This window comes from Rhizobium sullae (genome assembly GCF_025200715.1).
In the GTDB taxonomy this organism is placed as follows: Bacteria; Pseudomonadota; Alphaproteobacteria; order Rhizobiales; family Rhizobiaceae; genus Rhizobium; species Rhizobium sullae.
On the sequence record NZ_CP104144.1, the window covers coordinates 394,308 to 509,415 of the forward strand.

Annotated in this window: 100 protein-coding genes and 9 pseudogenes (2 of these 109 only partly in view); 41 read left to right on the top strand and 68 right to left on the bottom strand. The window is 59.8% G+C overall.

The window, feature by feature from the left end:
* The 3 genes and pseudogenes from N2599_RS22540 to N2599_RS22550 form a co-directional block, all read right to left on the bottom strand.
* Nucleotides 1-550 carry the 5' end (the start) of a cation diffusion facilitator family transporter gene (locus tag N2599_RS22540; RefSeq protein ID WP_027512711.1) on the bottom strand. It extends 803 nt beyond the left edge of the window, so only the first 550 of its 1,353 coding nucleotides appear in the window; the start codon lies at nt 548-550; its stop codon lies off the left edge, out of view.
* Nucleotides 551-626: 76 nt separating this feature from the next.
* A pseudogene (locus N2599_RS22545) lies at nt 627-707 on the bottom strand (helix-turn-helix domain-containing protein); the annotation flags it as partial.
* Between the two features lie 86 nt (nt 708-793).
* Nucleotides 794-2,026 (bottom strand): MFS transporter, encoded by a 1,233-nt coding sequence (locus tag N2599_RS22550; RefSeq protein WP_051336750.1) that lies wholly within the window; start codon nt 2,024-2,026, stop codon nt 794-796.
* 322 nt (nt 2,027-2,348) lie between these two features.
* On the opposite strand from N2599_RS22550, the gene N2599_RS22555 reads away from it, so the two are divergent.
* A complete protein-coding gene (locus N2599_RS22555) occupies nt 2,349-2,555 on the top strand; it encodes a CsbD family protein (RefSeq protein WP_027512713.1) in 207 nt (68 codons plus the stop codon).
* Nucleotides 2,556-2,813: 258 nt separating this feature from the next.
* Here N2599_RS22555 and N2599_RS22560 read toward each other — a convergent pair whose 3' ends face one another.
* The 9 genes from N2599_RS22560 to N2599_RS22600 all read right to left on the bottom strand — a co-directional run bounded on the left by N2599_RS22560 (nt 2,814) and on the right by N2599_RS22600 (nt 12,304).
* Nucleotides 2,814-3,311 (bottom strand): YciE/YciF ferroxidase family protein, encoded by a 498-nt coding sequence (locus N2599_RS22560; protein WP_027512714.1) that lies wholly within the window; start codon nt 3,309-3,311, stop codon nt 2,814-2,816.
* 310 nt (nt 3,312-3,621) lie between these two features.
* Nucleotides 3,622-4,461 (bottom strand): hypothetical protein, encoded by an 840-nt coding sequence (locus tag N2599_RS22565; RefSeq protein ID WP_244914941.1) that lies wholly within the window; start codon nt 4,459-4,461, stop codon nt 3,622-3,624.
* A 528-nt stretch (nt 4,462-4,989) separates the two neighbouring features.
* Complete coding sequence (locus N2599_RS22570; RefSeq protein WP_027512716.1) at nt 4,990-5,847, bottom strand: transporter substrate-binding domain-containing protein; 858 nt, start codon at nt 5,845-5,847, stop codon at nt 4,990-4,992.
* A gap of 40 nt (nt 5,848-5,887) precedes the next feature.
* The gene (locus N2599_RS22575; RefSeq protein ID WP_027512717.1) at nt 5,888-6,670 is read right to left on the bottom strand and encodes an ABC transporter ATP-binding protein; all 783 of its coding nucleotides are present in this window, start codon (nt 6,668-6,670) and stop codon (nt 5,888-5,890) included.
* A complete protein-coding gene (locus tag N2599_RS22580) occupies nt 6,667-7,407 on the bottom strand; it encodes an ABC transporter permease (RefSeq protein ID WP_027512718.1) in 741 nt (246 codons plus the stop codon). The genes N2599_RS22575 and N2599_RS22580 overlap by 4 nt, the downstream gene beginning before the upstream one ends.
* The gene (locus N2599_RS22585) at nt 7,407-8,126 is read right to left on the bottom strand and encodes an ABC transporter permease (protein WP_027512719.1); all 720 of its coding nucleotides are present in this window, start codon (nt 8,124-8,126) and stop codon (nt 7,407-7,409) included. Before N2599_RS22585 ends, N2599_RS22580 begins: the two co-directional genes overlap by 1 nt.
* A 154-nt stretch (nt 8,127-8,280) precedes the next feature.
* Complete coding sequence (locus N2599_RS22590; RefSeq protein ID WP_027512720.1) at nt 8,281-9,132, bottom strand: transporter substrate-binding domain-containing protein; 852 nt, start codon at nt 9,130-9,132, stop codon at nt 8,281-8,283.
* A 75-nt stretch (nt 9,133-9,207) separates the two neighbouring features.
* Entirely contained in the window at nt 9,208-10,887 is a 1,680-nt protein-coding gene (locus tag N2599_RS22595; RefSeq protein WP_027512721.1) for a M28 family metallopeptidase, read from the bottom strand.
* Nucleotides 10,880-12,304 (bottom strand): M20 family metallopeptidase, encoded by a 1,425-nt coding sequence (locus N2599_RS22600; protein WP_027512722.1) that lies wholly within the window; start codon nt 12,302-12,304, stop codon nt 10,880-10,882. Before N2599_RS22600 ends, N2599_RS22595 begins: the two co-directional genes overlap by 8 nt.
* Before the next feature lie 171 nt (nt 12,305-12,475).
* Here N2599_RS22600 and N2599_RS22605 point away from each other — a divergent pair, with 171 nt between their 5' ends.
* Both N2599_RS22605 and N2599_RS38200 read left to right on the top strand, forming a co-directional pair.
* Nucleotides 12,476-13,108 (top strand): GntR family transcriptional regulator, encoded by a 633-nt coding sequence (locus N2599_RS22605; protein ID WP_027512723.1) that lies wholly within the window; start codon nt 12,476-12,478, stop codon nt 13,106-13,108.
* A 19-nt stretch (nt 13,109-13,127) separates the two neighbouring features.
* Nucleotides 13,128-13,487: a cation transporter dimerization domain-containing protein gene (locus N2599_RS38200; protein ID WP_483407210.1), complete on the top strand. Its 360-nt coding sequence runs from the start codon at nt 13,128-13,130 to the stop codon at nt 13,485-13,487.
* A gap of 61 nt (nt 13,488-13,548) precedes the next feature.
* Here N2599_RS38200 and N2599_RS22610 read toward each other — a convergent pair whose 3' ends face one another.
* Together N2599_RS22610 and N2599_RS22615 are read right to left on the bottom strand one after the other, a co-directional pair.
* Complete coding sequence (locus N2599_RS22610; RefSeq protein WP_027512725.1) at nt 13,549-14,922, bottom strand: peptidoglycan L,D-endopeptidase MepK; 1,374 nt, start codon at nt 14,920-14,922, stop codon at nt 13,549-13,551.
* Nucleotides 14,923-15,120: 198 nt separating this feature from the next.
* A complete protein-coding gene (locus tag N2599_RS22615) occupies nt 15,121-15,363 on the bottom strand; it encodes a DUF1127 domain-containing protein (RefSeq protein ID WP_027512726.1) in 243 nt (80 codons plus the stop codon).
* A 173-nt stretch (nt 15,364-15,536) separates the two neighbouring features.
* On the opposite strand from N2599_RS22615, the gene N2599_RS22620 reads away from it, so the two are divergent.
* The gene (locus N2599_RS22620) at nt 15,537-17,549 is read left to right on the top strand and encodes a BTAD domain-containing putative transcriptional regulator (protein WP_027512727.1); all 2,013 of its coding nucleotides are present in this window, start codon (nt 15,537-15,539) and stop codon (nt 17,547-17,549) included.
* 107 nt (nt 17,550-17,656) lie between these two features.
* Here the strand turns inward: N2599_RS22620 and N2599_RS22625 are convergent.
* Together N2599_RS22625 and N2599_RS22630 are read right to left on the bottom strand one after the other, a co-directional pair.
* Nucleotides 17,657-17,851 (bottom strand): annotated as a pseudogene (locus N2599_RS22625) (IS5/IS1182 family transposase); the annotation flags it as partial.
* A gap of 106 nt (nt 17,852-17,957) precedes the next feature.
* Nucleotides 17,958-18,263 carry a hypothetical protein gene (locus N2599_RS22630; RefSeq protein ID WP_027512728.1) on the bottom strand — a complete coding sequence of 102 codons (306 nt, stop codon included), beginning with the start codon at nt 18,261-18,263 and terminating at the stop codon, nt 17,958-17,960.
* Nucleotides 18,264-18,797: 534 nt separating this feature from the next.
* On the opposite strand from N2599_RS22630, the gene N2599_RS22635 reads away from it, so the two are divergent.
* From N2599_RS22635 to N2599_RS22650, 4 genes are all read left to right on the top strand, one after another.
* Nucleotides 18,798-19,751: an MBL fold metallo-hydrolase gene (locus N2599_RS22635; RefSeq protein WP_198521602.1), complete on the top strand. Its 954-nt coding sequence runs from the start codon at nt 18,798-18,800 to the stop codon at nt 19,749-19,751.
* A gap of 148 nt (nt 19,752-19,899) precedes the next feature.
* Entirely contained in the window at nt 19,900-20,652 is a 753-nt protein-coding gene (locus tag N2599_RS22640) for an SDR family oxidoreductase (RefSeq protein ID WP_027513538.1), read from the top strand.
* 62 nt (nt 20,653-20,714) lie between these two features.
* Nucleotides 20,715-21,140, top strand: coding sequence for a cupin domain-containing protein (locus N2599_RS22645; protein WP_027513537.1), 426 nt, complete (start codon nt 20,715-20,717; stop codon nt 21,138-21,140).
* Nucleotides 21,141-21,211: 71 nt separating this feature from the next.
* A complete protein-coding gene (locus N2599_RS22650) occupies nt 21,212-22,240 on the top strand; it encodes a mechanosensitive ion channel family protein (protein ID WP_027513536.1) in 1,029 nt (342 codons plus the stop codon).
* Nucleotides 22,241-22,855: 615 nt separating this feature from the next.
* Here N2599_RS22650 and N2599_RS22655 read toward each other — a convergent pair.
* The 3 genes from N2599_RS22655 to N2599_RS22665 form a co-directional block, all read right to left on the bottom strand.
* The gene (locus N2599_RS22655; protein ID WP_027513535.1) at nt 22,856-24,061 is read right to left on the bottom strand and encodes an NAD(P)/FAD-dependent oxidoreductase; all 1,206 of its coding nucleotides are present in this window, start codon (nt 24,059-24,061) and stop codon (nt 22,856-22,858) included.
* A gap of 114 nt (nt 24,062-24,175) precedes the next feature.
* Complete coding sequence (locus N2599_RS22660) at nt 24,176-25,006, bottom strand: alpha/beta fold hydrolase (protein ID WP_027513534.1); 831 nt, start codon at nt 25,004-25,006, stop codon at nt 24,176-24,178.
* Between the two features lie 433 nt (nt 25,007-25,439).
* Nucleotides 25,440-26,390, bottom strand: coding sequence for a helix-turn-helix domain-containing protein (locus tag N2599_RS22665; protein ID WP_027513533.1), 951 nt, complete (start codon nt 26,388-26,390; stop codon nt 25,440-25,442).
* A gap of 817 nt (nt 26,391-27,207) precedes the next feature.
* On the opposite strand from N2599_RS22665, the gene N2599_RS22670 reads away from it, so the two are divergent.
* A complete protein-coding gene (locus N2599_RS22670) occupies nt 27,208-27,411 on the top strand; it encodes a response regulator transcription factor (RefSeq protein WP_027513532.1) in 204 nt (67 codons plus the stop codon).
* A gap of 61 nt (nt 27,412-27,472) precedes the next feature.
* Complete coding sequence (locus tag N2599_RS22675) at nt 27,473-28,645, top strand: ROK family transcriptional regulator (RefSeq protein ID WP_245209327.1); 1,173 nt, start codon at nt 27,473-27,475, stop codon at nt 28,643-28,645.
* Nucleotides 28,646-28,702: 57 nt separating this feature from the next.
* Here N2599_RS22675 and N2599_RS22680 read toward each other — a convergent pair whose 3' ends face one another.
* From N2599_RS22680 to N2599_RS22710, 7 genes and pseudogenes are all read right to left on the bottom strand, one after another.
* A complete protein-coding gene (locus N2599_RS22680) occupies nt 28,703-29,872 on the bottom strand; it encodes an ROK family transcriptional regulator (protein ID WP_084606719.1) in 1,170 nt (389 codons plus the stop codon).
* A 151-nt stretch (nt 29,873-30,023) separates the two neighbouring features.
* On the bottom strand, nt 30,024-33,047 hold the full coding sequence (locus N2599_RS22685; RefSeq protein WP_027513529.1) for an alpha-mannosidase: 3,024 nt from the start codon (nt 33,045-33,047) through the stop codon (nt 30,024-30,026).
* A gap of 28 nt (nt 33,048-33,075) precedes the next feature.
* Nucleotides 33,076-33,861, bottom strand: a complete 786-nt coding sequence (locus tag N2599_RS22690) for a carbohydrate ABC transporter permease (RefSeq protein ID WP_051336833.1) — start codon at nt 33,859-33,861, stop codon at nt 33,076-33,078.
* Between the two features lie 53 nt (nt 33,862-33,914).
* Nucleotides 33,915-34,847, bottom strand: coding sequence for a carbohydrate ABC transporter permease (locus N2599_RS22695; RefSeq protein ID WP_027513527.1), 933 nt, complete (start codon nt 34,845-34,847; stop codon nt 33,915-33,917).
* A gap of 89 nt (nt 34,848-34,936) precedes the next feature.
* A complete protein-coding gene (locus N2599_RS22700; protein ID WP_375714151.1) occupies nt 34,937-36,220 on the bottom strand; it encodes an extracellular solute-binding protein in 1,284 nt (427 codons plus the stop codon).
* A gap of 354 nt (nt 36,221-36,574) precedes the next feature.
* Nucleotides 36,575-36,906 (bottom strand): annotated as a pseudogene (locus tag N2599_RS22705) (hypothetical protein); the annotation flags it as partial.
* 42 nt (nt 36,907-36,948) lie between these two features.
* Nucleotides 36,949-37,824, bottom strand: a complete 876-nt coding sequence (locus tag N2599_RS22710) for an AraC family transcriptional regulator (protein WP_027513524.1) — start codon at nt 37,822-37,824, stop codon at nt 36,949-36,951.
* A 212-nt stretch (nt 37,825-38,036) separates the two neighbouring features.
* Between N2599_RS22710 and N2599_RS22715 the strand changes: the two genes are divergently transcribed.
* The 7 genes from N2599_RS22715 (at nt 38,037) to N2599_RS22745 (ending at nt 47,444) form a co-directional block, all read left to right on the top strand.
* A complete protein-coding gene (locus tag N2599_RS22715) occupies nt 38,037-39,503 on the top strand; it encodes an alpha-glucosidase/alpha-galactosidase (protein WP_027513523.1) in 1,467 nt (488 codons plus the stop codon).
* A 118-nt stretch (nt 39,504-39,621) separates the two neighbouring features.
* Nucleotides 39,622-41,709: an ABC transporter substrate-binding protein gene (locus N2599_RS22720; protein ID WP_027513522.1), complete on the top strand. Its 2,088-nt coding sequence runs from the start codon at nt 39,622-39,624 to the stop codon at nt 41,707-41,709.
* A 116-nt stretch (nt 41,710-41,825) separates the two neighbouring features.
* Nucleotides 41,826-42,833 (top strand): ABC transporter permease, encoded by a 1,008-nt coding sequence (locus tag N2599_RS22725; RefSeq protein WP_027513521.1) that lies wholly within the window; start codon nt 41,826-41,828, stop codon nt 42,831-42,833.
* A 1-nt stretch (nt 42,834) separates the two neighbouring features.
* Nucleotides 42,835-43,968 carry an ABC transporter permease gene (locus N2599_RS22730; RefSeq protein WP_027513520.1) on the top strand — a complete coding sequence of 378 codons (1,134 nt, stop codon included), beginning with the start codon at nt 42,835-42,837 and terminating at the stop codon, nt 43,966-43,968.
* Between the two features lie 10 nt (nt 43,969-43,978).
* Nucleotides 43,979-45,646: an ABC transporter ATP-binding protein gene (locus tag N2599_RS22735; RefSeq protein ID WP_027513519.1), complete on the top strand. Its 1,668-nt coding sequence runs from the start codon at nt 43,979-43,981 to the stop codon at nt 45,644-45,646.
* Nucleotides 45,647-45,668: 22 nt separating this feature from the next.
* Nucleotides 45,669-47,039, top strand: coding sequence for an alpha-glucosidase/alpha-galactosidase (locus N2599_RS22740; protein ID WP_027513518.1), 1,371 nt, complete (start codon nt 45,669-45,671; stop codon nt 47,037-47,039).
* Between the two features lie 198 nt (nt 47,040-47,237).
* Nucleotides 47,238-47,444, top strand: coding sequence for a cold-shock protein (locus N2599_RS22745; RefSeq protein WP_027511051.1), 207 nt, complete (start codon nt 47,238-47,240; stop codon nt 47,442-47,444).
* On the opposite strand, the gene N2599_RS22750 is transcribed toward N2599_RS22745, so the two are convergent.
* Complete coding sequence (locus tag N2599_RS22750) at nt 47,395-48,987, bottom strand: hypothetical protein (RefSeq protein WP_375714144.1); 1,593 nt, start codon at nt 48,985-48,987, stop codon at nt 47,395-47,397. The two genes, N2599_RS22745 and N2599_RS22750, sit on opposite strands and share 50 nt — an antisense overlap.
* Nucleotides 48,988-49,314: 327 nt before the next feature.
* Between N2599_RS22750 and N2599_RS22755 the strand changes: the two genes are divergently transcribed.
* Complete coding sequence (locus tag N2599_RS22755) at nt 49,315-50,493, top strand: Fic family protein (RefSeq protein WP_027511052.1); 1,179 nt, start codon at nt 49,315-49,317, stop codon at nt 50,491-50,493.
* Between the two features lie 151 nt (nt 50,494-50,644).
* Here N2599_RS22755 and N2599_RS22760 read toward each other — a convergent pair whose 3' ends face one another.
* The 3 genes and pseudogenes from N2599_RS22760 to N2599_RS22770 all read right to left on the bottom strand — a co-directional run bounded on the left by N2599_RS22760 (nt 50,645) and on the right by N2599_RS22770 (nt 52,222).
* A complete protein-coding gene (locus N2599_RS22760) occupies nt 50,645-50,881 on the bottom strand; it encodes a hypothetical protein (protein ID WP_027511053.1) in 237 nt (78 codons plus the stop codon).
* Nucleotides 50,882-50,907: 26 nt separating this feature from the next.
* A pseudogene (locus N2599_RS22765) lies at nt 50,908-51,003 on the bottom strand (type II toxin-antitoxin system RelE/ParE family toxin); the annotation flags it as partial.
* A gap of 187 nt (nt 51,004-51,190) precedes the next feature.
* A complete protein-coding gene (locus tag N2599_RS22770) occupies nt 51,191-52,222 on the bottom strand; it encodes a LacI family DNA-binding transcriptional regulator (RefSeq protein ID WP_027511054.1) in 1,032 nt (343 codons plus the stop codon).
* 165 nt (nt 52,223-52,387) lie between these two features.
* Between N2599_RS22770 and N2599_RS22775 the strand changes: the two genes are divergently transcribed.
* A complete protein-coding gene (locus N2599_RS22775; protein WP_027511055.1) occupies nt 52,388-53,335 on the top strand; it encodes a dihydrodipicolinate synthase family protein in 948 nt (315 codons plus the stop codon).
* A 238-nt stretch (nt 53,336-53,573) separates the two neighbouring features.
* The gene (locus N2599_RS22780) at nt 53,574-54,956 is read left to right on the top strand and encodes an MFS transporter (RefSeq protein WP_027511056.1); all 1,383 of its coding nucleotides are present in this window, start codon (nt 53,574-53,576) and stop codon (nt 54,954-54,956) included.
* A gap of 306 nt (nt 54,957-55,262) precedes the next feature.
* On the opposite strand, the pseudogene N2599_RS37640 reads toward N2599_RS22780, so the two are convergent.
* The 8 genes and pseudogenes from N2599_RS37640 to N2599_RS22820 form a co-directional block, all read right to left on the bottom strand.
* A pseudogene (locus N2599_RS37640) lies at nt 55,263-55,373 on the bottom strand (DUF5615 family PIN-like protein); the annotation flags it as partial.
* Nucleotides 55,370-55,719, bottom strand: a pseudogene (locus N2599_RS22785) (DUF433 domain-containing protein); the annotation flags it as partial. The pseudogenes N2599_RS37640 and N2599_RS22785, both read right to left, overlap by 4 nt.
* 323 nt (nt 55,720-56,042) lie before the next feature.
* Nucleotides 56,043-56,768 carry a ribonuclease activity regulator RraA gene (locus N2599_RS22795; protein ID WP_027511057.1) on the bottom strand — a complete coding sequence of 242 codons (726 nt, stop codon included), beginning with the start codon at nt 56,766-56,768 and terminating at the stop codon, nt 56,043-56,045.
* 18 nt (nt 56,769-56,786) lie between these two features.
* On the bottom strand, nt 56,787-58,523 hold the full coding sequence (araD, locus tag N2599_RS22800) for an L-arabinonate dehydratase (RefSeq protein WP_027511058.1): 1,737 nt from the start codon (nt 58,521-58,523) through the stop codon (nt 56,787-56,789).
* A 38-nt stretch (nt 58,524-58,561) separates the two neighbouring features.
* Nucleotides 58,562-59,464, bottom strand: a complete 903-nt coding sequence (locus N2599_RS22805) for a dihydrodipicolinate synthase family protein (RefSeq protein WP_027511059.1) — start codon at nt 59,462-59,464, stop codon at nt 58,562-58,564.
* 35 nt (nt 59,465-59,499) lie between these two features.
* Entirely contained in the window at nt 59,500-60,999 is a 1,500-nt protein-coding gene (locus N2599_RS22810) for a tripartite tricarboxylate transporter permease (protein ID WP_027511060.1), read from the bottom strand.
* Between the two features lie 26 nt (nt 61,000-61,025).
* Nucleotides 61,026-61,499, bottom strand: a complete 474-nt coding sequence (locus tag N2599_RS22815) for a tripartite tricarboxylate transporter TctB family protein (protein WP_027511061.1) — start codon at nt 61,497-61,499, stop codon at nt 61,026-61,028.
* 62 nt (nt 61,500-61,561) lie between these two features.
* On the bottom strand, nt 61,562-62,548 hold the full coding sequence (locus N2599_RS22820; RefSeq protein ID WP_027511062.1) for a Bug family tripartite tricarboxylate transporter substrate binding protein: 987 nt from the start codon (nt 62,546-62,548) through the stop codon (nt 61,562-61,564).
* Nucleotides 62,549-62,783: 235 nt separating this feature from the next.
* Here N2599_RS22820 and N2599_RS22825 point away from each other — a divergent pair, with 235 nt between their 5' ends.
* Nucleotides 62,784-63,806: a LacI family DNA-binding transcriptional regulator gene (locus N2599_RS22825; protein ID WP_027511063.1), complete on the top strand. Its 1,023-nt coding sequence runs from the start codon at nt 62,784-62,786 to the stop codon at nt 63,804-63,806.
* 322 nt (nt 63,807-64,128) lie between these two features.
* The gene (locus N2599_RS22830) at nt 64,129-64,575 is read left to right on the top strand and encodes an SDR family NAD(P)-dependent oxidoreductase (protein ID WP_051336629.1); all 447 of its coding nucleotides are present in this window, start codon (nt 64,129-64,131) and stop codon (nt 64,573-64,575) included.
* A 21-nt stretch (nt 64,576-64,596) separates the two neighbouring features.
* Here the strand turns inward: N2599_RS22830 and N2599_RS22835 are convergent, their stop codons facing one another.
* From N2599_RS22835 to speB, 5 genes are all read right to left on the bottom strand, one after another.
* Entirely contained in the window at nt 64,597-65,394 is a 798-nt protein-coding gene (locus N2599_RS22835; protein ID WP_027511065.1) for an ABC transporter permease, read from the bottom strand.
* Complete coding sequence (locus tag N2599_RS22840) at nt 65,391-66,245, bottom strand: ABC transporter permease (protein WP_027511066.1); 855 nt, start codon at nt 66,243-66,245, stop codon at nt 65,391-65,393. Before N2599_RS22840 ends, N2599_RS22835 begins: the two co-directional genes overlap by 4 nt.
* Nucleotides 66,242-67,279: an ABC transporter ATP-binding protein gene (locus N2599_RS22845; RefSeq protein ID WP_027511067.1), complete on the bottom strand. Its 1,038-nt coding sequence runs from the start codon at nt 67,277-67,279 to the stop codon at nt 66,242-66,244. The genes N2599_RS22840 and N2599_RS22845 overlap by 4 nt, the downstream gene beginning before the upstream one ends.
* 107 nt (nt 67,280-67,386) lie before the next feature.
* Nucleotides 67,387-68,475 (bottom strand): ABC transporter substrate-binding protein, encoded by a 1,089-nt coding sequence (locus tag N2599_RS22850; RefSeq protein ID WP_037142401.1) that lies wholly within the window; start codon nt 68,473-68,475, stop codon nt 67,387-67,389.
* Nucleotides 68,476-68,535: 60 nt separating this feature from the next.
* A complete protein-coding gene (speB, locus tag N2599_RS22855) occupies nt 68,536-69,597 on the bottom strand; it encodes an agmatinase (protein WP_260308555.1) in 1,062 nt (353 codons plus the stop codon).
* Between the two features lie 166 nt (nt 69,598-69,763).
* Between speB and N2599_RS22860 the strand changes: the two genes are divergently transcribed.
* The 3 genes from N2599_RS22860 to N2599_RS22870 all read left to right on the top strand — a co-directional run bounded on the left by N2599_RS22860 (nt 69,764) and on the right by N2599_RS22870 (nt 72,998).
* Nucleotides 69,764-70,795 (top strand): LysR substrate-binding domain-containing protein, encoded by a 1,032-nt coding sequence (locus N2599_RS22860; protein ID WP_027511070.1) that lies wholly within the window; start codon nt 69,764-69,766, stop codon nt 70,793-70,795.
* A gap of 24 nt (nt 70,796-70,819) precedes the next feature.
* Nucleotides 70,820-71,983, top strand: coding sequence for an aminotransferase (locus N2599_RS22865; protein WP_027511071.1), 1,164 nt, complete (start codon nt 70,820-70,822; stop codon nt 71,981-71,983).
* Nucleotides 71,984-72,050: 67 nt separating this feature from the next.
* Entirely contained in the window at nt 72,051-72,998 is a 948-nt protein-coding gene (locus N2599_RS22870) for a lytic transglycosylase domain-containing protein (protein WP_084606509.1), read from the top strand.
* Between the two features lie 9 nt (nt 72,999-73,007).
* On the opposite strand, the gene maiA is transcribed toward N2599_RS22870, so the two are convergent.
* From maiA to hmgA, 3 genes are read right to left on the bottom strand one after another with little or no spacing between them, the layout of a single operon-like run.
* The gene (gene maiA / locus N2599_RS22875) at nt 73,008-73,667 is read right to left on the bottom strand and encodes a maleylacetoacetate isomerase (RefSeq protein WP_027511073.1); all 660 of its coding nucleotides are present in this window, start codon (nt 73,665-73,667) and stop codon (nt 73,008-73,010) included.
* Between the two features lie 8 nt (nt 73,668-73,675).
* Nucleotides 73,676-74,692, bottom strand: coding sequence for a fumarylacetoacetate hydrolase family protein (locus tag N2599_RS22880; RefSeq protein WP_027511074.1), 1,017 nt, complete (start codon nt 74,690-74,692; stop codon nt 73,676-73,678).
* 40 nt (nt 74,693-74,732) lie between these two features.
* Complete coding sequence (gene hmgA / locus N2599_RS22885) at nt 74,733-76,088, bottom strand: homogentisate 1,2-dioxygenase (protein ID WP_086999625.1); 1,356 nt, start codon at nt 76,086-76,088, stop codon at nt 74,733-74,735.
* 67 nt (nt 76,089-76,155) lie between these two features.
* Here hmgA and N2599_RS22890 point away from each other — a divergent pair, with 67 nt between their 5' ends.
* Nucleotides 76,156-76,605 (top strand): MarR family winged helix-turn-helix transcriptional regulator, encoded by a 450-nt coding sequence (locus N2599_RS22890; protein ID WP_027511076.1) that lies wholly within the window; start codon nt 76,156-76,158, stop codon nt 76,603-76,605.
* A 445-nt stretch (nt 76,606-77,050) separates the two neighbouring features.
* Here N2599_RS22890 and N2599_RS22895 read toward each other — a convergent pair whose 3' ends face one another.
* The 3 genes and pseudogenes from N2599_RS22895 to N2599_RS22905 all read right to left on the bottom strand — a co-directional run.
* The gene (locus N2599_RS22895; RefSeq protein WP_027511077.1) at nt 77,051-78,397 is read right to left on the bottom strand and encodes an SLC13 family permease; all 1,347 of its coding nucleotides are present in this window, start codon (nt 78,395-78,397) and stop codon (nt 77,051-77,053) included.
* Between the two features lie 96 nt (nt 78,398-78,493).
* Nucleotides 78,494-80,008, bottom strand: a complete 1,515-nt coding sequence (locus tag N2599_RS22900) for a malonate--CoA ligase (protein WP_027511078.1) — start codon at nt 80,006-80,008, stop codon at nt 78,494-78,496.
* Nucleotides 80,007-81,428: pseudogene (locus N2599_RS22905) on the bottom strand (malonyl-CoA decarboxylase); the annotation flags it as partial. The pseudogene N2599_RS22905 and the gene N2599_RS22900, both read right to left, overlap by 2 nt.
* 155 nt (nt 81,429-81,583) lie before the next feature.
* On the opposite strand from N2599_RS22905, the gene N2599_RS22910 reads away from it, so the two are divergent.
* Nucleotides 81,584-82,234, top strand: a complete 651-nt coding sequence (locus N2599_RS22910; protein ID WP_027511080.1) for a GntR family transcriptional regulator — start codon at nt 81,584-81,586, stop codon at nt 82,232-82,234.
* Nucleotides 82,235-82,597: 363 nt separating this feature from the next.
* Here the strand turns inward: N2599_RS22910 and N2599_RS22915 are convergent, their stop codons facing one another.
* From N2599_RS22915 to tauA, 5 genes are all read right to left on the bottom strand, one after another.
* Nucleotides 82,598-83,104 carry a cupin domain-containing protein gene (locus tag N2599_RS22915; protein WP_027511081.1) on the bottom strand — a complete coding sequence of 169 codons (507 nt, stop codon included), beginning with the start codon at nt 83,102-83,104 and terminating at the stop codon, nt 82,598-82,600.
* Nucleotides 83,101-83,688 (bottom strand): peroxiredoxin-like family protein, encoded by a 588-nt coding sequence (locus N2599_RS22920; RefSeq protein ID WP_051336630.1) that lies wholly within the window; start codon nt 83,686-83,688, stop codon nt 83,101-83,103. The genes N2599_RS22915 and N2599_RS22920 overlap by 4 nt, the downstream gene beginning before the upstream one ends.
* Nucleotides 83,689-83,845: 157 nt before the next feature.
* Nucleotides 83,846-84,700 (bottom strand): ABC transporter permease subunit, encoded by an 855-nt coding sequence (locus N2599_RS22925; protein WP_027511082.1) that lies wholly within the window; start codon nt 84,698-84,700, stop codon nt 83,846-83,848.
* Complete coding sequence (locus N2599_RS22930; protein ID WP_027511083.1) at nt 84,697-85,485, bottom strand: taurine ABC transporter ATP-binding protein; 789 nt, start codon at nt 85,483-85,485, stop codon at nt 84,697-84,699. Before N2599_RS22930 ends, N2599_RS22925 begins: the two co-directional genes overlap by 4 nt.
* 55 nt (nt 85,486-85,540) lie before the next feature.
* Nucleotides 85,541-86,554 carry a taurine ABC transporter substrate-binding protein gene (gene tauA, locus N2599_RS22935; RefSeq protein ID WP_027511084.1) on the bottom strand — a complete coding sequence of 338 codons (1,014 nt, stop codon included), beginning with the start codon at nt 86,552-86,554 and terminating at the stop codon, nt 85,541-85,543.
* Nucleotides 86,555-86,779: 225 nt separating this feature from the next.
* On the opposite strand from tauA, the gene N2599_RS22940 reads away from it, so the two are divergent.
* On the top strand, nt 86,780-88,132 hold the full coding sequence (locus N2599_RS22940) for an FAD/NAD(P)-binding protein (RefSeq protein ID WP_037142403.1): 1,353 nt from the start codon (nt 86,780-86,782) through the stop codon (nt 88,130-88,132).
* Between the two features lie 259 nt (nt 88,133-88,391).
* On the opposite strand, the gene N2599_RS22945 is transcribed toward N2599_RS22940, so the two are convergent.
* The 4 genes from N2599_RS22945 to N2599_RS22960 form a co-directional block, all read right to left on the bottom strand.
* Nucleotides 88,392-88,730: a serine hydrolase gene (locus N2599_RS22945; protein ID WP_027511086.1), complete on the bottom strand. Its 339-nt coding sequence runs from the start codon at nt 88,728-88,730 to the stop codon at nt 88,392-88,394.
* Nucleotides 88,731-88,850: 120 nt separating this feature from the next.
* On the bottom strand, nt 88,851-89,156 hold the full coding sequence (locus N2599_RS22950) for a type II toxin-antitoxin system RelE/ParE family toxin (protein WP_027511087.1): 306 nt from the start codon (nt 89,154-89,156) through the stop codon (nt 88,851-88,853).
* Nucleotides 89,153-89,422 carry a CopG family ribbon-helix-helix protein gene (locus N2599_RS22955; protein WP_027511088.1) on the bottom strand — a complete coding sequence of 90 codons (270 nt, stop codon included), beginning with the start codon at nt 89,420-89,422 and terminating at the stop codon, nt 89,153-89,155. Before N2599_RS22955 ends, N2599_RS22950 begins: the two co-directional genes overlap by 4 nt.
* Before the next feature lie 307 nt (nt 89,423-89,729).
* Nucleotides 89,730-90,218, bottom strand: coding sequence for an Lrp/AsnC family transcriptional regulator (locus tag N2599_RS22960; RefSeq protein ID WP_027511089.1), 489 nt, complete (start codon nt 90,216-90,218; stop codon nt 89,730-89,732).
* Between the two features lie 128 nt (nt 90,219-90,346).
* On the opposite strand from N2599_RS22960, the gene hppD reads away from it, so the two are divergent.
* Nucleotides 90,347-91,459, top strand: a complete 1,113-nt coding sequence (gene hppD, locus N2599_RS22965; protein ID WP_027511090.1) for a 4-hydroxyphenylpyruvate dioxygenase — start codon at nt 90,347-90,349, stop codon at nt 91,457-91,459.
* An 87-nt stretch (nt 91,460-91,546) separates the two neighbouring features.
* Here the strand turns inward: hppD and N2599_RS22970 are convergent, their stop codons facing one another.
* Nucleotides 91,547-92,146: a HupE/UreJ family protein gene (locus N2599_RS22970; RefSeq protein ID WP_027511091.1), complete on the bottom strand. Its 600-nt coding sequence runs from the start codon at nt 92,144-92,146 to the stop codon at nt 91,547-91,549.
* Nucleotides 92,147-92,317: 171 nt separating this feature from the next.
* The gene (locus N2599_RS22975) at nt 92,318-93,334 is read right to left on the bottom strand and encodes a substrate-binding domain-containing protein (protein ID WP_027511092.1); all 1,017 of its coding nucleotides are present in this window, start codon (nt 93,332-93,334) and stop codon (nt 92,318-92,320) included.
* A gap of 318 nt (nt 93,335-93,652) precedes the next feature.
* On the opposite strand from N2599_RS22975, the gene N2599_RS22980 reads away from it, so the two are divergent.
* From N2599_RS22980 to N2599_RS23015, 8 genes and pseudogenes are all read left to right on the top strand, one after another.
* Nucleotides 93,653-94,903, top strand: coding sequence for an ABC transporter substrate-binding protein (locus N2599_RS22980; RefSeq protein WP_375714152.1), 1,251 nt, complete (start codon nt 93,653-93,655; stop codon nt 94,901-94,903).
* Between the two features lie 70 nt (nt 94,904-94,973).
* Nucleotides 94,974-95,960 (top strand): carbohydrate ABC transporter permease, encoded by a 987-nt coding sequence (locus N2599_RS22985; RefSeq protein ID WP_027511094.1) that lies wholly within the window; start codon nt 94,974-94,976, stop codon nt 95,958-95,960.
* Nucleotides 95,960-96,790 carry a carbohydrate ABC transporter permease gene (locus tag N2599_RS22990; protein WP_037142405.1) on the top strand — a complete coding sequence of 277 codons (831 nt, stop codon included), beginning with the start codon at nt 95,960-95,962 and terminating at the stop codon, nt 96,788-96,790. Before N2599_RS22985 ends, N2599_RS22990 begins: the two co-directional genes overlap by 1 nt.
* 12 nt (nt 96,791-96,802) lie before the next feature.
* Entirely contained in the window at nt 96,803-97,828 is a 1,026-nt protein-coding gene (locus N2599_RS22995; protein WP_027511096.1) for an ABC transporter ATP-binding protein, read from the top strand.
* 65 nt (nt 97,829-97,893) lie between these two features.
* Nucleotides 97,894-98,679, top strand: coding sequence for a ThuA domain-containing protein (locus N2599_RS23000; protein WP_027511097.1), 786 nt, complete (start codon nt 97,894-97,896; stop codon nt 98,677-98,679).
* 10 nt (nt 98,680-98,689) lie between these two features.
* Entirely contained in the window at nt 98,690-99,805 is a 1,116-nt protein-coding gene (locus N2599_RS23005) for a Gfo/Idh/MocA family protein (RefSeq protein WP_051336631.1), read from the top strand.
* Between the two features lie 146 nt (nt 99,806-99,951).
* Entirely contained in the window at nt 99,952-101,043 is a 1,092-nt protein-coding gene (locus N2599_RS23010; protein ID WP_084606510.1) for a Gfo/Idh/MocA family protein, read from the top strand.
* A gap of 41 nt (nt 101,044-101,084) precedes the next feature.
* A pseudogene (locus tag N2599_RS23015) lies at nt 101,085-101,228 on the top strand (IS110 family transposase); the annotation flags it as partial.
* A 40-nt stretch (nt 101,229-101,268) separates the two neighbouring features.
* On the opposite strand, the gene N2599_RS23020 reads toward N2599_RS23015, so the two are convergent.
* The 3 genes from N2599_RS23020 to N2599_RS23030 are packed head-to-tail and all read right to left on the bottom strand — an operon-like array spanning nt 101,269 to nt 105,367.
* On the bottom strand, nt 101,269-101,541 hold the full coding sequence (locus tag N2599_RS23020) for a hypothetical protein (RefSeq protein WP_027511098.1): 273 nt from the start codon (nt 101,539-101,541) through the stop codon (nt 101,269-101,271).
* A gap of 51 nt (nt 101,542-101,592) precedes the next feature.
* Nucleotides 101,593-103,491 carry an ABC transporter ATP-binding protein gene (locus N2599_RS23025; RefSeq protein ID WP_027511099.1) on the bottom strand — a complete coding sequence of 633 codons (1,899 nt, stop codon included), beginning with the start codon at nt 103,489-103,491 and terminating at the stop codon, nt 101,593-101,595.
* Between the two features lie 22 nt (nt 103,492-103,513).
* Nucleotides 103,514-105,367, bottom strand: coding sequence for an ABC transporter ATP-binding protein (locus N2599_RS23030; RefSeq protein WP_027511100.1), 1,854 nt, complete (start codon nt 105,365-105,367; stop codon nt 103,514-103,516).
* 236 nt (nt 105,368-105,603) lie between these two features.
* Here N2599_RS23030 and N2599_RS23035 point away from each other — a divergent pair, with 236 nt between their 5' ends.
* From N2599_RS23035 to N2599_RS23045, 3 genes and pseudogenes are all read left to right on the top strand, one after another.
* Nucleotides 105,604-106,065: a hypothetical protein gene (locus tag N2599_RS23035; RefSeq protein WP_027511101.1), complete on the top strand. Its 462-nt coding sequence runs from the start codon at nt 105,604-105,606 to the stop codon at nt 106,063-106,065.
* Nucleotides 106,066-106,457: 392 nt separating this feature from the next.
* Entirely contained in the window at nt 106,458-107,864 is a 1,407-nt protein-coding gene (locus tag N2599_RS23040) for an FAD/NAD(P)-binding protein (protein ID WP_027511102.1), read from the top strand.
* Nucleotides 107,865-107,976: 112 nt separating this feature from the next.
* Nucleotides 107,977-109,563 (top strand): annotated as a pseudogene (locus tag N2599_RS23045) (PAS domain-containing hybrid sensor histidine kinase/response regulator family protein); the annotation flags it as partial.
* Here N2599_RS23045 and N2599_RS23050 read toward each other — a convergent pair.
* From N2599_RS23050 to cyoA, 5 genes are read right to left on the bottom strand one after another with little or no spacing between them, the layout of a single operon-like run.
* Entirely contained in the window at nt 109,487-110,227 is a 741-nt protein-coding gene (locus N2599_RS23050) for an SURF1 family protein (RefSeq protein WP_027511103.1), read from the bottom strand. The pseudogene N2599_RS23045 and the gene N2599_RS23050 sit on opposite strands and share 77 nt — an antisense overlap.
* Before the next feature lie 48 nt (nt 110,228-110,275).
* Entirely contained in the window at nt 110,276-110,677 is a 402-nt protein-coding gene (gene cyoD / locus N2599_RS23055; RefSeq protein WP_027511104.1) for a cytochrome o ubiquinol oxidase subunit IV, read from the bottom strand.
* Entirely contained in the window at nt 110,674-111,294 is a 621-nt protein-coding gene (gene cyoC / locus N2599_RS23060; protein ID WP_027511105.1) for a cytochrome o ubiquinol oxidase subunit III, read from the bottom strand. The genes cyoD and cyoC overlap by 4 nt, the downstream gene beginning before the upstream one ends.
* 5 nt (nt 111,295-111,299) lie before the next feature.
* Nucleotides 111,300-113,303, bottom strand: a complete 2,004-nt coding sequence (gene cyoB, locus N2599_RS23065) for a cytochrome o ubiquinol oxidase subunit I (protein ID WP_027511106.1) — start codon at nt 113,301-113,303, stop codon at nt 111,300-111,302.
* 45 nt (nt 113,304-113,348) lie between these two features.
* On the bottom strand, nt 113,349-114,536 hold the full coding sequence (gene cyoA / locus N2599_RS23070; RefSeq protein ID WP_027511107.1) for a ubiquinol oxidase subunit II: 1,188 nt from the start codon (nt 114,534-114,536) through the stop codon (nt 113,349-113,351).
* A gap of 372 nt (nt 114,537-114,908) precedes the next feature.
* Between cyoA and N2599_RS23075 the strand changes: the two genes are divergently transcribed.
* Nucleotides 114,909-115,108, top strand: the beginning of a protein-coding gene (locus N2599_RS23075) for an MFS transporter (RefSeq protein WP_027511108.1). It continues 1,135 nt past the right edge of the window; the window shows 200 of its 1,335 coding nt (coding positions 1-200); it begins with the start codon at nt 114,909-114,911; the stop codon falls past the right edge of the window.

The window sequence follows — 115,108 nt, forward strand, 5'->3', positions numbered from 1 at the left end:
CGCGGCCGACCTTGATGCGGAAGATGGCGACCGCCTCGTTGCCGATGAAGCCGATGATGCCCGCGGCGCCCACGGCGAGAAGCTGCGTGATCGGCTGCGGGTTCATCAGGCGGTCGATGGCCTCGTAGCCCGCAACGATAGCGCTGAAGAGGATGATGAGGACGATCAGCATGCCTGCGAAGTCTTCGACCCGGCCGAGACCGTAGTTAAAAATTCTGGTCGGCTTGCGGCGGACCAGCGTGAAGGCGATCCAGAGCGGGATGGCCGTGGCGGCGTCGCCAATGTTATGGATCGTGTCGGCCAACAGGGCGACGCTTCCCGAAATGAAGACGACGACGAGCTGAAGTGCGGCAGTGATCGCCAGGATCACGAACGACCATTTGATCGCCCAGATACCACGCGCGGAAGATGCGATGCTGGGATCGACAACACCGTGTGTATGGCCATGGCCTCCGGCGTTGCTATGTGAGTGCGTGTGCGAGCCGTTGCCATGCCCGTAGGCGTGACCGGCGTGGCCGAAACCAAGCCATTCCTTGATGCTGGCAAACATGGGAGACCTCTGATCAGACGTGTTTTCCTCCTATCCCCGTGGAGAGGATGCGTCAAGGTTTCTTGTGTGCGGGTGGGAGTGCCAATCGCTCCTGAGAGTGGCCTTTCGCCACGCGAAGCCGTCTGAGATTCCAACCGATGGTTTGCCGCGCGTCCATAGCATAACCAACGCGTATTCACGGCTTGACAATCGACTGACTGTTAGTCGATGCGGAGAAGGCTGTGAACGACATCCGGGGTCTTTTTAACGCTCCTCAGGTGGCTTGAGGTGGCGGAACTGCAGCAGCAACAGCAGGTCGTAGACGATCTTCAGCATGCCGCAGATGACGAGCGGCCAAGCGCGATAGGAGGCAGCGACGAGAGCACCCGCCAGGGCAGGACTGGCCGCCGCGGCAAGACTGCGCGGTACCGATGTGAAGCTCGCCGCCGCGGCCCGCTCCGCCTCGGTCACGACGGCCATCACGTAGGACGAGCGCGTCGGTACGTCCATTTGCGAGAGAGCTGCCCGGATGAGCAACAAGGCGAGCGCCAGGGCCAAGTTGGGGGCGAAGGCCGCCAAGATCAGCACGACGCTCGACGGAATGTGGGTGAACACCATGGTGTTGATCAGCCCGATACGCCGCGACAGCCAAGCGGCGACTGGGAAGGAAAACGCCGAAAGTACGCCGGACCAGAAGAAAAACATGCCCGCCGCCGCAAGCGATAGATCGAACCGTTCAAACAGCCACAGGGCTAGCAGAGACTGGACCACGAAACCGCCGGCAAAGGCATCGAGGCTGAACAGGCCCGCAAGTTTGAAGACAACGGCACGCGAAGGCCCGAGTGCCGACGCTTCGGCGGGCCCCATTGTGGGGCGTCGCGGTATGCGGGCATAGAAAAGACCGCCAGCTATTCCGACCAGAGCATAGAGCACGAACATCAGCTTGACGGCGGTCAATCTTTCGAGACCCACCAGCGCGGAGGAGTCCGGTATCGCTGCCGCGAGCGCGCCGACGGCGCTTGCAAGCGCACCAGTGAGGCTATAACGCGCGAACATCTTCGTCCGATCGACTGCGGTCACCTCGCGAGTGAGCGCCGCGTGCTCCAGCGGCACGAACACGCTCACGCTGCCGGCTGAAGGATTAATCGTACCGGCGAAGGCAATCACCAGCAGCGGTGCATAGTCGTGAACCATGGCCATGGCCACGCCCGTGGCCACCATAAGTCCGGTGGCAGCAAATAGCAGTTGGCGGAGATCGCGATGCGCACCGAGGAATCCGATCGCAATCGTCAAGAGTGCAGAACCGAACAGCGATGCCGTCGCGATGATGCCGACTTGCAGGGGCGAAAATCCGAGTTCGAGCAGATAAACCGGCAGTAAGATCGCCACAAAGCCGTCGCCGAAGTCGCGCAGAGCGCGTGCGGCGAAGAGACAGGTCGCGGGATTAAGTCCCGGCGCGATTTTTCCGTCCGGTTTTTGTCGTTCGCGCGGCGGCATCTCTTCAGGCGCCTAATACGATGAAGCAGAAACGCCGCGAGATCACCGACTCGAGCGGCAAACTGGCATGTGTCCTTTGTTGCATGGTCTTCCGCAAGCCTCCGCCACCGGCTTTCCACTTCGAGGAACGCGGGTGCTTCTTCCGTGCTCTATTGCTCCGAACTTCGTGGCAGTCTGCGAAATCGCCTCACGAGCCGGCGATGAGAATAGGTCAGCCGAATTTCGGGACCTATTAATGGCTGCGATTTGCGTGATTTGCGATGAACAAAACGCCGCGGGCAACGTTTCCTCGACGCCCCAATATTCAAGAAAGGAAAAGAACATGGATTGGAACCGCGTCGAAGGCAACTGGAAACAGGCCAAAGGGATGATCAAAGAGCAATGGGGCAAGCTGACTGACGACGACCTTGATCAGATCGCCGGTAAACGCGAGCAGCTTGAAGGCAAGATCCAGGAACGCTACGGCCTCGAAAAGGATCGCGTGCGTCGCGATATCGATGACTGGTATGCGCGCCAGACTTGGCATTGAACCTCCCGCACGGCAGTTGATGAGTGATGTTTCGAGTGTGATCTGGCGATCGGCTCTTCCCGGTCGCCGGATTCTGCTGTCGCGTTGGCGACACTCTGGTGCGCGTACTGGGAAGCCTGCAGCCGGATCCGCTCTACCTCCGCCAAGCCAGTAAACGCTAAGGGTCCTTCCGGTGCAGAGCTCTTCGCATTGCTTGGATGCCCCCATCGAAGCATGCGAGAAGGCCGCGAACACGGCCTCCTCGCTATCGGAAATGGCTCAGGCGGCTTTCGTTGCTTTCAAATTCGCCGACGCCTGTGCAAGCTTCGTCAGCTTCTTATCGGTGGCTTCCTCTTCCGCGAGGCTCGCCTGAAGGAGTGGGACCGCGTCCTTCAAGCCAAGCTGCTTGGCCCAAGCGATAAGTGTGCCGTAGCGGGCGATCTCATAATGTTCAACGGCCTGGGCTGCGGAGATCAATCCTGCGTCAAGCGCGGGAGACCCTTTGAATTCTTCCATGATCTCCTCCCCTTCGGCGATAATGCCTTGGATGGCCTCGCAGGTCTTGCCGCGAGCGGGCTTGCCAACGATCTCGAACACTTGCACGAGACGCTCGACTTGGCTTTCGGTCTCGTCACGATGCTGCAGGAAGCCCGCTTTACCTTCCTCCGATTGCGTGGCGCGAGCCATCTTCGGCAATGCTTTCAGGATTTGCCTCTCTGCGAAGTAAATGTCCTTGAGGGTATCGACGAACAGGTCGTTCAAAGTCTTCTCTGCCATTCTATCCTCCTGTGGTGGGATGATTTGTGGACTCTGAACGTGGGGCATCGCGTGTTGTTCCGATTAGCGGCCCAACAAGTCCGTTGGGCGCGAAAGACTCATTAGGCAATTCCAAGACCAGGAGGAGCGCTGGCCCGTTAGGCGGTTCACTCGACCGGAAAACGCAGCTGAGGTGCCGGGAACCTGACAGGAATACTACCGGAATGATGGATGATGACGGTCGGCGGCATCGTCATGCGCTTCCTTGTGATCGCTGCGGCATGCTTGATGAAGCCATCATCTTGGCCGGCCGCAGTTCTGCGATCGGTGTTTACGTGCGAGTAAGAAAAAGGTCCTCTTCCTCATCCCTTTGCCGACCTCCGAGTGCTGCGGCAGAAGAGGAGATAAAAGCACCAACAATGAGAGACAGGGCACCAAGCATCGCCGTTGTTGCCGCTGCCTTACGTGCCTCGTCTGCTGTTTTCTGCGCAGCGACCTTCGCGTCTTCCACACGCTTTAAGATTGCGTCGACTCGGGCCTTGGCGTCGGCCTCCGGCAGGGCGGTGCGCGATGCCACAATCGTTGCGAGGTAGTTTTTGTCCTCGTCTGGGATCCCGCCTTGAGCAGCACCTTGAAGAAGAATTCTCGACACCTCCGCTGCGGCCGCCCCGTCGTCGGTCGTGGTCTGCGCGCGGCTTCGATCGGGTCGAAGCAAGGCATCGGTGAAATAGGACGTCGAGAGATCGGTCGTCGGCGATTCTGCTGCTGCAACAGTGCCGGCAAGGCTTGCGGTTGTCGCGGCCTGGCTGACACCCTGAGCTCCGGCGCCCGCCAGCGCGGTCAAAGACGATGCTAGGAAACCGGCGACAAAAACCGTGGCGACTGCCCAGCTAATCAGACCGTGAGCGGTGTCGCGGAAGAAGACCTCGTCGCTGTGGACAGCGGTCCATTTCGTGCGGAGCCGGCCCGTGAGGTAGCCGCCCAGCGCCGCTGACAGCCACTGCACGACCACAAGCCAAATTGCAGCGGTGACGCCAATTGACCCTGCCGAAGCGCTCTGTCCCGTCCACGGGGACACAGCCGTCAGCCCGACGCCCGAGCCAAGAAGCAGAAGGATCAGTGTAACGCCGGTGGCGGCAAAAGCGCCGCCGAAGATCGGTCCCCACGACATCGCGGATTTGGACGATTCAACCGGAGTGGCCACGACGCCCGTGTCCTGTCATGGACATGGCAGACGCCTCCTATCGCATGAAAAGAACAAGGAGAATGACGATTGGCAGTGGAATGCCGAGAAGCCACAGAAGAATGCCGCGACCCATGGCGTTGCCTCCGATCTTGGGCGTTGAAAAATATTCGAGGGATTTAACGCCGGTTGACGTTCGATGTTCCGGTCGCATTTGGGGTCTATCATTCGCGAATGATACTGCCGAGAAAGATCAGCCACTCGAAGTCACAATCCTCCGCAGCCTCCGCCCTTTAGGAGTCATTTTCTCTTCCGGCGGCTCGGGGAGTGGCGTTTCCGATAGCGGCGGGTGATGAACTTGTCGCCATCTTTAATTTCTAATGGTGTGCATGCGCTTCGCGCGCACGCCGCCTTCATTCCCGGCGCGGAATCCAGCCCATCCGGCAGTCGTCCGGTGGCCCGGCCGCCGATCGCGTCCAAGGCCGGCCGGGCCAATTCGGATAACCACCGTTCTGGCTATCGCGGCGTGACGTCGAAGCCGAACCACTTCTGCGACAGCCTGGTGACCGTGCCGTCGGCTTTTGCCGCGGCGATGGCATCGTTGAACAGCGCCTTCAGTTCCGGATCGGTCTTGCGCAGGCCCACCGAGCTGCCGCGTCCGAGAAGTCCGCCCTGGAAGCGCGGGCCGGTCACGACCATGTCCTCGTTTCCGGGCTTTGCCGCCGCAGTCGAAAGGTAGGCCATGGACGCGATGATGAGATCGACGCGCCCGGCCTTCAGGTCGAGATCGTGCTGTTCGGTGGTCTTATATTCCCTGATCTCGACGACGTCCCTGAGGTATTTGTCAAGAAAGGCCGCGCCAATGGAGGAACCCTGGACACCGATCGTCTTGCCCTGAAGGAGAGGCGTCAGCTGTTTTACAGCATCGGCTGCACCGGCTTCGTTGGTGGCGAGCGAAAATACCTCTCCCTTCAGCGGAAGCGTGGCGAGCGGGCTCGACTTGAGGGTCGCGAATGTCTGGCCCGTCGTGCCGTAAGAGTCGCTGAAATCGATCACTTCCTCGCGTTTTGCCGTTGCCGACATGCCGGAGATGATGGCATCGAACTTGCCGGCATTGAGCGCCGGGATCATGCCGTCGAAGGATTGAATGACAGTCGTGCATTCCACCTTCATGTGGGCGCACAGATATTTGCTGAGCTCGATTTCATAGCCGTCCAGAGTGCCGTCGGCATTGGTGAAGTTCCACGGGCGGAACTCGCCTTCGGTGGCGATCGTCATATGCGTCCATGTCTTGCCTTCTGCATGGGCGGCCGACGAGGCGAACATGAGCGGCAGGACGCAAAGCGCCTTCAGAATTCCAGTCAGATATTTCATTGCAGTTCCCCTTTTTCGTTGTTTGGGTTTCGGACCGCTGTCATTTGCTGATGAACTGGCGGAAACGTTCGGATTTCGAGTTGGCAAACACCTCCTGCGGATGGCCGTCTTCTTCGACGACGCCCTTGTGCAGGAAGACGACCCGACTGGAGACATCTCGGGCAAAGCCCATCTCGTGGGTGACGACGAGCATGGTTCGTCCTTCCTCGGCCAGCGCCCGCATCACGCGTAGCACCTCGCCGACCAACTCCGGATCAAGCGCCGAAGTCGGCTCGTCGAAGAGCATGACCTTCGGCTGCATGGCGAGCGCGCGGGCGATCGCGGCGCGCTGCTGCTGGCCGCCGGAGAGATGGACGGGATAGTGGTTGCGCTTGTCTGATATTCCGACCTTGGCAAGCAGCATCTCCGCCTCCGCGATGCATTCGGCGCGGGACCGGCGCTGCACGTGAACCGGAGCCTCGATGATGTTTTCGAGCACCGTCTTGTGGGACCAGAGATTGAAGCTCTGGAAGACCATGCCCAGGCGCGAGCGGATCCGGTCGACCTGCTTCCGATCCTCGGGATGGGCATGGCCCCTGGCATTGGTCCGCATGCGGATCGTTTCTCCGGCAACGGTGATTTCGCCGGAGCCCGGCGTTTCCAGAAGGTTGATGCAGCGCAGAAGCGTCGACTTGCCCGAGCCGGAAGAGCCGAGAATGGAGACGACTTCGCCTTCGCGAGCATCGAGCGAGATGCCCTTCAGCACTTCGACCGGCCCAAAGCTCTTGTGCAGGTTCCTGACGCTCAATGCCAGCGGCGCGGTTTTGGACACGGTGACGATCATGAGGCATCTCCTTCGATAGCCGTCGCTGCGGAGGCGGCCGGGACAGATGGCGGAGGCGCGCGCAGATGCGGGCTCAGCCGGTATTCCAGGAGCTGGATGAGGCGCGTCAGCAGGAAATTGATGGCGAGATAGATGGTGCCCGCGACGATGAAGACTTCGATTGCCCGGTAGGTCTCCGAGATGATCTTCGCGGCGACACCGGTGACTTCCATCAAAGTGATGATCGAGGCGAGCGATGTCGCCTTGACCATGGAGATCATCTCGTTGCCGTAGGCGGGTAACGCCTGGCGGATTGCAAGCGGCATGACGATGCGCCGAAAGAGCATCAGCTGCGGCATGCCGCAGGCTTTGGCCGCTTCGATCTGCCCGTGCGGCACGGAGAGCAGTCCGCCGCGGATGATTTCGCTGGCATAGGCGGCCGTGTTCAAGGTCAACGCCAGGACGGCGCACCAATACGGCTCGCGCAGCAGTGGCCAGAGCAGACTGTGGCGGACGGCCGGAAACTGGCCGAGGCCGTAATAGATCAGGAAGACCTGCACCAGGAGAGGCGTACCGCGGAAGACGAAGACGTAGAAACGAGCAAACCAGTCGAGGACGAGAATGCCGGAAAGGCGGGCGAGGGCCAGCCCGAGCGCCAGGATCGCGCCGATCGCGATCGATGTGGCAGCAAGCTGCAGCGTCAGCGGGATTGCGGAGACGAGGCTGAGGAAAGTCTCGGTGGTGAAAGCCCAATCCATCAGCCCCTCCTGACGCCGCGGGAGAAATGCCGCTCGGCCTGGCGCATGAAGACGCCGGAGATCGTCGAAATCAGCAGGTAGATCGCCGCGGCGATCAGGTAGAAATCGAAGGGAAGGCCGGTCGATCCGGCACCCACCTGCGCCTGACGCAGCAGTTCGGCGACGCCCGTGATCGAGACCAGCGCCGATTCCTTCAGAACGACCTGCCAGACATTGCCGAGGCCGGGCAGGGCGTGCCGCAGGGTGAGTGGCGCGACAATCCGCCTGAAGCGCATGAGGCGCGGCATTCCGCAGGCAATCGCCGCTTCGATCTCGCCGGGATGCACGGCCTTGAAGGCGCCACGAAAGACTTCGGTGTGCTGCGCGCCGGAGGTGATCCCGACGGCGAGCGCGCCGGCGAGAAAGCCCGGAAAGCCGATGAAACCTTCCGCGCCGAACAGCCTGCCGACCGCCGTCACCATGGCGCTGCCGCCAAAATAGAGGAGATAGATGACGAGAAGATCGGGAATGCCGCGCAATATCGTCGTATAAGCATCCGCCGCCGTTCTGACGGTAGTGCCGCCGGAGATCTTTGCCCAAGCGCCGAAGGTGCCGATCACTGCCCCGATCGCGTAGCCTGCCAGCGCGATCAGGATCGTCATCCATGCACCGGCAAGGAGCGCGTGGCCCCATCCGCCGGGACCGAAGCTGACGAGCTCCAGGATTCCGGGTTGGTTCATGGCCGGGCCGCGCTCTGCTGGGTGTCTAGAAAATCGAATGGCATATCCATCATCCTGTCTTCAGGAAGGTGCCAGCCGGTGAAGCGTTCCGACCAGCCAGCTCATTCGGAGCGGGCGTAGCGGTCGGGTGCAGCATCCAGGAAGGCAGGCGCGATCAGTTCGTTTCGAAGTTCGGTGTGAGGTCGAGCTTGCTCCACTTCTCGGAGAGCGACTTGATCACGCCGTCCTTGGCGGCGGCCTTGATCGCATCGTCGAACTTTGCCTTCAGATCCGTTTCGCCCTTGCGCATGCCGAGCGCCACTTCGGTCGCCAGCATGGCGCCTTTGACGAGCGGGCCGGACATCATCAGATCGTCATTGCCGGGTTTGGCGAGGACGGATGTCGCATAGACGCCGCTGTCGAATCCTGCGTCGATGCGCCCGGCCTTCAGATCCAGATCGCGTTCGCCGGAATTCTTGTAAGCACGCACGGTGACGTCACTGCCGTAATAGGCGTTGATCAATTGTTCCTGACTGGTCGATTGCACGACGCCGACCGTCTTGCCCTTCAAGGCTTCGCCGATCTTTGCCATGACCGGATTGGCCTTATCCTTGTCGTTGAGGTTCAGCCGCTCGCCGGCCATCGGCAACTCGGCTACGGGACCATCCTTCAGCAGCAGGAATGTGGCGACGCCGCTGGCATAGGGCACGGTGAAATCGACGACCTGCTTGCGCTTTTCATTGATGCCGAGCGTCATGATCAGATCGAACTTACCGGCATTAAGGCTGGGGATCATCCCCGTCCACTCGCCGGCGGTCAGTTCGCACTCGACCTTGGCGCGGGTGCAGAGATCGTTGATGAGATCGACGTCGAAGCCCGCGAGCTTGCCGCTGGAATCGATCATGTTCCAGGGCGGGAAAGCGCCCTCGATGCCGACCTTCACATGTGTCCAGTCCTTAGCATCGGCGCTCGCAGGGCCGAGGGAGAGAATTGCGGCCGCAACGGCGGCAAGGAATTTCGTTTTCATGGTCATCTCCGGTTCCCCTTGTATTGCCGCATCGTTGGCGGCGGATTGATCGGAGCGTTGGCAGCTCCTTTAAGGTTAAGGTTGAAGTGCTTCCCGTAATGCTTCGTTGGCTTGGCGCAGCGCTGAGGCGATGCGATTTCGTGTCTGCCGCGCGTGGACGGCATAAAAGGCGGTGTCCGGCGAGCCTGCGGGCAGCCGCGCAAGTTCATCGATCCCTTCCAGCGACGCCCAGGGTCGATGAGGCAGGGCGGGATCATGGTGAAAGCGCTCGCCGCTCGTATAGTTCAACGGCACGAGCTGCCGCGAAGCACGCAGGAGCGAGGCGTTGATGCGATCGGCAGTTTCGCCTGCCGCGCCGTCCGACAGCCGGGCGAGGGCAATTGCCTGCCGCTCGAGTTCAGAAGCCCCATCCTTCAATGCCGATATATCCAGCCGGCCGTCGAGCGCCCTCTCGAGATGATCAAGTTCCGCCTGCAATGACGTGGCGTAAGCGGCGTAGTCATAGGGCAGGACGGGCGAAGTCAGCAGCCGCCATAGGACTTCGAGAACGATCCGCGTGTCCCGTTCGAGATTTTCCGGGTCGATGTGATCCATCGTGTCGTGGGGCGTATGCCACCACCATCCTAGCGCCGTCAGCATCTTGACCGGACCGGGAGGCTGGTGGCTCAGACTACCGAACATGGAGGGAATGCCGACACCCCAGAAGGACTGATCGGCAGCGCGTCCATGACGCCTGCCGGCGTGCTTCTGTCCTGAGATCGCAGCGACAGCATCCGCGGCGACGGCCTTCAATTCATCGATGACAGCGGAGTTGGTGAGCACTGTCGCGCCCTCGCCACCGGTGGAATCGACGTTGACATGCGCGACGCAACGGCGTTCGAGTTCGTCGAAATATTCGTCGGCATACCAGGCCGATCCGGAATAGCGCCCGTGCGAATGGCCGGACCAGAAGCAGAGGCGAAGCCCCCTTCGCCATTCGCTTCGCGTTTCGGCGAGAACGTGTGCGGCTTCCAGCATCGTCGCGTTGGCTCCGCCATTGTCCATGACGCCGAAATGCCAGGTGTCGTGATGGCCGGAAAATAACACGAACGGCGCGTCGTCAGGACCGTTCTCCGCCGAGAGTTCCGCGACCAGCAGAGGCGTCTTGCGCCAGCCGGCATCTACTTCGGCCTCGAGGCGGGCGTGAACCCGCTCGCCGCCCGCCAGCCGGCGGCGCAAACGCTCGCCGTCCTCCTGACGAATGGAGCAGATCACAGTCGAGGGCAGTTTTGCGCGGGTATGCTGCGACGGGCTTCCCCAGACGGGCGAAACGCACATTTCATAGAGATGTTCGTTCGGGCTGACATGGATCTGGCCGATCGCGCCGGCCGCACTGGCAAGGGCTGCGACTTCCTCGGTCGCGATGCCGTCGGCCAGAACGATCCTGCCGGTGACATCACGATCGGCGAAATGAGCTTCGCTGCCTTCGCCGACGTAAACGAGCTCGGCGGTGATGCCGGCGCTTGACACCGACATCGAGTGTGTGATGCAGGGTAGCGCCATGCCGTCGATTTCTATCTTCGCCCGCCCCGGCAGGCTGATGAAGGCATCATGGGCAATCAGGCGCGTCTGATAGCCGGCTGCGTTCATCTCCGCCTGCAAGTATGCGAAGCTTTCGAGCTCCTCCGGCGTTCCCGACAGTTTCACGCGCCGCGAGAATTCGCGGATATGCGACACCAGGTGCGCTCGGTCGGGAAGGGGAGCGGTGCTAGGCATGGCTCTTCTCCGGTAGAGGCGGCTCAACGTCATCGGGAATCGGATTGACGAAAGCGATCCCCTCGAGGCGTCCCTGATGGTCCGCCTTGGCCGCCTCGATGAGTGCGGGATCGCAGATGAGATCGACGGCGGTGCTCGCCATCACCTTGGCTGCATGCTCCATGCCCTTGTGGGCGGCCGGAAGCTTTCCTTGGGCCACGAGCTGCCAGGAGTGGCCCGGTGTGCCGATGGCATATGTGGCGCCACGCATCTGCACGGTCGGCACCACCCAGCTGACGGTGCCGACATCCGTGGAGCCGACGATCGTTCCGTCGCCGCTTTCCGGCGGGAAGATCCCGTCGCAGAGCGCCACACCCTTCTTCGGATTCAGTCCGAACCGGCCATAGGATGCGGAAATATCTTCCGCCGAAAAGGTTTCCTGGAATTTCCGGGCCGTCTCGTGATCGGCGGCGTCGAAGGGCGGCGGGCCGAGGCGCTGGAGATGCTTGTGCATCAGCTCTTCGAGCGGGGTATTGCCGACGAGGTTGGCGTCGCCGCTGAGCACTTCGCTGCGCACCGTGGTTTCGGTCATCAGTGCAGCGCCTTCCGCCAGCTTTTTTACACGGGCGACGAGGCTCAGCAGTTCGGGAAGGCTTCGCGCACGCACGAGGTAGCGCACGGTCGCCCGAGCCTGCACCACATTCGGCGCGGAACCCCCGGCATCGGTGATCGCATAATGGATGCGCGCGGTCGAAGGCATGTGTTCACGTAGGTAGTTGGCGCCAACATTCATCAGCTCCACCGCGTCAAGCGCGCTGCGTCCAAGATGCGGGGTTGCCGAGGCATGCGAGGCACGGCCGGTGAAATGGAAATTAATTTCGTTGCAGGCGAGCGAGATCGGATTGTTGACACCGGCCAAGGATGCCGGATGCCAGGAGATGGCGATATCGACATCGTCGAAGACGCCGGAACGAACCATGAAGCCTTTAGACGATCCGCCTTCCTCGGCGGGGCACCCGTAGTAGCGCACCCGGCCCTTCAGGCCGTTCGCCGCCAGAAAATCCTTGACGGCTGCGGCTGCAAGCATCGACCCCGCGCCGAGCAGGTTATGGCCGCAGCCATGGCCGTTGCCGCTTTTTTCGATTGGCCTCTCCTCGGCGATGCCCGCCTCCTGGCTGAGACCGGGAAGTGCGTCGAATTCGCCGAGGATGGCAATCACCGGCCCGCCTTCGCCGGCCTCACCCATGACCGCGGTTGGCAGTCCGGCAATGCCACGCTCAACGCGAAAGCCCTCTTCTTCCAGAAGGCGCGCATGCTCAGCCGAGGAGCGGAACTCCTCGTAATTCGTTTCTGGCATGCCCCAGACGCGATCGCTGAGCCCGACGAAGGCGTCGCGTTTCGTTTCGACAATATTCCAGATGGCGTCGGAGTTGTTCATAGTGCTATAAGGATCCGCGTGCATGGTTACCAAAATTGGCGCCAATTTATGATTCAAAAATCAATTGCGCAATAGATAGGCTTGAATATTTTTTGATCATCTCTGTTCGCGCGGGATCGGAAACGGAAGACAGGCCCGGCTAAGCGGCCTGCTGAATGATGGGAGAGTGAAATGAATGACAGCCAGCTAAAGCCTGTTGCCGAGGGAGAAGAGAAAGACGTTACCGATTTCATTCTTCAGGACATTCTGACCGGAGTGCTGGCACCCGGCACGTGGCTGAAGCAAATCGATCTGGAGCGTCGCTACGAATGCACGCGGCCGGAAGTGCGCCGGGCGCTCGACAGGCTGGCGCAGAAGCGGCTGGTCGAGCATGTGCCGAACCGCGGTTATCATGTCTACGAGCCCGACGGCCGCCGCGCCAGGGAGGTCAGCGAAATTCGTATCATCGTGGAGACCGGCGTCGCCGATCGGATCATTTCGAACGCCTCCGCAGAAAGCATTGCGAGATTGCAGATGCTTGCAAAAGCCTTCGACGACATGATCCTTTTCGGCACGATGTTGGAGCTCTACGAAGCCAATCTCGCGTTCCATCGGGAATTGCTGGCGCTGAGCGGCAACCAGGAACTCGTGGATCTTGTCACGGAGATACGCCAGCGCACCTCATCTGCTCCCGTTTCACAGTGGCGAACCCGCGCCCGCATAGAACAGTCGGGAAATGAGCATCACCTGATGATAGAGGCCATCAAGAACGGCGACGTGGAGGAGCTGAAGAACCTGACGAGAAAACATATAATGCAAGGCTGATAGAGGACCCCTTGGAGATATGGTGAGCGCGACGAACAGCCGACCGGTCTCTTGCCGAGGCAGACGGGGAGATATAGCAGGTCATATAAGGCTCCATATCGTTTGGAACATCCGTCGCGATGCCGCCCGAACTGCGACATATCCATCGGGTAGGCCGACCAGACTGGCGACGGGATCGCACGTCACCACGACCTTGTGGTCAACGTCCAACGACGAGATCAGTTTCACAGCCCATGTGACATTGAAGCCCGGCGATGACCGGGCGGCCGTCAGGCGCGAGATCGAAAAGGTTCTAAAAGAACGCTTCGGAATTCATCACACGACGATACAGGTCGAGAGCGAAGCAGAGACCCACGAAGGGGCAATCTTTCATCGATAACGTTAACGGGGGAATGGAAACCACCCGGCGGCGAAATCTATCAGAGCGGTGATGACTACTCTTAGCCTTCCGAGGGTGAGGCAAACCGCTCGGCGTCGAAACGTTCAGTGGCGGCGACAGGGATTATGTTCGCACCGGATGCTGCATCAGGATTTTGCTGAAGCGTGCGGCGGGAAACGCGAGGCGCTCTCATGCCAATCACCGCGCCCGGAGGGTGCAGCGCCCAATTCATCAGCGCTGCATCTGAAATCGATCCGAATAGATCTGCCTTTTCCCGGGAGGCAGCCATTGGCAGGGAGGCGATGATCGCGCCTTCTTTTGAGCCGGGACGTGCGGCAGCGAAAGGCTTGAAGCCCGTATAGGTCGCCGATGCAGATGAGCGTCTACCCGGAAGCACGCCGACTGGGCCAATCGAAGCAGTCTCCAGCTTGGCATCGGCACCCGCGTCGCCCCGTAAGTCGGATGGCCGCATCGCTGGTATCGGGATCGGGAAAGATGAAAGATCCAGTGAGGACCGTTCGTCCTCCCGTTCGGCCGCGTTGGTCTGCAAGGCAAGCACGTTCAATGCGCGGCTTCGCGGCGTGGGCAGGAGCGCCGTCACGAGGCTCCTGTCTGTGGCGTCGCGGCTCGAGGTGGCTGACGCTCCTGCGTCATCGTCTTCTCCAGCGGTGCTGGCAATCTGGATGGAGGAGGGGCCGGCGCGCTTCTTATAGTTCGCAACCGCCTGGTTATACCCCGGAAGCGGCCGGCCGTCGGCTGGAAGATGCACCGTCTGCCCGTTCGGGAATATTCGAGCGAGTTCCTGCCGAGACATGCGGGGCCATGCCCGGACGTTGCCGACGTCGAGATGCACGAAGGGCGATCCCGAGGTCGGATAATATCCGACGCCGCCGACCTGCATCTGCATTGCAAGCGCACGCAGCGTCGAAAGCTTCACGCCGGGAACATAGAAATCCATCGCCTTGCCAAGCATGTGCTGGCTCTTTCTGGCAACGCCCGTGCTACGCGAACGGTTGCGGAGCATGTTGTTGGTGGCCGGAGACCGGTAGGCGGAGACAATGTGGATGTAGTCCTTCGCGCCGCTGCGCTTGTACACTTCCCAGACCAGGTCAAGCAGCCGGGGATCCATGCGGGTAGGTTCGTTCCTTCGCCAGTCGCGCAGAAACCGATTTATCTGGGACAGCCCCTTTGGATCGAACCTTCCGTCGCGCTTGAAGGTAATCGTGGCCCTTTCGCCCGTATGGGTAAAGAACAGCTTCAACGTACGATCTTCGGCAGAGGCAAAAGATGCAGAACCGATAAGCGCAGGGAGTGCAAGCAGAGCCGGCAGAATGGTCTGGGCGGCGAGCCGTACCACACGCGACAGGAGTACAGCAATCCCGCCGCCTAAGGCTCCACCCGAGAGCGCTCTCACTGGATATTTCGACACGAACAAACCCGTCCCATACAAAACGCTCGACGACGTGCGGGAACGTCCGCATCCATCGCGCTCAATAAAACCACTTTATGGTCAACAAAGTCCTAATAGTGCGAGCAGATCGTGAATGGTTCCAGCGGGGCCGGTCACGCTCATTCTCTTCGATGCCTCGTGCTTGGCCAGCAGCTGACGCTCCCGCGCAGTTGAATTTGCTGATTACCTCATCGACGTTAAGTTCGTGATCAGACCTGCTTTAACTTCGAGCGCCGGTCGATTGACCTCCGGATGGCCTATGTCCCTCAACTGATCGGGCGTCAACTCTGCCAGTGCCTTCCGTTCCGCGACGGTCCGCCGCCACACCGCGAGGGCAGTGACGATCGTTGCTACGTTATTCGGCTTCGATCCAAGCAACTGCTTTTCCGACGCGCTGCCGACGGCGTGAGTTTCCGTGTGAACCATTTTCAGTCTCCCATTTTTGAGATTTGCGGATGGGAGAGTGCCACGGGGCTATTTTCTGACCGTTCGGCTATCCGTGAACCAAAAGTAAAAGTTCGACAGTCGCCGCTAAATCGGTGTTAAATCTATTCGCAGAAATGCTGTTTGCCTTGGCGGTCAAAGTCTGGAGAGGATCAGTGCGCATCAGGTTGCTGGGCGGCCTTGAAGTTACTTCTCCGGAACTCCGGCAAATCCGCTTTGCCACGCGCAAGACTTCGCTTCTTTTTGCTGCCCTGGTCCTCGGAGGCCGCCGCGGCTATCGTCGGGAACAGCTTTGTGAAGCCTTCTGGCCGGGACGAAGCAATGGGCAGGCCCGCAGTAGTTTGCGGCAGGCCCTGGTCGACATCAGGCGGGCGTTCCCGGCCGACAAGGATGCCGGCGTCTACATCGATGGAGATCAGAATGCCGTCGCGTTGATTGCCGGTCCGGATGAAGCGGATATTTCGATCTTCGACCGGAAACTGGTGGACGGCCGGCCCGCCGATCTCGCCTTCGCTGCGGATCTTTATCGCGGTGAGTTGCTTGCAGGGGAATCCATTCCGGACGGACTGGATGAATGGTTCGGACCCTACCAGGGCATGTATCAACGGAAGGCGCAGCAGCTGGTGGAGCGGCTGAGCCTTGCGCTTTCCGAGCCTGGCTCCGCGGAAGAATCAGCCTGCGAAGGGCTCGCGGAGAGGCTGCTTGCCTCGGATCCGACCGTGGAGGCCGCCCATCGCGCGTTGATCCGGATCCACGCTCTCAGGGGTCACGAAAACGCGGCCTTGCGCCAGTTGGAGTCCTGTCGGGCTCTCCTGCAGAAGCATCTAGGCGCCGAACCCGAGGCGCTGACGGCCTCCCTAGCGCCTTCGCTGCAATCACGGGCGAGACCCGAGTATCAGCGGATCACACCGGGACCTGACGTCGTTTCGCAGCCGCAGGTCTTCTCAGTTTCGACGAAGCATCACGATCGGCCGTCGGTTGCGGTGTTGCCGTTTCAGAATTTAAGCGGCGATATGGAGCAGGAATATTTTGCCGACGGCATAGTGGAAGACATCATCATCGCCCTGGCGCAATTTCGACACTTGTACGTCATCGCACGGAATTCGAGCTTCGCGTACAAAGGACGGGCCGTCGACATAAAGCAGGTCGGGCGCGAGCTGGACGTACGCTATGTGGTTGAGGGAAGCGTGCGCCGGACTGCTGACCGCCTGCGCATTGCCGGGCAGCTCATCGACACCTCGACGGGTGCACACCTTTGGGCCGATCGTTTCGACGGAACTGTGGCGAATGTATTCGATCTTCAAGATCAGGTCGCATCAAGTATCGTGGGCGCAATAACACCGAGACTAGAGGAGGCTGAGATCGAGCGCGCCAAACGCAAACCGACAGAGAGCCTCGACGCTTACGACTACTATCTTCGCGGCCTGGCGGCCTTTGACCGGACGATTACGAGTAGATCAGTCATTGACGATGCTTTGCGGCTCTTCATGAAGGCAGCCGACCATGATCCTGAGTTCGCAATCGCTTACGCCCGGGCGGCCCGGTGCTACGCGACCCGAAAGAGCAACGGCTGGATGGTCAATCCCGCAGAGGAGATTGCCGAAGCTACTCGACTGGCCAGGAGGGCGGTTGAACTCGGCAGGGATGATGCGATTGCGCTCTCCTACGGTGGATACGTCCTCGGTTATGTAGGCGGTGATCTTGACGAGAGTGCCGCTTGTATCGATCGAGCACTCTTACTCAACCCGAACTTGGCCGCTGCTTTGGGCGTGAGCAGCTGGGTGAAGGCTTGCCTGGGCGAACCGGAAAAGGCCGTCGAACACGCCGCGCTTGCCATGCGCCTAAGCCCATTTGATCCACGCCTGTTCGCTTGGCAGTTCAATACTGGGCTCGCTCATTTTTGTGCTGGCCGCTATGATGAGGCTGTCGCCTGGGCGGGGAAGTCGTTGCGGCACCAGCCGAACTACCCGAGCGCGATGCGTGTCGTGGCGGCGGGAAATGCCTTGGCAGGGCGGCTTGCAGAAGCACAGGACATGATCGCTCGTATATGCGAATTCGATCCGGCGCTCCGGCTTTCGAATCTTGTCGATGTGCTACCACCGTTCCGGCGACCGGACGATCGTGATCGCTACATCGATGCTCTTTGGAGGGCCGGACTGCCCGAGTAACGCCACAGCGGCGCGAGGCGAGATCTTCACGGACAAATCGCTTGCACACGTACCTTCTTAAAAAATGCCATCATCGGGTATATTTTGATATCAAAGTCATCGTTTCCGCCTCCCACAAGACACACTTCGCCCGTCGATCGTATCAATTTAGGAAGGCGTATGATGTTGTAGGTGGCAAGGGCAAAGCTGAAGTCTGCCTCCACCTTGTCCAGTCCGCGCACCTCGAGCTGCGCTAGGCCGGCCGTCGTCTTGACACCAAATATTTCCTCGATCCGCTTGCGGCAGCGAAGGCTGATCCCATACGGGTCTGCAACGTGGTTTGAGAGTCGATTGGCGTCCGTGCAGTGGCGGACGACAATCTGGACCTCCTAGCGAAGGCAGGAACCACTGTTAATTCGGCGCGAGTTTTTAAATCCCTGATCCGTCGAGGTGGTGGTCGTCGTCTCCTTCCCAGGGTGAGGGCATCGAGGTGCGACTGAGGTTGGCCGAGGGCATCGGCATCCAACACTTCAATTCCGGTTCGGCATATTCGATGATCTGCCCGGGCGAGGAATCAGACGCGCGCCAGCCTTCTCCCCCAAACTGATCGCCGTTCGACCAATACGCGAGGTCAACTTCTGCCGGACCCTGTTCGGAAGGGCGGATCGTGACCAGGATCCGACTACCATCTTTCGGTGCGCTTGCCATATGCCGCCAACGGTCTGGCTTGTCCATCGTTTTTCCTCCTGCCTTGCTACAGGTTGCGAATGTCGCCTCGCCATCGAAAACGGTCAACTCAAACTTTGCACAACCCATCCTCTATCGATGTCCGATCAGGGATCAACCCACGGTCGGTGGTAGCCGGGAACGATGTTCGCGAGCTGCGAGAATTCCTTGCGAAGGGCCGCCGAGCCTCAGTCAACGGCCCCGGGATGTTGATCGCGAAGGCTTGGAAGGCCGCAGGACGATCCCGAAGATCAGGATGTCTTTGAGGATCATTGCCGGACGTTTCTCTCGCAGCCACATTCAACTGACTGGCGAAACCACGGGCGATTGCCGCATGCGCATGCGGCAGCAGCAATTGCTCTACAGCGGCAGCAATCGTTCTGGCGCAGCCCCAGATCGGTTTCGCTAGATCATTACAGGACACGCCAGCAACGACTGTGTCGCCGATCGCTAAATACTTCACCAGCTTGACGGCGCTTCCCGTCCAGGAAGCGTAAGCCACCCTGGATCTAGCACCAAGATAGAACAAAGGAGTTTTCAAAGATGAACCAGATGATCAACAACACTCAGGAGGCAAGCATGAAACTGGACAACACCTCACATCCCGGTAAACCGGGCTCTGGCGAACTGGTTCCGTCGCGCTACGCAGTGCGGATCGGCGAGATTGACGTGCTGGTGGTCAGCGATGGAGTGCTGCCGCTCCCAACCGTGATGTTGGGCCACAACGCCGACCCGGCCGCCCGGGCCGCCTGGCTGGGCGACATGTTCCTGCCGCCGGACGCCTTCGACTGGGCGCTGAACGTGGTCGTCGTGCGCAGCGGCGGGCAGACCATACTCATCGACGCTGGGCTGGGACTCGACCCGGACTTGAACCTGCCGCGGGCCGGGCAGTTGATAAAGCGACTGGAGGCCGGCGGCATCGATCTTGCATCCGTGACCGACGTGGTGCTGACCCACATGCACATGGACCACGTTGGCGGGCTGCTCGTCGACGGGGTGAAGGAACGGCTGAATCCGGACCTGCGGATCCATGTGGCCGCTGCCGAGGTCAAATTTTGGGAGTCGCCCGATTTCTCGCGCGTCTCGATGCCGGCGGGCTTCCCGGACGCGCTTCGGGCGGCCGCCAAGCGGTTCAGCAAAGAGTACCAGAGCCAGCTGCGGTTGTTCGAGGATGAGCACGAGGTGGCGCCGGGCGTCGTCGTCTCTCGGACCGGCGGCCACACCCCCGGGCACAGCGTCGTCCGCGTGGCCTCAGGCAACGACCGGCTGATGTTTGCCGGCGACGCCGTGTTCGCGGTCGGCTTCGATCACCCCGACTGGCACAACGGTTTCGAACATGACCCCGAGGAGGCTGCCCGCGTTCGGGTCCGGCTTTTGCAGGAGCTGGCAGCGACCGGCGAACTGCTGGTGGCAACTCATATGCCGTTTCCTTCCGTTGGCCATGTCGCAGTCGACGGCAACGCCTTTCGTTGGGTACCGGTCTTCTGGGACTACTGATCGCATGTTGAATTAAGGCCGAACCAGAGCGTGCATCCTTGAGGGCCGTGTCCAGCTCGGCCTTCAAGCCCGAGCTTCAACCAGGCCTTCACCAATCCGCCTATTGAACCACGCGCACCGCATGGGCGCGCAGCAAATGGAGCATCTTATGAAAATCGTAATTATCGGCGGAACCGGCCTGATCGGTTCCAAGACTGCAGAGCGCTTGCGCAAGAAGGGGCATGACGTCATTGCTGCCGCCCCGAAAACCGGCGTCAATACCCTCACCGGAGAGGGCTTGGCGGAAGCGCTGAAGAATACCGAGGTGGTGATAGACCTCGCGAACTCGCCATCCTTCGAGGATAAGGCCGTGCTCGAATTCTTTCAGACGGCGGGCAAGAACCTGATGGCAGCGGAAATCGAGGCCGGCGTGAAACACCACGTCGCGCTTTCCATCGTCGGCACGGATCGGTTGCCGGATAGCGGCTATCTTCGAGCCAAGGTCGCCCAGGAAAAGATCATCCGGGCAGCCGGCGTTCCCTATACGATCGTGCGTTCCACACAGTTCATGGAGTTTCTCGGCGGCATTGCCCAGGAGGGCACGGTTGGTAACACGGCCCGCCTGTCGACGGGTTCCCTGCAGCCGATCGCGTCCGACGACGTCGCCGATTTCGTAACGGACGCAGCCCTTGCCGCGCCGACGAACGGCATCGTCGAAATCTGCGGCCCCGAGCGCGCGCGACTCTGCGATTTCGCCGCGCGATACCTCAAGGCGATCGGAGATTCCCGCACCGTTATCGCGGATCCGGATGCCCCCTATTTCGGGACCAAACTGGAAGACGGTTCACTCGTTTCGGACAATCAGCCTCGCATCGGCCGCATCGGTTTCGATGATTGGTTTGCGACAGCACCCAGAAAATAACGACTTGCATATGGGCCGCCTCAGAGGCGGACCCGCGCCTCAGTCACGAAAGGACGATAGACATGATCAAGTCATTGTATTTTGCCGTTGCGTTGACGGCTCTCCTATCAGGTTCGGCTCTTGCACATGATACGCCGGGCGGCGGCGAGGGCGCGAAGGTTACGCTGGTCTATGAGCATGAACTGCCGAACGTTCCAGGCAAGAGCATGAAGGGCGTTCTCGTCGAATATGCTCCCGGCGGGTTCTCGGAGGGCCATACGCATCCAGCCTCCGCCTTCATTTATGCGACCGTCCTCGAAGGCGCGATCCGCAGTCAGGTCAATGATGGCCCCGTTACAGTGTATAAGGCCGGTGAAAGCTTTTCGGAATTGCCGGGCGATCGCCACGGTGTCAGCGAAAACGCCAGCAAGACCAAACCGGCAAGGCTGCTTGCAGTCTTCGTCGTCGATAGCGCCCAGCAAGAACTGACATTCCCGATCAAGAAATAGGCTATCAGGCCGGGCCTGCAGTACCGGTGCCCGGCCGCTCTTTGACGCAACCATAATCGGTGATTCCTGCCATGTTTGGTGATGACAATTTCGTGCCGCTTGTTCTGGTCAACCTTCTGGGAATTGCCGGCATCGTCGTGTGGCACATCCAGGGCGGCAACCGTCCGACGGGCCGCTTGATCGTCCAGATCCTGTTCTTTACCGGCATGAGCCTCGTGCTCTATATGGCGCGCATCGCTCCGCACCAACCCGACGGTATCTATACGCAGGGTTTTGGCGCGCTGCTTTCCAAATCGGCCAGAATCCTGTGGTGGACCCATCTCGCCTGGACGATCATCGGCTTCATCCAGATCTACGTCAGATTGAACCGCAAGCCACGGGAAGCACATCTCATCCAGGATATGGCCATTGCGGTCATCTATCTAGGCGTGGCGCTTTCCGTCGTCGGTTTCGTCTTCGGCATGCCGGTCGGCACCTTGGTTGCGACCTCGGGCGTCATAGCCGTCATCTTCGGTCTTGCGTTACAGAACACGCTCGGTGATGTCTTTTCCGGCATCGCGCTGACACTCGGCAGGGCCTATGCATTAGGCGACTGGGTACAGTTGACCGACGGCACTGAGGGCCGCGTCATCGAAACGAACTGGCGCTCCACCAACCTGCTGACCGTTACGCACAATGTCGTCGTGCTACCGAACAGCATCCTGGCAAAGCAGGGCGTGACAAATCTCAGCCGCCCTGACGAGACCCACCAGATCACGTTGCGTGCGCGCATCGCTGCAACGCAAAGACCACGCCTTGTCGAGGAAGTCATGCGGTCTGTGCTGCAAGCCAGCGTCCTAATCATCAAGGACCCGCCGCCGGTCGTTGCCATCAAAGCCATCGACGCGATTGCGATCGAAGTCGAGCTGCAGTTTCGCGTCGACAGCGTCGCCATCCGAACGCCCGCCAAGAACGAGATCGTCGACTTGCTTCATGACCAATGCGGAGCAAGTGGGCTTTCGTTGGCCATGCCTGCCGAAGGCCTCGCTTTCGTACCGGCACTGATCGGCAACCAATACCCTGCAGTGAGTAACGACACGCATTCATCCCGGCCGGTCTAGGATACCGTCTCATAAGATCGTAGCCAGATATGATTGAGGCGAGCTGGACGGATGCGAAAAAATCGCGCATTTGCCGTATCTAGTTGCGATGGCAATTAAGAATTTGAACATTTCGAAAATCATTCATCAGGTTGCGTTATTCATAAGACCGCGAGCTGAAGATCGCCCTGATGTCCGGTGGCTGCCGCGGCAAAGCGAGGGCCGCGAACCGATAACAGACGCTTTATGGATGCGATGTTCTGGACGGCCGTTCGGGTGCGCGCAGACGCGACCTCCCAGAGCGATTGGCGATTGTCACACGGTCAAGCGGCACCACTGTTGACTGGGTGGAGCGGGGCGTGCTGCAGGACCCCTTTGACAGCCTCAGCTATGATGGTGATTTCGAATGGTTGTGCGTGAATGCCACAATCATTCGCACTCATCAGCATGCCAGGCGCATGCAGGCAAAAGGGCCTGATGCCGAAGGTCTGGGACCGTTTCAAGGCAGGCTCAGGCACCAAGCTCCATGTCGCGACCGACCGGAACCGATCGATGAATTGACGGCACGCGTCACGAGCACGCCGGAATATGGCAAGCTGCGCTCTTGCAGAGAGCGCAGCTCGTGTCGTGATGCGATCAGAGGTCCGTCACACGCTCCGGATCGGCGGAAGCCAGCGCAGCGGCGCGCTCGGGCTGCGGCGGATAGATCCAGACGGTGTTGATTTCCTGCTTGGTCGCCTTTGCTTTCTCGCCGACCATCTCCACTTTGCGATCCCAGCCTCGGGTAAAGAGGGCTCCGGCATCGCCAAGGTCAAGGCAGGTGACATAGGCTTCCTGATGATATTGCCGTGCCTGCACGCCCAGCAGTTCAGCGGCGGCATTGTTGCCCGCGAAGGCGCCCATGCGAGTGGCGTGCTGGCACGACATCAGTGCATAGTTGCCGAAGTCGTCGCAAGCGGCGCGAGCCGCATCCCCGGTGGCGAAGACACCGGGCACGGACGGCACGCGCAGGCAGCCATCGACCAGCAGCCGGTCGAACTTGTCACGCTCGCCGGGAATTTTGGTGGTTAGCGGATTGGCCCGCATGCCTGCCGCCCAGATCACTGTCATGGTTTCGATGTGCTCGCCGGTGCTCAGCGTAACGCCGGATTTATCCAGCGACGAAACGCCGGCATTGAGCCGCGTTTCCACGCCGAGCTTGTGCAGTGCCTCCTCGATGATCGGGCGCGGACCTTCGCCCATGTCGGGGGCGACTGCGCTGCTGCGGTCGACGATGATTACGCGCGGATTGGCGGTTTTGTCGAACAGGGTTCTTAGCCGCGAAGGCATCTCGGTCGCCGCCTCGATACCTGTGAAACCGGCGCCCGCAACAACGATGGTGTCGCGCGCGGCCGAGGCCGGCATCTTCGCAAGCGCGTGGAGGTGGCGATTGAGGGCAATGGCGTCATCGATGTTGTCGATGCTGAAGGCGTATTCGGCAAGGCCCGGAATATTGGGGCGGAACAGCCGGCTGCCCGTGGCGAGCACAAGGCGATGATACTGAAGGCTCTTTCGTTCGCCCTTGGCATTAACGACATCTGCGGTGCGGGCCTTCGTGTCGATCGCTTCGACGCTGCCCTGCATGTAGGTGACATCGATGGCGTCAAATACATCCTGCAGAGGTGCCGTCAGGGTCTCGGGTTTCGGCTCATAAAGCCGGGGGCGGATGACGAGCGTCGGTTCCGGGGACACGAGCGCGATTTCGAGTTCTTCGGGCGAAATGCCTTCGATATCGCGCAGGCGGGCTGCGGAAAGTGCGGCGTACATGCCGGCGAAGCCGGCGCCCACGATCACAAGTCTCATGTTATTCACTCCGTTGTTTTTAGTTTCAAAGGGCCGCGCGTCACCGTCGCCGCTCCTGATGGGCGGCGAGGTGGTCGGCAATCGATGGCGCGCGGATCGGTGAAGCGACTTCGCTCAGGCCGTGATGAAGGCCAGCATGTCGGCATTGACGACATCTGCATGGGTCGTGCACAGCCCATGCGGCAGTTTCTCGTAGATTTTCAGCGTGCCGGCCTGCAGGAGCTTCGCCGACAACAGAGCGGCGGCACCGATGGGAACGATCTGGTCGTCATCGCCATGCAACACGAGCGTCGGCACGGTGATGCTCTTCAGGTCCTCGGTGAAATCCGTCTCCGAGAATGCCTTGATGCCGTCGTAATGTGCTTTCGCGCCGCCCATCATGCCCTGACGCCACCAATTTGAGATGACCGCCTCCGAAGGCTCGGCACCCGGGCGGTTGTAGCCGTAGAAGGGGCCGCTCGGAAAATCGCGATAGAACTGCGAACGGTTGGCAGCCAGCTGACTGCGCAATCCGTCGAATGCCTCGATCGGCAAACCGCCGGGATTGGCGGCGGTTTTCAGCATCAATGGCGGCACGGCAGCAATCAGGATCAGTTTGGCAACGCGACCCTTGCCATACCGCGCGACATACCGCGCGGCTTCACCGCCGCCGGTAGAGTGGCCGACATGGATCGCGTTGTGAAGATCGAGGTAGTCGATCATTGCGGCAGCATCGGAGGCGTAGTGATCCATGTCATGACCGTCGCTCACCTGGCTCGATCGGCCATGACCGCGGCGATCATGAGCGATCACGCGAAAGCCCTTGCCGAGGAAGAAGAGCATTTGATTATCCCAATCGTCGGAGCTGAGCGGCCAGCCGTGGTGAAAGACGATCGGCTGAGCGGACTTCGGTCCCCAGTCCTTGTAAAAAAGTTGAACACCGTCGCTGGTTGTAATGGAGGTCATTGTGCTGATCCTTTGTAGGGCCCGTCATCGAATCGGACGGACAGTTGCTAAAATCGGGTATGCAAGCCGCTACGGGTCGCTTCGTTGCGATTGATCCGTAATCGGTGCCCAGACCATCCTTTGTCTCCGCAGGATCCGTTGGTACGGGCGCAATGGTGTTTTAGCGAAACAGGTCTGCGGCTGCGCCAGAGGGATTGGCGCCATTGCAGAGCAATTGCGGTTAGCGGATGCGCGCCGCGCATCGCCCGGCGCTTTACCGGTCAGCTTTCGAAATGCGGCGGCCAAGGGTGTTTGCGAGGCGCAGTCAAGTGGGGCCGCGACCAACGCCATGCCAGTGGAATCGCGTGGCGTGTCGTCGCTTGTTCGAGCCGATGACGTTGCAGCGGAGAACGCGACAGTCCGGAATCTGAGGCGAGGCGAAAGAAGATTTCGGTCAGCCGTGGCGCCGCCGCCAATCGGTCGGTGTTTCACCGGTCAATTTTCGGAATGCAGCTGCAAATGCTGTTTGCGAGGCATAACCGAGGGAGGCCGCGACCAACGCGATCGAATTTTGAGGATCACGTAGCATGTTTATGGCCTGCTCGAGCCGATATTGACGGAGCCAGTTGTGAGGCGAAAGCCCTGTGCTTTCCTTGAAGGCGCGACAGAAATGAAAACGCGACAACCCGGAATCGGCAGCGAGGGCCCCGAGGGAGACGTCCGCGTCGGCGTCCGACCGCAATCGTTCGATGGCCCGGCGCAGCACGCTCGGCGCAAGGCCGCCCAGCGCCGGCTGATAGCTCGGTGCCTTGCCGGTGTGCGCAGCCAGCAGGCGCGTGGCCAGAAGGTCAGTCAACTGCTGCCTGAACAGTGTATCCAGTGCCGTATTGCCTTCCAGGACATCGGCCGCGCTCAGGAGCAATCGGGATGTAATGAGGTCCGGATGCGCCGTTCGCTCCAAGAGATCGGTCGGCGTGAAGGTATCGGTTTCGTCGGCAATGCGCGTCAGTGTCGTGCGGGGAAGATAGAGCTGAACGACATCAACCGGTTTTGGAATATCCCATCGGGAGCTTGATCCAGCCGGGATGATGATCACAACCCCGCGACGAAACGTTCCGCTCTCGATCGATCTTCCGGACCGCCGTTCCATGCGCTGTATCACGCCGTTGTAAGCCATGATGACGTGGTCGGTCATGGGTTCGACGACGTCATGCAATGCGTCGTGATTCCAGTGCGCGATTGCACCACCGGAGGGGTCCGCCGCAAGATGAATTGGCGCAGTCCTCAGAACGCGCGACATCTCGTTAGCAGGATTCTGATCGGCGGCCGGCATTTCCTCCCGGCGCGCGCCGATTGTCTCAGCCGGCAAGCTCTCGAGAGGATCCGAGGGGGAAGACAAGCTCATGGATGCGTGCTCGTCGATTGGCGCTGCTTGCGTGCGATTCTTGCAACAATTGCCAGCTCGTCGAGCACCCGACTATAGTGGCCAGCCCTGTTAGTCTTATTACGCATGACATCCCCATGTCCTGAGCAATTCCGCTGTGCTCTGGTTATTCGCGCGTTGCTAGATGCAGCGAGGATATCAAGATTTTTCGCGGGCGAAACCTATTCTCCAGGATAGGTTGCGTTCGCGATTTGGCCTCGTTCTGGGATCTGCCGACGACAATCGTGTGCTCTATCACGATAGCGCAGTTTTGACGCGATGTGCCAACGTATTGCTGTAAGAGTGGAAACTGTCAGGCGTGTCACGAGAGACGATGGTGTATGGCCGTAGCCGATGTGCGAGCTCTTTGAGATCAGTGAAACACCGGCAAGAGACCTATTGAATGAAGGAATTGCCAGCGCACGAACATTGAACCGGCAATTCGATGGCGTGTGTTCAGGCCCCAGTGCCATAATTCACTTTGATCGCATCTGGTCGAAATACCGCGTCGGCGATTCCAATCCGTTCAAGGCGAGGGAATGCAACGCTTTGTTTCCTTAGCCAGAGGCGACCTCGAGGGTGCTTTCGTCGGGCAGAGGCTCATTTCCGCAAGCCGGCCACTGAAAGTGTTGTCATCGAAATTGCCCGGCGGCGTGGGGAGTTTTCTGTCACGACTTGGCTAGATGGCAACTATTTGGATATGGCGCGCTCGCAAAAACGAGCTTGCTCTTTTTCCGGCGACCGCACGATCACCCTATATCTATAGGGGCAAGCAAAGCGCTAAGCGAAGAGGAAAAACTTGAACGAGATCCACATCACCAAGCGAGAGAGGGAAATCTTGACGCTCATGTGCGACGGAAAGAGCGCGCAGGAGATTGCGATCATCCTCGGTTGCTCGGTGCATACCGTGCGAACGCATATCGAATCGCTGAAGGATACATTTGCAGTCTACAAGGACACGGCTCTGGTGGCGGCGGCGCTACGGACAGGCGTGATTGAGTGATGAAATGCATCACGCAGTCCAGGAAACGTGCTCCTAGAAATGACTGGCGTCGTCTCCTCCCGTGCCGCGCCAACCCTGCCGTATGCCCGTGAACGCATTTTTTCATTTTGATGCAGGCAAAGACCCAGTATTGCATAGGCAATCGTATCGGGAATGGCTTGATTTGAAAACAGGACGGCGGCTTTCGGTATCTGGCGCATCTAAAGGACGGGATCGCAATGATGATCGTCCAGGCATCAGCCCGGTTGACATTGCAGACCACAATTCGCGAACGGCCTTGGGGCTCCTGCGCCGCTTTGGGCCGCTTACCCGCCAGGAACTTTCCAGGCATCTTGGGCTCACGGAGCCAGCGATAACGGGGATCATGCGCCGGCTGGCCGATGCGGGCCTAGTCAGCGGGCAAAAACGGCCCACAACTGCGCATTACACAGCGGTTGAGTTCTCGTTGCGAGCCGACGCCGCATATTCCCTGGGAATTCGCCTCGGTGCGGATGGTGGCGAAACTGTCATGATGGATCTTGCAGGTAAGATTCTTCAGCAGCGCGCCTTCACAGGACCCGAAGGGATCAATGACGCTGTTTTGCACATCCGGCGTGCCGCTGGCACTTCGGGCAAACTGCTCGGATGCGGCATTGCCCTTGCAACCGGGTTCCCTCTTGATCGGAGAGCTATCGAGGATACCCTTGAACGGGAGGTCGGCCCGCTCTTTTTTCTTGATGACACCGAGGCGGCGATCAATGCCGAGCGTATGCTCGGCATTGGCGACCGCGAAGGTGGCCTGGTGATCATCATCGTCGACGAGACTGTTCGCGCCGGACTTTTGATCGGAGGGCGGCCGTTCCGCGGTTTCCACGGATTGGCCGGCCAGATCGGCGATATGTGCTCGGGTGTTGACGGCGCGAGCCTAAACGACGTCGCGACCTTGCCCTCGCTCAAAAAGCACCTTGCAGCCCACCCGGGTGAACCAGATGCTTGGGTTGCGATTGCAGCGCGGCATCTTCATGAGATGGTCCTGGCGATTTCAGGATTTATCGCTCCGGGCGCCATCCTGATCGGCGGTGCTCTGCCCGATGATGTTTTTGAGGCAATCATTGCGCGCTTGTCGCGTGAACGGGATGATAAAATTCGCGATCTCGTGATTGCGCCTTGGATACCATCCGTGCGGCGTGCTTCCTTTCCTCGGGCAGGGGTCGCCGTCGGCGCCGCATTGCGTCCGTTCTCCGAGACACTTTAACCCGATACCCGTCCGTGACCTCTCCGTCGCCCGACTGTTGAGCGGCACTGCCAACTGTCATGTGACCGTGATCGGGTCCTGGGCCTGCCGGCTGCTGATTGGATTTCGAAATCTTTGACCCGGTTCGGCAGACGGCAACCCAAGACGATGAGCGAGCGGGATCGCAGCAGCACCGAGAGCTGCGGCATCTTCAGAGCCTGCTGCCCGGTGAAGGGACGGCGCTCGTGCGCCAAGCCGGGTAATCTCCTCGTGGACGTAGACGAGCAGTTCATCAATGAGGCGAACAGGAAAGCGGCCGCCGATGAGAACGCCTTCCGGGTCGACGATCAAGCCGATATCGACAATTGCTTGGGCAAGCTTAATGCTGATCTTTCGCAGCCAGCCACTGACGAGGTTGCGTCCCCTCTCGTTAAGGTTGAGAAGATCTCCCGGCGTTGTCGCCTTGATGCCATTGCGCCCGAGATAGTCGAAGAGGATAAAGAGCGAGAACATTTCGCCAAGTGGTTGCGTGCTGCCCGCAAACGGGCCATCGTCAAAGACGACCGGCAGCCACCCGATTTCTCCACCGATTCCGCTGGCTCCCTTATGACGGACCCCATCTATGACGAGGCTGCCGCCAAGACAGGCATTGGCGAGGATGTAGAAGAAACTGCCGATTTCCGTACCGAGACCATACTCGATTTCACCGAGCGCAGCTGCGTTAGCATCATTGTCGATGAACACTGGGTGATCGGACATTGCCTCCAGCGCGCCGCGCACGTCATAGCCATTCCATTGCCGGTATTCTGATGGAAAGCCGATGACTTTAACCTCTCCGAGCCAGTCAGGAATAGCAAGGCCAACTCCCGCCAGACGAGCTTCTTCGATGACCCTGCGGCGGCGGAAGGAGGATAGTGCATCTGCCATCAAGCCCACGAAGTCGTCTGGTAACAGAAAACGCCTTTCGTGATGGATGCGTCCGCGTACCGTCCCGGCCGCATCCACAGCGACGATCGTCAGGTGATCGCGATCGATATTCGCGCCAACCGAAAACACTCCTTCGGGATCGATCTCCAGCTCGATGGCAGGTTGTCCCCGAAGGCCGTGCCTGCGGCGTGCCTCCATAACGAGCCCTTCATCGAGCAAACGATCCACGATGCGGGTCACGGCCTGCTTCGTCAATCGCGATTGGTGGGCAAGCTCCGTGCGCGAGATCGGGGCGCCGCGATGAATCGCGGCGAGAATCATCGCACGATTAGCGGCTGCAGCCTGCTCCGTATTCGAGCCCGACAATATCAATCCCGGTGTCCCTTCCCGCCTGATCCAATCCGGACGGAGACTAGGCGATGTCCTGCATGCGAAACGCGGTCGAGGACCTCTTGCATCGACCGGTATCGCATCAAGTCTTGGTTACGCGCCAGCTTTTGACCTCAAAGGGCCGCAAACCGGTATTCGGGACCTTGTCCATCGGTTCTTCCAGGATACTGACAACGCCGTTGTTCTGCCAACGCTCCGGAAGACATAACTCAAAATTACCGCGGCGTCCCGCCGGTTCGTACACGCGCACGATGAGGCCGTCACCGTCCTCCGAAGATTTGACGGCGGACAGCGCAGCATCAATGCCAGCCGTTGCGAGCGGCTGCCACCTGCCCGTTGCGCGATCGGCAACCGGGATCGTCAATAGAGGCTGGTTTAGGTCCTCGGCTTCCTCCCTGACGCCGCCCTCGTACCACGCGCCTTCGTGCGGCATCAGCGAATAGGTAAAGGTCTGGATGCCTTCGTCGGCGAGGGGATCTGGATAGATCGGCGCGCGCAGAAGGGAGAGGCCCAGGACGTTGCCGCGCACGCTGTGGCCGTACTTTGCGTCATTGAGGATGGCAACGCCGAAGCCGGGCTCCGAAAGATCGGCAAAGCGGTGGGCAGGCGCCTCGAACATCGCCGCATCCCAGGAAGTGTTCGAATGCGTCGGACGTTCCACGACCCCGTAGGCGCATTCGCAGGTTGCCTTCGCGTGACGCACGGCAACGCCCGTCAGGGTGCGAAGGAAGACACGCCGGTCATGCCAGTCAAGTTCTGTCTGTATGTCCAGCCGCAGCGCGTTGGCACCAAGCGACAGAAGCTGCGTAATGCGCGAGTGGCGCCAGGTTCGAACGATCTTGATCGCCGCGCGATGCGGGCCGTTCTCGATCAGTTCAAGGCTGTCGAGTGCAGTGATCTCTTCGCCGCGAGCGGCGTAATCTTCCTCGACATCCCAGGCGTCCCAATTGCGCGGCTTATCGGCTGGATAGACGAAAAGGCGGTTGCCGCACCCCTCGAGCGCCTCACGCCCTGTCGGCTTATGCAGAATGCTGGCGATCGAGCCATCGTTGGCAAGTGTCACTTTCAGGACAGCATTTTCCAGATGGTCGCGCCCGGCCGAAAGGCCGGTCTTCGGCTGGAGTGCTCCGGTATCCACAACGGCAATGCCAAGGGGCGCAATCTGTCCCTCAGCTGAGACTGTGCTTCCATCCGATAGCGTCAAGCGGATTGGACGTTCAGACAGTGACGGATTGACGACCAGAACATTGTTGCCTTCTCCAATCGGCAACTGCGCAGCTATTGCTTTCATCGCCGCTACTTGGGCGAAGTGCGCCTCTGCCGCGACTGCCTCGAGTTCGTTGGTAGCATCGGTATAGACCTCGGCGATCGACGACCCGGGGAGGATGTCATGAAACTCGTTCTTTAAGACGACACGCCATGCCGGCTCCATTGATGCCGGCCGCTCGCCTCCCAGAAGATAGGCAAGGCTGGCCAGCGTCTCGGCGGTAATCAAACTGCGCTCTGCTCTGCGGTGAAGCCGCTTGACGGTGCTCTGACTTGTAAGGGTTGCGCGGTGCAGTTCGAGGTAGATCTCACCTTGCCAGACGGTCAAGTCTTTCTTGGCTGCCGTGTCGTGCGCATCCTCGAAGAAGTCGTGCACCCTTGTCCACCGTGCATGCGGCAAAGCCGGGAAGAAGCGCAGTTGCTCTTCCCGCATAATCATTTCCGGCGTCACGCCGCCGCCGCCATCGCCGTAGCCCACGGCAAGCAGGGTGGCCTTGTGCTTGTCCTTCTGGCGGAAGTTCTTCCAGGTCGGCACGAAGCAGTCCGGGCGCACGAAGCCATTGTAACCCTGCATCGGATTGTCGAATGTGTGGGCGAGAACCCGGCTCCCATCAAGGCCTTCCCACCAGAAGAGATCGGCCGGGAACTGATTGGTTTCCGACCAGTTGACCTTGATCGTGAAGAAGCTGTTCATGCCGCCCTGACGAAGAAGCTGGGGCAGGGCGCCGGAAAAACCAAAGCAATCTGGCAGCCAGCAGACGGTATGGCGAGTCCCGAAGGTCCGTTCGAAATAACGCTGGCCGTAAAGGATTTGCCGGCTGAGGCTCTCGCCGGTCGGCATGTTGGTGTCGGGTTCGACCCACATGCCGCCAAGCGTTTCCCATTGGCCTGCCTTCGCACGCTCGATGATGCGCTCCAGCAAATCCGGATCGTCTTCGGCGATCTGCGCGTAGTAATGGGCCGTGGACTGGTTGAAGCGGAAATCGGAGGACTGCTCCATGAGCGACAACGCCGTATGGAAAGTACGGCGCATCTTCCGCCGGGTTTCGCTGTAAGGCCAAAGCCATGCAAGATCGATATGCGCATGGCCGGTCAGGGCGATCTCGCCTTGCGGCGGAAAACGCTGGCGCAGCTGCTTGAGCTGTCCAACAAGTGTGTCGTAGGCTTGGAGCACGCTGGCGCGCTGGCCTTGATTGAGACCCTCGGGCGTGGCCTCGAGTGGCGGCAGCTGCCAAATCTTCTGTTGCACCGGCGAAGGCGCCGTCCGTGCTACATAGGCGGCCGTGGCCGACGGCCAGTCAAGGCCGCGCATGGCGTGTTCGGCAATATCCAGGAGATGCGGAACGGCCTCGTGGCCGTCGAGGATATCGGCCGCCTCGGTGATCTGGCGCAAAAGCACCCAGAGCCGGTCGACGGCCGTGTCCAGCCAGATTACTGCCGCATGTTCTAGCCTCGGGTGCCGCACGGGCTCGCCGAAGGGCAGGCGGGCGACGGTTTCGGAAGCGATCCGGATGCTGCGCGAAGGGACAAGGAATTCCCGATGATAGGGATCAAGGCCAAGTCGCGTTTCATTCCCGGTCTCGTCGGTGAGCGTGATCAGGCCTTCGCCGCCAAGGTCGAGCACGAGCCGAGCATCGTCAAGGGGCCAATGGCCGGGCAAGGTGGTTGCGCCGGAAAAATGCACGGGACCATCTTTGCGCGGCCACGCATCGCCGATTGCGATGGGCTCCCCTTCAAGCGTCCAGCCATCTATCTGCATTATTTGGCGCGAACGCCAGTATTCCAGCTCTGCGATGCGGACGCGAATGCGGTCGAGGCGTTGGATAAGAGTAAGCGTCATGATGATATCCTGAGATGTGAATGCAATATCAGCCCTTGACGGCGCCCTCCGTCATGGCGCCGAGGATGAGCCGCTGGAGGGTGAGAAAGGCAATAATGGCTGGGACGACCGATACAAGACAGGCGGCCGCCAGCAACTGGAGGGAGGAGTCGTTTTGCGTTCCGGCGTATTGAAATATCCCAACGCCGATCGGCGTGAGGGATTCCTTGCTGATGAGGAGAAATGGGACGAGAAACTGCGACCACCCGGCGATGACCGAGATGATGAAGGCTGAGGCGATGCCTGGCGCCGACAACGGAAGTATGATCCGCCAAAAGACGGCGAAATGACTGCAGCCGTCAATAAGTGCGGCCTCGTCAAGGCTTTTCGGAATGCCGTCGATTGAGCCCTTCAATATCCACGTCACCATTGGTACCGCGAGTGCAATATAGACCATCGTTGCGCCGAAATGGCTGTCGGTCAGGTGAAGCGCTGCCATGTAGCGGTAAAGTGGCACCATGATAACAAGTGGTGAAATCATCTGAAAGGCAAGCAGGACCATCATCCAAGGTCCTTTGCCGCGAAATGGAAAACGGGAAAAGGCATAGGCGGCCGGCAGCGCCACGATCAGGCAGCCGATTGCGCTGCACGAGGATAGGACGAGCGCATTCCAGAGATACCCCGCGAACTTGTCGGAGGATAAGATGGCGGCGAAATTTTCCAAAGTCGGCGCCTTCGGGATAAAGCGGCTCACGCCCAAAAAGATCTCCCTGCGCGTTCTCAGCGCGAGCGACAGCAGCCAAAGCAAGGGCCAGGCGAAGAAAAGAAACGTCATGGCGAGAAACAGATAGCTCAGAGCATCGCCAACGCGATCTTGTCTGGAAGCCCTCACGACGGTTCTCCTTTTGGCAAAAAACGAGCATATACGAGCGCAAGGCCAAGGCTGATAGCGAGCATTAGGATCGACAGGACGGCGCCGGCCGCAAGGTCGTAATTACGGAACACGACGTTGAAGGTGTATAGCGAGAGAACCTCGGTCGCGCGGCCAGGGCCGCCGCCGGTCAGAGAAATGATGGCGTCAAACGTGTTCAACGTCTGGATTGTGATGAGGATCATGTTCACCAGGATCGCGGTCCGCAGCTGGGGTAGAGTGATATAGATCAGCCGCTGCCATGGATTTGCGCCGTCAACGTCCGCCGCCTCGTAAAGAACAGGATCGATGGCCTTGCTTGCCGCATACATCACGACCATCGAGAACGCCGTGCCGCGCCAGACATTGGAAATGACGACCGACCACATGACCATGTGCGGATCGGACAGCCATTGGACAGCCGGCACGCCGATCACGCGCAAAAGGCTGTTCAACCCGCCAAATGGCGCTTCGTTGAAGAGCATTTTCCAGATGATGCCGCCGGCAATACCTGGAACAACCCAGGCGACAAGGGCTGTGGTTCGCACGATCGTCGTGCCGAAGAGCCGGCGCTTCTCGCCGTGCAAAACAATCAAGGCAATGAAAAGCCCGAAAAATTGCTGCGCAACAACGCTCGACGCGGTGAATACGAATGTCACCCACAGGATTTGTAAAAGCTCGGGCTTCGACAATGTGCTGACGATCGTCTGCAGCGTATACTCCTCGTCCCTGCCAAGCAGCGAAACGTTGGTGAATGCGAAGCGAAAGACGTCCAGCAAGGGGTAAAGATAAAAGACGCCAAGGACAAGAATGAGCGGCATAAGCCAAGGCAGCGGGAAGGGACTATGCCGTCCGGCGGTTCTCCTGCCGAGTCTTCGGGGGCTCTTGGCGGCAATGCTTGCATCCATCATAGGTCCGGTCCGGCCATTTCATCGCTGGGCAGCGTTTGCACAGGTTGACTGGCGGTGAGGGTCTCGGTCCACGCCGCCAAGTCCTTATTTTAGCTGCGTTTGAAGGCGCTCAGCGAAGCGCTGAAGGCCTCGTCCACGGCGGCCTCGGTCGGCTGGGTACCCGTCAGCACCTTGCCCATCATGATCTGAATCTGATTGGAGATTTCAGGATAGACAGGCGCGCCGGGCCGGGCTTGTCCGTCCTTGAGTGCTGCCGCAAAGGTCTTGTTGGCCTCTGACGAGAACACCTCGTACTTGTCATAGAGATCGGCGCGGGTCGGAAGCTGTTCCTGCAACGCGTTGGCCGGCCCCATATAGATATCGCGGGCAAGTTCAGCGCAGAGCTTCACCTTTTCAGTGTCCTTGCTGAAAGCCGCCACCGTCCAGCCGCCTGTACCTGTTGATCGCTGGTCCGCTGCCGGGCCAGGAAGCGGGGAGAAAACCCATTTGGCGAATTCATCTGGGTCAAGCGCTGTCCTGAGCTGTGCATATTGCCAGTTGCCACCGACGAAAAGCGCAGTCGTCCCGGCCGCAGCCGCTGCATTGAAATCGTCGTAATCGCCAATGGTCGCTACACGTTTGGGAGCGGCTCCGGACTCAACGAGATCGCGATAATAGTTGACGGCCTTGATGAATTTGTCGCGATTTTCACCCTCGCCGAAAATCGGCTTGCCATCGTCATCGACCAATTTGCCACCCTGTGCCCAGAAATTGGCGAGCCAGTCGAACGTTGTTCCTTCATAGCGGCCGCCGTTGAACAGAACGCCTTCCATTCCCTCCTCGACTGAGGAGAGCGCCGCCTTCTTCAAATCGTCCCAGGTCTGCGGCGCATCAGGAACAATCTCCTTGTTCCGGTAAAGAACACGAAGATCCGTCGACCACCACCATGCGTAGATGTTGCCGTCCGAGCCGGTTATGCCCTCGCGGATAAAGGGGAAGAGCTGGTCAATTTCCTCTTTGGTGAAGTAAGGCGAGAAGGATTGCAGGACGCCGGCTTTCTTGAAGAGCGGGAGGACGAATGAGTCGACGGCCGCACAATCCGGGGCCGATCCCGATTTGGCCTGCTCGAGCATGCGCGCCTGTTCCTGACCGATATCCCCCGACATCATCTGCAACTCGATCTGCCAGTCGGAATGCTTGGCGATGAAGTCATTGAACAGCTTGCTGTAGCCTTGAGCGTAGGCCGGCTCGTTGTTGCGCGGGCCATCCGTGGTCATCCGGAAAACCAGCTTGTTGGGCGCGTCGGGCTTGCCGACGACGTCGCCCGTGATGGCCTCTTGTGCCGGGCTGCCATGCGGTGCGGCTAAAACGGTGGTTGCCGCCAGTGCAAGAATGAGTGCTGTATTCCTCACGAGTTCTCCTCCCAGGGTCAGGATCAAACTTGAGCCGCTGCCTCCAGCACAACGGGCTCGGGATCCGAAAAAATAGATTAAGTCACATTCGTTTGATGTCAAGGTTAGTCCCGGAGGACCGCGAGGTCCGCCAAGCCGTCCCCAGCTGCTATCATCGGTTTCGTCCGAAAGAGAACCGGCGGTAGGGAGAGGGCGTCACAGAACCGACCCGGACTGGTCAGGTCGGTCGACCTCCAAGGACAGAGCTCTCAGGACGAAAAAGATCGGCGCGATTTGACATCGCGCTGTCGAGCTTCAATGGGCATTTCGCTGCACGGCGGATCGTTCGGGCCGGATCTACAGGACAACAGCCGGTTTTTTCCGCGAAAGAAGCTGGTTTGCCGCCACCGGCAACATCAAGGCAAGCCCAATCAGGGATGAGATCGGCTCTTGTACGACAAGCAGGATGGCTGCGACCACCAACAAAGCCCTCTCCCAAGAGGTCGCACTGTCCAGAAGAAATCCTGAAAGAGCCGAGCCAAGGCAGGTGATGCCGAGCACGCAGCCGACAAAGGCGATCAAGAAATTGCTCCGACGATACCCACCGTTGCCGCCGCGGCGCCGACGGCGAGTGCGTATTTGGCGCCGTCGCGCAGGCTTTCGAAAACCTCCCCGACCAGTCGTTCCCGGTCGCGTTCCGAGCGTCGGCGCCGGGTTCCTTTGCAAGGTTTCTAGCGTCCCTTGCCGATGCTTGCATACATGCCGGTGGTTCGGAACTCCGTGGGGGTGATGCCGTAAACGCGGCGGAAGACTTTGGAGAAATAGTTGGAATCTTCGAAGCCGCAGATGATCGAGACCTCCTTGACCGGCAGGAAATCGGCCTTCGTCAAAAGCTTTGCCGCGCGCAGCAGCCTTTGCTGAAGCACATATTCGGCAGGCGGCATGCCTTCGCTTTCGGCGAAGCTGCGGGAAAAATGCGCGCGGCTGAGACCGACGATGGCTGCAAGCTCGCTGACTGGCAACGGCTGGTCGAGATTGGCATGGATATGGTCAATCACCGGCTGCATGGCGCTGAGGTCTGCTGCAAAAGCCGGTGAGCCGAAGACATCGTCGTAAAGCGCCATGGCCGCTTCATAGGCGATTGCGGACGCCGCCCCGGGCGTCGTTGCGCCTTTGACAAGGCGAAGACTGCAGTCGGCGAGATGATCGATGGTCGATGGCTGGAGCCTTAAAACCGGACCGGCAAGCCCGAGCACCATCTTGTGGATTCTCAGCGTCTCCTCGCCATGCATCGATATCCAGAAATACTCCCACCGGTCACCCTTTTCGAGCCAGTAGCGGTGATTGTGCGGAACGAGAACCAGCAGCGTATCGCCGCTTTGTAGCCTGTAGTTGCGGTTCTGATAGCGCAGATGGCCGGTGCCACTGATGGTATGCTGCAGAACGGTAAAGGGGGTCTGGCCGCGCCGCCTGCCATCCCAATCATAGATCTCGTTTTCCCGCACCTCATAGCCAGCACTTGTCGGCATGGCGTGCAAGCGCTGGCGCCCGCGCGGCAGGGAAACCGTCCTCATGGACTGCCCGTTGGCGATCAAATCCTGCAGCACAAAATTACCCTCGAAAGCATAATCCTTCTCTGGCCACCTCCGCGAATATCCGCATAATCGCTTTTCATAAGAGGAAGAGATCGCGGTCGAGAGAACGGCCGGGAGGAAATATAGGCGCTATTTTGCTTTTTCGGGCTGCATGTGCCGGCATGTGGTCAATCCTCCCCTGTCCGTCCTTTTACCTAGCATCTGATCGGATTGAGGTGAAGATTATGAGTTTCAAAATCGCTATCATCGGTGCGGGCAGCGTCGGCTTCACCAAGAAGCTGTTCACGGACATTCTGTGCGTTCCGGAATTCAAGGATGTCGAATTCGCGCTGACGGACCTCAGCGAACATAATCTTCAGATGATCAAAGCGATCCTCGACAAGATCGTCGAATCCAACAAGCTGCCGACTAGGGTCACGGCAACGACCGACCGCCGCAAAGCGCTCGAAGGCGCGCGCTATATCATCAGCTGCGTGCGTGTCGGTGGTCTCGAAGCCTATGCCGACGATATCCGCATTCCGCTGAAATACGGCATCGACCAATGCGTCGGCGATACGATCTGCGCCGGCGGCATTCTCTATGGTCAGCGCAACATTCCGGTCATCTTGGATTTCTGCAAGGACATCCGTGAAGTCGCAGAACCGGGCGCGAAATTCTTGAACTACGCAAATCCGATGGCGATGAATACTTGGGCTGCGATCGAATATGGCAAGGTCGATACGGTCGGCCTGTGCCATGGTGTGCAGCACGGGGCTGAACAGATCGCCGAGGTGCTCGGCGCCAAATCGCCGGCGGAACTCGACTATATCTGCTCGGGCATCAACCATCAGACATGGTTCATCGATCTGCGCCTCAACGGCTGCAAGATCGGCAAGGACGAACTCGTCGCGGCCTTCGAAGCCCATCCGGTCTATTCGCAGCAGGAGAAGCTGCGCATCGATGTGCTGAAGCGCTTCGGCATCTATTCGACGGAAAGCAACGGGCACCTTTCCGAATACCTGCCGTGGTACCGCAAGCGTCCGGACGAAATCACCAAGTGGATCGACATGTCCGACTGGATCCATGGCGAGACCGGCGGCTATCTCCGTCACTCGACGGAAACGCGCAACTGGTTCGAGACGGAATTCCCGCAGTTTCTTGAATCGGCCTCGAAGCCGATTGATCCGGACAAACGCTCCAACGAACATGCTAGCCATATCCTTGAGGCGCTGGAGACCAACCGCGTCTACCGCGGCCACTTCAATGTCAAGAACAATGGCGTCATCACCAATTTGCCGGCTGATGCGATCATCGAGTCGCCTGGCTTCGTCGATCGCTTCGGCATCAACATGGTCTCCGGCATCACGCTTCCGGAAGCCTGCGCCGCAACGTGCATCTCGTCGATCAATGTCCAGCGCATGTCCGTCCATGCGGCGATCAGCGGCGATATCGAGCTTTTGAAGCTTGCGGTGCTGCACGACCCGCTCGTCGGTGCCGTCTCGACACCCGAAGAGGTTTGGCAGATGGTCGATGAAATGGTCGTGGCTCAAGCTCGCTGGCTGCCCCAATATGCCGACGCCGTTCCGGCTGCGCAGGAGCGTCTGTCGAAGTCCAGCGTAAAGACCCGCGATTGGGCGGGTGCTGCACGGCGCAACGTGCGCTCGATCGAGGAGCTGCGCGCCGAAAAGGCGGCCTTGAAACAGGCCATTTGAATTTCGTGGAAGTCGGGTGGGTGGATTTCCGGGAGGGAAAGCTGCCGCGTCAGACCCGGTTTCATGCCGTTAGAGGAGAACCGGAGCGCCCAAGCGCTCCGAACAAGAGGGAGAGATGATGAGAAATTTCCGCAAAATTGGCATTCTTGCCGGACTGGCGCTGAGCGTCTCGGCCGCAGCCTTGAATGCATACGCATCCGAACCGACCATTCCGCCGGAGCCGGCGCCGTTTCCGGCTGAAGGCAAGATCAAGTACGTGGCCCGCGACTCCATTTTGGAGTTCAAGGCGCTGCCGGAATATAATGAGCCGGACTGGGTCAAGACGAATTTCGTAGATACCGGCAAGCTGCCGTCGGTCAAGGACCGGCTTCCGAAGGAGCCGCTGGTTTTCAAGACTGAGAACATGCCGGACGGCATCGGCGCTTACGGCGATACAATGCGCCATGTCATCGGCGGGCGCCCTGAAGGCTGGAATTATGGCGCCGGGCAGACGCAGGGCTGGGGCGGCATCGATATCGGCCTTTCGGAATGCCTGACGCGCACCGCACCGCTCTTCCAGGTGGAGGCCAAGGATACGGAACCGCTTCCGAACCTTGCCAAGAGCTGGGAATGGTCCGAGGATGGGCATAAGCTCACCATGCACCTGATCGAAGGCGCGAAATGGTCGGACGGCGCCCCCTTCGGTGCCGACGACATCATGTTCTACTGGGAAGACGAGGTCATCGACCCGAACGTCTCGCCGCTTGGCGGCGGCGCATCACCGGAAGCCTTTGGTACGGGCACGACACTGAAGAAGATCGATGACCATACTGTCGAATGGACGTTCAAGGAGGCCTTCCCAAAACAATATCTCTACACGATGGCCTATCCCAATTTCTGCCCGGGTCCATCGCATATCCTCAAGCCGCAGCATCCGAAATATTCAAAGAATACTTACGACCAGTTCAAGAACGCCTTCCCGCCGGAATATATGAACATGCCGGTGATGGGGGCTTGGGTGCCGGTCGAATACCGGCCGGACGACATCATCGTCATGCGCCGGAATCCATACTATTGGAAAGTCGACGAGAAGGGCAATCAGCTGCCCTACCTCAACGAACTGCACTACAAGCTTTCGACTTGGGCAGACCGTGACGTTCAGGCGGTTGCCGGATCGGGCGACTTCTCGAACCTCGAGCAGCCGGAAAACTTCGTCGCTTCCTTGAAGCGCGCTGCCGAAAAGACGGCACCTGCCCGTCTCGCCTTCGGTCCCCGCCTGATCGGGTATAACCTGCGCATGAACTTTTCGGCCAACGGCTGGGGCGATCCGGACGGGCGCGGCCAGGCGATCCGCGAGCTGAACCGCAACGAGGATTTCCGCAAGGCTGTCACCATGGCCTTCGATCGCAAAGCCATCGGCGACTCGCTCGTTAAGGGGCCGTTCACGGCCATTTACCCCGGCGGCTTGTCGTCCGGTACGAGTTTCTATGATCGGCAATCGACCGTCTCTTATCCATACGACCTTGAAGGCGCGAAGGCCGGGCTTGCAAAGGCGGGCCTGAAAGACACCGATGGCGACGGCTTCGTGAATTTCCCGGCCGGACAGGCGGGCGGAAAGAACGTCGAGATCGTGCTGCTCGTCAACAACGGCTATGCCACCGACAAGAGTCTTGCCGAAGGCGTCGTCGGCCAGATGGAGAAGCTTGGCCTCAAGATCATCATCAACGCACTCGACGGACCGAAGCGCGATGATGCACACTATGCCGGCCGCTTCGACTGGCTGATCCAGCGCAACACCACGGAACTGGCTTCGGTCGTGCAAAACACCGAGCAGCTCGCGCCTGTCGGCCCGCGTACCAGTTGGCACCACCGTGCCGGCAAGGACGACCAGCTTGATCTGATGCCCTTTGAAAAGGAGCTTGTCGATATCGTCAACAAATTCAGGACAAGCCAGAACAATGACGAGCGTGTCAGCCTGATGAAAGAGTATCAGAAGATCTCGACGGAGCACGTAAATACTGTCGGCCTCACGGAGTATCCAGGGGCACTCATCATCAACAAGCGCTTCTCGAACATCCCGCAGGGCACGCCGATCTTCATGTTCAACTGGGCTGAAGATTCTGTCATCCGCGAGCGCCTGTGGGTGGCTGCCGACAAGCAGCAGAAATATGAACTTTTCCCCGAGCAACTTCCCGGCAAGCCGGGAGAGAAGGGTCCGTTGAACTAGAGCTCCCTCCCAAATGAAGTGAGCATCCGGCCGCGCGTGGTGCGCGGCCGGACATAACCAACAAGCCGGCCGCGCTGACGAAGAGCGACTGGCGGCAAGGAGAAGCGAACCGTCCAATGTTACGATTCCTGCTCATGCGCACAGCCTCTGCGGTTCCCGTGCTTTTCATCCTGAGCGTGGCGACATTTGCCATCATCCAGGCGCCGCCCGGCGATTACGCCGATTACATTCGCTCCCAGCTGATCAACCAGAGTGGCGCGTCCTTCGCGCAGGCGGAAGCGCAGGCGCAGGCCTACCGCGTCGAGCATGGCCTCGATCAACCGATGGTCATCCAGTACTTCAACTGGATCGGTGGCATCGTCACCCGCGGCGATTTCGGCTACAGCATGTACTACAACAAGCCAGTTGCCGACGTCGTCGGCGAGCGCCTGCCGCGCACGCTGCTGCTAGCCCTCGTCTGCCATCTCTTCGCTTCCGTGCTCGGCATCGGCTTCGGCATTTGGGCGGCAACACGCCAGTATACCTGGATCGACAGCCTTCTTTCCGGCATTTCCTTTCTCGGCATGACGGTGCCGCGCTTTCTGATGGCACTGATCATCGTCTACCTGCTGGTGTTCCAATTCAACATTTCTGAGATCGGCAGCTTCTTCTCGCCGCAGTATGGCGGCGCGCCATGGTCGTGGGCGAAGTTCGTCGACCTCGTCAGCCATGTCTGGCCGGTCGTGGCGATCGCGACGTTCGGGGGGCTTGCCTACAATATGCGCGTCATGCGCGGCAATCTCCTCGACACGCTGAACGCGCAATATGTCGAGACTGCCAAGGCGAAAGGCTTGACCGGGAGCGCGGTCGTCATGCGCCATGCCGTGCCCAACGCGCTGCATCCGCTGGTCATGTATCAGGGCGTCGTGCTTCCCTACATGCTAACCGGAGAAATCGAGACGGCGATCATTTTTGCCCTGCCGACCGTAGGCCCCGCCATTGTCGGCTCGATGGCCATCGGTGACGTCTACGTCACCGCGACCTTCATGTTGGTGCTGTCGGCGACGCTGATCGTCGGCAATATCATTGCCGATATGCTGCTTGCCATGCTGGACCCGCGCGTCCGCCAGTATGGAGGAGCCTGATATGTTCGCCTTCGATTCCTCCCTTCCGCCGCCACATGAAGAAACCGTCAAGAAGCCGCCGCATGGCAACGAAAGCTATATCGCGCTCGTCTGGCGCCGCCTGAAGCGCTCCTGGACGGGCATGATGGGCCTCATCCTCGTCGGTCTGCTGATCATCATGGCTGTCTTTGCGGATTTCTTCGCGCCGATGGACCCGAAGGCAACCGATGTCGGTTTTGCGCCACCGCAGGTCATGAGCTTCCACGACAAGGACGGCAATTTCGTCTTCCGGCCGCGCGTCTATGCGCTCGCCGATTCAGAAGAGCTCGACCCCGTCACGTTCCAGCCAATCGTTGGTCCGGATTATGACAATCCGCGCTACCTCGGCTTCTTCGTGAAGGGGGCGGACTACAAGCTTTTCGGCCTCATTCCGGCCAACCGGCATTTCTTCGGTTCGACAGATGGCCAGCCGGTGCATTTTCTGGGTACCGACAAATTTGGACGCGACGTGCTTTCGCGCGCAATCATCGGCTCGCGCATTTCGCTGGTGATCGCACTGACCGTCGTCTTCATCGTCACGATTGTGGGTACCACGGTCGGCATGGTCTCCGGCTACTTCGGCGGTACCTTCGATGTCTGGGTCCAGCGGTTCGTTGAGCTGGTGCTCGCCTTCCCGCAATTGCCGCTCTATCTGGCGCTGACGTCGCTGATCCCTGTCACGGCTCCGACGAACGTCTTCCTTGCCTTCGTCATCATCGTCATGTCGGCACTCGGCTGGGCGCAGATGTCGCGCGAAGTTCGCGGCAAGACGCTGGCTCTGGCGCGCATCGATTATGTGCGGGCGGCGATGGCTGTCGGCGCGACCGACAAGCGTATCATCTTCCAGCACATTTTCCCGAATGTGATGAGCCACGTGATCGTATCGGTGACCCTGCACATTCCGAGCGTCGTGCTGCTTGAATCCTTCCTCGGGTTCTTAGGCTTTGCCGTAAAGCCGCCACTGATCTCCTGGGGCCTGATGCTGCAGGATACGGCGAACTATTCCGTTATCGGCACCTATCCCTGGATCCTCGCTCCCGTCGGCTTCGTGCTTGTGACCGTCTTTGCCTTCAATGCGCTGGGCGACGGCCTGCGCGACGCAGTCGATCCTTACTGAGGTGATGAAGATGGCCCTTTCTCTTGTCAGTTCTTTCGCGCCGGCCATCCGTCACGACCACGATGGCCGCAAGGAAAGCCCGATCATCGACGCACGCAATATCGCTGTGAACTTCAAGGTCGAAGATGGGCTGGTCGAGGCGGTTAAGGATATCTCGTTTCAGCTCTATCGCGGCGAGACGATCGCGATCGTCGGCGAATCCGGATCCGGCAAATCGGTAACCGCGCGCACGGTGATGGGGCTTCTTTCGAAACGCGCGGCCGTCTCGCCGAAATCGACCATCGACTATGACGGTGCCAATATCCTGAAATTCTCCGAACGCGCACGGCGCAAGCTGCGCGGCAACCGCATCTCGATGATTTTCCAGGAGCCGATGAGCTCGCTAAACCCGATCTACACGATCGGCAGCCAGATCGTCGAAGCGATCCGGGTGCATAAGAAGATCGGCCGCAGGCAGGCCGAGGCACGGGCGCTGGAGCTTCTGAAGCACGTGCAGATTCCAGATCCCGAAGCGCGGCTGAAACAATATCCGCATCAGCTCTCGGGCGGCCAGCGCCAGCGCGTGATGATTGCCATGGCGCTCGCCAACGATCCGGACGTCCTGATCGCCGACGAGCCGACGACGGCGCTTGACGTCACCGTGCAGGCACAGATCCTGAACCTTATCCGCAACCTGCAGAAGGAACTGCGGATGGCGGTGATCCTGATTACCCACGATCTCACGGTCGTTCGGCAGTTCTCGGACTACGTCTATGTGATGCAGCATGGCGAGATGCGCGAGCATAACACGACCGAGCGGCTTTTTGCCAATCCTCAGCATCCTTACACGAAACATCTGCTTGGCTCCGAGCCGCGCGGCCAGGCAAACCCATTGCCGGAAAATTCCGAGATCATTCTTGATGCCAAGAACGTGCGCGTTTCCTTCATGCTGCGCCACGGCACCTTCTTCAGGCCGGAAATGCGGGAGCTCGTTGCTGTCGACAGTCTGAGTCTCACGCTTCGTCGTCATGAGACGCTTGGTCTCGTCGGCGAATCCGGTTCCGGCAAAACCACCTTCGGTCAGGCGCTGGTCCGGCTGAACGACCCGGACGGCGGCGAAATTTACTTCGATCACCAGCCCATCCACGGCCGCTCGCGCGCCGAAATGCGGCCGCTGCGCTCGCGCATGCAGGTCGTCTTCCAGGATCCGTTCTCGTCGCTCAATCCGCGCATGACGATCGGCCAGATCATCGAGGAGGGACTGGTTGTCAACAAGCTCGGCGCGACCAAGTCCGAGCGCATGGACCGGGTGCGCGAGGCGCTGATTGCGGCCGGCATGCCGGGTCACATTCTCTCGCGCTTCCCGCATGAGTTCTCCGGCGGCCAGCGTCAGCGCATCGCCATTGCCCGCGCGATCGCGCTTGAACCCGAATTCATCCTGCTCGACGAACCGACCTCGGCGCTCGATCTTTCCGTCCAGGCGCAGATCATTGAGCTCCTTCGCAGATTGCAGGACGAGCGGGGCTTGAGCTACCTCTTCATCTCGCACGATCTCAAGGTCGTGCGGGCGCTGTGCCACCGTGTGATCGTCATGCAGCACGGCCGCATCATGGAAGAGGGGCCTGTCAACGACGTTTTATCCAACCCCAAGACCGCCTACACGGAACGGCTGGTGAAAGCCGCTTTCGAGGTAGCATGATTGCTGAATGCCGGAGGTTATAATGGCACGAAATCCCAAGATCACGTTTATTGGAGCAGGCTCCACCGTCTTCATGAAAAACATCGTCGGCGACGTTTTGCAGCGCCCGGCGCTGTCGGGTGCTACGATCGCGCTGATGGACATCAATCCGCAGCGGCTCGAAGAAAGCGCCATCGTCGTCAACAAGCTGATTTCGACGCTCGGCGTCAAAGCCAAGGCCGAGACCTATTCCGACCAGCGCAAGGCGCTTTCGGGCGCCGACTTCGTCGTCGTCGCCTTCCAGATTGGCGGCTATGAGCCCTGCACCGTCACCGATTTCGAAGTGCCTAAGAAATACGGTCTGCGCCAGACCATTGCCGACACGCTCGGCGTCGGTGGCATCATGCGGGGCCTCAGAACAGTGCCGCATCTCTGGAAGATTTGCGAGGACATGCTCGCCGTCTGCCCGGATGCGATCATGCTGCAATATGTAAATCCCATGGCCATCAACACCTGGGCGATTGCGGAAAAGTATCCGGCGATCAAGCAGGTCGGCCTCTGCCACTCGGTGCAGGGCACGGCAATGGAACTGGCGCACGACCTCGACATTCCCTACGAGGAAATCCGCTACCGCTCGGCCGGCATCAACCACATGGCCTTTTATCTGACGTTCGAGCACCGCCAGCCGGATGGATCCTACAAGAACCTCTATCCCGATCTTGTTCGCGCCTATCGTGAAGGCCAGGCCCCGAAGCCTGGCTGGAACCCGCGCTGCCCGAACAAGGTGCGCTACGAGATGCTGACGCGCCTCGGCTATTTCGTCACCGAAAGCTCGGAGCACTTTGCCGAATACACGCCCTACTTCATCAAGGGGGGCCGTGAGGACCTGATCGAGAAGTTCGGTATTCCACTCGATGAATATCCGAAGCGCTGCGTCGAGCAGATCGAACGCTGGAAGGGCCAGGCGGAAGCCTACCGATCGGCTGAGAAAATCGAGGTCGCGCAATCGAAGGAATATGCCTCGTCCATCATCAACTCGGTCTGGACCGGCGAGCCGTCCGTCATCTACGGCAACGTCCGTAACAACGGCTGCATCACCTCGCTGCCTGCAAATTGTGCCGCCGAAGTGCCCTGCCTAGTCGACGCCTCAGGCATCCAGCCGACCTTCATCGGCGATTTGCCACCGCAACTGACGGCGCTGATCCGCACCAACGTCAATGTTCAAGAACTGACCGTCCAAGCGCTGATGACGGAGAACCGCGAGCACATCTATCACGCCGCGATGATGGACCCGCACACGGCGGCCGAGCTCGACCTCGACCAGATCTGGTCGCTCGTTGACGACCTTCTGGCGGCCCATGGCGACTGGCTGCCGGATTGGGCGCGCACGGGTAGGAAGGTACAGGCAGCTTAACGCTGCAAAAGCAGCGGTGGCGCTCACCGCTGCGGATGGCGTTCACAGGCCCTTCACGCCCTGACTGGGCAATGAAAGTACGACGCGCCAGCCGGATTTTGCCTTTGCCTTATATTCAGAAACGTCTATTTATGTCGGCGCAAAATGCGATTTGCCGGACGAAAGTGCGGCAGGGTTAAATGATCAAAGGAAGACGCTATGGCGACCGGTACGGTAAAATGGTTCAATGCAACGAAGGGCTTTGGTTTCATCCAGCCGGACGACGGAAGCGCTGACGTCTTCGTCCACATTTCCGCGGTTGAGCGGGCTGGCATGCGTGGCCTCAACGACGGCCAGAAGATCACCTACGAGCTGGTCAAGGACCGCAAGTCGGGCAAGATGTCGGCGGACAATCTGCAGGCTTGAGCCTGATTTCGATGCGACAGTCGGAAGGCCGGGTTTTCCCGGCCTTTCGCGTTTGCCAATGTCTCGGGCATCCATGCCTTGTTGGCTTCGCTGTCGTGCGTACCTTCGGGATGCCAGGTATTGCCGAGGAACGCAAATGACGACAACAGTCGCGGCAAAGGCCATCGATTGGCCGGACATTCCTCAGGAGTTCTGGATGCTGGCGGATCCAGCCCACCTCTGCCCGGGTGAGGGCCTGGGCTACCATTAGCATGTCCTCTTCCCATTTGGTATAGAAGCCACGCCGTTGCTCGCGCCATTGCAGATACCAGTCCCAAACACCGGGGAATACGAGCAGGCCGAAGCTCAACTGGCTGAGCGGAACGCCCCGACCTTTGACATTGCCGGACGGGGAGGCGACAAGCGCCCCGAACATCAGGCCGAGGTGCTCGATCTTTTGGGAGGCGGTTTCCTCTCCCCAGACCCCGTTGCGTTGCAAGCCGATCGCCGTCAGCGTCGAGGTTTTGAAGCGAATGAGGTCGGCCATTTCCATGGCGAGCCGCGGCGGCGCGTCGACCACACCTGAGAGCAGGTCAGGATCATCGAGTTCCTCTGCTATATTCTGGTGGGCGCCGGCCGCCGACACCAGAGATCGCGGCGAAAGAGGACCACCGCCATAGGTGACGCCTGGAAAGCGGATGGCGTAACGCTGCTTGCTAGCCGCAGCCTGATAGCGGCGATACTCCGTTGAGCCGGAGATGATCACCCGGCGAACCCAATCGAGGATCTCTTCCCGCTTGGTGAATGGCAAGCTGCTGAAATCATCCGGCAGATGCAGTGAAATCCGCCGCCGCTCGGCCGGACTGATGTCACCGAGATCATGGCCGTAGAGCGAGCGTGCCTCGTGCGGCAGCTTTGCTTTGAAATATCCCTCTGACAACCGATAACGCTGCTCGATGCGGCGCAGGATATCGAAACTCGCAACTGACCGCGGCACGCGTTCGCCCTGGATCCAGGACAGTAGGGTCTTGCTGTCGAATGTCTCGTTCAATCGGACGACGGCGCGGTAGAGCTGCCAATAGCTGTCGCCGAACCGGCGCATATGATAAACCAGCGCATCCTGAAAACTAACCGGATCATCGGTCGCTTCGAACAATGGCTCCGGAAACGGGCTGATCGGTTTCGGCTGAGGTCCACGCGGCGCGGAAGCAGATTGGGTAAAGGAGCGGTCGGCCGCAGCGCGTTGTGGTTTTCGCGTGGAGGATGTTGCTGCTGTCGGCTTAACCCGCGTTTCCTTACTCGATCGAACAAGAAGCTTTTTCGGTCGGATCTCTTCAGCTGCACGCGGCGCTCCGAGCCATCGGATGATCGCGTCCAGGCCGAGGCGGAGTTCCTTCTTCAACTCTGCCGTCAAATCGTCTTCGATCCCGCACACCTGTCCGATCGTCATCCAGTCGATGCGGCCATTTAGGATTGGCGGCTGCTTGCGGTAGATAATTAGGCTGATGAGGTAAGGGCGGATATTCTCCAGTACCCGCTTCGGAGCTATCGGCGCGATGCGCACCTCGCAGAATTCCGAGATTTTTCGCTAAAAATGACGTGATGAAAGATCTTGTTTGGTCATGCTCATTCCATTTCTCTCGGCACCAACGCCGAGGGCGAGCGGAAATAGGAGCGCAGTTTTTAAGAAATGATGTATTGGAGGACGGTCCGTCGGTTGGCGGCTAGATCCATCGGCACCGTGGGGTCTCATGGAGCCGGCCTGGAATCCGGCACCTGCGCTCGACGCAGTGACAACGGTCTACGTTAATTAAGCGCGCTTACCTAAGCTTGATGCTTATTTAAAAAAAGGGGCGCTTGCTTAAATAACGGACGGAATTCATATTAGGCTATGTCTGATTCAGAATCTAATTTGCGCCTGGGCCGTTTTGTCGAAACAACAGCAGCGAGCGAAACAGTGCGGGCGTTCGTGCCTCCGCCATTGCCGCCCGAGCCATCCATCGATGTCCTTTCGCTGTTGGAGCGCCTCAGTCTGGCAGAGCGGGCGCTAGGTCGCCTGGACGGCATCACAATGCTCCTCCCGCGCCAGGAGCTATTCCTTTACATGTATGTAAGAAAAGAGGCAGTTCTTTCCTCGCAGATTGAAGGCACACAGTCGACGCTTTCCGATCTTTTGCGGTTTGAGACCGAGGCTCAAGCGGGGCAACCGGTCGATGATATTCGTGAGGTTTCCAATTACGTTGATGCGATGATGTACGGTTTGGAGCGTTTGGAAACGCTGCCAATGTCATTGCGCCTGATCCGAGAGATGCACGCACGACTGCTGCAAAGCGGGCGGGGAGGCACTAAGGATCCAGGAGAGTTTCGGCGCTCGCAGAATTGGATTGGAGGCACGCGACCCGGTAACGCACTCTTCGTGCCACCACCCGTGACGGAATTGGGCGGCTGCCTGGATGCGTTCGAGCGCTTCATGCATGACGATCAGTCACGATTACCGGCACTGATCAAAGCCGGCCTCCTGCATGTCCAGTTCGAAACGATCCATCCATTTCTCGATGGCAATGGCCGTATAGGTCGTCTGCTTGTCACTCTTTACCTATGCATGAACGGCGTTCTACGCAAACCATTGCTCTACCTCAGTCTTTACCTCAAGGCCCATCGAAGGGAATATTATCGATTACTGCAAGAGGTCCGTGAACATGGAAACTGGGAAGCTTGGCTAGACTTCTTTCTGACAGGTGTAGCCGACACCGCCAACCAAGCATTTGAAGCCGCCACTCGGATTGTCGACCTTTTCAAGGAGGACAAGGAGAAAATCACAACCGAGAGCGACAGAGCCGGATCGGCGCTTCGTATTCACGAACTCTTTCAGCAAAACCCCTTTCATACAGCAAATCAGATTGTTCAAATGACCGGCCTTTCCGCGCCGACTGTCAATGCAGCGCTCGCTGACTTGGAGCGTCTGGGGATTGTCGACGAGGTGACAGGTCGCAAGCGTGGCCGTGTTTTCAGCTACCGTAGATATCTCGCAATCCTAAGCGAAGGCACTGATCCCCTGCCTGCTACGTGACTAACAGGTCGCAAGTTCGAATCTCTTCAAGAGCACCAATTGAGTGCCCAGCTTCTCTAAGTTGAGAGCAACCATCAGAAGTTGCCGGCTGACCGCCACTTGTATCGCTGTCATCAAATTCGATGGGTCCAAAGCTAAGTCTCAAAACAAATCAACGAACCTTCAGCTTTACATACTTCGGGTCGTGATCGCTTGTTTGTTTCGACTCTGGCATCACGGAATTCACGTGTACGGTGGTCAACGTGGCCGACTGGTTTGACCCAAGCAACGCTAGGACCTGATCAAGAGACTGAGAGTTGCCGTCGAAGACATAACTGATGCGCTCTTCCGGCGGCTCAACCAAAGCGAGGTTTGACATTGCGGGATCGCCACCTGTTAGGAGAAGCATCGGCTCCTCATACCAAAGGGTATTTAGCGTCGCACCTGCGCATCACCCCACTGCTGACGAGTATAGCGAATAATCCCACGCAAATCCGCTTCGGCTGCAGCCGAAAGAATGTAGGCAGTCAAGCGTGGCTCTCTGTTCCTTCAGCACGAAAGGACCGCTGCCGATGATCTGGTCCGGCCTGGGATTCGTAGTGACCAGATCTTATGGCGGAGGTGTGACATCAGCGAGAAGCCATGTGTCCGGCTGAGCATTGATTGGTGTTTTTGAGAAAAAATCCACCGTTATAACAGGTCGCTGGTCCATATCCCTTCAAGATCTGGGCTTGGCGGACGATTTTCTGGGTATGAGGGTCGGAGCCGAAATACGGACTCGATCGTCAGCTGAAATGGCGCCGCTTGTGAGCAGATCCAAAGCGTTTGACGCAATCTGCTCGAAGGGGACGCGCAGTGTCGTGAGCGGTGTCGGAAGATGACTGACGATCGGGATATCGTTGTATCCGACGACTGAAACATCGTTGGGTACGGATATTCCGAGGCGTGACAGGCCGGAAAGAGCACCGATTGCGGTGTTGTCGTTCACGGCAAAGATCGCCGTCGGACGATCTTCGAGGCGCATGAGCTGCAGGGCCGCATCCGCTCCGGCGTCGATCCCGAAGGTCGACGGCACAATGCAATCCGGGCGGACCGAGATAGCGGCCTCTTCCAGTGCCTGCCTGTAGCCTTCGACGCGTCCGCGCGAGCTGGAGGCATATGAAGGACCGGCAATTACTCCGATACGACGATGACCGAGGTCCAGGAGGTGGCGCGTCGCCAGATATCCGCCCAGCCTGTCGTCGCCCACCGAAGACAGGCTCCGTCCATCGGTACGCAACGCCAGGACAAAAGGTACACCTCGGGCCCCCAGTTCGTCAGGAAAATCGTCATCCTCGCGTGCAGTCGAAAGAATCAAGCCGTCGACGCCTCGTTTCAGAAGTGACTCGGCAGCAAGTCTGTCGGCCTGGGGTTTATCATCGGTTGTCGCGACAATGGCGAAGCGGCCACTTTTGCTGCACGCTTTTGCCAGGGACTCGTAGAGCATTGCCATGACGGTATCAGTCAGCCGGGGCACGATCACGCCAACCGTCATCGTGTTGCCGCGTCTGAGGCTCGCCGCGGAGACGTCTCTGACATAACCCATGTCTTCTGCGATTTTCCGGACGCGGCGCGAGGTTTCGTTGTCGGATCGGGGAAGTCGCTCATCGAGGATCCGCGACACTGTAGATTTTGAAACGCCAGCAGCCGACGCAACGTCGAGGATAGTCACCCGTGTCTGGCGGTTCGCTTCTTCGGACTTTGAATCCATTTCACTTTTTTCCATTTACGGCGCTCTCGCGATCAATGCTCCCAAGCATGCATCAAAAAAAATGTTGACTCCAGCAAAATCGGAAACGATAGTGGGAACGTTCCCGTTAACGATCCCATCGCTGATCACGAAGGCGGACAGCGGCTATCAAGGAGGAGACAACCTATGCCAACGATGGATTTGAGGGGCCTGAGCCCGGCACCCGTTACCGCGTTTACTCGCGACGGAGAGCTCGATTATCCGGCCAATGCCCGTATCGCCAAATGGCTTGCCGGCATGGACGGCGTCAAGAGCTTAGTTATCCTCGGTCATGCCGGCGAAGGCACGTTCCTGACCGAGGAAGAGCGCCTGCAGCTCATCCGCACCTATGTCGAAGCCGTCGATGGTCAGGTTCCAATCATCGCTGGTATCACCGGCGAGGGCACTAAGGTCGCCGCTGAAGAAGCCAAGAAGTGCAAGTCTGCCGGCGCGACGGGTGCTCTTGTCTATCCGAACCATGGCTGGCTGCGTTTCGGGTTCCAGAAAGGCGCCCCGCAGGATCGCTACAAGGCCATCTGGCAGGAATCGGGCCTGCAGTGCATCCTGTTCCAGTACCCGGATGCCACCAAGGCTTCCTACGACCTGGACACCCAGCTTGCGATCGCGACCCAAGATGGCGTCGTCGCCACCAAAAACGGCGTTCGAAACATGAAGCGCTGGTACGTCGAGATTCCGGAACTCAAGAAGGCCAACCCGAACCTGCAGATCCTGAGCTGTCATGACGAATGGCTGCTGCCGACCATGTTCGATGTCGACGGCCTGCTTGTGGGCTACGGCAATATCACACCGGAGCTGCTGATCGACCTGATCAAGGCAGGAAAGGCGCAGAACTATCCGGAAGCTCGCCGGATCTTTGATCGTCTCCTTCCGGTCACCCGTGCCGTCTACCACCGTGGTTCCCATATGGAAGGCACCGTCGCCCTCAAGCTTGGGCTTGTCCATCGTGGTGTGCTTGACCATGCCACTATCCGCGAGCCGCTGAAGAACCTCGGCGAAAAGGCCGAAGCGGAGATCTTTGCAGCCTTTGATGCTGCCGGCATCGGCCGGGTTGAGCAGCTTCTGGCAGCTGAGTGACTGAGGACGCCCTCGCCTCTCAAGCGGGGGCTTCTTACGGAGAGGGGATTGCGGGCGCATCGGGGAGTGATGCGCCGCGGTCGCACCGTCTGTCACGCTGGTGCCTGACTCGCCGATGAGACAGCCATGCCTTCCGGATCCACAGCGACACCATGCCAAAAGGGTCCCGAAGTTTAAGACATCCAACGCGTAGGTTCGATGCCGGGCCGGGAGAGTAGGCCAGGCAGAGGGAGGAAACATGAATATGGAACAACGGATGGCCGCGCCTTCGCCGGCCGTCGATACCCAAGCTGAAATCAGCGCCCGCCTAGAACGGCTACCAGTGACGCGGGAGGTCTTCTGGGCTCGAAATATCGTCGGCGCAGCGACGTTCTTTGACGGTTACACTGTCATCGCCATAGCCTATGCCATGCCGGTTCTTGTCCGCGAGTGGGGCTTGACCCCGGGACAGACGGGAATGATCTTGTCGATGGGCTACCTAGGGCAGTTGATCGGCGCCATTTGCTTTGGCTGGCTTGCCGAACGGATCGGCCGTCTCAAAGTGCTGCTATTCACCATCCTGCTATTCGTCAGCATGGACGTCGCATGCCTCTTCGCGGCCGGTGCCGGCATGATGATGGCATTTCGTTTCGTCCAAGGTATCGGAACCGGCGGAGAAGTTCCGGTTGCAAGTGCCTATATCAACGAGTTGATCGGCTCGAAGGGGCGGGGCCGCTTCTTCCTGCTGTATGAGGTGTTGTTCTTGCTCGGCCTCGTCGGTGCGGGCTTGATCGGCTACTTCATGGTCCCGGCCTACGGCTGGAAGGCGATGTTCGTCGTCGGCCTGGTCCCTGCGATCCTCATGATCCCGCTGCGTTGGTTCCTACATGAATCACCGCGCTGGTTGGCCGCCAACGGTCGCTATGAGGAAGCCGACCGCATCGTCACCAAGTTGGAGGACAGTGCCCGCGCTGCCGGCAAGGAACTGCCGGAGCCGAAAGTGGTGGCCGCCCCCGTCCGCCGCAAATCCGACTGGCGCGAACTTTTCCAGGGCATCTACCTCAAGCGCACACTGTCGATCTGGGCCATGTGGTTCTGCGCCTATATGGTTGCCAATGGAACGATCACCTGGCTTCCGACCCTCTATCGGCAGACGTTCAAACTGCCGCTTGAAACCAGCATCTTCTACGGCTTTGTCACTTCGATCGGCGGTGTGATCGCGGCCGTTATATGCGCACTGCTCATCGATAAAGTCGGCCGCAAGCGCTGGTACACTGGTGCACTTCTGATCGCGCCGATACCGCTTGTCATCCTCGCCTGGCTGGGTGCGACATCACCGATCCAGGTTCTGATCCTCGCCGGTCTCGCCTACGCCATCGTCCAGACTGTTACCTTCTCGCTCTACCTCTATTCAGCAGAGATCTACCCGACCCGTCTTCGTGCCATTGGCACGGGTACAGGCAGTGCCTGGCTGCGTCTCGGATCCTCTGCGGGGCCTATCGCTGTAGGCTGGGTCATGTCATCGATGGGCATCCAGTATGTCTTTGGCGCTTTCGCAGCGATCCTTCTCGTTGGCGCCCTGGTCACGGTCCTCTTCGCGGTTGAGACCAAGGGCCAGGTCCTGGAGGAACTTTCGCCGTGACGACCTGAAACGTCAGCGATTAAAAAGACTTACGGATCAAAGGCTCGGCTTAAGATCGCCCGGGCCTTGATCTTCTTACTCCTTGGTGGGCGAACTCCGGCGGTCAAGCCGAGGGACATTCATTCCTGTCCCGGATATCGACGCTCTGAAATTCAAAGCCGGAATATTAAAAAATCCAGCGCGATTGGTCTTTGATGGGGGAATTGGTAGTGCTACCGATTCTCGCATACAGCAGGTCCTCCTTACAAAAGTATACTGTCAGAGGCCGCAGTTGTACCGGGTATGGATCAGCGGCTACAGATCTCAATCGGCCTCGCCGCTTAAACCCAGCCAATTCAAATGGAAGCAATCGTGGCCGTGATCTTGAGCAACGGCCACGAGCGACGTGTGCAGGCATTCATCGATGAGGAATTTCACGAAGCCTTGCCCGAGGGTTTTCGTGTACTAGCGACGCCGAGAGGCAAACGGTTTACCGACTTCACCTTCAGGCCCTGTTCTGACAGCTTGCGAGGCCGCCCCTGGCAGGACGGGCGGCGACCCAGATTTCGGCGAGATCCACCGTGCGCGCTGTGAGTGCCGGATAGCCCTCAACGAGCTCGTCGGTGGTAGCGCCTTGCTGTTTCATCGCAGCGATTGTTCGCACCGGTATGCGGGTGCCCTTGAAGACGGGCTCGCCGCCAACCACGCCTTTGACGCTATGGATAATCTTGTCCGCTTCCCGAAGCGCCTCGCTCCTTGCCGCCAGTTGCTCCCTTGCTCGGGCAGCTCGGTCCGGGTGCTGCGCGCATAGATCAAACAGCCCTCCTGCCACCGCCCAGCGATTCCATGAAGCCGACCGCCTTGATCAGCGGGTGCTGAACCAGGCACTGGCCGGCATCGCGCTTGCCGCCCCGGATTAGAAAAACTCGCCATGACCATCCCGGTTGTATGGATCGCAGCGTGGACTGCCAACGATCTCGCTCGTGCCAGGATCGGCCGCCTTGACGACCACAGCGCCGGCTGCTCTCCGTTGGGCTTGACGACCATTGTGAAGTCCTGTGTTCCAGCAATCATTGCAGCGGGTCGGATCTTTTAAAAGAACAGGTCTCAGCGATCCTTCGCTTTGCGCCATGCCTCGTACTTTGGCAGGTATTCATCCTTAGTCCTGGGGTAGAGACCTATAATTGGATCGCCGGCATTTACCTGATCCAGCACGAAGTCTTCATAGCTCTCCATCTCCGTGCATTCCTCGGCGATCTCGTCCGCGAGATGCGCGGGGATCACCATGACGCCGTCACCGTCGCCGAGCATCACGTCGCCGGGAAAGACCGGGGCATCGCCGCAGGAAATCGGCACGTTGATGTCGAGCGCCTCATGCAGCGTTAGGTTGGTCGGTGCCGACGGCCGCTGGTGATAGGCCGGCATTTCCAGCCGGCCGATGCCCTCGGCATCTCGGAAGCCGCCGTCGGAGACGACGCCGGCACAGCCGCGCACGGCCAGCCGAGTGACGAGGATGGAGCCGGCGGACGCTGCCCGCGCGTCCTTGCGGCTGTCCATCACCAGCACATGGCCGGCCGGGCAGGTCTCCACCGCCACCCGCTGTGGATGGTCGGCATTGCGGAAGACAGTGATTGCATTGCGGTCCTCGCGCGCCGGAATATAGCGCAGCGTAAAGGCCTGGCCCACCATGTTGACACCCTTCCAGGAGACGGGATGGACATTCTGGATAAACTGGCTGCGCAGGCCGCGCTTGTAGAGGGCGGTTGCCACGGAGGCCGTCGACACCTTCATGAGCTTGGCGCGTGTGGCATCGGACAATACATAGTCGGACATGGAAGGCTCCCGATCTGGTCAGTTGATCGCCGGTTCATCGACCTTGGGGCCGAATTCCGTCTTGAGGAAATCGAAGTCGCAGCCCTTGTCGGCCTGCTCGATGTGTTTCGAGAACATCAGGCCATAGCCCCGGCCGTAGCGTGGCGGCGGCGGTGTCCAGGCAGCACGGCGGGCTGCCAGCTCTTCATCCGGCACCAGCATGTTGAGGCTGCGCGCGGGAATATCCATTTCGACCATGTCACCGGTCCGGAGCAGCGCAAGCGGCCCGCCGACATAGGCTTCGGGTGCTGCATGCAGCACGCAGGCCCCGAAGGACGTGCCGGACATGCGGGCATCGGAGATACGCATCATGTCGCGCAGGCCGAGCTTAAGGAGTGCTTTCGGCATGGGGATCATGCCCCATTCCGGCATTCCCGGCCCACCCTGCGGCCCGGCATTGCGCAGCACCAGCACCGTGTCCGGTGTGAGTGGATAATCCGGATCGTCGATGATCTTCTTGAGTTCGGCATAGCTGTCGGCCACCAGCGCCGGCCCCTTGTGCCGGTGGAATTGCCGATCGCAGGCCGCGGGCTTGATCACTGCGCCGTCAGGGCAGAGATTGCCCTTCAGCACGGCGAGCGATCCCTCGTGATAGACAGGGTTGGTGAGCGGCCGGATCACGTCCTCGTTCCAGATCTTCACGTCGTCGAGCCCATCGGTCAGCGGCTTGCCGGTGACGGTAATCGCCGTGCTGTCGAGCTTGTCGCCGAGCTGCTTCATCAGCGCGCGCAGGCCGCCGGCATAGTAGAAATCTTCCATCAGGTAATTGCTGCCGGACGGCCGTATATTGGCGACGACTGGCGTGGTCCGGCCTATCCGGTCGAGATCGTCGAGTTCAAGCGGAATGCCGGCGCGTCGCGCCATGGCGATCACATGGATGATGGCATTGGTGGAGCAGCCCGTTGCCATGGCCACCGTCACGGCATTCTCGACGGATGCCGGGGTGACGATCCGGTCCGGCGTCAGGTCCTCCCAGATCATCTCTACGACGCGCCGGCCGCATTGCGTCGACATGCGCTGGTGGCCGGCATCCGCCGCAGGAATGGATGAGGCGCCGGGCAGGGAAAGGCCCATCGCCTCGGCAATTGCAGTCATGGTCGAGGCGGTTCCCATGGTCATGCAATGTCCGTAGGAGCGGGCGATACCGCCCTCGATGCCCTGCCATTCTTCTCTCGATATGGTGCCGGCGCGACGCTCATCCCAATATTTGAAGCCGTCAGTGCCCGAGCCCAGATACTTGCCGGCATAATTGCCGCGCAGCATCGGTCCCGCGGGCAGGAAGATGAAGGGCAGGCCCATGCTGAGCGCGCCCATGATAAGCGCGGGCGTGGTCTTGTCGCAGCCGCCCATCAAAACGGCGCCGTCAACAGGATGCGAGCGTAATAGTTCCTCGGCTTCCATCGCCAGCAGGTTACGGTAGAGCATGGTCGTCGGCTTGACGAAGTTCTCCGACAGCGACAGGGCCGGCAGCTCCATGGGAAAACCACCGGCCTGCAGCACGCCGCGTTTTACCCATTCCACCCGATCCTTGAAATGCATGTGGCACGGCTGGGCATCAGACCAGGTGTTGAGGATCGCGACGATCGGCCGTCCCTCCCAGTCCGCCGGGTCATAGCCCATTTGCATCGTCCGCGAACGGTGGCCGAAGGAACGTTGGTCGTCCGGCACCATCCAGCGGGCGGATCGCAGTTGCTCGTAGGTCTTTTTTGGTGTCATTGACGTCTCCGGCCGGTCTTCGACCGCATTGGCTTCGGTCAGAAGCGGATTTCGTTTGATGTGATGAATGCCTGCAGTGCCGCATGCTGGGATGGAGTGAGCGGCCAGGCTGAAGGCGGCCGGGTGGCGCCGCAATCATGACCGATTGCTGCCAGCGCCGCCTTCACTCCTGTAACATTGGTGCCGTTCAATTCCTCGGCGCGGATCTCCTCGAAGGCTTTCATTCCGGTGATCAGATCGTTGGCCCTGCGGTAGTCTTCCGCTTCCAGCGCCGCGTGGATGGCGACCGAGCGCTCGGGCCAGACATTGATCAGGCCGGACGTAAAGCCGCGTGCGCCGACCGCATAGAAGGCTGGAGCCCAGACTTCCGCCAGTCCGCCGACCCAGACGATGTCGGGATCGGTGGCGGCGATTGCCTCGCCCAGTTTCAGCGGATTGGGCGTCGCCCATTTGACGCCGACGACCGAGGGGAGTTCGCAAAGTGCCGTTATGGCCTTGGTGCCGACGGCGTCGTTGCGTAGGTAGAGCACGACAGGCAAGCCCTCCGCGGCGTCGGCTATCGCCTTCACATAGTCGACCAGACCGCGAGGGGACGAGAACGGATCCGGCGGCTGGTGGACCATCAGGGCCGCGGCTCCTGCTGCCTTCGATGTCCGCGCCAAACGGCAGGCATCCCGTACGCCTCGGCCGACGCCCGCCAGCAGAGGGACGCGCCCGCCGACATGCTCGGCCGAAGCGCACACCATGGCCTGCGCCTCCTCGACCGTCAGCGCATAGAATTCGCCCGTATTCCCGTTAGCGACCAGAATGTGCACGCCCGCTGCTATCGCCTTGTCAACGATCGGCTTCTGCCGGGCGGTATCGATTTCTCCGGCCTTGTTATAAGGGGTGACGAGGATGCCGGAGATGCCTGTGAGGGCTGTGCGTAGATTTTCGGTCATCGGCTGCTTCCTTGTCTCAGTGAAGTTTGCATCGGTCACTCCGTGAAGGCTTCGTCGCGCTTGCGGCTGATCGAGGGTGAAAGCACCAGGCCGAGCACAATCACCGCGACGATCAGCAACGAAAGGCTGAGCGGGCTGCGCACGAAGATTGTCGGATCACCCTGGCTGATCAGCATGGCGCGGCGGAGATTTTCCTCGAGCATCGGCCCCAGGATGAAGCCGAGCAACAGCGGGGCAGGCTCGAAGCGGAGCTTGGAGAGCACAAAGCCGACGACGCTGAAGCCCGCCATGATGAAAACGTCGAAGACGCTGTTGTTGATGCTGTATGCGCCGACACAGCAGAAGCCGATGATTGCAGGAAACAGCAGGTGATAGGGAATGGTCAGCATCCGCACCCACAACCCGATCAATGGCAAATTGAGGATGACCAGCATCAGGTTTCCCGACCACATGGAGACGATCATGCCCCAGAATAGGTCGGGTTTCTCGGAGATGACGTTGGGGCCGGGCGTGATGCCTTGGATGATCATAGCCCCGACCATCAACGCCATGACCGGATTGCCGGGGATGCCAAGCGTCAGCATGGGGATGAAAGACGTCTGCGCTCCGGCATTGTTGGCCGATTCCGGTGCGGCCACCGCCTCGATCGCGCCCTTGCCGAATTCCGCCCTGTTCGGCGAGACGCGTTTTTCAAGCGCATAGGCGGCAAAGGACGACAGCATGGCGCCGCCGCCAGGAAGGACTCCAAGCAAAGAGCCGAGCGCGGTGCCGCGCAGGACCGGACCGCGGATGCGTCTGAAATCGTCGCGGGTCAGCATAAGGCCGGCGACCTTCTTCACTCCGACCGACCGCTCATGCTCGTTTTCGAGATTGCGGAGGATCTCGCAGATTCCGAATATGCCCATGCTGACGGCAACGAAATTGAGACCGTCATAAAGCTCTGGGATGCCGAAGATGTATCGCGGCATGCCACTTTCCACGTCGGTGCCGACCGAGCCAAGCAGTAGGCCGAAGACGATCATCGCGAATGCCTTCAGGAGCGAGCCGCTGGCCAGCGCTACCGAGGCGACGAGGCCGAGGACCATCAGAGAGAAATATTCAGCAGGCCCGAATTTCAGCGCGACTGCGGCAAGCGGCGGGGCCGCAACCGCCAGAAGCAAAGTCGCGACCGTTCCGGCGAAGAAGGATCCAAGCGCTGCTGTTGCCAACGCCGCGCCCGCGCGCCCGTTCCGGGCCATTTGGTAGCCGTCGATCGCAGTGACGACCGACGAGCTTTCACCCGGCAGGTTGATCAGGATCGCCGTCGTCGAACCGCCATATTGTGCGCCGTAGAAGATGCCGGCGAGCATGATCAGCGCCGATTCCGGCCGCAGTCCGAAGGTGATCGGTAGCAGCATGGCGATCGTTGCAGTCGGTCCCAGCCCCGGCAGAACGCCGATTGCGGTTCCCAGCAAACAGCCGATGAATCCATAGAACAGGTTCACGGGTTGGAAGGCGGTGGAGGCGCCCAGCAACAGGTCGGAAAAGATGTCCATAACGAAACCTCCGGCGCGCGATGGCGTCAGTTGCCGAGGAAAGGGATCCATGGCCCGAAGGGGCTGACGGGAAGCGACAGGAGCCGTGTAAAGAGAACGACCGAACTGATCGCCATGAACAGCGCGAGCGCGATTGAATGACGCCAGCCGGCATACTTGCTGGCGAAGCTGACCGCGGCGACCATCAGGAATATGGTCGGAGCGAGCCCAAAGCGGGAGAGCGCCAGACCGAAGAAGATCGGCGCCAGGATGACCAGTGTATAGGCCTGCCAGTTTGCGGGTGCATCCGGTTCGTCCTCGACGGCAACCACCAGAGACTGAACCATGATGAGGGCTCCGATGCCGATCAGCAGCAGGCTCAGTATGACTGGAAAGTAACCTGGTCCCATCTGGAACGAGTTCCCGACATCGAGCTCTCGCCCGAACCAGATGAACAGAAGGCTGACGACGATCATCGCCGCGCCGCCGATAAAGTCGCGACCGTTTCTAATCTTCAACATGGCTTCACGATCCATAGGTCAGAAAGCGCCGGCCGACGCGATGTGCCGGCCGGTGGAAAATGTCACTGCAGCGGGACGTTCGCCGCCTTGATGACCTCAGCCCATTTTTCCGTTTCAGCCTTTATGAAGATCGCGAACTCTTCGGGCGTGTTGCCGACCGGCGTGGCACCCATGCCTTCGATCTTTTCCTTCATCGCAGGTTCGTGAAGGATCACCTGAACCTCCTTGCTGAGCTTCTCGACGATTTCCGGCGGCGTGCCCGCAGGCGCGAAGACGCCATGCCAGGAGGTCGCCTCGAAGCCTGGGATCACGCTGTCCATGGTGGGGACGTCAGGCAGGAGCGATGCTCTGTCGAGGCTGGTAACCGCGAGCGCCCGAAGCTTGCCGGCCTTGACCTGCTGCGCTGCCGTCGGAATGTTATCGAACATGAAGTCGATATGGCCGGCGACAACGTCCATAATTGCCTGGCTGCTGCCCTTATAGGGCACATGGGTAATCTTGACGCCTGCCTTGGTGGCGAGCAGTTCGCCCGCAAGATGGATTGAGGTGCCGACGCCCGACGATGCGTAGGTGTGCTTGCCCGGTTCCTTCTTCAGCAGTTCGATCAGTTCCTGGACCGAATTGACCGGCAGCTTGTCCGGATTGACCACGAGCACGTTTGGCAGGCGGGCGATCAGCGACAGCGGTGCGAAGCCCTTTTCCTTGTCGTAGGACAAGGTTTTGAACAGGGTCTGGTTGATCGCGTTGGAGCTGACCGTGCCCATGCCGATCGTGTATCCGTCGGGAGCCGCTCTAGCGAGATCGCCGAGGCCGACATTTCCTCCCGCGCCAGGCTTGTTCTCCACGATGAACCGCTGGCCAAGTCTTTTGTCCAGCTGCTCCGCCACGAGGCGGCCGAAGGCATCGGTATTGCCGCCTGCGGCAAAGGGCACGATCACCGTCACAGTTTTAGAGGGGTAGTCCTGGTTCTGGGCCTTACCCGCAGTCGCGGCTAAGGAAGCGATCGAAGCGGCCATCGCCGCCACTGTGATGAAACGCATTAAACGCATGAGTTCTCCTCCGGCTTGGGGCACGCGTACGCCCTAATGAAATCCCGTTCCGGCTCCTCAACCGGCAAATGGAAGCGCTTCCATGATATCATCATATTTTTGCCCGGCAAGACTTGGCCATCTCACAATTTAATCAGCTTTTTCCACTGGTTAAGTGAAAACAAGAATCTTTTTTATAGCGGGGATTGCCAAACGGCAAAATGAAAGCGTAAATCATTTTAGCGTGGAGATGAACATGGCCGGACAGGGAAGAAGCAGACTGATAGACCAACCTAGCCCGGTGACGCTGGCGGACATCGCCAAGCTTGCCGGGGTCTCGCCGGTGACCGTCTCGCGCGCGATCAACACGCCCAGCCTAGTGAAGCCAAAGACGCTTGAAGCTATAGAACGCGTTATTGCCAGGACAGGATATGTGCCTAATCTCCTTGCCGGTGGACTGGCGTCCCGCAGGACTAGGCTGGTTGCGGCGATCGTTCCATCGGTGTCCAGCACGATCTTCGCCGAGGCGATCGAAGGTTTGAATGCCGAACTCGTCGCGGAAGGCTATCAACTCCTGCTGGGCCTGTCCGGTTATGACCACCAGCGGGAGATGGAACTAACGCGCGCCATCCTGGCGCGGCGGCCCGATGGCATCATCCTGACCGGCATCACGCATCTGAAGGAAACGCGGGCAATGTTGACGGGGGCCGGTTTGCCGATCGTCGAAATCTGGGATTCCACGCCGTCGCCGCTCGATACCGCCGTCGGCTTCTCGCACTATGATGTCGGCGCCTTGGTCGCCGAATACTTTATGACGAAGGGCTATGATCGTTATGCGCAAATCGGCGCGAACGATCCTCGCGCCATTCAGCGCAGGGATGGGTTTATCAAGCGGCTCGCTGGTGTCGCGGCGGTGGAGCTCCCCGATATCGAGATGAACTCGCCTTCGACCTTTAGCGACGGGCGGAAAGCGTTGACTCAGTTACTCGATCGGGGGAGGGGATCGCTGGCAGTGTTTGGAAGTTCTGATGTCGTGGCGCATGGAGCGTTGACGGAAGCGATCGCAAGGGGGTGCAGAGTTCCGGAGGATGTCGCGATTGTTGGGTTCGGCGACTTCGATTTCGCGCCTCACACTTATCCGCCTCTGACAACAGTCCGAATCGATCGGCGCATGATCGGGACAAAGGCCGCGCGGTCGATATTAAGAAAAATCTCTGGCGAGACTGTCGAGCCCATGATTGAAATCGATTTCGAAATCGTCGCGAGGCAGTCGGCTTAGTCGCCGATGGCGGCGTAGGCGCGGTTTTGATTTCATTCAGCATCTAAAATTGTATATTTCAACGTGCTCGTGTCGGCTGCCCGCAGCCAGACGTTGGATGAGCGTGTCTCAGGTTTGCTCCTGTCAAGGCGCTGCATTCCTTCCATTTGCAAAAGCTGGTCGGCTTGGCGGAGCGATAAATTTGCTTTCGCTTCACTCCTGCCGTTGCGGATCAGTTCGGTCAGTTCGGATGACCAATCAGCGAAAAGTTCAAGTAGCGTCTGCTTGGCCTCTCTCTCCTATTTCATGCCGCATACGGGCCGCTACCGACGCGTCGAAGAACATGGGCAATTGGGATGGCCTTTGGCTCAGCGCTGGATATGCCGGTGTAACCCCGCTCGATGCTGTCGACGCAGATTTTCTCGACGGAATGATGAACACGAATGTGCGCGGTCCGGCGCTGCAGCTTGCAGGCCCGGGTCCAAGGCTGAGCAAAGCTGGCTCGGTTGTGATCACGTCGTCGACGGCGCGCTGCTGGGCATCGGCATTGGCTGATCGCCAGGTTCGCGTAAACGTGCTGCTTTTCGGACCGATCGACACGGATTTCCGCAGCTTCATGTCTCAGGATTTGCGAGCACAATTCGAAAAGGAAATCCTCGGCAAGGTGCTGCTCGGGCGTATCGGATCCGCCGGGAAGGCGATAGCGGTGGCGCTCTTTCTGCACTGCGACGACTCTTCCTATGTTACAGGTAGCCAATACGCTGTTGATGGCGGGTTGACGCTGCCATGAAACTTCGCAGCTTCTGTTCGTTCATTTTTCTGCTGCCATTGCTCCCAACAGCTTTGGAAGATCACCGAAGCGGGCGATCAAGCCGAATATGAGGGCAGCTGTCGCGACGAAGAGGATCGTGACAGACGCCATGGTCGGCGTGTAGCCGTAACGCAGCGCGTTGAAGATCTTGATCGGCAAGGTCTCCAGCGTGAAGCCGACTGTCATGTAGGCGACGATGTACTCGTTCAGCGAAAGAACGAAGGCAAAGGCGTAGCCCGAAACCAGATAGGGCCGGATCAGCGGCAAGACGATTGTTGTGAAGATCGTGCGATCATTTGCACCCATGGTCGCGGCTGCTTCGACGAAGGAGCGGTCGATCGACGTGAAGCCGAGCGACAGCGTCACCAGCGGTAATGTGACGAAGAAGATTGCATGGCTGATTACGGCCGTCCACGGCGCACCGTAAAACCCGGTGGTCGCCCAGAATGTCAACAGCCCGAGCGCGGTGATGACGGGAGGCAGGGTGAAGGGCGCGATGCCCAAGAGCTGGAAGATGTTCGCCCATGGGGCAATTCGCCGCCATAGAAACCAGGCAAGCGGCAAGGCGATGAGTACTGCAAGTGCTGCGGACAGAATGGCAAGCGTCAGCGAGGCGAAAAGTGCGTTCCGCCATTCGGGATTGGTGAAGATCTCACCGTACCAGCCGAGCGAAAAGCCTCGGGGCGGGAAGGTCAGGCTCTGCTTCGCGTTCACTGAGACGCCGGCAACGACGATGATCGGTGCTGCCAGGAAAAGGCCGATCAGAGAGAAATACAAGCGGTGGAGAAAGGTGTTCATGCCGTTTCTCCCTTGCGGCCGATCAGCACCGTCAGTCCGACCATGGCGAGCGTCACCAGTACGAGAAATACAGCCATCGCGGCGGCAAACGGCATGTTCGACTGGTAGACGGCTTGGTCGGTGATGAGCACCGAAAGGGTCCAGTGCGATGGACGGCCGAGAATCTGCGGCAGCAGGTAGGAGCCGAGTGCGAAGATGAAGACCATGATGAGCGTCGCGATGATGGTGTTGCGCAACGCAGGCACGACGATCGTGAAAAATGCCTTGACTGGCGAAGCGCCGAGAGTACGTGCCGCTTCCGTCAGGGTCGGATCAAGCCGGACGAGGGCGGGATAGAGGATCAGGACCGTGTAAGGCAGGGCCTGATAGACCATGCCGGCCAGAACCGCGCTGAAACTTGGCGTCAGCGCCACGGCCTGCTGCATGACGCCCGCCATGACAAGCAGATTGGTGATGCCGGCGGTGCGCGAAAACAGCGTCGACCAGGCAAAGCCGATGATGACTTCAGAAAGCGAAAGGATCGACAGCAGCGCGACCAGCCAAACGACCTGAGCCTTCCGTCCCATGCGCGTCAGCAGATAGGTGAATGGAATGCCAAGCACGATGCAGCAGATCGCAACAGCGATTGCAAGGAACAGTGAAAAGCCGAGTACCTTGCCGAAGAACAGGCTGACGAAGCGGGCGTAATTGTCGAACACGAAGGCAGGTGTGTAGAAGCCGCCCTGCTGCCGCTGGAAAAAGCTCACGGCAATCATCGTTGTAAACGGAATGACGAAAAAGACCGTCAGCATTCCGGCCGGGAAGGCGAGTGGCCAGTAATCGGCAATCTTGTGCGGTGGTTCGCGCCTCATTTCTGCAGCACCACGCAGACATCGGGTGAGAGCTTGACGCCGACCTCATCGCCGACGTTGACGAGCGGCCGTTCGCGCGGCGTCGAAACGGCGACGACCTGCGTCCCGGAAAGATCGAGGAACGTCTCGATCGTGCCGCCGAGATCGCGGATGAAGGTTACCTTGCCGCCAATGGTGTTGCTGCTTGGCACTGTCAGATGCACGTCCTCCGGCCGCACCGATATCGTTGCCTTGCTAAGGCCGGGCGGAAGCAAAACACCTTCGATCACCTTGCCGAGGACGGTTGCCCGACCGGCGCTGTCGGCCTCGACGTTGAGCAGATTGGTCGAACCGATGAAGTCAGCGACGAAGCGGTCGGCGGGACGGCGGTAGATCTCGATCGGGCTGGCCGCCTGGCGGATCTCTCCGCTGTTCATGACGACGACGGTATCGGCCATCGTCATCGCTTCGCGCTGATCGTGGGTCACGACGATTGTCGTGATGCCGAGCTTCTGCTGAAGCTGGCGAAGCTCAACCTGCATCGCCTCCCGCAGTTTTGCGTCGAGTGCCGAAAGCGGTTCGTCGAGGAGGAAGAGCTTAGGCGAAATCGTCAGCGCACGCGCGATCGCGACACGCTGGCGCTGGCCGCCGGAAAGCTTGTTCACGGGACGGTCGGCATATCCGGGGAGATGGATCAGCGTCAGCAATTCGTCGACGCGCTTCTTTTGCGCCTCCTTCGCCGTACCGCGGATGCGCAGCGGATAAGCGATATTTTCGCCGACGCTGAGGTGGGGGAAAAGCGCAAGCGACTGAAACACCATCCCCAAGTCGCGCTTGTGGGTCGGGATGGCCGTAATGTCGCTGCCGTCGAGCACGATGGCGCCGCTCGTCGGCATGTCGAGACCAGCGATCATGCGCAGCAAAGTTGTCTTGCCGCAGCCGGAGGGGCCGAGCAGGCAGACGAACGTGCCATGCGGAACGCTGAGCTGTACGTTGTCGACTGCGGTGAAGGCGCCGAATTGTTTGGTGACGTTGTTGAGTGCCAGTCCGGACATGGATCCCCCGCGTGAGCCGCGTGCGTATGAAGAATGCCCCGCATGCGCCTTGCCGTCAAAGCCGGAAGGCGCATGCCGATCATTGGGGAGCATTCAGGCTTCGAAACTCAGCCGACGATGAGTTCCGTCCATTTCTGGTTCAGCCAATCGGACTTGCTCTGGTAGAGATCGTAGCGCGGCGTGATCGGCTCGATGTCGGAGGAGACGGCTGCGAACTCCTTGTCGGTCAAGTCGAGCAATTCGCGCTTGATGGTCGGTGCCGTGCCCACTTTGCGCGACATCAGCGCCTGGATGGCCGGCTGGCACATGTAGTCGATGAAGATATGTGCCTCTTCCGCCTTCTTGGAAGTGCGCGACAGCGCCCAGCAGCCGGAATCCTGGATGCCGCCTTCCTTCGGGAAGGTCGAGCGGACCGGGAAGCCGTCGGCGGCGGCCAGCCCGGTGACATCGTGGTAATACTGGCCCATCGGGATTTCACCGGACTTCAGCGCCTGCTCGAACTGCGCCTCGTCGCGATACCAGAGGCGGACATTCGGCTTCACCTCAGCAAGCTTGTCGAACGCCTTCAGGATGCCTTCCTCGGTGTCGAGCGCATTCGTGCCGCCGAAATGCGTCTTGGCCGTCACTTCGAGCAGGAATGAGTTGGAGACGAGGGCAAGCAGGCCGAGCTTGTCGGCATTTGCCGGATCCCACAGCGCGTTCCAGGTGGTCGGAGATTCCTTGTATACATCCGTGTTTGTGACGAGCGTGATGTACCACGCCACGGCACCGACACCGGCAACCCGGCCGTCCGGATATTTGTTGACGAAGCGGTCGATGAGGCCGGAGGCGTTCTTGAGCTTTGCCATGTCGATCGGCGTCCAGAGCTCGGTTGCCTGGCCCTTTAACATCGCGACCTGCGACATCATCGAAAGGTCGGCAGGCGCCTGGCCGGCCTTGGCGGCCTGTTCCAGCTGCACCAGCCAGGCCTCGCCTGTCGGTTCGGCCACCGACTCGATGGCAATGCCGGTTGCCTTGGTGAATTCCGGAAAGACGTTCTTGTCGAACGAATCCTTGAAGTAGCCGCCATAGACGCCGACCTTCAGCGACTTGTCCTGCGCGCGCAGAACGGCAGGCATGGCGAGCATGCTGGTGGCGGCGAGGCCGGTTGCCAGCACGTTTCGGCGGCTGACCGCCTTGTCGAGAATGGTTTTCATGGCTTTGTTCCCTTTTTTGTTTGGTCTGTCATGACGTTGCAGATTCGGTCGTTGCCGGGTTCAATCGCGCTTACTGCCGATGGATGGGCTGAAGACCATCAGGCTCAGGATTTCGAACAGGACCTGGGCACCGGCGTGGGCGGTATTGGTCGTGGCGTCATATTGCGGGGCGACCTCCACAACATCTCCGCCGACAAGATTGATCCCTTTCAGGCCGCGGATCAATTCCAGAACCTCCCGCGTCGTCAAGCCGCGGACTTCCGGTGTGCCGGTACCGGGCGCAAAGCTCGGATCGAGGCTGTCGATGTCGAAGGAGAGATAGGCGGGAGCGTCGCCGACGATCGCCTTTGCCCTCTCGATGATCGCCGGAATCCCCACGCCCGTCACCTCCTCAGCATGGATCACGGTCATTCCAGATTCGTAGGAGAACTCCCAGAGATATTCGGCCGAACCGCGGATGCCGATCTGCACGGTACGGGTCGGATCGAGCACGCCGTCGAGAACGGCATTGCGGAACGGACCGCCGTGGTGGAACTTTGTCTGGTCGAACGCGCCCCCCGTATCGCAATGCGCATCGATGTGGATCAAGCCGACCGGTTGCTTCTTGCCGACGGCCTTCAGGATCGGGTGCGTTATCGAGTGATCGCCGCCGACGGAAAGCGGTACGACGCCTGCATCGACGATCTGATTGATGCGCTTTTCAATGTCGTCATGGCTGAGCTCCAGCCGGTAACGGCTCTGGAAGGGGACGTCGCCGATATCGGCGACGCGCAAATCAAACAGCGGCGCCGTGCCCAGCACATGATTATAAGGACCAATGCGCTCGATGGCGCGCAGTGCGCGCGGTCCGAAGCGCGATCCCGGACGGTTGGTGACGCCGAGATCCATCGGGATACCGGTGATTGCGACCTGCAGATTGCCGAAATCCGGCTCATCGGCGGCGACCGGCATATAAGGGGCGCTCAGGAATGTCGGAATGCCGGCGTAAGGAGCAAGGCGCGTGCCGGTTTTTGAAAAGATCTTATCGGCCACCTTGCGGAAGTCGGGATCGAATATCTGGCCGCCGTGGCTCTCGGCGAATTTCGCACGTAGTTCTTCGAGCTTCGTCTGATCCCAGGCCATTCCGGTTCACCTCTTGTCGCAAACGGTAGGGAAGCGGAACTGCATTGCAGTTTTACGGTCATTCCCCTTGCTGTCTTTTATTTTTTGCATTACCCGACAAAAATGTTGAAAACGCAATTCACATTGTAATAGCAATTAGCGTGAGATTTTTTCACATTAGGTTGCCATGTTCAACCGACTGCCGCCGCTGAATGCATTGCGTGCCTTCGAGGCCGCCGCTCGCCGCGGCTCGGTCTCGGCGGCTGCGCGCGAGCTCAATGTTACCCATGGGGCCATCAGCCATCAGATCAAGGCGCTGGAAGCGGTCTTCGGCACGCCGCTTTTCGAGCGCAACGGCAAGCGGCTGAAGCTCACGCCGCAGGCTGCTCTGCTTTTACCGGCTCTAACAACTGCATTCGAGACGATCGCAGCGGCAACGGCGCTGGTGACCCGCCCGTCGACCAGCGGTAGCCTTAGAATTTCATGCGTGCCGGCTTTGCTCTCCTTCTGGCTGATCCCGCGCATGCACCAGTTCAGCGAACAGTTCCCGGATATCAGCCTGACGCTCGTCGCCTCGAACGACCCCGACCGGCTTTACTCGCCGGATATCGATGTCTGCATTCTTTATGGCGACGGGACCTGGCTGGACTGCTGGGCGCGCCTTTGGAGCAACCTGCAACTTTTCCCCGTCGTCAGCCCGACCCTGATGAACAGCCGCGCGTTGCGCTCTGTGCGCGATCTGCGTGATCACGTCCTGCTCCACGGCGACGATGGACGCGAATGGAATACTTGGCTTGCTGCAGCCGACGCGTTGGACATGCCGCGCGGCAGGCAGCACTTCATGAGCGATGCGCGGCTATCCACGGAGGCGGCCTTGAGTGGGCAGGGGGTTGCGCTCGGCGATGCGATTACGGCCGGCAGCCTGATCGCTCAGGGCGAACTCGTCGTACCCTTTGATCTCTCCGTTCCGGCCAATGATGCCTTTTATGTCGCCTGCCGAAACGAAGTGCGAGCCGCGCCGATCGTTAGGGTCTTTATCGACTGGTTCTTCTCCGCCCTCGAAAGAGACCGCGGGGCAGAGCCGCAGGCGTCGGCCCGGCGTGTGATCCGCGGGCGCGGGCGAATTGACGCTCCGGCGGCTACAGCCGAAAGCTTCACGCCTGTCTCGCGCGCTCGCGCCGCCGCCCAACGGCCTGTCAAGCGCCGCCTGAAACCGTAATCGATCTCTCAAGGAAAGCCCGGAATGCCGCTTGCCCATCCAAATCCGCTCGTCTCTCGTCTGTCGCCGCCACCCATCCCTTCGGTGGTTGCCTGGGCGCGTGACTATGATGGCGGCAAAGGACCGCTGATCGACCTGTCCCAAGCCGTGCCCGGCTATCCCGCTCACCCAGAGATGCTGCGGCTTCTCGGCGAGGCGGCCGCCTCTCCAGCTATGACCGGCTATGGCGCCATCGAAGGGGAGGAGGCGCTCAGGAAGGCTTATGCGGCGCATATGTCGGACGTCTATGGCACGAGCGTTGCTGCCGCCAACGTCCATATCACCTCCGGCTGCAATCAGGCCTTCATGTGCAGCACCATCGCGCTTGCCAAATCGGGCGAGACGATCGCGCTCACCAATCCCTTCTATTTCAATCACGAAACCACGCTTTCCATGCTGGGCATCGGACGTGTTCTCGTCGATTGCGATGCTGCGAAAGGCTTCCTGCCGAGCTTGGCATCGGCAGAAAAGGCCTTGTTGTCGGGCGTGCGTGCCCTTGCGGTCGTCACACCGAACAATCCGACCGGCGCAGTCTATCCGCCGGCGCTGCTTCGCGAACTCTTCCACCTCTGCCGGAAATATGGAGCCTGGCTGATCCTGGACGAGACCTATCGGGACTTTCTGCCGGCCGATGCCGGAGCGCCGCATGATCTGCTCTCCATCGAGGGCTGGGATGAGACGCTTGTCCTACTCTATAGCTTCTCCAAATCCTTCTGCATTCCCGGACACCGGCTGGGTGCGATAACAGCCGGTCCGCGCATCGTCGGCGAGATCGCCAAGATCATGGATAACATGCAGATCTGTGCGCCGCGGGCGGCTCAGGCCGCCGTGGCAACGGCCCTTCCGATCCTGGCGGACTGGCGCGCTGCAAACCGGCTGGAAATTTCGCGCCGCGCTGAGGCGCTGAAAGCGGTCATGGCAGAAACGAACGGCTGGTCGATCGCCGCAATCGGCGCCTACTTCGCCTTCGTCCGGCATCCTTGTGGGGATCTGCCTTCCGCCAAGGTGGCGGAAAGGCTCGCCAAGGAAGCCGGAGTGATTTGTATCCCTGGAAGCTATTTCGGCGAGAGCCAAGACGGTTATCTCCGGCTTGCCTTCGCCAATGCCGATGTTGGCGTGATCGGGCAGTTGCGCGAGCGCCTGCGATAGGCGGTTTCCGCGCAATTTTTGTGATAGTGTCAGCGCGACGATCCGATGGAGTTTGGAGAGGGCACCGATGAGGCGCTCCATGGGGAAGGCCGCCGGAAGACTTGCGCCGATCGCAGGTGCGTTCATCGCTGTCTTTCTTGCCAGCCACCCCGCCGGTTCACAGCCTGAGGGGAGTGCCGCGCCACCGCCATGTCTTTACTCTCTGCAGGCTTCTTCCGGCGGGCCGGCCCTTTGCGTCCGAAAGGACAGTTTCAGCACGGACATCTGCACGGCCATCGATCATTTCGCGCGCGCCAACCAACTTCCCCCTGATTATTTTGCGCGGCTCATCTGGAAGGAAAGCCATTTTCGCCCCGATGCACTCAGTCCGAAGGGTGCGGAGGGGATCGCGCAGTTCATGCCGGGCACCGCCAAACTGCGCGGTCTTAAAAACAGCTATGATGCGCTGAGCGCACTGCAGGCATCGGCGGCCTATCTCAATGAGTTGCGCAACCGCTTCGGCAATCTGGGGCTTGCGGCGGCAGCCTATAATGCCGGCGAAAATGGTCTTTCGGCTTTTCTGGAAGCCGGTTCCCTGCCTTTCGAGACACGAAGCTATGTCACGGCGATAACAGCGCACACCGTCGAAGAGTGGAAAAACAGCCCACCCGACAAAGCAGCACTTGAACTCGATAAGGACAAGACCTTCCTGGAGGCTTGCATCGCTCTTGCCGAAAGCCGCCGTTTCAAGTCTGCTCCTTGGCAGCCCGAAGGCGAGTGGGCGCCTTGGGGCGCACAACTCGCCGCGCACTTCGACCCCGCAGCGGCACGCAGTCTTTTCCTGGAAGACATTCGCAAGCTGCCGGTGCCCCTGAACGCCGAAAAGCCTCTCATTTTGCGCCAGCGCGACCGCAGCTTCGGTTACCGGCCGCGCTATGTCGCCCGCGTCGCGCGTCAAACGAGGGGCGAGGCAAATCAGGTCTGTGCGGCCGTGCGCAAAGCTGGCGGCGTATGCCTGGTGTTCAAGAACGACTGATTAGCTTTCTTATCCAGCTGCGGAGCTCGATCGTGCCGCCCGATCGGGATGAGCCGCAGCAAAGGCCGGCAGCCGTTCGCATTTTTCTGCAATCGCCGTAGCGCGCGGATAGGCGGAAAGATCGACACTCCACCGCCGGGCATTATAGATCTGCGGCACGAGGCAGAGCTCAGCCATGGTGGGCTGGTCTTTATGGCAGAATTCGCCGGTTTCCGGCCTGTCCAGCATTAGCTCGAAAGCGTTAAGACCGTCCCGGATGAACTTGCCCATCCATGCCAGCCGGGCGGCGTCGGGATCGTCCGATTGCTGCATGATGTGGGAAACGACGCTCAGATTGCAGATGGGATGTATGTCCATTGCGATGGCGTAGGAAAGGGCCCTGACACGTTGGCGGCCCAGCGCGTCTGGGGGCAGAAGCCCCGTATTCGGCCGTGTTTCCGAAAGATATTCGATGATCGCGAGCGACTGGGTCAGTGTCTCGCCATCGATAAGGAGTACAGGCACCAGTCCCTGTGGATTTCGCGCGAGATGAGCCGGCTGCCTGTGCTCCGTGGCCAGAAGATCGATGGCAACGGTCCGATAGGGGATCGCCAGCATGTTGAGCGCGATCCGGACACGGTAGCTTGCAGAAGAGCGCCAGTAGTCGAACAGAACCGTATCACTCACCATGTCGGCCCTCACTGCTTTTCGTATTTAGCAACGGTCTGCTCGATTGCTCCAAAGATCGAGTGCCCGTCCGCATCCTTCATCTCGATGCGGACAGTATCACCGAACCTCATGAAGGGTGTTGCGGCAGCGCCGGTCTCGATCGTTTCGATCATCCGGATTTCGGCGATGCAGGAATAGCCGGCGCCGCCTTGGGAAATCGGCTTGCCCGGCCCGCCGTCCAGCTTGTTGGAGACGGTCCCCGAGCCGATGATGGTGCCGGCGGAAAGCGGCCGGGTCTTGGCGGCATGGACGATGAGCTCACCGAAATTAAACGTCATGTCGATGCCGGCATTGGCGCGCCCGAAGGGTTTGCCGTTAAGGTCGACAATGAGCGGCAGGTGCAGTTTGCCGCCGTCCCAGGCGTCGCCAACCTCATCGGGCGTTACCGCAACCGGCGAGAATGTCGAGGAGGGCTTCGACTGAAAGAAACCGAAGCCCTTTGCGAGTTCCGACGGGATCAGCCCTCGCAGGGAAATATCGTTGACGAGCATTAAGAGCCGGATAGCGCTACGCGCTTCGTCGATCGCGGCGCCCATTGGCACGTCATCGACGATGACGGCGATCTCGGCCTCCATATCGATGCCATAGGATATGTCCGCCGCCAGGATGGGGTCGCGCGGCCCAAGAAAGCTGTCGGAACCGCCCTGATACATCAATGGCTCGGTCCAGAAGGTGTCTGGCATCTCGGCTTTGCGTGCCCTGCGGACCAGTTCGACGTGGTTGACGTAGGCCGAACCATCCGCCCATTGATAGGCGCGCGGCAGCGGCGATGCGGCGTCGTGCTCGTGAAACCGCATGGATGGCTGCGCGCCGGTTTCCAGACCCTCCGCAACGGCGGCAAGACGTGGTGCGATGTGAGCCCAGTCGTCGAGGGCAGCCTGCAGCGTCCGGGCGATATGGTGGACTTCGGAGCACCGGCTGAGGTCCTTGGAAACGACCACCAGGCGGCCGTCACGGGTGGCGTCTTTGAGCGTGGCGAGTTTCATGCTCTTTGAATTCCAATTCTTGAACGACGAGTGAACTGTATCACTTGATACCGGCTGTTCCGTCGAATTTGCGTTTTAGGCCATCCCAGCATTCGAGGTAGTCGTCCTGCAGCGTCTCAAGCTCGGCTGCGTACCGTGTCAGCTGCTGCGGATAGCGGGTCTCGAACATGAAGGCCATCGTATGGTCAAGCTTCACGGGTTTCAGCTCGACGTTGGACGCGTTTTCAAAACCCGTCGAATCCGGCCCATGCGGCAGCATCATGTTGTGCAGGCTCATCCCGCCCGGGACGAAACCCTCCGCCTTGGCGTCGTACTGACCATGGATGAGCCCCATGAACTCGCTCATGATGTTGCGGTGATACCAGGGCGGGCGGAATGTGTGTTCGGCCACCAGCCAGCGCGGCGGAAAGATGACAAAGTCGACATTGGCGGTCCCTTCTTCGCCCGAAGGCGCCGTCAGAACCGTGAAGATCGACGGATCCGGATGGTCGAAGAGGATTGCGCCGACCGGCGCGAAAGTCTGCAGGTCGTATTTGAACGGCGCATAGTTGCCGTGCCAGGCCACGACGTCGAGCGGCGAATGGCCGATCTCGGTCACATAGAACTTGCCGCACCATTTGACGTGCAGGCGGCACGGCGTTTCCTTGTCTTCGTAGACGGCGACCGGCGTCTTGAAGTCGCGCGGATTGGCAAGGCAATTGGCGCCGATCGGCCCGCGATCCGGCAACGTGAACTTGGCGCCGTAGTTCTCGCAGATATAGCCACGCCATTCGGATCCGTCGCCGAGACGGGATACCTTGAACATCATGCCGCGCGGAATGAGGCAAATCTCCAAGGGCTCGACATCGATGATGCCCATTTCGGTGAAGACGCGGATGGCGCCGAGCTGCGGCACGACCAGCAGTTCCCCGTCTGCATTGAAGAAATAATCATCGATCATGTCGGCATTGAAGACATAGGCATGGGCCGCCATGCCGGTCTGGGTCATGACATCGCCGGCCGCCGTCATCGTGCGGATGCCGGCGAGGAAGTTGAGCTCTTCCGCAGGCGCCGGGATCGGGCTCCAGCGCAGCTGGCCGAGCGGCAACGTATGATCGTCGAGACACGGCGACGATTTCCAGAGGGGATAACTGGCGTTGGAAAAGCGGCCCGTGTGGCGCACGCTCGGGCGAATGCGGTAGAGCCAGGAGCGTTCGTTGGTGCCGCGCGGTGCGGTAAAGGGCGAGCCCGACAGTTGTTCGGCATAAAGCCCGTAATTGCATTTCTGCGGGCTGTTCTGGCCCTGCGGCAGAGCGCCGGGCAAGGACTCCGTCTCGAAATCATTGCCAAAGCCCGGCATGTATTGCGGGTTATTTACGACCGCATCGGCAGCCGTGCTCCTCGTCTTCTCCAGCATGCCTTGCACCTCCTCTTTCAATATGGTTACAAACGTAACTGTCTATTTTGTAACTATCAAGGAAGCCATGGATACCGGCCAATTCGATCTCGAGCAGTTCCTGCCCTTTCGCCTAAACCGCGCCGCGGAATTCATCGCGCTGCGCTTTGCGGCGGCCTATAAGGCCAAATATGGCCTGACGCGGCCGGAATGGCGCACGCTCGCAGCACTCGGCAGCTCCGGGCGCATGACGGCGAAGGAGGTGGGTGTTCATTCGACCATGCACAAGACCAAGGTCAGTCGCGCGGTTTTTTCGCTTGAGAAACGCCGCTGGCTAAAGCGGGCGCAGCATGAGGATGACCGCCGTGTCGAACATCTGGAACTGACGGCTGCGGGGCGAAATACCTATCGCGAACTGACCATGCTTGCCTGCAGCTATTCGGAGGAAGTGGCGTCGCTTCTCGGACAAGACGGCCTGCAGGCGCTTTCCTCCGGCCTCACCGCCGTTGAGGCCGCCATGGTGACACCGCGTCATTAGCTCGTCTTATCCGTGACGGGTCGATCTCGATGCCGTGGATGAGGACGAGGCTGATGGAAAAAAGAGCCGCTATCCTTGGCGTCCACCTTCTCGATCATGCGCGTGTCACCAAAGGTTAATCCGCCTCGCATAGCCCCGCGCGGCCCGCCTCGCGGCGATACTGAAAACAGCTATTTGAATGAGAAGTGACTAATAATTTTTTCTGCGAAAGCTTTGCAGCGAAAGATCGACGCCTTCTGCAACCTCCACCTCTCGCTGATCCAGACGGCCGGCGGTTAATGGAAGGATCGCCGGGCGATGATTTGGTGTCGACGTCGGTCTGCTCGCAACGAATGCGCGACAAAAAGATCCTGGCCTAGACGCGATTGCACCTTCGATCAGGGCGTCCCTCTCCCACCGGACGCCGACAATTTTTCGCCTCCCGAAGGCGGCGGCAGTCCTGCCATCAGACGAGGCCCGGCAAGACGAAGACCGACCAGGCAACGATCGGCCCGATGATGGCGATCAGCGCGCTATAGACTAGCAACTGCCGTAGAACCTGCTCGCGCTTGTCGTCCGGGGCGTTGGCGACCACGAGGGCGCCATTGGTCGAGAACGGGCTGGTATCGACGATTGTTGTCGAGATCGCGATTGCCGCAACCACACCGACGGCACTGATGTGGCCTTGCAGCAGGAACGGAACAGCCAGCGGGATGATGGCGCCGAGCAGCGCGGTCGAGGAGGCAAAGGCCGAGACAATGGCGCCTGTGAAGCAGAGCAACAGCGCGACCAGGAGCGGCATGCCGAGGCTCGATATGCCGTTGGCGACATAGTCGACGGTGCCCGCCTTCTCCATGACGCCGACATAGGTGATGATACCGGCAATCAGAAGCACGGTCGACCAGCTTACCTTGTCGATTGCCGCCTTCTGGGTCTTCGGCGAGAGAAGGGCGAGCGCGACGGCGACGGTGATCGCGACCAGACCTACATTGAACTTGAAGACCAGAGCGCCGATGCCGAGCGCCGTCAGGCCGATCAAGGTGAAGATCTTTTCCGGAGTCAGGCGCAAATTCTGAGCGGTGTCCGCCGCCGTGCCGTAGACGTGCTCCCTGATCGGCCTGGCCGGCGTGCCACCGTGGCCCCGGATCGCCGCCGATACACCCTCCGGATGCAGTTCGGGCAGGGGACCGGTAGCAGCCGGTATCTGCTTCATCACGCGAGCGCCACCGAAGACGAAGAAGACCAGCACGGCGATCGCCAGATTGAAGAAGAAGCTTGAAAGGAACAGCGATGTTGGGGCGAAGGGCAGGCCGGCCTTGGCGACGATCTGGTTGGTGATGCCGCCATAGACGCTGATCGGCGAGAAGCCGCCCGCCTGCGCGCCATGGATGACCATCAGCCCCATCATCGCGGGGCGGATCCGGTATTGCACGGCAAAGCTCAACGCGACCGGGGCGAGGATCGCCACCGCCGCCGGCCCGAGCGCACCGAAACCGGTGATGATCGCGGCAACGACGAACATCACCCATGGAATCCAGACGACATGACCGCGCACCAGCCGCACGGCGCATTCGACGAGCCAGTCGATGGTGCCGTTGATCTGCGCGATGGCGAAGAGATAGGTGACGGCGACCAGCGTCAGGAATAGGTCGCTGGGGAAGCCCGCGAAAATGTCGCTGGCCTTCATGCCGATGATAAGCGATCCGAGCAGGAACGTGCAGCCGAAGGCCAGCGCGCCCATGTTGATCGGCTGGATGGTCGCGATGACGAACATGGCGATAAGCAGCAGTATGGATAGGATTTCGATGCTCATGATTCCCCTCCCTCCGACGCCTCCAGCGCCGGTAGCTAACGTTCTTCAAGATTGGACATATCCGTGCGCCTTCCTCCCAGAGGGCGCGCGGTTGGCTCACGTCGTGATGTAAAGATCGGCGTATTGCTGCCGCAGGACATTCTTCTGGACCTTGCCCATGGTGTTGCGCGGCAAGTCCTCGGCGAAGATGATGCGCTTCGGCTGCTTATAGCGCGCGAGCCGGTCCTGGAGCGCGCCAAGGATCGCCTTTTCATCGAGCGCCGTGTCGGGCTTGCAAACGACGATCGCGGTGACGCCTTCGCCGAAATCGGGATGCGGAACCCCGATGACCGCGCTCTCAGAGACACCCTCGAGTTGGTCGATCTCGCCCTCGACCTCTTTCGGATAGATGTTGTATCCGCCGGAGATCACGAGGTCCTTGCTGCGCCCGACGATGTGGAGATAACCGTCCTCGTCGATCTTGCCGAGGTCGCCGCTGATGAAGAAGCCGTCGGCCGTGAATTCCGCGGCGGTCTTTTCCGGCATGCGCCAATAGCCTTTGAAGACGTTCGGTCCCTTGATCTCGATCATGCCGGTCTCCTCGGGCGCAAGCTCGGCGCCGGTCGCGGGATCGGTGATGCGCACCGTCACGCCGGGGAGGGGCAGGCCGACCGTTCCGGCGATCCGCTCCCCGTCATAGGGATTGGACGTGTTCATGTTGGTTTCGGTCATGCCGTAGCGCTCAAGGATTGCATGTCCGGTACGGTTCTTGAACTCGATATGCGTCTCGGCGAGCAGCGGCGCCGAACCGGAAATGAAGAGGCGCATGTTCGCGACAGCCTGCCGGTCGAAGCGGGGGCTCTGCAGCAGGCGCACGTAAAAGGTCGGCACGCCCATCAGGAGCGTCGCCTGCGGCATCAGCGACATGACCCCGTCAGGGTCGAATTTCGGCAGCAGGAACATCGAGGCGCCGGCAAGCAGCGTGACGTTCGTAGCGACGAACAGCCCATGCGTGTGGAAGAAAGGCAAGGCATGGATTAGCCGATCATCGGCGGTGACGTGCCAGCAGTCGCACAAGGTCACGGCATTCGAGAGCAGGTTGCCGTGCGTGAGCATCGCTCCCTTGGAGCGCCCGGTCGTTCCCGAGGTATATAGGATCGCTGCCAGGTCGTCGGCGGTGCGCGAGGCATCGACGAAGTCGGCCTGTTCGTCTCCTGCGAGATCGAGAAGCGAGCCCGTACCGTCGGCGTTAAGCGTTTCGACGATCGCGCCGTGCGGCTTTGCGATCCTCTCGACGCTCTCGCGGGCGGCCGACGGGACTATGACCAGCCTAGGTTCGGCGTCGCCGATGAAATAGTCGAGCTCGGCGAGCGTATAGGCGGTATTCAGCGGCAGGTAGACGGCGCCCGAGCGAAGGCAGGCAAGGTAGAGGATCAGTGCCTCGGCACTTTTTTCGACCTGCACGGCCACTCGGTCGCCGGGGCGAATGCCGAGCGTATCGATCGCGCTCGCGATGCGGCTCGAAAGGTCCAATGCGTCATCATAGGCCCATATGTGACCGCCATTCATCCGGATGAACGGCGCGTTGTCGCGGGCCGCCGCCCGTATGGCGTCGAAAAGATGGTTGCTCATTCTTGCCTCCTCCAATCCTTCTCGTTTACGACCTGCGCACCCGGCCGCGAAACCCGGCGACGTTAGCTGTCGCGCCGGCTTCGCCGTTCCGGTTCATCAGGTTCTTGACAGGCGGCGATGCAACAACCTCCCCGCGCTGCGCCAACGCCTCGTGATTGGTCACGATGTCCTCGAGCTTGTAGAGGTAGTTGACCATCAGGCCGTGTGCCTGCTGCATGGCCTTGGCCGAGCGATCGCCGAGAAAATTCAGTCTTTCCAGCCGGGCGCCGTTGCCGAGATGGAAGCGGGCGACTGGATCGACCGGGCGGCCGTCGGCGGTCCGTTCGATCAGGAAATAATGCGCCGCGAGCCGCAGCAGGACGCGCTCTACCTCGGCCGCCCTGTTTTCGTCGTCGGCCCACGCGGGGTCATCCAGGAGCGTCAGCGCCTTGCGATCCACATCCGACAGCAGCGGGTCGCTCGCCGAAGCACGCGCCTTGGCGAGCCAGCGCGCAAAGCCCGGAACGGGCGACAGCGTGACGAAATTTTTGAGGCCCGGCAGATCCCTGTGCAGGTCGTCCACGACCTGCTTGATTAGGAAATTGCCGAACGAGATTCCGCGCAGGCCGTCCTGGCAGTTGGAGATCGAATAGAAGACGGCCGTCGTTGCCTCGTCGGCGGCAATTTGCACCCTGCCTTCGTTGAGCACGTCGGCGATGGAGTTCGGCACGGATCGCGTGAGCGCCACCTCGACGAACACAAGCGGCTCGTCGGCCAGCCGAGGATGGAAAAAGGCAAAGCATCGGCGATCAGCCGGCGCAAGACGACGACGCAGTTCATCCCAGCCGGCGATCTCGTGCACGGCCTCGTATTTGATGATCTTTTCCAGGATGTGCGCCGGCGTCGACCAGTCGATCGGGCGCAAAGTCAAGAAACCGCGGTTGAACCAGGAGCCGAACAGATGCGTAAAGTCGGCGTCAAGCGCTTGAAACCCAGTCGTTTGCTCTTTCGAGGCAAGAAGCTGCTGACGTATCCGGACGAGCTTTGCCGTACCGCTCGGCGCGTGATTCAATCGGCGCAGTAGCTCCTGCCGCCGCGGTTCTGCCGCCTGGTGGAGAGCAATGATTGAAGTTGAGCTCTTGTCGGTGCGGTAGTTTTCAATCGCCCGGTCGAGCTTCGCCGTGTCGGGTCCGAATTTGTCGGAGAGCACGTGAAAGAAGTGCTGCACCCTTTCTGCGTCGAGTGCGCTCCAGCGATCGAGTATCTCGGCGGCAATGGCCATGCCCGAAGCTTCGCCGCGGCTCGACAGCAGCATTTCGCAGAGGGTTTCGAGATCCGCCTCGGCCGCGACCTCAGAGACACGTGAGCTGGAAAACAAGAGCTTACGTCCGCGATCGGTGATGCTCTGCAGCATATCCGTGAAAAAAGAGGTCTCAGGCATGCCCATTCTCCCCTTCTCAAATCGACTGGTTGCGGCGAGTGCGGCTGCTTCCCATCGCATGGTTTCACCGGTAGTATGTAATCTGACACAACACGTACACGATGTCAAGTATCGTGTATACAAGAATCGTGCTTATGTATAAGGAACTGCAACCAATGTCCGAGAATGTCGGCCGATGGCTCCGGGATGAGATTGAAAATGCAATTCTTTCCAATGAGTTCTCCCCAGGCGAGCGGCTGGACGAAATGGTGCTCGCCAATCGGTTCGGAGTCTCGCGGACGCCGGTGCGCGAGGCGCTGATGCAGCTCAACGCCATCGGCCTGATCGAAATACGGCCCCGCAGAGGGGCCGTCGTCATCGATCCGGGACCGCACCGCGTCTATGAGATGTTCGAAGTGATGGCGGAACTGGAGGGGCTCGCCGGGGCGCTGGCTGCCCGTAGGCTCGACGATGAGGCCCGCGCAGCGATCGCGGCAGCGCACAGGCGCTGCGAGCTTTCAGCCGAGGCGGGCGACAGCGATGCCTACTATTACGACAACGAGGCCTTCCACAAGGCGATCTACGCCGCGAGCCGGAGCGACTTCCTCGAGGAGCAGTGCACCCAATTGCACCGGCGCCTGCGCCCCTACCGGCGGCTGCAACTGCGCGTGCGCAATCGCCTGGCGACGTCCTTCTCGGAGCACTGTGCGATCGTCAACGCGATCTTTGCAGGGGACGGGGAGGACGCGCGGCGCCTGCTCAGGGCGCATGTCGGGATACAGGGCGAGAGGTTCAGCGATCTGGTTGCAAGCATGGCAAGCAGATGACCTCGGATCCGGTGACGTCGCCGAAACCTGCACGGCGGTCGGGGCGGGGCCGTTGGGCAAGAATTTCGTCCCGGACTATTCTGGCCATCGTCGCGGAACTCGCCAAGCCAGAGCGATGTGTAGCATCCGGGCTTCACGGTTGTGACCAGTGGCAGGTCAAGGGCAATGCGACCTTCTGGACGGCGCCGATTTATCATTGGTGGGACTCGCTATCCGGAGGGGTCGCCGTCCGATTCCTCGCATATCGTGAGGTGAGATAATCCGGTTCGGCAGATGGCCAAGATGGCAACAATGAAGTGTTCGATAAACGGATGATGAGGCGTCTTTCAAACGCCTCATCATCCGCGTGCACGGCGCGCTTGGTCAACGATGGATCGGATCGATCCAGCGGACCTCTTCCGGCTTTTCGACCGGTTCGATATCGAGATTGACGACCACCGGTTCCTGGCCCGACCGGACGAGGACGCATTCCAGCGTTTCGTCGCGGCTGGCGTTGATTTCCTGGTGCGGCACATAGGGTGGCACGTAGATGAAATCACCCGGACCGGCTTCGGCGGTGTATTGGAGGCTTTCGCCCCAGCGCATGCGGGCCTTGCCTTTTACCACATAGATGATGCTTTCGAGATCGCCGTGGTGGTGAGCGCCGGTCTTGGCGTTGGCATGGATCGTCACCGTTCCGGCCCAGATCTTTTCCGCACCGGCGCGCGCCTTGCTGATGGCCGTCGCCCGGTTCATGCCTGGCGTCTGGGCGGTATTCGGATCGAGCGAATTGCCGGGAATGACCTTCACCCCATTGTCGCGCCAATGGTCTTCGGCATGGTGATGATCATCATTGTGGTCATGATCGTGATGGCTGCGGTCGTGGGTCACTTTGTTCTCATTTGCTTGAGGCGTCTCTGGTTCGGATCAGGCGGCGGCGCGCGTGGTAAGCTTGCGGACCGCGTCGATGACCTCTCCGGGTTCGGTGCGGACCAGCCAGTCTGGGCTGACATCGGCAAAGCGCACATGGCCGCTTTCATCGATGACGATCGTCGCCGGCATTGGCAGTCCCCCGTGCCGGTACCCGTCACTTCGCCGATTGGCGCACCACCGGCGATCGACGACCGCTTCGAAGGTTCATCGAAAGTGTAGAGGATACCGAAGCGGCGACCAAGGGCATTGTCCTTGTCGCTGGCGATTAAGAAATCGAGCTTGTGACGCTTCTTGATCGCGACCAGCCGTTCCGGCACCTGCGGGCTGATGCCGACCAGCGTTGCGCGGAGCGTCGCCAGTTCCGGAGCGAGATGCAGATTATAATAGGGCAGGGCGATATTGCATGCCGGGCATCCGGCAAAGCGGAAGAAGACGAGAACGAGCGGACCATTCTTCAAAAGCGGATCGCGCGTCAGTTGCTCGCCGCCGACCTCGATAAGATCGAAAGGCTGGCGGACATCCGCGAGGATGACAAGCGACAATCCAGTGAAGCGAATGTCCGATGCCGCCGATCAGGAATACCTTGAGCCGACGAACTCAGATCGGAGTTCGTCGGCGGCCACGAGCCGAACCTGATATCGTTTGCCGCTCGCGAAGCGGCTCCTTCAGGAAACCGATGCCGCGCCGCTGCGCCCTCGGTCAGAGCTTGCCCTTCCAGGGTACGAGGAACGCCTCCAGAAAACGAATGGCGGCCGAGAAGATGAACGCGCAGATCGCGATGATGCCGATACCGACAAAGACGACGTCGGTCGCCAGGAACTGTGAGGCCGCCATGATCATGAAACCGATCCCGCGCGTGGAAGCGATCAATTCAGCTGCAACCAGCGTGCCCCAGCCGACACCGAGCGCAATTCGAACACCGGTGAGGATCTCGGGCAGGGCGGATGGCAGGACGATGTCCAGGAAGAGCTGCAGCCGGTTCGCGCCCAGCGAACGCGCGGCATTGACGCGTTCGATCGGGAGCGAGCGAACTCCGGCCTGTGCCGAGAGGCAGATCGGTGCGAACATCGCCAGCACCAGCAGTGTGATCTTCGACGTCTCGCCGATGCCGAGCCAGATGATCATCAGCGGCAGGTAGGAGAGCGGCGGAAGCGGCCAGTAGAACTCGATTGGCGCGTCGAGAACCCCTTTTGCCCAGCGGTTCAGGCCCATGAGCAATCCGAGCGGAATGCCGGCGGAGATGGCGATGAGGGCTGCGGCTACGATGCGGAACAAACTTGCGGAGACATGCTCGGACAGCGACGCCCCGGCGTAGCCGTCGCGATAGATGACGCCGATCTGCGTCAGCACCTCGTCCGGACGCGGCAGGAACAGGTGTGGAACGACACCGAGTGCGGATACAAACCACCACAGCAGCAGTATGGCCAGCGCGGTGGTAGCGCTGATGGCCGCTGTCGATTTTTCGCCGGCTCCGAAGCTTGCCATTTTCACCAGCTTGATCTGATGGTTCTGTATATGTGCCGCAATCGGCGGGGCCTGAACTATATCGCTCATGCGGCGCTCCTGAGGTCTTCGGTGCTGTGCAGAATGGCGCGTATCTCCTCGCGCAACTCGGCAAATAGCGGCGACGCCTTGATTGATCGGGCGTCGCCGGTTTCGGCGAAACGGCGAACGAAATCGAGATCGAAGCGTGCCACAACGCGTCCTGGTCGAGGTGACATGACCAGGACCTGCGTGCCCAGGAACAAGGCCTCTTCGATCGAGTGCGTGATGAAGAAAGCCTTCTTTGCCGTTTTATCCCAGATGGAAACCAGCAGTTCCTGCATCTGCTCGCGCGTCAGGCTGTCGAGCGCGCCGAATGGCTCGTCCATCAGCAGGATGCCGGGACTTGTTGCCAGAGCCCGCGCGATGCCGACGCGCTGCCGCATGCCGCCCGACAGCTCGTAAGGAAAAGCGCCGGCGAATTCGTCGAGGCTGACGAGCCGGAGCAGTTCCCGAGCGCGCGTTTCGCGCTCCGTCCGCTTTACCCCGGCGAATTTCAAACCGAGCGCGACATTGTCGACGACGGATTTCCAAGGCAGCAGCGCGTCTTTCTGAAAAACGACACCACGATCCGCGCCGGGTCGTTCGACCGCGCGACCATCGAGTGTTATCCGGCCATCCGAAAGCGGAAGGAAACCCGCAATCGCGTTGAGAAGGGTTGATTTGCCGCATCCCGACGCCCCGAGCGCGACGACGAAGCCCCGTTCGGGAATATCGAAAGAAACGCGATCGAGCGCGTGAATGGTCCGCCCGTCGCGGGCTGCGAAGAAAACGCTAGCGTGATCGACTTTAAGCATGTTGCTGCTCGCAAGTTCGACGCCGGCGCAGGGATTGCGCCAGCGTCAGGGAGGATCAGTTGCTGACGCCAGTGAGCGCGTCTGCGGTTACGAAGGCCCCGTAATTCCCCAGCACGTCGGAAACCTTGCCCTGTTCTTTCAGAAACGACGCCGTGTCCTTGAGGATCTTGGCAGCCCCCGCCTTTTCGCCGCCGCCGAGCCAGGCATCCGATGCCTGGACCTCAGGCGTCAACAGGGTGAGGTTCTTCAAGGCCGACGCCTGCTGATCGGGCGTTCCGCCAATGAGTTTCGCAAGCGACTTGGCGTTGTCGCTGTCGGGGCTCCAGGCGGATTTGTCGGACGCGAAGGATGCGTAGTATTTGTTGACGACCGAAGCGAAAGCCTTCAGAAATTCCGGGTTGTCGGCGGCAAACTTCGAGGTCGCGACCCATGCCGAGAATGTTGGCGCACCCTTGTCTGCCACGTCTTTGGAGGTCACGAGGACCTTCCCGTTCTTCTTGAGTTCGGTGAGCGCCGGATCCCAGACGAAGCCGCCATCGATGTCGCCGCGGTTATAGCTCGCGACGATTTCGGGCTGAGGGATTGCGAAGACCTGAACATCCTTTTCGGTCAGGCCCCGCGATTTGATGAGCGCCAGGAGCTGATAGTGGTCCGTGGACACCGGCGCGGCAGCAAGTTTCTTCCCCTTGAGATCATTCAGGCTTTCGATGCCGGAGCCGTTACGGACGACGAGAGCCTCGTCGATGCCTGAGATGGACGCAAGGTAGAAGGCCTTGACCTCGAGCCCGCGTGATGCAGCAGCCGCAAACGGGCTGGAGCCGACATAGCCGACCTGGACATCGCCGGATGCAATCGCCGCAAAGATTTCGGCGCCTGAATTGAACCTGCGGAAGTCGATGTCGTATCCCGTCTCCTTGGCGAATTCGCCATTGGCGATCGCCACGGAAGACGGCAAGGCGTCGGTTTGGTAGGCGACGACGACCGTCTTGTCCGCCGCTTGGGCGACGATCGCCGTTGCAAGAGTGCCGACGCCGACTGCGATCGCGGCAACTAAGTTCCTGAAATTCATCTTGAGCCCCTTTGTTCAGGGCCCGCACGGCCCTTGATCTCACCTCAAAAGCGTAATGGTTCAGAAGGGGCTAGCGGGAGAAATAACAAACTATATTTATAGACAATAGAGATAATTGTTTTCGTCATTGCGCCGGTTGCGCGATCCGCTGGTCCGGCGCGCGGCGTCGGGCTTGAAAGAAGAAATGTCTCAATGACGTTGCGGAGCTTCAGGGAGAATGCGTCGATGTATGATGTTATCGTGGTCGGTTCCGGTTTTTCAGCGATAGCTGTTACCTGCAATCTCATCGAACAGCTTCCCGCCTCGGCGAAGATCGCCGTCATTGGCGATGATCCCGGTTTCGGCCGCGGGACGGCCTACCGGACGGAGCTCTATCTCCATCGCCTCAACGTTCCCGCAGGCCGCATGAGTCTGCTGCCGCATCATCCCGACGACTTTGTCGACTGGCTGAAAAGCCGTGGACGCCGGTTGCAGGCAGGGGATTTTGCTTCGCGGAGCGATTACGGTCTTTATGTCCGCGATACGCTTGCACGGCTGCTTCGAAAGCGGGACGGCCGCTGCCGGGTCGACCTTATCAAGGCCAAGGCGGCGGGATGCGTGGACCGTTACAGCAGCACGCTGGCCTTCCATCTTGGTAATGGCGACGAGATTACCGGGAAGAACGTGGTGCTCTGCCTCGGTGTCGGGAACGCGACCCTTCCGGTCGATCTGGAGGGAGTCCCAGCATCGGCGCGATCGCGGATCATCGAGAACCCGTGGCGGCTCTCGTGGCTGAGGCGCGTCGCACCGTCCGATGCGGTCTGCATCCTCGGCTCCGGCCTGACGATGATCGATCAGGTTCTTGCTCTTCGCGCCCATGGCCACAGTGGCCGGATCGATGTGCTTTCGCGTCGCGGGCTCGCACCGCTCGGACACGCGAGCAAGCCGCAGGTGCCGCTGCCGATCGACGTTCAGATGCTTCCGGATACGATCAGCGGCATATTGAAGATCTTGCGGGCGAAGAGCAGGGCGGCCGCCGACTGGCGAGGCGTGATGGACGGTCTGAGACCCGCGACGCAGGCTCTTTGGCAACGGCTTTCGAGCGAGGAGAGGGCACGTTTCCTGCGGCACGCGCTTCCCTGGTGGAACATTCACCGTCACCGGGTCGCGCCCGACGTGTTCGACAGGTTCGAGAAGTTGGTCACGGAAGGAACCGTTCGTTTCCACGCGGGCTTCTTGAAATCGCTCGGGGCCGAGGAGGGCAGGCTCGCTGCGAGCTACAGGGTCAGAGCGACGCGAACGATCGCCGAGATCAGCGCGGACTGGCTCGTCAACTGCACGGGAATGGAGCGGGCCGGGATCAGTCACTCACCGCTTTTGAAGGAAATGAGCCGGTTTCACTTGATTGCCCCTGATCCTCTCGGTTTGGGCATCGAGGTGAATGCCGCTTCCGAAGTGATAGCACCATCTCGGATTTCACCTGCTCGACTGTTCGCAGTCGGCGCCTTAACGGCGGGACAATTCTGGGAAATCACGGCCGTCCCGGATATCCGGGTACAGGCCAAGGCCGTGGTTGAAGAGATCGCCGCGAACGGCTGACTCCCACGCATGACGATGAGAATGCGGTTGTCTCTTTTCGATTTGGCATTTGAATCTGAGAACACGAGCGGCTCGGGTTCTCAGATTGATTGCTACGTTCCGCGCCAGCTTTGACAGCCCGGTTCACGGCCCGCCAAAGCTTCAAGGAAGTAGATAAGGCTTGGCGGGAGCGCAGGCGGTCCGTATCGGACGGTGGCAAGCGGAGGCGTCGCAGTCCTTGACCGGTTGCAATCGAAAGCCTCGTGCAGAAATCCGATACCTAATCCGCAGCGCTGTTATCGCTCGCGGAAATCGCCAGAACGACAAGCATTCGAATGGTGAGCGTCGAAGACTCGTCGAAACAGTTCGTAATTGAAGGCAGGAAACTGCTGCCGATATCAGTGCGGTTCACGGACTCGTCCAAATCAAGCGTCTCGTCACATAGCAGCGCACCAATTCCAGCGATTTTGATAACACTCGCTGCAATGCGAGGCTCTTCACCCCGAACCGAGACTAGCTGGTCATCATGTAGAAATGCGAAAGAAGCGGAGCGCCCCGGATCGGACGCGAAAGCCAGAAGTTCATTTTCGATCTGTTGTAGGAGACCGGATGTGAGCATAGGCAGGTCATTCCAATGAAGTCAGGGCAATCTGCGACAACTCTACACTACCGCGCTGGCACCGCCACGGTGATCGTGCAACGCTGCTCCTTCCTCGTCATCTCGGCCTCTGAACATGCGTTAGTTCGGCCATTCCTCGGCCGGCCAATCCCGCGATGTATGGATGACTCGCAGGATCACGGCGCTATCGCGGCCGGCCACCTGTCGCAGCTCATAGGCGATGATGTACGGATGCCGGGCAAGGCATTTTTCATAGGTTCCGCTCACCCGCCCCGGCCTCCCGGTCGCGAACTCGCCCAGCTTATTGCCGGCGTCCTCGATCGCGTCAACGACCCGCTCGGCGGCAAGTGGGTTGTCCTCGGCGATATAGCGCAAGATTTCGAGGTTATCCCGATGCGCTTCAATCGACCAGACAACCGGCCTCATCCGTGCGCGGCCTTCCGGCGCTTCGCGTCCGCAATGACCTCGCGCATTTCCGCGACGGCTTGTTCATGGGGGATGACTCTGCCAGCTTCGGCGTCGGCCATGCCGCGTTTGATCCCATCGATGATTTCAAGTTCGCGCTCGACATAGGCGGAAATGGCTTCGGCCGCGAGGAACGATTTGCTGCGGCGGGTGTCCGCCGCGATTCGTTCCAGCTTCGACTTAGTTTCGGGAGAAACCCGAATTGTCATGGTGGTGCTGGCTGTCATCATGAAAACCTTGTGTTGAATTGTGTACAAAGTAACACGATCGGCGATGTAGGACAAGGAAGGTGTGCATCCGTGCAACTGTGCACAACACAATTTGGGCACGACATATCCGCCCGCGTTCCTCGAATGCCCGCTTTGATCGCGGGCGGCGACGCATCACCGCCCAAATTGGCGAACCGGCCGGCATTCCGTGGCCTGTCGGTATTTTTTAGATGGCCTTCGCCAGACTGCGGAACCGGCAATCAGCCCTGTCGAGATACCGCGATCTGCAGGAACGAGCCAACCAAGATTGTTGAAAAGGATATCTCTAGGTCGCGCGGTAGGCGTGGGAAGGGCGGACCGGCAAACCTTGAAAGTCCTTCAATGTCTGAAGTACGATGGACGTCTTGACATGCTGAACGCTGTCATGCGGCAGGAGCACGTCGTTGACGAAGCGCGACAGTCCCGCAAGATCGGGCGTCACGACCTTGAGGTGGTAGTCCATTTCGCCAGTCAGTGCGTAACATTCCAGCACCTCCGGCAGGTCGGCGATCAGCGCGGCGAAACGTTTGGCGTTGTCGCGGTTGTGGGTGGCGAGGGTAACGGCGATGACGACCATGAGGTCGAGCCCCAGCCTGCCGCGATCGAGCACGGCGCGATAACCGTGGATAAAACCCTCCGTCTCGAGCCGCGCCCGCCGGCGCGAGCACTGCGATGGCGAAAGGGCGATCAACTCTGAGAGCTCATTGTTGGTCAGGCGGCCGTCGCTTTGGAGCTCGGCCAGGATTTTGAGGTCGTATCCGTCGATCCGTTCCATTTGTGCGTATTGCTCCGCCTTTATGCATGAAACATGTATTGAATTGCGGAAAGTGCGCGTGAATGCAAGCACCGTGCATGAAAATCGCGTCATAATGCGTCTCATGATCCAGTTTGGAGGAGAGAACGATGGGCCCTTATCCGCACGATGCACCGCCGACAGGCATCACTGCCGACAATCCGGCCGGTACGGACGGTTTCGAATTTGTTGAATTCGCCCATCCAGAGCCGGAGAAGCTGGGTGAGCTTTTCACCCGCATGGGCTACACTTGTGTTGCCAAGCACCGCACGAAAGACGTCACCGTCTGGCGCCAGGGCGGCATCAATTATCTCATCAATGCCGAACCCGGCAGCCATGCCATGCGCTTCGTCGGTGAACACGGTCCCTGTGCGCCCTCCATGGCCTGGCGCGTCACCGATGCCAAGCATGCCTTCGACCATGCCGTGTCGAAGGGTGCAACACCCTATGAAAGCAAGGACAAGACGCTCGACATTCCGGCCATCGTCGGCATCGGCGGTTCGCTGCTTTACTTTGTAGAAACTTACGGCGAGAAGGGCTCGCCCTATGATACCGAATTCGAGTGGCTCGGCGAACGCGACCCGAAGCCGGAAGGCGTCGGCTTTTATTACCTCGATCATCTGACCCACAACGTCTATCGCGGCAATATGGACAAGTGGTGGGATTTCTATCGCGAGCTTTTCGGCTTCCGGCAGATCCACTTCTTCAATATCGACGGGCGCATCACCGGGCTGATGAGCCGGGCGATCACGTCGCCTTGCGGCAAGATCCGAATTCCACTCAACGAGTCCAAGGACGATACAAGCCAGATCGAGGAATATCTCAGAAAGTACAAAGGCGAAGGCATTCAGCACATCGCCGTCGGTACGGAGGAGATTTATGACGCGACGGACAAACTGGCCGGGAACGGGCTGAAATTCATGCCCGGGCCACCCGACACTTATTACGAACTCTCGCACGAGCGCGTGCACGATCATGACGAACCGGTCGAGCGGATGAAGCAGCACGGCATTTTGATCGACGGCGAAGGCGTGGTGGATGGTGGCACGACCCGCATCCTGCTTCAGATCTTCTCAAGAACCGTCATCGGTCCGATCTTCTTCGAATTCATTCAGCGCAAGGGCGACGAAGGCTTCGGTGAAGGAAACTTCCGCGCGCTGTTCGAATCGATCGAGGCCGATCAGATCCGGCGCGGTGTGCTGCGTCCCACGGCTGCAGAATAAACGGACCTGGGCCCTTGCCTGGGTCGTCGAAGGGAAGAAGCGGCGAGTGCAGATCGCCGCTTTTTATTTTGGCGTTTGTCCGAGAGGTCAGATCATGCCGGTGAGGATGCCGACGCCTGCGACAGCCGCAAAGCCGCCGGCAAGACGTGTGGCGATGAAGCTTCGACGTTTGCCTGTGCGGCCGATCGCATAGCCAAGGCCGAGACCGGCGGTGTGAAGAAGCGCAGTTGCAATCATGAAGCCTGCCGCAAAAGCGGCGCCTGCGGCGCTTTCCGGCATTTCAGCACCATGGGCATGGCCATGGAAGATCGCAAGCAGCCCGGCCACCGCCATTGCGACGGCTGCTGGAGCCTTGACGTCGAACGCGACGACCGCGCCGAGAACGACAACCGACAGTGCTATGCCTGTTTCGACGAACGGAATATCGATGCCCGCGATGCCGAACGCTCCGCCCAGAGCCATAGCCAGGACAAAGGTGGCCGGAACGAGCCAGGTTGCGCGGCCGCCGAGCTGATAGGCGAAAATGCCCACCATGACCATAGCGAGGATATGGTCGAGGCCCGATATCGGATGGCTGAAGCCATGGACGAGGCCTGCAGCTTCACCAATTGCGGGATGAGCATAGGCAGTGGCCGGGAGCGCGACTGCGGCCAGCGCCAGAAGCCCGCTTTTATGTGCTGATTTCATTGGTCAATTCCCCACTGAGTTTCAGAATTCCAACTGCGGTAAGCATAGGTAAGGTCGCGGGTGTCATGCTATGGGACAGGCGCTGGAGGCGTCAACAAAAAATATCGAATATGAATATATTTCAATAGTTTACTGATGTGGTCGCAACATGCATCCGCTTACCTGTGAGCATCACTGCCTCAGGGCGCGCGTCGATTCTCTCAGGTTGAGTTCGACGGGCCACAATTCGTGGATATCCGAAACGGGCCGTCCCGCCAGCAATTGCAGCGTCAGGTCGGCACATCTTGCTCCGGCCGCCCGCATCGATGAACGGCTTGCCGAAAGCGAGGGCGCCATGTTTTCCGCCGTCAGGTAGGGAAATACGTCATCATGCGCGATGACCGAAACATCCTCTCCGATCTGCAGGCCGAGAGATCGGGCAGCGCGATAGACGCCGAGTGCCGTCATCATCGATCCGGCCACGAAGGCTGTGGGAGGATTGGTGTTCTCGAGAAAGAAGCGGGCATGTCTAAATCCCAGCTCATCTGTGAATGTATCGTGGGCAATGAGCTGCGCATCATGCTCCAAGCCGCGTTCCTCGAAGGCCTTGCGGAAGCCGATATCGCGGTGGATTGAGTAAGTCAGCCCCTTGCGACCGTTGATCATTGCGATCCTGCGGTGCCCGAGATCAAGCAGATGTTCCGTCGATCGGCGGATTGCGCCCTCGTTGTCGATGTCCAGCCATGCGTGCGGGATGGCGATATCCGATCGCCCATGCACGAAGAAGGGAATTCCGAGCCGGTCCAGAAGCTCGATGCGCGGGTCGTTCGGTTTGGGAGAGTGGACGATGATCGCGTCGACGCGCCGGCTTTCGGCGAGCCGCCTGTAGGTCAGCAGCTCTTCGTTATTATCGCGGTCCGCCATGGGGATCACGAGAATGTCGGTATCCTCCGACGCCAACCTCTCGGCCATGCCGGCCATGAATTCGGCGAAGTGGAATTCGCCGGCGCGCCCCATGATCACTCCGATCGCCCCCACGCGGCCGGTCTTCAGCCGCACCGCATTGACATTTGGCCGGTAACCCAGCCTCAGCGCTTCCTCAACGACGCGCGCGCGCGTCGTTTCGCTCACCTCGGGATAGCCGCTCAACGCCCGGCTTACCGTTGTTGGCGACAGCCCGACTTCTTTTGCGAATTCCTTGAGCTTCATTCGAACACGTTCTGTTGGACCTCGCGGATCAATGGCGGATTGTTGACGGTTCGGCAATCTCGTCTATCACCGCCTGGCACGATTTGAAATCGATTTCAATAATTTGATCCATTTGAACTTGGACCATCGCTCACATTCGAGCGTGCTGTATTCTACATAAATCATTGAAAAACAATGATAAATATAACTTTTGCACATGGTTTGACGCCGCTAGGGAGCCACCCTTGACGGTTGAAAAAAGTTTTGCAATGCTCAGTTTAGCCAAATCGATTTCAATTTTCGTCTGGCAACGGGAGGACTACTATGAAATACCGTTTGATGGCCGCCGTTTCGGCGGTTTCGATGATCTGTACCTTGAATTTGGCGGCGGCAGCCGAGCTTTCCTTCGCGGCGAGTTCGACGGGGAACAACCTCGAGTTCTTCCGCAAGCAGTTTGTCGTCTTCGAGGAGAAGACTGGCCACAAGGTCAATATTGTGAGCATGCCGTCGTCGAGTTCGGAGCAGTTCTCGCAATACCGGCTGTGGCTCGCTGCCGGAAACAAGGATGTCGATGTCTATCAGACTGACGTCATCTGGGCGCCGCAGCTCGCCGATCAGTTCGTGGACCTGAAAGAAGCCGCCAAGGATGTGGCTGGTCAGTTTTTCCCCTCGATCATCGCCTCGCAGACGGTTAATGGGCGCCTCGTGGCGCTGCCTATGTATACCGATGCTCCGGCGCTCTACTATCGCAAGGACCTGCTCGAGAAATATGGCAAGCAGCCGCCGAAGACCTGGAATGAGCTTGCGGAAACCGCCAAGGAGATCCAGGACAAGGAGCGCACGGCCGGTCAGAAGGATATGTGGGGCTTCGTCTTTCAGGGAAACTCCTATGAGGGCCTCACCTGCAATGCACTGGAATGGGTAAAGTCCTCCGGCGGCGGTCAGCTCGTGGAGCCGGACGGCACGATCTCGATCAACAACGAAAAGGCCGCTGCCGCCATCGAACGTGCGAAGGGCTGGGTCGGCACGATCTCGCCTCCGGGCGTGCTTGCCTATCAGGAAGAAGAATCTCGCGGCGTCTGGCAGACCGGAAATGCCGTCTTCATGCGCAACTGGCCGTATGCCTATTCGCTCGGCAACGGCGCAGACAGCGCCGTGAAGGGCAAGTTCGACGTCACGACGCTTCCCGTTGCCACCGCCGGCGACAAGCCGTCGTCGGCACTCGGCGGCTGGAATCTTGCGGTTTCGAAATATTCGGACGAGCAGGAAGCGGCTATTGAGCTCGTGAGGTTCCTGGCGTCGGAGGAGGTTCAGAAGGCGCGCGCCATCGAACTTTCCAACCTGCCGACCCTGACTGCGCTTTACGACGACAAGGATGTCGCTGCCGCGCAGCCTTTCATGCCGGAGTGGAAGCCGATCTTCCAGGACGCCGTGCCGCGTCCTTCGGCAACGGCCAAGGTGAAGTACAACGAGGTGTCCTCAAAGTTCTGGACGGCCGTACACAATACACTGTCCGGCAGCGGGACCGCGGCGGAAAACCTCGAACTCCTCGAGGCCGACCTGACGACCCTGAAGGGCGATAGCTGGTGAGTATGGGAACCGGCGGCCGGAAAGCCGCCGGTTCCGTCTCCAGAAGTCTCAAGCACGGGATAGCCGTTTCATGGGCGAAATCGTAGTTTCACAAGCGGCCAAACCGCCAGCCTCCGCCTTGAGGTCCACAACCGAATTGCGCTCCGAGCGCGTTCGATCGGCCTGGTTGTTTCTGGCACCGACACTGTTCATACTGGCGGTGGTGGCCGGGTGGCCGCTGTTCAGGACGATTTATTTCAGCTTCACGAACGCGTCGCTTACCGATCTTGGCAATGCGCAGTTCATCGGTTTCAGCAACTATCTCTCTTGGGTCACGCTGAAGAGCGGACGCACCATCTATCGCGGGCTGCTTGCCGATCCGGTCTGGTGGAGTGCAGTCTGGAACACTGCCAAATTCACGCTGCTTTCAGTGACGATCGAAACCATGCTTGGCCTTGTCGTTGCGCTCGTTCTCAACGCGCAGTTTGTCGGACGCGGCATCGTGCGCGCTGCGATCCTCATTCCCTGGGCCATACCGACGATCGTTTCGGCAAAGATGTGGGCCTGGATGCTCAACGACCAATTTGGCATCCTGAACGATATCCTCCTCGGATTCGGTCTCATCAGTCAGAAGATCGCCTGGACCGCCAATCCGGAGACGGCGATGATTGCGGTCCTGATCGTCGATGTCTGGAAGACGACACCCTTCATGGCGCTTCTCATTCTCGCCGGACTGCAGATGGTGCCTGCGGATATCTACGAAGCCGCCAGGATCGACGGCGTCAATCCGGTCAAGGTCTTCTGGCGGCTGACGCTGCCCTTGATCCGGCCGGCCATCATGGTCGCGGTGATCTTCCGGATGCTGGATGCGATGCGCATCTTCGATCTGATCTATGTGCTGACGCCCAACAACGCCCAGACCAAGACCATGTCGGTCATGGCGCGCGAGAACCTGTTCGACTTCGACAAGTTCGCCTATGGTGCAACCGCTTCGACAGTCCTCTTCCTCATCATCGCCTCCGTCACCGTGCTCTACATCTGGTTCGGACGCGTCAAGCTCGGCGGGGAGGAACGCTGATGCTGCTCTCGGTCACAAAAAACACGCTCTTCTATCTGCTCGTCGCAGTCATCGTCATCCTCGCGGTCTTTCCGTTCTACTATGCGATCCTCACGAGCCTGAAGACTGGCACGGCGCTTTTCGAGGTCAATTACTGGCCGGTTTCGATTTCATTCGGCAACTATTCGTCGGTGATGAGCCAAGGCGGCTTTGTCCGCAGCCTTGGCAACTCCGTGCTAATCGCCTTGGTCGTGGTTGCCGCGTCGCTGCTGCTTTCCATCACGGCATCCTTCGCCCTGGCGCGCGTGAACTTTCGCGGGCGCGCGCTTTTGATGCTGACGATCCTGTCCGTGTCGATGTTCCCGCAGATTGCGGTTCTCGCAGGCCTCTTCGAGCTCATCCGGTGGATCGGCATCTTCAACACGCCTTTCGCGCTGATCTTTTCGTACATGATCTTCACACTGCCGTTCACCGTCTGGGTACTCACGACCTTCATGCGCGAACTGCCGATCGAGATCGAAGAGGCGGCGATCGTCGACGGCGCCTCGCCCTGGGTTATCATCACCCAGGTCTTCATGCCGCTGATGTGGCCTGCGCTCGTCACCACCGGCTTGCTTGCCTTCATTACCGCCTGGAACGAATTCCTCTTCGCACTAACTTTCACATCATCAAACACACAACGGACCGTGCCGGTCGCCATCGCGCTGCTTTCAGGCGGCAGCCAATTCGAAATTCCTTGGGGCAACATTATGGCGGCTTCGGTCATCGTCACCGTACCGGTTGTTGTCCTCGTCTTGATATTCCAGCGCCGGATCATCTCGGGGCTGACTGCCGGCGGCGTTAAAGGTTGAGGGAGCAGAACATTGGCAGAAATCCGCCTAGACAATATCCGCAAGAGCTTCGGCGCCTTCGAGGTCATCAAGGGTGTGAGCATGGACATCCGCCGCGGCGAATTCATGGTTTTCGTAGGCCCGTCCGGATGCGGCAAGTCCACGCTGCTGCGCCTTATCTCCGGCCTTGAGGACATCACGTCCGGCACGCTTTCCTTCGACGACAAGGTGGTAAACCAGCGTGCGCCGTCGAAGCGAGGCATCGCCATGGTGTTCCAATCCTATGCGCTCTATCCGCATATGACCGTCTTCGACAACATGGCCTTCGGCATGAAGCTATCGGGACGGACGAAGGATGAATGCCGGCAGCGCGTCGAACAGGCAGCCGGCATGCTGCAGCTTTCACCCTATCTCGACCGCCTGCCGCGCCAGCTGTCGGGCGGGCAGCGTCAGCGTGTCGCGATCGGCCGGGCGATCGTTCGCGATCCCAAGGTCTTTCTCTTCGACGAGCCGCTGTCTAACCTCGATGCCGCCCTGCGCGTGGCAACAAGGCTGGAGATCGCCAAGCTCCACCGCAGCATGCACAACACGACGATGATCTATGTGACGCACGATCAGGTAGAGGCCATGACGCTTGCAGACCGGATATGTGTTTTGCGCGACGGCGTCGTTGAGCAGGTTGGCACACCCTTGGAGCTCTATGAGACCCCGAACTCGCTCTTCGTTGCCGGCTTCATCGGCTCGCCGAAGATGAATTTCCTGTCCGACGGACTGGCGCAGCCTTACAATGCCCATACGATCGGCGTGCGCGCCGAGCATGTCCGGATCACGTCGCAGGCGGCCGTGTGGAGCGGGACGGTCATCCATTCGGAAATCCTTGGCTCCGACAGTTTCGTCTATCTGGACATCGGTGCCGACGAGCCGTTTATCGTCCGGGAAACCGGCGTCTCCGGCCACCGGCCGGGTCAAAAGCTCGGCGTTGCGCCGATCACCGATCACATACACCGTTTCGACCAATCCGGCCGCGCGCTTGCAAAGGCATCCGTGCGCGCTGCTTGACCATCCACGAAGGACTGATCTACCTCCCAAGGATCGATCCGCCTCACATCGCAAGGAGTAACGACGTGTCAATTCGCACCATTGTCTGGGGTGAAAACATCCATGAGAACACCAACGACGTCGTCAGGGAAATTTACCCCGACGGCATGCACACCACGATCGCCAGTGCGCTGAACAGTGATCCGGTAATCAAGGCGACGACGGCGACGCTGCAAGAGCCGGAACATGGGCTTACCGAAGCCCGGCTTGCCGAAACCGATGTGCTCACCTGGTGGGGCCACAAGGATCACGGCGCGGTCTCCGACGAGGTCGTCGAGCGCGTCGCCAAGCGCGTTTGGGAAGGCATGGGGCTTCTGGTGCTGCATTCCGGACATTTTTCGAAGATCTTCAAGCGGCTGATGGGCACGCCCTGCGCGCTGAAATGGCGCGAGGCGGGCGAACGCGAGCGCCTGTGGGTCATCAATCTGCGCCATCCGATCGCCGCCGGTCTCGACGAGAATTTCGTTCTTGAGAACGAGGAGATGTATGGTGAGCAGTTCTCGGTTCCCGAGCCGCTGGAAACGGTGTTCATCTCTTGGTTCCAGGGCGGCGAGGTGTTCCGATCCGGCATGACCTGGCGGCGTGGGGCGGGCAACATCTTCTACTTCCGCCCCGGTCACGAGACCTACCCGACCTATCACGATGCCAATGTCCGCAAAGTGCTGATCAACGCTGTCAAATGGGCCTACAACGCGCAGGGAGCCCTCAAGGGCATCACCGATGCGCCGAACGTCCCGGTGGAGAAGGCGCCCGAGCCGATTGTGGAGCGCGGCCCGAAATTGCACCAGGCCGGCGAAGCCGGTTATCGCTGAGGGGACACGGATGAGACTTCTTGTTCTCGGCACAGGCTCGATGGCGCGTAGCCAGATCAGCCATTTCAAACTGAACGAAGGCGTCGAAGTGGTCGGTGCCGTCGATACCGATCCGGCACGCCTTGCCGAATTTGCCGATCATTTCGGCATTGAGAGACGTTTCCTTACGCTAGAGGAGGCGATCGCCTGGGGTGGGTTCGATGCGGCGACGAACGTCACGCCGGACCGTGTCCACCATCCAACGACGATGGCGCTCATTGCCGCGGGCAAGCACGTGTTCTGCGAAAAGCCGCTGGCGGAGAACTATGCGGATGCTCTGGAGATGACCAATGCCGCCGAGGCGGCCGGCGTGATCAATATGGTGAATCTGACCTATCGCAATGTGGCGCCACTGCAGCGCGCCCGCGAGATGGTGCTCGCCGGCGAGCTCGGTACGATCAAGCACGTGGAAGCATCCTATCTACAGAGTTGGCTCGTCTCTCGCGCCTGGGGCGATTGGCGCACGGAATCGCGCTGGCTTTGGCGCCTTTCCACTGGTCACGGTTCGAACGGCGTGCTCGGCGATGTCGGCATCCATATCCTCGATTTTGCCTCCTATGGTGCGGCAACCGACATTGATCACGTCTTTGCACGGCTGAAGACCTTCAATAAGGCGCCGGGCGGTCAGATCGGCGAATATATGCTCGACGCCAACGACAGCTTCACCATGTCGGTGGACTTCGCCAACGGTGCGCTCGGCGTCATTCATGCCAGCCGCTGGGCGACGGGTCATCTGAATGAGCTGAAGCTGCGCATCTACGGCGAGCGCGGTAGCCTGGAGGTCATACACCGGCCGAACGGATCGCAATTGCGCGGCTGCTTCGGCGAGAACGTCGAGACGGCCACCTGGGCGGATATCGATGTTCCGCCGGTGCCGACCAACTACCAGCGTTTTGCCGAAGCGGTCGCGACCGGCAAACAGCTTGACCCGAACTTCCGTCACGCCGCCAACCTGCAGAAGGTCATCGATCTTGCGATCGTCTCGGAAAGGGAGCGTCGCGAGCTCAATCTATTGTCGGCGGACGACGGCATGACACCCGGACCGGAAGGCGCCGGCAACGTGGAGGTGCTGCCGATCGCCGTGTAAGCACCATCGCACTCCGTATTGCCATGCGGCCGGTCGAGGGCCGTATGGCCGGATGTTTGAGCCCTGCCTTGACGAAGCATGAAAGAAGGACGGGCGCAGATGCCAACCCGGCCGCCTGGCCGGCCGCAAGCAGAAGGAGCAAAATAATGAAACTAATCATACTTGGCACGGGTTGGTGGGCGAACACGCACGCCACGAGTTTCTCGGAAATCGCAGATGTGGAGATCGTCGCGGCGGTCGATAGCGATGATGTGCGCCTGCGCGCCTTTGCCGCCCGGCACGATATTCCGCTGACCTTCAATTCACTGGACGATGCGCTTGCCTGGGGCGAGTTCGACGCGGCAACCAATGTCACTCCGGACCGCGTCCACTATGCCACCACCTTGGCCCTGCTTGCCGCCGGCAAGCACGTCTTTTGTGAAAAACCGCTGGCGGAGAATTTCGCCCAGGCCGCGGAGGTGGCCGACGCCGCCGAGAGGTCGAAACAGATAACGATGGTAAATCTCACCTATCGCAACGTCGCGCCGCTGCAGAAGGCCCGGCAGATGGTGCTGAACGGCGACATCGGTCAGGTCCGCCACTTCGAGGCCTCCTATCTGCAAAGCTGGCTCGTTTCGAAGGCGTGGGGCGACTGGGCGACGCAGCCACAATGGCTCTGGCGCCTGTCGAGCAAGCACGGGTCGAACGGCGTTCTCGGTGATGTCGGTATTCACATTCTCGACTTCGTCGTCTACGGGACCGGAAGCGAGATCAAGACCGCCGCTGCGCAACTGAAAACCTTCGAGAAGACGCCCGGCAACAGAATCGGCGAGTACGAACTCGACGCCAACGACAGCTTTGTGATGATGGCCGAACTGCAGAACGGCGCTTTGGGCGTGATCCATGCCAGCCGCTGGGCAACCGGACATCTGAACGAACTGCGGCTGCGGGTTCACGGCGACAAGGGCGCGATCGAAGTCATCGATACGCCGAATGGCCCGACGCTCAGGATTTGCGCCGGCGCGGATGCTGACAATGCGATCTGGCGGCAGGTGCATGTCGAACCCGTTCCGACGAACTTCGAGCGGTTCGCAGAGGCTGTCAGAACCGGCGTCGAGCAGGAGCCATCCTTCCGGCATGCCGCTAATCTGCAGGAGGTCATCGATCACGCGCGCATCTCGGCCGCCAGTCTTCCCGCGCTGATCATCGCCGCTCAAAGCGGGCAATATGGTGGAGGAGGCGCCAAGCGCCACATTTAAGCGGATTTAGAAAGGTGCGGTCGGACGCGGGCAGTAAAATTCCGATCGCGGGCATTCAGGAAGCCGGGCTGGATGGCTTCTGGATCGATCGTGCGCTGAAGGCGAACGGGATAGAAAGCCACGTCGTCGATCAGGCTTCGATAGCAACCTCGAGCAGTCGGCGACGAGCGAAGACGGACAGGTTATGCATAAAATGTGCATAATAATAATAAAAAAGCCCGTGCCTCACGACAGACCCTTGATTGCATAAAAATTATCCAGCAAACCATTGATATAAATGACTTTTCTAACAATGAAGATATTCATGCATAAAAGATGCATGAAATACAGTTCACGGCTGGAGGCTGGCGCGTTCGATAGCGCATTCCGGCTCGTAGGATGACGATATCGAACGCACCCTGCTGCCGCCCGAGCGCGGCAATCTGCTTTTCGCAGTTCCTCGATCTGGATGAGGATCTCGGCCCGCTTTCTCTTCAAGTCGTCCGCAACAAGAACCATACGCGACCACGCCTTAGGATCGCGGCGATCCTAAGGAGTTCAACGGACAGCCTATGTCGCCGACCTGCTAGCAGCCGTGTCCTCCAGGGCCTCCTCCGGAATGTCGTCGAAGGAGGCATAGTTCAGGTTGTAGAGTCGCGAATAGAGCTTGCCGTTCTTCATCAGCTGCCGGTGATTGCCGCTTTCGATGAGCTCGCCGTTCTGCAGAACGATGATGCGGTCAGCCTCGCGGATCGTCGCCAGCCGATGGGCGATGACGAGGCCCGTGCGGTTTTCGAGGAGCTTCACTAGCGCCTTCTGGATCAGCATTTCCGTGTAGCTGTCGATATTGGCGGTCGCCTCATCGAGCACCAGGATCTTCGCGTCGGCGACGAGCGCGCGCGCGAAACTCAGCAACTGCCGCTGGCCGAGCGAGAGGTTGCCGCCGCGCTCGCCGAGAATGCTGTCATAACCTTCCGGCAGGCGCATGATGAAGTCGTGGGCGCCCACCGCCTTGGCGGCTTCGATCACCTGTTCGCGCGTCGCCCTTGTCTTGTGATAGCGAATGTTGTCGAAGACCGTACCGGTGAAAAGGAACGGTTCCTGCAGCACCATGGCGATCTGATCGCCAAGCGAATCCTGCGTCAACGCGCGAACATCGTGCCCCCCGACCAGGACCTGACCGTGCTGCACATCGTAAAACCGGTGGATGAGCGACATGCAGCTCGATTTGCCCGAGCCGGTCGGACCGACGAGAGCCACCGTTTCGCCCGGATTCACCTTGAAGCTCACATGCTTGAGGACGGGATGCTTCGGATTGTAACCGAAGACGACATCGCGGAATTCGACCGAACCATCCATGTCCTTCGAAAGAGCCTTGGCGTTCGGCGCGTCCTTGATATCGACCGGCACGTCGAGGACCTCCGTCAGCCGGCGACCCGACGCCATGGCGCGCTGCATGACGGAATATTGTAGCGTCAGCGAGCGGATCGGGTCGAAGAAGCGCTGGATGTAGAAGAGGAATGCCACAAGCACGCCGACGTCGAGCGCCTGGTTCAGGACGCGCGCGCCGCCAACGACGATAACGAGTGCCATTGCCACGCCGGTCAGGCTATCGACGATCGGCACCATCACCTGGGCATAGCGGGCGGCCGTCAGATGCGTCTTGAGGTTCGCATGGGCTTTGTCGTCAAAGAGCGTGAAATTGACGCTCTGGCGATCCATGCTCTGCACGGCACGAACACCGTGTATCGCCTCGGCGAGTGCGCCAGCCGCCACGGAGTTCGTCTCGTGCGCTGCCATGAAGGATTTGCGTGCCAGCGGCAGCCAGAAGAGACGGACGATGAAGAGGACAGGCAGGACGGAGAGTGTCAGCAGCCCGAGCTTGAAGTCGAGATAGAGCATGACGAAGACGATGCCGAAGAGTAGGGCGATATCGCCGACGGAGAGCACCGACGTCTCGAGAAATTCCTGCATGGAGTTCACGTCGCCCTGAAGGCGTGACATCAGCCGTCCGACCTCTGTCTTGTCCATGAAGGAAAGCGAGACTCTCTGGAGATGCGAGAACATCGCCCTGCGGATGTCGAAAAGCACCTCCTCGGCGACATTGCCGACCAGCGTTTCCTGCGCGTAGCTTGCCGCATAATTGATCAGGATCGCAATCAGAAAGGCGATGATCGAATAGAGGAGGGCGGAGCGATCCCCGCCCGGCTGCATGCCGTGGTCGATCGCGTAACGGATTATAAGGGGGATCAGCAACTGCATCGCCGTGAAGGTGAGCACGGCTGCAACCGACCACAGGACTTGCCGACGGTATGGCGCGACGAAGGTCCAGATGCGCTTGACGATGTTGCCGTCGAAGGCCTTTCCGAACATTTCTTCTTCGATGCGGTGCGAGCCGACGACCGCCCGCGGCGGGCGGCGGCCGTCCTCGCGAACGTCGGAGCGTTCGGTTTCCAGTTCCTCGGCCATGAAATCCTCCCGCGCCGGTTTTTCACGCGCTCAAAGCGTCGTCGCCCGGCCGTACCTGCAAGTCGTAAAGCGCCTTGTACCGGCCGCCATAGGCCAGCAGTTCCTCATGCGTGCCTCGCTCGACGATGCGGCCGTCCTCGACGAAGAGGATCTGATCGGCATGCATCAGCGAGCTCAATCGGTGTGCGACGATGATGGTGACGCGGTCAGCGGCATATCTGCGCATGGCGGCGCGGATCCGCTGTTCGGTCGCCGCATCGATTGCCGCCGTCGAATCGTCGAATACCATTACCGCCGGCCTCAACATCAGCGCCCGGGCTATCGAAAGGCGCTGGCGCTGACCGCCGGACAGCGAAACGCCGCGTTCGCCGACCACCGTGCCGTAGCCTGTCGGCAGGCCGAGGACGTAGTTGTGCAGCTGCGCGCTTTCGCTCGCCCGCTCGATCCGTGGCTCCTTGGCCCAGGGGTCGCCATAGGCGATGTTGTTTTCGATGGTCGTGGTGAACAGGAAGGAATCCTGCTGCACGACGGCAACGGAGCGGCGGAGCGATTGCAGCTTCACCTTGCGGACGTCCTGTCCGTCGATCGTGATCCTGCCCTTCGTCACGTCATAAAAGCGCGGTATCAGATGGGCGATCGTCGATTTACCGCTGCCCGGCGGCCCGACGATGCCGATCGTTTCACCGCGCCGCGCTTCGAAGGAAACGCCGTGGAGCACCTGATGCGTGTCCGAGCTTGGATAAGCGAAGTCGACATCCTCGAAACGGAGCGTGCCTTCAGTCACCTTCAATTCTTTTGCACCCGGGGCATCACGTATGGCGATCTCGAGGTCGAGCAGGTCGAAGAGGCGCGTGCCGCATGTCGAAGCCCGGGCAAAGGCGTTGACCATCATGCCGAGCTGGCGCACCGGCATTTGCAGGATGGTCATGAACGTCAGGAAGGAAGCGAGCACGCCGACGGTGATTTCGCCCGCCATCACCTTTTCTCCGCCGACCCAGAGCACGAGGCCCATCGCGGCGAAGAAGGAAAAGGTCATGGCGCTGGTATTGGCAACACGGATACCGACGCGCTGATGCGCAAGCGTCAGCGCATTCTTCGAGGCTTTTTCGAATTTGGAGAGCTCATGCTCCTGCGCAGCGAATGCACGCACGACACGGATGCCGCCGAGGTTTTCCTCCATGATGCGCGTCAGCACCGAAAGCCGCTCCTGCAGGTCGAGCCACGTGGCCCGCAGCCGGAGCTGCGTCACCGATGAACGCCAGCCGACAAAAGGCACGAAACTTAGAGCCAGGAGACCAAGAACCACATCGGTCGAAATCAGCATGTAGGCGCCGATGCCGATCAGCATCGAGAGCAGGAAAACGCGCACAAGTGCCGTCGAAAAGTACATTCGCACGCCTTCAAGATCGAGCAGCCCTATGGTGATCAGGTCGCCCGAATGAACGGTGTCGTGGAAGCTGAAGGACAGCCGCTGGATCTTCTCGTAGCAGGCAAGCCGCAGTTCATAGCCGATATGGTGACCGACGCTTTCGCTGTAGTAGTTCTGGACCATCGTGAAGACGCCGCGCAGCACGCTGGCGCCTAGTAAAAGCAGCGCCGTCGTCAGCAGCGCGTCCTGCGCCAGCTGGCCGGCAGCTCCGCCCGTCAATGCAACCTGCGTATGATCGACTGCCTGGCCGAGCAGCCGCGGAATCAGAAGCTGGAATGTGGAGGCTATGAGGGTTGCGCCGATGGCGAAGCCCGCTTGCCAAGGGTGACGAAAGGCCATGACGGTGATGCGGACCAGAGTATAGAGACCCTTGCCCCAGCCTGCCGCATTCACAAGCGCAAGCGAAGCCGAAGGCTTCGTCGCGCGTATCGACGCATCGCTGCTCACGGTATTGATTCCAAATAGATGTATGGTCGGACGCTGGCCCGAAAAGACGGCAATTCCATGAAGGAAATGGTTAGCGCGCTTACTTTTGCTGATTCTACCTGAGCGTTCAAGTAAAGAATTCACCAGCTGGTTATTTTGTCGTGAGTGACGGGCGGTGAGAACCGCAGCCCTAGCTCGATTCCAATCGGGGTAGGTGCCGCAGCACAAGAGGTTTTTTCACGATCCTTTCGGCAGACGTGACGAAGCAGGAAATCAGAAGGACGGCAGAGACCGAGGCGCAGAACAGCAAGCCGGCGGACACCGGCGAAACTGGTGGCAACACTGTCGCCAGCGATTGCACGACGGACCCGCCGAAAGTGCTCTGGCTCGCATTGTCGGCCAATGAGGACGGTTCGCCAGGGCGATCAACCTGGTCGGCGGCATCGATGCGCAGACACGATAGACCCCATGAGATGCGCGATTGGGTAAGTCCATCCATCAATTACGGCGGGCATGCCTTTGGCCTGCCTGACGCGGATTTTCAGTCATTTCTGTCACAAAGAGGCAAGTTTCTGAACGACATTACGGTACTGTCGCCCTCCTATCTGGTTCGAGCGAACTCGCCTCCGATCGTGCTCCTGTATTCGGGCAGCCTACGGGATCAATCGACCGACCACATGTCGCTCGTTCGCAGCCCGCAATTTCGGTGCCGGATTTGAGAAGGTCGCCGAAAAGAGCGGACATACTATGACCATTCTCGACGAGGCTGAGCGCATCCCGGCACGCTATAGCGACTTTTTCAATTTCCTGATCGACCGTATCAAGAAATAGCCGAGCAGACAGCGCTGGTGAAGAAGGCACCATCCTGACGGACGCGGCTAAGCAAAAAATTCTTTATTTGTATCAGCAGCCTGACTACCGGACCTGCAAGCGCGTAGAATAAAACGCTTGCCACCCGCCCATTTTGGCGCTTTCATACACGACTAGTTTGATAGACTATGGCGGCAAGCGTTCCAGACTGCCGCGTGAACCTCAGCAACGCATGAGCGTATATTCCTGCGTTGAAACCTTGATCGAGACGCGATGCGGGCCAACCCGCAAGGGAGTTGAGATGACGGTTCAGGGTCTTTTTGCTACGAAATTCCATGCGAAAGGGCAGGTTTCAGCGATACCGCGTATCGCCGTTGTCGGACGCGGCTTTTCCGGCATGATGAGCGCAATCGCCTTGATGAAAACGGTGCGGACACCGTTCCACCTTCAGCTTTTCGATCCGAATTCTTCGGTCAGCGGCGGTCAGGCGCTGTCGTCGACGCGTTCTTCGACGATCCTCAATACCCGTGTCCGCGATCTGTCCGTGTCGCTCGGCGACGCCGACGATTTCAACGACTGGCTCTGTAGCAACGCGGAGTTCCGGGCCGCCGTGCCCGCCGCGATCCCGGGTTTCCGACAGATTTTCGTTCCGAAGCAGCTTTTCAGCGATTACGTCTATCAGCGCTTTTCAGAAGCGCTCGCAGCCCGCAAGGATATCACCGTACAGGTCTGCCACGACCCCGTCGTCTCGATCCGCAGGAGACACGCAAACCGCTTCCTACTTGAGAGTGCCAATCCCGCCAATCCGATTTTCGATACCGTCATTTTGGCCACCGGTTACGGGCTTTCCGAGCCCGAGGCTGTCACGGAGGATCAGTCGCCGCTGCGGTCGCAGCGCCTCGTTGCCCGACCGCATGCGGCTCTGCTTGGAAGTGGCATTCGCGTTCTCGACCAGTTGCTGCAGCTGCGCGATAGCGGCTACACCGGCCAGATCACCATCGTCTCGAAACATGGTTTCCTGCCGCAGAGCCATACGCCGAATTCCGCCGATCCGGTTTTTCCGGCCGAGGAGCTGCCGCAAAGCCTGCCGGAGATCGTCCGCTTCATCCGCGCTGCCTGCCGAAAGGCGGAAGAAGAAGGCCGCAGCTGGCAATCGGTGATGAACGGCCTACGCAGACATGCCCGCTCGCTTTGGCGTTCGCTGCCGGCGCGCCAAAAACGCCAGTTCAACCGGCATCTGCGCGCCATCTACGACAGCCACCGCAACCGCCTGCCCGAGGCCATGTACCTGCGCTTGAAGCGCGAGCTTGCCGAAGGCAATACCGTCCTTCGCCGTGGCACGGCCGACCGCCGGGGGCTGAGCGGCATCTTCTTCACCCCGGCTGGATCGGATGTCGAGGAAGTCATCTATGCGGAGCGTGTTTTCGATTGCCGCTGCCGGGCGCCGAATCTCGCGATGCCCCTGATGCAGAGCCTGATCAGCTCCGGCCTCGCCATGCCCGACGAGCTTTCACTGGGTCTTGCTGTCAATCTGCGCGGCGAAGCCTGCCTGGAGGACGGATCGACGGTGGACGGCCTCTTTGCCGTCGGTCCGCTCGGCCTCGGCAGCCTGCCGGATATCGATCTGGTCCCTGAGATCGTCAGCCAGGCCTACGCGGCTGCGGACAAGATCGGGCAGCAGCTCCACCCTCAAAGCAGAGCTGTCTGAATTATTCAGACTTCCCCGGAACCATTTCGGCCTCCTTCGGTTTAGGCAACTGATGTTTTCTCTTGGGGGCCCTATGGAACTCGCCGATCGATATGATGCGTCTCTCACGGACGAGGGCCGCTTGCGATTACTTGTCGATGCCATCACCGACTACGCCATCTATATGCTCAGTCCGGAGGGCCGTGTCGCGACCTGGAATGCCGGTGCGCAACGCCTCAAAGGATATTCGCAGGAAGAGATCATTGGCGGGCACTTCTCGAATTTCTACACCGAGGAGGATCGTGCTGCCGGTGAGCCGGAACATGCTCTTGACGTTGCCCGCCGCGATGGCCGATTCGAGAAGGAGGGCTGGCGGGTGCGCAAGGACGGCAGCCGTTTCTGGGCGTGCGTGGTCCTTGATGCGATCAGGGACGACTGCGGTGAGGTGATTGGTTTTGCGAAGATCACACGCGATATGACCGAGAAGCGCGAAATCCAGTATGCCCTCGATCAGGCACGCGAAGAGCTTTTCCAGGCGCAGAAAATGGAGGCGATCGGCCAGCTCACCGGTGGCATCGCCCACGACTTCAACAATCTTCTGATGGCCGTTCTCGGGAGCCTGGAGATTTTGAAGAAGCGGATGCCTGAACAACCGGAGCTGATGCGCCTCGTGGAAAATGCCATTCAGGGTGCGCAGCGCGGTGCGGCACTGACGCAGCGCATGCTCGCCTTTTCCCGGCGCCAGGAACTGGCGGTCAAGACGATCGACATTGCCATGCTCATGGACGGAATGGCCGACATGCTGCAACGTTTGGTCGGGCCGCTGACCATGCTGGAAACCGAAGTGCCACGGGATCTTCCGGCAATTGCCACCGATCCCAACCAGCTCGAAACAGCCATCCTCAACCTGATTGTGAATGCACGTGACGCAATGCCGGGCGGCGGGAAGATCACCGTGAGGGCGGAAGAGCGGGCGATGGGTGACGGGAACGGGGCTGTTGCGCCCGGTACCTACCTGTGTATTTCGGTCACTGACCGCGGAGAGGGCATGGACGAAAAGACGCTTGAACAGGCGACGACACCCTTCTTCACGACGAAAGGTTTCGGGAAGGGCACTGGTCTCGGCCTGCCGATGGTTCAGGGGCTCGCGGCGCAATCAGGCGGCAAACTCGTGTTGAAGAGCCGTATCGGCGAAGGCACAGTCGCCGAACTTTGGTTCCCTGCGATCCCGGAGCAGGACGTTGCACCAGCAGAACATCCGGAGCAAGCGGCTGATCATCGCGACCTTCCGCATTCGCTGCGCATCCTGGCCGTCGACGATGACAGTCTCGTGCTCATGAACACCGTTCTGATGCTGGAAGATCTCGGCTATGAAGTCATCGAGGCGGCATCGGGTGCCGATGCGCTGGCCATCCTTGCCGCTGAACAGGTCGACCTCGTCATTTCCGACCACGCCATGCCGCGGATGACCGGTGCAGAGCTTGCGGAGGCGATCCGCCGTGATTGGCCGCAAATGCCGATCATCCTTGCCACGGGCTATGCAGACATTCCACCCGGCGGCGGCCTCATCGACCTGCCGCGCCTCGGCAAGCCCTTTTCGCAAGCGCAACTTGCCGAGGCAATCAGCCGGACGATTGCCGCGACTACCGCGTTCGAATCTCGCCGCGGATCACGTATCCCAGCAAACCTGCCACCATCAGCGCCAATCCAAACCATGTGATCGCGTAGACGAGGTGGTTGTTCGGAAAGACGATACGCGTCAATCCGCCGACCGGTAAGCCGCCTGGGTTTGGCGTCGCATCTGTATCGATGAAATAAGGGGCGGCGTTTGTGACGCCCTTTTCCACCGCGATCGCCGCGACATCGCGGGAATACCAGCGGCCCGAGGCCGGGTCGTTCGACTGCAGCAGCGAGCCTTTCGGCTCCGTCATCCGTATCAGCCCGGTGATCGTGACCGGACCGGAGAGTTGGCCGGACTGCCGGGTTTCAGGATTGCGCTTGTCGACCGGCACGAAGCCACGGTTGATCAGGATCGCCTTGCCATCTGGAAGCGACAGCGGTGTCATCACCCAATAGCCCGGCCCCAGCTCAGTCGAGGCATAGACCAGCGTCTCCTTACCGTTCTGCAGTGTGCCGGTCGTCGTTACGCGGCGGTATTCGTCATCGGCGGCGTTGACTGATCTGCCGAGCGGCGCCGGAACCGGTTCGGCTTTTACCCGTTGATCGACCCGAGCAATGAGATCGAGTTTCCAGGATAACCGCTCCACCTGCCAGACGCCGAGCGCAACAAAGCCCGCAATCGACAGAAGCATTAGGCTGCAGAGCATTGCCAGCTTGACCGCCGAGCGGCGCCGGTCTTTCGGTTCAGGAGAGCTGTTTGACATGGCTGCAAAACCGGAGCGGGCGGCCTGCCGCCGCCCGCTCGATGCCCACTAGGGCATGTTCTTCATCACTTCCGGGCTCATCGGCATCATATTGGTATTCAGATGATGCATGACCCAGAGCGAGCCGGAAAGCGCGATCGCCACGATCACGATGGTGAAGATCAGCGCCATCATCGTCCAGCCGCCCTCCGAGCGGGTGTTCATGTGCAGGAAGCAGATCATGTGAACGACGATCTGTACGGCGCCGAGGGCCATCACGAGCGTGGCCGTCACCGCCGGGCTTTCGAAGACGCCGGCCATGACAAGCCAGAAGGGGATCGCGGTCAAGATGACCGAGAGGACGAAGCCGATCGTGTAGCTCTTTAGCGAGCCATGGCCCGCCCCGTGCCCGTGGCTGTGGCCATGATGGGCTTCGTGCGCGTCCTCATGCGCGGGTGCTTGCGAAATCATCCGAGAACTCCCATCAGATAGACGAAGGAAAAGACGCCGATCCAGACGACGTCGAGGAAGTGCCAGAACATCGAAAGGCACATGAGGCGGCGGCGGTTGGCCTCGATCAGGCCGTGCATCGAAACCTGCACCATCAGTGTCGCCATCCAAATGATGCCGGACGTGACGTGCAGCCCATGCGTTCCGACCAGCGTAAAGAAGGCCGAAAGGAAGGCGCTGCGCGATGGGCCTGCGCCCTCGTTGATCAAGTGGATGAACTCGTAGAGTTCAAGGCCGATGAAGGCCGCGCCGAAGAGGCCGGTCACCGCCAGCCAAATCAGCGTGCCGGGTTTGCTGTTTTTTTCCATCTGCAGCATCGCAAAGCCATAGGTGATGGAAGAAAAGAGCAGCATCGACGTGTTGACGGCGACGAGCGGCAGGTCGAAGAGGTCTTTCGGGGAGGGCCCGGCCGCATAATTGCGGCCGACAACACCGTAAGTCGCAAACAGCACCGCGAAGATCAGGCAGTCGCTCATCAGGTAGAGCCAGAAGCCGAGATTCGTGCTGCCTTCCGGATGATGTTCCTCGGTCAGATAGAATTCAGGCTTTTCGGCCGTGTCGATGGTATGATCGCTCATGGTCATCACACCTGTGCCGCAAGCAGTTCGGTCCGCTTGCCTTCCGTTTTGCGGACGTCTTCCACCGGGATGTAGAAGTCGCGCCTATAGTTGAAGGTATGGGCGATCGTGACGACGAGCAGCCCCACAGCGGAGAGCACGACGAGCCACCATATATACCAGATGAGGCCGAAGGCGAGAGCCACGCTGATGGCCGAAAGGATCGCGCCGGTGCCGGTGTTTTTCGGCATGTGGATCGGCTTGAAGCCTTCAAGGGGCCGTTCGTAGCCGCGGTTCTTCATGTCGTACCAGCTGTCATGATCGTGCACGACCGGCGTGAAGGCGAAATTGTAATCCGGCGGCGGCGAGGAAGTCGACCACTCCAGTGTGCGGCCATCCCATGGATCACCTGTATGGTCGGCGAGCGCCTCACGCTTCATGAAGCTGACGACGAGCTGAACGAGGAACGCCAGGATGCCGAGCGCGATCAGGAAAGCACCGAAGGCCGCAATGATGAACCAGATCTGCAGCGACGGATCCTCGAATTGCGAGACACGGCGGGTGACGCCCATCAGGCCGAGCACATAGAGCGGCATGAACGCGAAGTAGAAGCCGGTCAGCCAGAACCAGAAGCTCACCTTACCCCAGAAGGCATCGAGCTTGAAGCCGAAGGCCTTCGGGAACCAGTAGTTGACGCCGGCAAGCAGGCCGAACAGCACGCCGCCGATGATCACATTGTGGAAGTGGGCGATCAGGAAGAGCGAGTTGTGCAGCACGAAGTCCGCAGGCGGAACGGCGAGCAGCACGCCCGTCATACCGCCGATGACGAAGGTCACCATGAAGCCGACGGTCCAAAGCATCGGCACCTCATAACGAATGCGGCCGCGATACATGGTGAAGAGCCAGTTGAACATCTTCGCTCCGGTGGGGATCGAGATGATCATCGTCGTTATGCCGAAGAAGGAGTTGACGCTGGCGCCGGAACCCATGGTGAAGAAGTGGTGGAGCCAGACGATATAGGAAAGGATGGTGATGACCACCGTTGCGTAGACCATAGAGGCATAGCCGAAGAGGCGCTTGCCGCAGAAGGTGGCGACGACTTCCGAGAAGATGCCGAAGGCCGGCAGCACGAGGATATAGACCTCAGGATGACCCCAGATCCAGATGAGGTTGACATACATCATCGGATTGCCGCCGAGGTCGTTCGTGAAGAAGTTCGTTCCGGCGTAGCGGTCGAGCGACAAGAGCGCGAGCGTTGCCGTCAGGATCGGAAAGGTGGCGACGATCAAGACGTTGGTGCAGAGCGAGGTCCAGGTGAAGACGGGGAGCTTCATCATGGTCATACCGGGCGCGCGCATCTTGACGATGGTGGCGATCAGATTGATGCCCGACAGTGTCGTTCCCACACCTGCGACCTGCAGGCCCCAGATGTAGTAATCGACGCCGACTCCGGGACTGTAGTCGGCGCCTGAAAGCGGCGGGTAGGCAAGCCAACCGGTGCGCGCGAACTCGCCGATGAAGAGCGACAGCATGATGATGATGGCGCCGGCCGTCGTCATCCAGAAGGAGAAGTTGTTGAGGAACGGGAAGGAGACGTCACGGGCGCCGATCTGCATAGGCACCACGAAGTTCATCAGGCCCGTGACGAAGGGCATGGCCACGAAGAAGATCATGATCACGCCGTGGGCGGTGAAGATCTGGTCATAATGGTGCGGCGGCAGGTAGCCTTCCGATCCGTTGAAGGCGATCGCCTGCTGGATGCGCATCATGATCGCGTCCGAGAAGCCGCGCAGCAGCATGATGACGGCGAGGATGACATACATGATGCCGATCTTCTTGTGATCGACGCTAGTGATCCAGTCGTGCCACAACGGACCCCAGAACTTGAAATAGGTGATGAGGCCAAGCACGGCCAGACCACCGATCACCACGGCGATGAAAGTCGCGACGAGGATCGGCTCGTGATAGGGGATCGCTTCAAGCGTCAACCGGCCGAAGATGAACTTCAGGAGGTCAGGATTGGAAAACATGGATTAACCCGTTCATTGGTGTCTTAGCGACGCAAAGCGCTAGGTTTAATTGTTGTTGCCCGGCTGAGCCGGATTGCCGCTGCCGTGGTTCATGTCCGGCATCGAATGGCCGTCGTGCTGCATTCCGGGCATGGTCTGCCCGCCCTGCTGCGGTTGGGCGCCGGGCTGCTGGCCGCTGTTTTCCGTGCCCTTCGGCGCCTCGTCGCTGAAAGCCGGCGTGCCGGTTGCCGGGAAGGTCGGGGCGTTGGCGCGTTCACCCTGTTCGGCATGACGGTTGTCATATTCCAGCCGCTCGCGGTTTTCGGCGCTTTCCCTGCCGCCGCCGCCCATCATGTCGATATGCATCATCTCGTTCATGCACATCTTTCCGGGTGTCGCGCACATGTTGAGGATCGCCTCGTAGAGGCCGGCCTCGGCGCTGGAGTAATAGCGCACCGGCTCGCGTTCGCTCGGCTTTTCAAGCTTCAGGTAGGCATCGCGGTTCAACGCCGTACCTTGGGATTTGACGCGGGTGACCCAATCGTCGAAGCCCTGCTGGTTGAGGCCGTGAAACCTGAAGCGCATGTGCGAGAAGCCATCGCCGCTGTAATTGGCGGAAAAGCCCTCGTACTCGCCTTCCTTGTTGATGACCGCGTGCAACCTCGTCTGCATGCCCGGCATGGCGTAGATCTGGCCGGCGAGCGCCGGGATATAGAAGGAGTTCATCACCGAAGAGGCGGTGATCTTGAAATTGATCGGCACGTCGACAGGGGCGGCCAATTCGTTGACGGTCGCAATGCCGAGATCCGGATAGAAAAACAGCCATTTCCAATCGAGCGCTACGACTTCGACAGTCAGCGGCTTCGCGTCGGCAGGAATCGCACGTTCTGCGTCCAGCCGATCCAGCACGCGATAAGGGTCGAGCTTGTGGGTGCTGATCCAGGTGATTGCGCCGAGCGCGATGATGATAGCAAGCGGCGCCGACCAGATCACGACTTCGAGGCGGGTTGAGTGATGCCATTCCGGATCATAGGTTGCCGCGGTGTTCGAGCGCCGGTACCGCCAGGCGAAGAAGAGTGTCAAGAACAAGACGGGCACGATGATCAGCAGCATCAGGAAGGTCGAGACCATGATGAGGTCCGCCTGTTGATTGGCGATGTCGCCCGAAGGCGACATCACCACCAGATTGCACCCTGCCAGCATGAATAGCGGCAATACGAATAGAAGGCGGGAAAACTTCATCAGTTTTTGCACGTCTCTAAGCTCTTGTTGTTTCGTCCGAACCGCGACTAAAGCACGGAACGGCATGGTGACATGAGGTGTTTGGTCGCAGTGCAGCAAATATGCCGCGGTGCGGCAGGATATCGCTTTTTTACGGCCTTCCTGAAATCCTGATTAATTCAGTAAGGATTTTGATCGGCGATAAAATGTTTCCCGGCCTATATATCCGCAAAAGCAGCGTTGGCCAGTTTCCGCCAGCCGTCCCTCATGCATTTTGCGACCTGCATTGCAATTTTGGAAATGGATGATGAACTATTTACGCCACGCGGACTTGATAACCCGGCAGGTTTGATCAAGATCGTCTTGAGGCGCTTCGTACAAGCACTTCAACGAGGGAGGCGTTAAATGGCTGAAACACAAGTACACTACGGACCGTCATCGCGCACACTGGAACGCGACGCCCGCAGAATTCATGACGATAAGCCGGTCTCGCCGGGCAGCATCGCGATCGGTGTCGTCATCGGGCGCATGTCGGAATTTTTCGATTTCTTCGTTTACGGCCTGGCCTCGGTTCTCGTCTTCCCGCAGCTTGTCTTTCCCTTCGC

What these genes read in the sequence shown, in the direction of transcription:
- araD (WP_027511058.1), bottom strand. Translation starts at nt 58,523, where the DNA reads ATGACACCAAAAAAGACCTACGAGCAACTGCGATCCGCCCGCTGGATG.
- N2599_RS22805 (WP_027511059.1), bottom strand. Translation starts at nt 59,464, where the DNA reads ATGACCGAAAATCTACGCACAGCCCTCACAGGCATCTCCGGCATCCTC.
- N2599_RS22825 (WP_027511063.1), top strand. Translation starts at nt 62,784, where the DNA reads ATGGCCGGACAGGGAAGAAGCAGACTGATAGACCAACCTAGCCCGGTG.
- cyoD (WP_027511104.1), bottom strand. Translation starts at nt 110,677, where the DNA reads ATGATTTCGCAAGCACCCGCGCATGAGGACGCGCACGAAGCCCATCAT.
- N2599_RS22615 (WP_027512726.1), bottom strand. Translation starts at nt 15,363, where the DNA reads ATGGTTCACACGGAAACTCACGCCGTCGGCAGCGCGTCGGAAAAGCAG.
- N2599_RS22755 (WP_027511052.1), top strand. Translation starts at nt 49,315, where the DNA reads ATGTCTGATTCAGAATCTAATTTGCGCCTGGGCCGTTTTGTCGAAACA.
- N2599_RS22975 (WP_027511092.1), bottom strand. Translation starts at nt 93,334, where the DNA reads ATGAAGCTCAAGGAATTCGCAAAAGAAGTCGGGCTGTCGCCAACAACG.
- N2599_RS22645 (WP_027513537.1), top strand. Translation starts at nt 20,715, where the DNA reads ATGATCAAGTCATTGTATTTTGCCGTTGCGTTGACGGCTCTCCTATCA.
- N2599_RS22925 (WP_027511082.1), bottom strand. Translation starts at nt 84,700, where the DNA reads ATGAGCGATATAGTTCAGGCCCCGCCGATTGCGGCACATATACAGAAC.
- N2599_RS22820 (WP_027511062.1), bottom strand. Translation starts at nt 62,548, where the DNA reads ATGCGTTTAATGCGTTTCATCACAGTGGCGGCGATGGCCGCTTCGATC.
- N2599_RS22735 (WP_027513519.1), top strand. Translation starts at nt 43,979, where the DNA reads ATGGCCCTTTCTCTTGTCAGTTCTTTCGCGCCGGCCATCCGTCACGAC.
- N2599_RS22555 (WP_027512713.1), top strand. Translation starts at nt 2,349, where the DNA reads ATGGATTGGAACCGCGTCGAAGGCAACTGGAAACAGGCCAAAGGGATG.
- N2599_RS22945 (WP_027511086.1), bottom strand. Translation starts at nt 88,730, where the DNA reads ATGCTCACATCCGGTCTCCTACAACAGATCGAAAATGAACTTCTGGCT.
- tauA (WP_027511084.1), bottom strand. Translation starts at nt 86,554, where the DNA reads ATGAATTTCAGGAACTTAGTTGCCGCGATCGCAGTCGGCGTCGGCACT.
- N2599_RS22605 (WP_027512723.1), top strand. Translation starts at nt 12,476, where the DNA reads ATGAATGACAGCCAGCTAAAGCCTGTTGCCGAGGGAGAAGAGAAAGAC.
- N2599_RS22890 (WP_027511076.1), top strand. Translation starts at nt 76,156, where the DNA reads ATGGATACCGGCCAATTCGATCTCGAGCAGTTCCTGCCCTTTCGCCTA.
- N2599_RS22680 (WP_084606719.1), bottom strand. Translation starts at nt 29,872, where the DNA reads ATGATTCTCGCCGCGATTCATCGCGGCGCCCCGATCTCGCGCACGGAG.
- N2599_RS22835 (WP_027511065.1), bottom strand. Translation starts at nt 65,394, where the DNA reads ATGAACACCTTTCTCCACCGCTTGTATTTCTCTCTGATCGGCCTTTTC.
- hmgA (WP_086999625.1), bottom strand. Translation starts at nt 76,088, where the DNA reads ATGCTGGAGAAGACGAGGAGCACGGCTGCCGATGCGGTCGTAAATAAC.
- N2599_RS38200 (WP_483407210.1), top strand. Translation starts at nt 13,128, where the DNA reads ATGGTGAGCGCGACGAACAGCCGACCGGTCTCTTGCCGAGGCAGACGG.
- N2599_RS22960 (WP_027511089.1), bottom strand. Translation starts at nt 90,218, where the DNA reads ATGGAACGGATCGACGGATACGACCTCAAAATCCTGGCCGAGCTCCAA.
- N2599_RS22880 (WP_027511074.1), bottom strand. Translation starts at nt 74,692, where the DNA reads ATGAAACTCGCCACGCTCAAAGACGCCACCCGTGACGGCCGCCTGGTG.
- N2599_RS22780 (WP_027511056.1), top strand. Translation starts at nt 53,574, where the DNA reads ATGAATATGGAACAACGGATGGCCGCGCCTTCGCCGGCCGTCGATACC.
- N2599_RS22865 (WP_027511071.1), top strand. Translation starts at nt 70,820, where the DNA reads ATGCCGCTTGCCCATCCAAATCCGCTCGTCTCTCGTCTGTCGCCGCCA.
- N2599_RS22690 (WP_051336833.1), bottom strand. Translation starts at nt 33,861, where the DNA reads ATGACGTTTCTTTTCTTCGCCTGGCCCTTGCTTTGGCTGCTGTCGCTC.
- N2599_RS22770 (WP_027511054.1), bottom strand. Translation starts at nt 52,222, where the DNA reads ATGGATTCAAAGTCCGAAGAAGCGAACCGCCAGACACGGGTGACTATC.
- N2599_RS22560 (WP_027512714.1), bottom strand. Translation starts at nt 3,311, where the DNA reads ATGGCAGAGAAGACTTTGAACGACCTGTTCGTCGATACCCTCAAGGAC.
- N2599_RS22775 (WP_027511055.1), top strand. Translation starts at nt 52,388, where the DNA reads ATGCCAACGATGGATTTGAGGGGCCTGAGCCCGGCACCCGTTACCGCG.
- N2599_RS22740 (WP_027513518.1), top strand. Translation starts at nt 45,669, where the DNA reads ATGGCACGAAATCCCAAGATCACGTTTATTGGAGCAGGCTCCACCGTC.
- N2599_RS22720 (WP_027513522.1), top strand. Translation starts at nt 39,622, where the DNA reads ATGAGAAATTTCCGCAAAATTGGCATTCTTGCCGGACTGGCGCTGAGC.
- N2599_RS23040 (WP_027511102.1), top strand. Translation starts at nt 106,458, where the DNA reads ATGACGGTTCAGGGTCTTTTTGCTACGAAATTCCATGCGAAAGGGCAG.
- N2599_RS23050 (WP_027511103.1), bottom strand. Translation starts at nt 110,227, where the DNA reads ATGTCAAACAGCTCTCCTGAACCGAAAGACCGGCGCCGCTCGGCGGTC.
- N2599_RS22655 (WP_027513535.1), bottom strand. Translation starts at nt 24,061, where the DNA reads ATGAGACTTGTGATCGTGGGCGCCGGCTTCGCCGGCATGTACGCCGCA.
- N2599_RS22665 (WP_027513533.1), bottom strand. Translation starts at nt 26,390, where the DNA reads ATGAGCTTGTCTTCCCCCTCGGATCCTCTCGAGAGCTTGCCGGCTGAG.
- N2599_RS22850 (WP_037142401.1), bottom strand. Translation starts at nt 68,475, where the DNA reads ATGAAAACCATTCTCGACAAGGCGGTCAGCCGCCGAAACGTGCTGGCA.
- N2599_RS22640 (WP_027513538.1), top strand. Translation starts at nt 19,900, where the DNA reads ATGAAAATCGTAATTATCGGCGGAACCGGCCTGATCGGTTCCAAGACT.
- N2599_RS22685 (WP_027513529.1), bottom strand. Translation starts at nt 33,047, where the DNA reads ATGACGCTTACTCTTATCCAACGCCTCGACCGCATTCGCGTCCGCATC.
- N2599_RS22570 (WP_027512716.1), bottom strand. Translation starts at nt 5,847, where the DNA reads ATGAAATATCTGACTGGAATTCTGAAGGCGCTTTGCGTCCTGCCGCTC.
- N2599_RS22860 (WP_027511070.1), top strand. Translation starts at nt 69,764, where the DNA reads ATGTTCAACCGACTGCCGCCGCTGAATGCATTGCGTGCCTTCGAGGCC.
- N2599_RS23025 (WP_027511099.1), bottom strand. Translation starts at nt 103,491, where the DNA reads ATGGCCGAGGAACTGGAAACCGAACGCTCCGACGTTCGCGAGGACGGC.
- N2599_RS22595 (WP_027512721.1), bottom strand. Translation starts at nt 10,887, where the DNA reads ATGCCTAGCACCGCTCCCCTTCCCGACCGAGCGCACCTGGTGTCGCAT.
- N2599_RS22930 (WP_027511083.1), bottom strand. Translation starts at nt 85,485, where the DNA reads ATGCTTAAAGTCGATCACGCTAGCGTTTTCTTCGCAGCCCGCGACGGG.
- N2599_RS22590 (WP_027512720.1), bottom strand. Translation starts at nt 9,132, where the DNA reads ATGAAAACGAAATTCCTTGCCGCCGTTGCGGCCGCAATTCTCTCCCTC.
- N2599_RS22980 (WP_375714152.1), top strand. Translation starts at nt 93,653, where the DNA reads ATGGCCGCCGTTTCGGCGGTTTCGATGATCTGTACCTTGAATTTGGCG.
- N2599_RS22810 (WP_027511060.1), bottom strand. Translation starts at nt 60,999, where the DNA reads ATGGACATCTTTTCCGACCTGTTGCTGGGCGCCTCCACCGCCTTCCAA.
- N2599_RS22940 (WP_037142403.1), top strand. Translation starts at nt 86,780, where the DNA reads ATGTATGATGTTATCGTGGTCGGTTCCGGTTTTTCAGCGATAGCTGTT.
- N2599_RS22955 (WP_027511088.1), bottom strand. Translation starts at nt 89,422, where the DNA reads ATGACAGCCAGCACCACCATGACAATTCGGGTTTCTCCCGAAACTAAG.
- N2599_RS22660 (WP_027513534.1), bottom strand. Translation starts at nt 25,006, where the DNA reads ATGACCTCCATTACAACCAGCGACGGTGTTCAACTTTTTTACAAGGAC.
- N2599_RS23020 (WP_027511098.1), bottom strand. Translation starts at nt 101,541, where the DNA reads ATGGTTCTTGTTGCGGACGACTTGAAGAGAAAGCGGGCCGAGATCCTC.
- N2599_RS22815 (WP_027511061.1), bottom strand. Translation starts at nt 61,499, where the DNA reads ATGTTGAAGATTAGAAACGGTCGCGACTTTATCGGCGGCGCGGCGATG.
- N2599_RS22895 (WP_027511077.1), bottom strand. Translation starts at nt 78,397, where the DNA reads ATGAGCATCGAAATCCTATCCATACTGCTGCTTATCGCCATGTTCGTC.
- N2599_RS22600 (WP_027512722.1), bottom strand. Translation starts at nt 12,304, where the DNA reads ATGAACAACTCCGACGCCATCTGGAATATTGTCGAAACGAAACGCGAC.
- N2599_RS22870 (WP_084606509.1), top strand. Translation starts at nt 72,051, where the DNA reads ATGAGGCGCTCCATGGGGAAGGCCGCCGGAAGACTTGCGCCGATCGCA.
- N2599_RS22795 (WP_027511057.1), bottom strand. Translation starts at nt 56,768, where the DNA reads ATGTCCGACTATGTATTGTCCGATGCCACACGCGCCAAGCTCATGAAG.
- N2599_RS22840 (WP_027511066.1), bottom strand. Translation starts at nt 66,245, where the DNA reads ATGAGGCGCGAACCACCGCACAAGATTGCCGATTACTGGCCACTCGCC.
- N2599_RS22730 (WP_027513520.1), top strand. Translation starts at nt 42,835, where the DNA reads ATGTTCGCCTTCGATTCCTCCCTTCCGCCGCCACATGAAGAAACCGTC.
- N2599_RS22695 (WP_027513527.1), bottom strand. Translation starts at nt 34,847, where the DNA reads ATGATGGATGCAAGCATTGCCGCCAAGAGCCCCCGAAGACTCGGCAGG.
- hppD (WP_027511090.1), top strand. Translation starts at nt 90,347, where the DNA reads ATGGGCCCTTATCCGCACGATGCACCGCCGACAGGCATCACTGCCGAC.
- N2599_RS22565 (WP_244914941.1), bottom strand. Translation starts at nt 4,461, where the DNA reads ATGTCGTGGGGACCGATCTTCGGCGGCGCTTTTGCCGCCACCGGCGTT.
- N2599_RS22950 (WP_027511087.1), bottom strand. Translation starts at nt 89,156, where the DNA reads ATGAGGCCGGTTGTCTGGTCGATTGAAGCGCATCGGGATAACCTCGAA.
- cyoB (WP_027511106.1), bottom strand. Translation starts at nt 113,303, where the DNA reads ATGTTTTCCAATCCTGACCTCCTGAAGTTCATCTTCGGCCGGTTGACG.
- N2599_RS22630 (WP_027512728.1), bottom strand. Translation starts at nt 18,263, where the DNA reads ATGGACAAGCCAGACCGTTGGCGGCATATGGCAAGCGCACCGAAAGAT.
- N2599_RS22715 (WP_027513523.1), top strand. Translation starts at nt 38,037, where the DNA reads ATGAGTTTCAAAATCGCTATCATCGGTGCGGGCAGCGTCGGCTTCACC.
- N2599_RS22550 (WP_051336750.1), bottom strand. Translation starts at nt 2,026, where the DNA reads ATGCCGCCGCGCGAACGACAAAAACCGGACGGAAAAATCGCGCCGGGA.
- N2599_RS22745 (WP_027511051.1), top strand. Translation starts at nt 47,238, where the DNA reads ATGGCGACCGGTACGGTAAAATGGTTCAATGCAACGAAGGGCTTTGGT.
- N2599_RS22830 (WP_051336629.1), top strand. Translation starts at nt 64,129, where the DNA reads ATGGGCAATTGGGATGGCCTTTGGCTCAGCGCTGGATATGCCGGTGTA.
- N2599_RS22845 (WP_027511067.1), bottom strand. Translation starts at nt 67,279, where the DNA reads ATGTCCGGACTGGCACTCAACAACGTCACCAAACAATTCGGCGCCTTC.
- maiA (WP_027511073.1), bottom strand. Translation starts at nt 73,667, where the DNA reads ATGGTGAGTGATACGGTTCTGTTCGACTACTGGCGCTCTTCTGCAAGC.
- N2599_RS22970 (WP_027511091.1), bottom strand. Translation starts at nt 92,146, where the DNA reads ATGAAATCAGCACATAAAAGCGGGCTTCTGGCGCTGGCCGCAGTCGCG.
- N2599_RS22580 (WP_027512718.1), bottom strand. Translation starts at nt 7,407, where the DNA reads ATGGATTGGGCTTTCACCACCGAGACTTTCCTCAGCCTCGTCTCCGCA.
- N2599_RS23005 (WP_051336631.1), top strand. Translation starts at nt 98,690, where the DNA reads ATGAGACTTCTTGTTCTCGGCACAGGCTCGATGGCGCGTAGCCAGATC.
- N2599_RS22725 (WP_027513521.1), top strand. Translation starts at nt 41,826, where the DNA reads ATGTTACGATTCCTGCTCATGCGCACAGCCTCTGCGGTTCCCGTGCTT.
- cyoC (WP_027511105.1), bottom strand. Translation starts at nt 111,294, where the DNA reads ATGAGCGATCATACCATCGACACGGCCGAAAAGCCTGAATTCTATCTG.
- N2599_RS22635 (WP_198521602.1), top strand. Translation starts at nt 18,798, where the DNA reads ATGAACCAGATGATCAACAACACTCAGGAGGCAAGCATGAAACTGGAC.
- N2599_RS22585 (WP_027512719.1), bottom strand. Translation starts at nt 8,126, where the DNA reads ATGAACCAACCCGGAATCCTGGAGCTCGTCAGCTTCGGTCCCGGCGGA.
- speB (WP_260308555.1), bottom strand. Translation starts at nt 69,597, where the DNA reads ATGGCCTGGGATCAGACGAAGCTCGAAGAACTACGTGCGAAATTCGCC.
- N2599_RS22910 (WP_027511080.1), top strand. Translation starts at nt 81,584, where the DNA reads ATGTCCGAGAATGTCGGCCGATGGCTCCGGGATGAGATTGAAAATGCA.
- N2599_RS22900 (WP_027511078.1), bottom strand. Translation starts at nt 80,008, where the DNA reads ATGAGCAACCATCTTTTCGACGCCATACGGGCGGCGGCCCGCGACAAC.
- N2599_RS22985 (WP_027511094.1), top strand. Translation starts at nt 94,974, where the DNA reads ATGGGCGAAATCGTAGTTTCACAAGCGGCCAAACCGCCAGCCTCCGCC.
- N2599_RS23010 (WP_084606510.1), top strand. Translation starts at nt 99,952, where the DNA reads ATGAAACTAATCATACTTGGCACGGGTTGGTGGGCGAACACGCACGCC.
- N2599_RS22650 (WP_027513536.1), top strand. Translation starts at nt 21,212, where the DNA reads ATGTTTGGTGATGACAATTTCGTGCCGCTTGTTCTGGTCAACCTTCTG.
- N2599_RS22990 (WP_037142405.1), top strand. Translation starts at nt 95,960, where the DNA reads ATGCTGCTCTCGGTCACAAAAAACACGCTCTTCTATCTGCTCGTCGCA.
- N2599_RS22575 (WP_027512717.1), bottom strand. Translation starts at nt 6,670, where the DNA reads ATGATCGTCACCGTGTCCAAAACCGCGCCGCTGGCATTGAGCGTCAGG.
- N2599_RS22760 (WP_027511053.1), bottom strand. Translation starts at nt 50,881, where the DNA reads ATGCTTCTCCTAACAGGTGGCGATCCCGCAATGTCAAACCTCGCTTTG.